The sequence below is a fragment of the Nocardia sp. NPDC004068 genome (assembly GCF_042874315.1).
Classification (GTDB): domain Bacteria; phylum Actinomycetota; class Actinomycetes; order Mycobacteriales; family Mycobacteriaceae; genus Nocardia.
Map to the genome: position 1 here is coordinate 1 of NZ_JBIAMW010000011.1, position 115,343 is coordinate 115,343.

The window sequence follows — 115,343 nt, forward strand, 5'->3', positions numbered from 1 at the left end:
GAACTCTTTCGGATACGGCTTCGGCACTGCGACATCCTCTCAGGCTCGCCACCCGGCAAGCCAACTCGGTTGTCACCTATCCGTGCAGCAGCCCCTATCCGGTGAGCGCATCGTCAGGCCCTTCTGCGAGCTCGCGACGAAGTCGATCATGTTCACATAAGCGATATCGGTGTCGCTGTAGTCCAGTTCGATGTCCAGGCCGCGAGTCGGCTGATCAACATACAGCTGCAGTAGGCGGTTCTGCCGCGATGGCCGGAGCCGGTAGGCGTAGGCGATGATGCGCTCCCTCGGCGCCTCTCCAGCCGGCTGTTCGATAGTCACCGAGTAGGTCTGGGCACCCTTCCGGACGCTGCGCCGGATTGGCCGCTCCTCGCCGTCCACCGTGAACTGCACCAACTCGAAGGCATCTTTGGACCCGCCGTCGATCGTCCCATTCGGCCGGTGTACCACACAAACGTTGAGGCTGGATCCCGCGATAGCGCCCGGTACTCATCGACATCCGACACCGAAACGAACCGGCGGATCGGGCTTGACGGTGCGGTGGTGTACTCCTGCCGGATCGTGATGACGAGTGGAGACGCCTCGTTGACGCCGGCCTTCGGTCGATCCGCAGCACCGGAGCGCTCGTGGCTGAGGCGAATCACGATCTTGGCGTCGTATCGCCGCTCGACCGCGCTGACGGCCTGGTCCCGGATGTCGGCGTAGAGCTCTCTCGCGAACTCCTTGTCACCGAGGCGCATCGCGAGGCTGCTACCGATGATGTTGTCTAACAACTCAGGTGTCGCGACGCGGCGCAGATCCTCGTCCTCGAAGGCAAACCCCTTGATGACCGCTTCCTTCATGACGGGCGCCTGGTCGACGAACATCCGCCGTAGGCGCTCGTCGTCAGCTTCGCGCTTCTCCCGCTCGAAGTAGGCGTCCAACCAGATCGAAAAAACGCCGGCGCCGACCAGGATCGCGCCGAGTTCACTCCACGGCAGCACATCCAGCCAACCCAACCCCGCGAACGCCGGGATCGACTTGCCGACAACCATGAACCCGACGCCCACCCCGAACAGCACCAATCCGGCGAGGATTTTCTTGGTTCGAAGGAGTCGGTTCAGTGCATCGTTCATACAGGTTTGATGCACCTATTGTATCAAGTTAGGTGAAGTCGGCCTAGACGAAAGTGGCGAGGCGCGCTACTCGAACACCTCGCCACCCACACATCCGCAGTCGTCAAGACGCGGGGATCACTTACCAGTTCCGCCTCCCATGACGCCACCTCCTTACCGGGTGACAGCCCTCTGGCCTTTGACGTCTTCCCCAGGTCAGAGGGGTACTTCACGCCCAGAACAGGGCGGCCGAGCGACCTCATATTAGGACTCATAGTATTGAGATACAAGGTCATGGGATATATCGTCTCTGGACTCATTGTCATGAGATGTATGGGCTTGGATCACCATGCCAACTACCGCGCCCCCTCTGTCTGACGCCACCAGGGTCTTCGGCGAGCGCGTTGTCGCTCGTCGGAACGAGCTCGGACTCAATCAGGAGAGAGCTGCGGAAGCATGCGGGGTGCACTGGACATACCTCGGCCAAGTCGAGCGCGGCCGACGAAACATCAGCCTGCACAACATCCTGAAGATCGCCCAGGGCCTACAAGTCGATCCAGGTGAACTGGTGAAGGGCCTACTGGCGCCCTCGACCGAGAGCTGACGGCTACTTCATTCGGAACTCTTACGACGTCGGCACCGACACAGTGATGTCCATACCTGAGCGTCCGACGATCTTTGCCCCACCCACCTTGGCGAGGAAGTCTCGAAAGTTGGTGAAGCCGTGACGGTTCTCGTCGAAGGTTGGGTCGAGTGCCAGCATCTTGTTCTTGATCGTGCCGGCGGTGGGCGTGTCGGTTGTGATCTGTGAGACCGCCCGTAGTAGTAGCTGTCGAGCGCTTTCCAGACCGGCGGTGGATCCAAGTGCGGGAGCGCGGCCGGCGCTGGACGGCGTCGGTTCGGCCTGACGCAGTACCGTCTCCCAGAACTTGTACTCGCTACACACCGACAGCAGCCGGTCACTGGTCGATGCCTCGCTGGCGCCGACGCCAATCACATGCTTGCCGAACTCCCGCAACTTCTGGACCAGCGGGGTGAAGTCACTGTCGCCGGTCACCAGTACGAACACTCCGATGTCGGCATGGACGATCAGGGTCTCCATAGCATCAACCGCCAAGCGGATGTCCGCAGCGTTCTTGTGGCTGCCGGGCGAGGACCGCCCGAGTTGCACCAGGTCAATGCCATTGTCGGCAAGAGCTCGCTCGTAGCCGCCGAACCGCGCATCCCGCCAGTCGGCGTATGCCCGACGCACTGACGCGTTGCCGAACCCACGGCACAGCCAGCGAAGCGCCGATGACGGGATCGGCGGTGCTCCCGTGCCGCTGCCACCCACACCCAGGACGAGGTTCTCGAAGTCGAGGAAGACGGCAACCGCTTCATTGGCTGGGTCTACGGCCCGTGTGTCTCGCTGCATCAGCAACCCCCTGAACAGCAGAATCATCTGGTGCAAGCATAGACCTCAACCGTCTTCGCTCGATCGGCATCGACGCGATATCTGCACGAACGCTCCGCCATGAAGCAGGGCTCGGTTTGTATGGCGATAATCTGCACTCTGCATTCAGATAGTGAAGTAGCCAGGCCAAAAGACACGACCAAACGGTTGCTATTTGCGACACGCCGCGATCTGTAACAGCAATCGACACGGCACTGATCCTCGGGCTATGGGTACGATCCTGGCCGTCGCCGGCCTTCTTGTCGCAGTGTGTGGGTTGATCTGGCAAGTGCGAGTCTTCGCACATCAAGTGAAGGAATCGCACAGCGCGCTCAATCGCGGGACCCAAGAAGCAATCGAGGAGAATATTCGCCAGCGTCAGCGGGCCACCCTCGACTTCATCGGCACCACGATCGAGCGCCAGCATGCTCTGTACACGAGAATCAACGCCGACCCGGACTTTCTCACGAAAGCATCCGACCACACCCGCAAGGAGTTCATGGACCTGCGGTCCTACCTCGGTTACCTGGAGAATATCGCTGCGGGAGTCAACCTGGGCATCTTCGATCAGACCGTGGTTGATCGTACCGTCGGAAGTCGATTAGTCCGTGCCTGGGAACGCTACGGTGTATGGATCCAGGAGACACGAGAGTTTCAGGACAACAGGCGGTTGTTCGAGGAACTGGAGCACCTTGCTGAAAAGCTCCCTGCCATCACCCCTGTTGTCAAAAAAACAGATTCCCCCGAGCCCGTGGTTGCCTAGACTCCGGAAAAATATGAATCTAATTTCCCTAGCATGATGAGGAATCACGACGATGGTCAGCTCTGAGGCTTACCGGGCGACGATCACACCCGAAGCAGAACAGAAGATCCATGAACTCGCGCGGCGCGTCGCTGCAACACACCACAGTTTGGCAACACCCGTCACTGAGCAAAGCGTGAGTGGCTGGATCATCGATGAGCGACCATCGACCATCGGCGAAGACGACTACGAGCGCTGGAACATGTCGGAGGTTATAATCCTCGGACAAGATGGCTCGCTCCATAGCGGCCGGCGTGAGCAAACCGAAGGAATTACCCATGGAATTGCCTCGGACAGGCTCACCATTCATTCCCTCAATATCGAGGCATGGGATGAGCTTCGCAATGAGACATATGGCGATGACCGAAGGCAGCGAACCTGGTTCAGGTCTGGCGACTACGCGGTCTCACACTACGGTGATCGAGTTTCCCGCGCGCTTACGCGATTCGAAGAATCAGGCGAGGCTATTGGCAGCTACCAATCGCCACCTTTCACCCCTCCACCCAGCTACAACAAAGATGGCGTCCGATCCGCCTTCACACACTTCGTGCGGCGTTGCCTCTATCTTACTGTTGGATGGTTAATCATCATCGCCATCTTGAAATGCGCCGCGGTCATTGGGTCCGACCCTCACCAACAGGCACGCTTTCCCGCTGGAAGCGGCAGGACGATTGCCTGGAGTTTTGTATTCGTCGCGATCGCCGGTCTTGTTATCGACCTCACCACCGCCTTGAAATTTGGTGACAGACGGTATCGGAGCGCCGCCGATGAGGCAACGCCGTTCATCGGCGGATTCGTCCTCGGGTTGGTCATCTTCGCCTTTTTGCGACTGAATCACAAAGTACCGCCCGGCAGCACTGGATACTGGTGGATTGTGCCGATCACTGGCGTCGCGGTCTATTTGGTGGTCGCCCTCCGGCGCGCGCGGAAGCGGACGAAATGACAGTGCAGGGTGACGTGTGAGCGCCATCCATATCACGATGCCCCTGGACCTAGAACGAATACCTCGATCGTAGGCGGCCGGCACCGATCGGTGCCGAGGATGATCGGCATCTGGAAGTCGGGCCGCCAGGCCAGCCGGCGGATCGCGTGCTGGAAGCTGCTACGGCAGCCATTCGGATCGCTGTCCACCACGTCGAACGTGCGACCACCAAGCTCGACTACATCGGTCGCCCAGGGGTACGACACAGCATCCAGACAGTCATGGTCTTCACCTCGATCACAAGGCCAATTAGGACTAGCAGCGTCCGGCGAAATGACATACTACCCAGTCGTCGCACAAGCTGACCTAGCGTAGGAAGCCGATGACAGTGGCACCTTCGTACTCGACAGCTCGGCACGGCAGTTCGACGCCGCTCTTCCCACCGTGTGGATTGCTCCGATGCAGCCCTACCTCATTGAACTTGCTACGGCGACGAATGTGCATCACGCCGAATTCGTGGTGCGACCGGACAGTGAACCAACACGAGGACGTGGCGATGCTAGGCCGTCAGTCCTTCTCGCACCGCTGCCACCAGCTTCCGATGGCTACCGGACAGTCCGTCGAGATTCTTGAGCCCAGCCACGACGTCATCATCGTTGTCTGGCGCAAGCAGCCGGCCCTTGCGCACCCATACATCACTCGATCGCAGCAAGTAGTTCGTCGTGAGGATCGGAACATCATGTGCCAGAAGCAGTTCGATCACGTACAGCAACCGATCCATGTTGCGTGAAAACCGGCTCAGGGTGGGTACATACATCGGCATCTGATGCTCGATGACCATCCGGATCTGTTCGACAAGATGGGCATTCAGGGCTTCGTCGATCGCGCTCTGCACCACGACGCGCTCGTTGCTGGTCGACCAGTTCACCTCGGCCACTTCGTCGGCCACCGGCATGGCAGGCACTGGTGCGTCCGGGGCGTGGTAGCCGACTCGGCCACCGCCGGCCGCTACGGCCTGGGCGATAGCCGAGAGCGCCGCCCAGGCTCGTGGGTAACGGTCGGACAGCTCGGCAAAGTGGTTCGGCCGATCCAGCGGCACCGACTGCTGCCGTCTGGACATCAGCACGTGCGACAACGGCGCAGCCGCTTGTGTCGTCAGCCCAGTGATACCCCCGGCATTCAAAGGCCCGTCACCGGCATGAACAGTTTCGAGCAAGCTATTCCGTACAACAACCGTCACTGCTGCTCGCAGCGCCAGCGACGCCTCGGTTGGTGTGTAGGAGGCTACTTCCTCCAGGAACGGTGCGCTGAGGGCCTGCTGCGCGTCGCGATCGAGTGCAGCGAAGGATTCCGTCCGGTCAAATATGTCACGGCCGATTGCTTCCGCCCGACACAGATCAACCCGACAGATTTCGTGAAGGAAACCGGGAACCAGCTCGAAACAAAATGGATCCATTGCATTCGAGTCAGGCTCGGTCATGATAATCTCTTTCTCATCTATGTCGAGCATACAACAGTAGGGCAACATTGAACAGTTAATCGAATTTAGTTATACTAAAAATAGCATGACTGATGATCAATACAATACACTCTTGAAGCAAATGCATGACGGATTTTCAACCGTTCACGGCGAGCTGGCATCCATGAACGCTGAAGTCACGGCCGCAAAGACTGATCTTGCAGCCCTGACATCCGAGGTCGCGTCGGTCAAAGATGAGGTGGCAATCATAAAAACCGAACTCGCAAAGAAAGCCAATGCCGATGACATTGAGCGGCGGTTCGACGCTGTCGACGCTCGCTTCATTCAGCTTGACGAATCCATCGGTGGTATCGCTGCGGAAGTGCTGAATGATATCGCCGAGGAACGAGCAGCTCACGACAACAAGGTAGATAAAGAACTGGGGCGTCACCGCGACTGGATTAGGCAACTATCCTCTGCGGCGCAGATCAAGCTGACACCAGATCTGTGATACCGATTTACCACTCGCCGTTACCCAAAACCCACACACCCTCATATCTCAGTCGATAACGGGGTCACGCCACCCGTCCGGCGCTTGAATCCGAGCTTTTATATCCGCATGCTCTTCAAGTAGATAGAGCAGGTTGGCACCGTCAATAAGCTCAATCGGCTTGTTGTTGGCAAACTCAAATGACGCTGCACCGTAGCCGCTCGTTGTGACAAGGATCCCTTTCGACGCGCCCTCGTTCTGGAGCGTGCCGTATAGATCTCGAACAGCCGACACCCCGACCGTATTCTTATACCGCTTGGCCTGGATGACCACTTTTCCGCCGAGTATTGGGCGTGTGTCATAGGCGACGCAGTCCACTCCACCGTCACGCGAGGGCCGGGTTTGACGAGCTTCCAGTCCCATCTTTGTGAACAGGTTTTGGATGAGTGACTCAAATTCCGTCGGCGTCAGTTCAAGAAGATTGGGCCGGCTGTCCAGGCCCGACATGACATCTGCCTCCTCAACGAACCGTGGATCAACCATCGAGAATTCAAGCACCGGGCGCACGGGTGCGAGCTCGGTAGGGCTCTTCGACACGGCCGCTGACAGATGCTTGAGACATGCAGACGGCTCGACATTCTCCAGATCCAGGGCGGAGAATGTTTCCACATCGACGCGCACTGTCACCAGGCACGGACTCACTGGTTTCCCCGTGCGCGGATCGAGAGTGTCGACCACGCCATTAAAAACGACCGACTGCACATGCCCTTGCGAGTCATAGGCGAATATTCGCGCGAGGCACAAGAGGGTAATCTGCGCAATCGCGTTCGCGTAGAGTGCCTTGATCTGCGAAGCCGGGCGAGCCGTTTCGGCTATTGTGTTACTGGTCTTGACGTAGCGAAACGATTTTGCCGCCGGAACCAGAGCCCCGACAGTCGGTAGCTGATACTCCACTACCAATTGAGAAGAGTCGGTCGAGAATGCGACACGATGCTGCTTGGCGACAACGGGTAGCGCGATGCTGGACAGCACACGCCCGAAGTACGCCTCGATACCATCCGGAATTCCGGCTTGGTACTCGGCGACGGCAGTATGATCATTGATGGCAGCGCCGTTTCGGAGTCCATGCATGAGGATCTCAGACAGCGCACCGACTTTCGAGGCGATCCGTTGATTATGCGCCTCAACTTGAGGGATGATTCCCCAGATTGCCCTTACGTCGGGATCGAGAGCCGCGTGTTTCGGCCACAGCGCGGCTTGTTGCTCGATCTCCGCCTGAACGCGTTCAGCCGCTGCTTTTTGCTCTTGTTGCTGGAAGAGACTATATTCTCGCCTGGTCGCGGCTAGCTGCGCCAGCCGGCCTTGCTCTCGATGCCTGTGCTGTGCGACAGCGATTTCGTAGCCCTTTCGGGCATCATCCATGGCCTTCTTTTTTCCGAACAGCCCAGGAGGTGTACGCGGAAGATAATCGTTCGGATCGGGCACCGGCTCTGGCACCTGGAGGTGCTCAATCAGCTGCCGATAGTTATAGTCCGCGAGACCCGGATTCCCCTTTGAGCGTAGAGACTCGAAGGTCAGCCGAATCATCCTCTGAGCTGACTCAAACTTATGCTTTGCCGCAAGGTCGACCACACTGAGAATCATGCACTCCGACAGGGCGTGGACGCAATGCACGCCACGGTTGATCGGTCCGTAGCGAGAGCCACGTCCCCCAGAAGGGTTGGCGCCGTCGGGCAAAGCCTAGGCCGAGCTCGACCGGAGAACCTCATCAACCTCTCCTTTTACCAGTGCCGGTCGCGCTCCTGCTTCCCGGAGAGGACCCAAACTCGTTGCCGATCCGCACCGTCGTCCAACCCTTGCCGCAGGCCTCCTCTCGCTCAATCTGGTAGCAATGGGGTGGTGGGCATCCCACAGGCCCGTGACGGCCGAACTACTTCTTTTTCCTGTTCCGTGTCGTACGTCTGCGGCCCTGCCGCGAACTCCGCAGCGTCACGCCTGCGCGAATCAGGGTCAGTCGTGCAGCGGTAGTTGAGATGCTGAACTCTTTGGCGATTTCTATCGTGGACCATCCGTCGGCGTATAGCCTTACCGCTTTGTCGGCTTGATCGGGCGAGAGCTTGTATGATCCTCGCTTCTCGACACCCTGTCGTTTCAGATGGGCATCCACCGTCTGTGTGTGCATCCCGAACTCACGAGCCAGGTCGGCGATCGAGGCACCAGCTTGGTACTTCGCCACCAACGCCTCGACCTCGTCGGGCAGCAACTTGCGGTTTGGCTTGTACGATCGCCGCTCAGCCCGTGGAGGTGCCAGCTTGTGGACGAGCTTCTTGCGTGGAGTTCCAGCAGCGTCGACAGGCCATTTGCCAAGTTTGGCGATCAGCCGCGCCAGGGGTTGCGGTGTGTTTGAAAGCGTTTGGGTTAGGCGTACCAAAGCGGCCTCTTTCAAACCTTCACGGTTTGAAAGAGTTCCGCTTAGGTGCACCGATCGGTGTCATGGGTGGCACGTCCTCGTGCACGCGGAAAGGACACCGGTGACACGGTAGGACCGGCGCCGTTTCGTGGCGCGTGTGCCAGGTTCCCCTCTCGTCTCTCCGGCCGTCGCGCCGCGCCCGGCGTCCCTCCGACAACCCCGCCCATGCGGTCACCAAACCGCACCGCCGAGCCTCCCACCGCTACGCGATCCCCTCGCACCAACTCAGCGAGATCTGCACCGCCGCAGCCCGTTCCGGCAACGACCCGGACCTGGACTCTACGTGATGGTCGGCGCACCACCGGACCAGTTGCTGGGCACCGGCGGCCAGTGCCGAGGTTCAACGCCGTCGGCTCGGTGAGCTGATGCGAGCATGCCGAGTAGTCGAACGGCGTCCGCGTCGCGGCTGTTCGGCGCCGCCCGGTAGACGATCAGTTGCTGGCCCGACGCGCCGCGAACGTCGAAAGTTCGGTAGGTCAGTGTCAGATCCCCCACCGCACTGTGCCGGAATTGCTTGGCTTCGTGCGTCTTGCCCCGCACGTCGTGCCGCCCCCACAACCACCGGAAGTCGTCGTCGGCCGCCGCTAGTTCTTCGGTCAGCGCGAGAGTGAGCGGGTCGTCCGGGCAGTACCCGAGCGCCAGTCGTAGGTGCGCTACGCATGCTTCGGCCGCGCGGTCCCAGGCCGCGAAGAACGTGCGGCCCGCCGGATCGAGGAACGTCATGCGGGCCAGGTTGTCCGTATCGGCGAAGTCCGAGTAGAGCGCGTCCGCGATCGCGTTGCGGGCGAGCAGGTCCAGTCGCCGGTTGACGATGACGGCGGGCAAGTGCGGCCATTCGGCAAGCAGTTGCCGCAGATCGTCGTCGACGCGATCCTCCAACGGTTCCCGATCGCTGATCGGGACGTCGGCGAGACGGAACAGGTGCTCACGGGCCTCCGGGCCCAGATCGAGCGCACGGGCGACACCGTCCAGCACCGAGGCGGACGGGGCGCGTTCCCGGCCCTGCTCGAGCCGCGCGTAGTAGTCGGCACTCACCCCGGCACGCACGGCAACCTCTTCCCGGCGCAGCCCCGGCACCCGGCGCCGGCCGTGCGAGACGAGGCCGACGTCCTCGGGAACCAACCGCGCGCGGCGAGCGGTGAGGAACCTGCCCAGGTCGGTCTCAGGCATGTGACCAGGATAAATTCCGGTACCGCCGGTAGCCAGGGTGCGCCGCACCCGGGAAAACCCCGCACTGGTTGCGGCCGGTCCCAGCGCCGATGGTGAGTGCATGGCCGCACCGAAGATCGACAGAGCCGCGCTGAACGACGCAGCTGGACCGCTACTGTTCGTCAACGCGACGATCCACACGCTGGACCCCGTCATCGGAGACATCGAGACCGCCGACCTGATGCTGGCCGGCGACAAGATCGCCGGCGTCGGGCCGGGCTTGCACACCGCGGCCGGGGACGACGGCGCGACCGTGGTCGACTGCAGCGGTCTGAGTATCGTCCCGATCGCCGGGCTCAGCACCCTTGCGCCGGGAAGCCCGGCCACCTTCGCAGTGATCGACACCCACGGCCGCAACGCCTGGGAGTACGTCATCTGGCGCCCGGAGCACGCGGTCCTGGTAGTGGTCGACGGGATCTCACGGGCGACCGCGTCCTCGTCGGCCGTCCCGGTTGCCCGGCGGCGCCCGGCCGACAGCCCGTATGTCGGGATGTGGATCGACGAGTCCGGCTTCCTGCACCAGGAACTCACCCCCGACGGCCGCTACGACGAGACCCGCGGCGGTCGCCCGCACGCCTACCAGGGCAGCTTCTGGATCGACGGGAATCGCATCGTCTACCTCGACGATCTGGGGTTCTGGGCGTACGGCGAGTTCCTCGACGGCGTGCTGCACCACGCCGGGTACATCCTTCATCGAGCACCCCAGGAGCGCTCATGAACATCCTGTTCACCGGCGGCGCCGTCGTCACCATGGACCCGGAGCTGGGCGACCTGGCACGGGGTGACGTGCTGGTCAGCGGCGAGCACATCGTGGCTGTCGGGCCCGATCTGCGCGACCACCCCCAGGCCCGCGGCGCCGAAATCGTCGACACCACCGGCCGGATCGTGAGCCCTGGCTTCGTCGACACGCACCGGCACGCGTGGCAGGCACAGTTGCGACGCAGCATCCCCGACGTGACCGACCTCGGCGCCTACGTCACGAGCACCCTCGCCCGCATCGCGCCCGCCTACCGGGCACATGACGTCTACGTCGGGACCCGCCTCGCGGCCCTCTCGGCGCTGGACGCCGGCATCACCACGATGCTCGACTTCTCGCACAACTCGCGCAGCGCCGCCCACTCCGACGCCGCGATCCAGGCACTGGCGGACACCGGAATCCGAGGCGTGCACGCCTCGATGGCGCCGCACTTCGGCGACTGGGACCAGCAATGGCCGCAGGACGTGCGGCGACTGCACGCGGCGCACTCCTCCGGACTGGTCACAGTTCGGCTGGCCACACTCGCGACCAGCGAGATCGCCGGGCCACTGCATGCGTACGGGCCGCGGCTCGCGGCGTTCGCCCGGGAGCTGGGTATCGGCGTCAGCGTGGACGCGGTGTTCGGTATGTCATCGTCCGCGGCAATCTTGGACTGGGCGAAGGACGGGTTGCTCGGCCCGCACGTCACGCTGATCCACGCCACCGGGCTGACGGTGGAGGCGTGGCGGGCGATCGGCGACACCGGCACGACCGTCTCGCTCGCGCCGACCTCCGACGCCCAGATCGGCCTGGAGACCGCGATCCCGGCCGTCGACGAGGCGCTGGCGGCCGGGGTCCGTCCGGGGCTCAGCATCGACGTGGAGGTGGCGCTGGCCGGCGACATGTTCACCCAGATGCGGGCGCTGCACGCGATCCAGCGAATGCGGGCGGTCAACCGCGCATACGGCACCGACGCCGTTCCGAACCGGATCACCACTCGCGACGTGCTCGATTTCGCCACCCTGCAGGGCGCGCGCACCAATGGGCTGGACTCGATCACCGGCTCGCTCACGCCCGGCAAGCAAGCGGACCTGCTGGTCGTCAACGCCACCGACGTCAACACCATGCCGCTCAACGACGCCGTGGGCACGCTCGTGCTGGGCGCCGACCCGCGCAACATCGAGACCGTGCTGGTCGCGGGCGTGATCCGCAAGTCCGATGGCCGGCTGGTCGGTGTCGACGTGGCACAACTGCACGAGCAGGTCGTCGCTTCCCGGGACGCCATCCTCGCCACGGCAGCCTCGTGACAACGGCTATCCGCAGGCCGGGAAGTATCAGGACCGAACTCGATCGTCCGCACGTACTTGATCCTGGGCCCACTTGTCGGTGCCGACTGTGTGCAGCGCTGCCAGCTATTCCAGCAAGCCCGCCGTGAGGCGCTCATCGCCGCGCGACGGAGTACTCGGCGGCAAACCGCCTGTACGGTTCGGAGTCCGGTTGCAGAAGATAGATCGTCCACCGGTTGTGCTGCGGGATCCGTGCCGCGGCCTGCTCCAGTTCATTGCGCAGAGGAAGCTGGCGGCCACCCGGTTGGACAAGTGGTCCTGGCGGCGGGTTCGTCCGCGGCTCGTCGGATCTCCTGCCCGCGTGCGGTCCAAGTGTCGTGGTCGCCCCTGGTTTTCCCGGTGGAGGTGATGACGTTGGGGTGTTCCAGGTTCACCGCCGCGGTGATGCTGCCACCCCAAGGGCGGGGACCTGCTGGCCAGATGCGGTCGTTGATCTCGCTAGTGGGGTGGGTGACGAAACCCGTTGTCTGGGGCTGGGAATCGGCCATCGGTGGCACCGGCAGGGTCAATGCGGCTGCAGCCGCGTGCGCGGGGACGCTGGCGACGCCTACCCTGGAGTGGCAGCGGTCGTCCGCGTAAGGACTGTCGGAAACTGAAGTGGACGTGGGGAATCGAGGGAAGCCGTAGTGAAGCCGCCGGGGGTGTTGTGTCTGGAGGGGGATTGGGAGGACTCATTGGAGAGCCGGCTTAGTGTGGAGTCCGCGCTCCGGTTGCTCGAGCGCGCCGGATGGATTCGGTTGGTCCATCGCGACGTCGGAACGTTTGCTGAGCTCGCGCACTATGTCGATCGCTGGCTCGACGGCGAATTGGAGGGGTATGACTTCGCCTATCTCGGCTTCCACGGGACCGTCAACACTCTGTACATCGGTGGTCGTGAAGTTCCCCTCGCCGAATTCGCTGGCCTCGTAGAAGGGCGATGCGCAAACAAAGTCCTTTACTTTGCATCGTGTAAGGTACTCGCGTCCTCAGACGAGACATTGATGAACTTCTGCAAGCGAACCGGCGCACGAGCGGTCGCTGGTTATACCCGCAATGTCGATTTCGTGGAGACAGCTGCTTTCGAACTCTTGATGGTCTCCGATCTTACGCACTCCACCAACATGAAATCGGCTTATTATAGGCTGCGGAGAGAGTATCCCGAACTGACGAAGAAACTGGGATTCCGAATGGCTCACTGGCAATGGGCGTCCGAACGTTCGATTGCAACAGCCGCCCTGGACAACTAACGGCCGGCTTGGCTGAGCCGGCTGATCGGGATCGGTGGCGTAATCGCCTCCTGAGCGACGAGGCGTGGGCCAAAGTTCAACCAAGCCCACCAGCGGCATCCGCATTGTCACCGCGCGGTGGACAGGCTCGCTGCGGTCGAACGGAGACCCGGCGACAACTTTCTTTCCCCACCGCTACCAGCCATCCGATCAGTGTCGCCTCTCTCCGGCCCGGCGCCCGGTGATGTGGCCGCTGGAGGCCCGACCCGACAACAGATGGGCGCAGCGGGAGTTCGCCGTCGCCGCGGCGGAAAACAAGTGTGGCCGTGAATCAATTCGCGGAGCGCGATAATCGTGGTCACCCAGCAGCGCTCGGCCTGATTTCCGGGATCCAGCAGGATCGTCACCCTCGCGACCTCGCTGCAGTCCGGGCTCACCATCGCCGCGGCGTCCCGGGCAGAACACGGCATCGGGTCGGCGAAGATAGCCCGAAACTCACTGCGGTGAGCTTCCTACCGCGAGCCGCCGGACCGGGATAGGGGGTTCTCTGCACCTCCTGGACTGTCGGTTCGCCGCGGTCGTGTCGGTCGTGATCACTCCGCCCGGCCTCGACTCCGCCCCCACCTACGCGATCGGATCGATCCCGGGGGGAAAGGTGCATCGGCGTTCCCCGCCCGCGCCTACACCGGCAACCACAGCCAAAACCACGGCACCACAACCACCTACGCCAAACCCACCCTGCACGAAATCGCCGCCATCAACTCCATCCTCACCCTCGAACTCCACCCACTCGCCCCACACATCCTCACCGACAACTTAACAACACACCCCGCCACCACCAATTCGGTGATCCCCCAAACCTGCTGGTAAAGTTCACCATAGATCCGATCTACCCCCTCCATGTGTCACCCGTGGACCCGATTCGGGCAAGAATCCCCCCTCGCGCACCAATCGGTGTCATGGGTGGCACATCCTCGTGCAGCGTGCGCGAGTGCCCTCGCCCACGCGGAAAGAACACCGGTGACCAAGGCTCGTTCGGGGTCGTCTCCACTGGAATCTGCAATTTCCGGGTGCTCAACTGTCCGAGCATCGCGCGCGCCTGGCCGTAGCTGCTGTTGGCGGTGAGGAGCAGTTCGACGGCGTTGCGGGACTACGCGGCCAGGATGCAACGGAACATCGACGATGCCCACCCCATGTCCGGATCCTGCTCCACGGAATCGACGAGAGCCGTTGGGCAGCAATGGATTACGAGAGAGCCAATAGGAACCAGGCTCGTATCGGCCTCGAGGACACCTCGTACCTACGTGGCGGTGAGCTCGCCCGCGGCAACGCCGATCTTGTCGAAAGTGTCGTGACCGCAGAGAAATCGGAGGACCGGAATCCCCCTGACACGCCGATGACTCTGCGTTTCGCCCGTCGTGGTCGGACGCGAGCGTGCCGATAATGTGGTCTTTCGTGGAGTTCATCGACTCGATCAAGGATCCGCGGATCGTGGTCGCGCGGTCGCTGGCGACTCGTTCCGGTCGGGTCGCTGAGGGGCGTTGCCTCATCGAGGGACTCGGGTTGATCCGGCAGGTCCGGGCGGCGGGGGCGCGGGTGGATTACGTGCTGTGTTCGGCGAGCGCGCGGGACCCGGAATCGAATACGGAACTCGAACTCGCCGGGGTGACAGTCCATCTCGTGCGGGATGGCCTGCTGCGGAAAGTCGTCGGCGGCGCCAAGCCGGTCGACTGGGTGGCTGTGGCGCACCTGCCCGACGAGGTAACCACCGATGCGCCCTACGGCGATTTCGCGGTCGTCTGCGAGCAGGTCGGTGATCCCGGAAATCTGGGGACGATCGTGCGTACCGCTCGGGCGTTGGGTGTGCGGGACGTGGTGCTGACCGACGCGGAGACCGATCTGTCGTCGCGGCGAGTGCTGGACGCGGCCCGCGGGGCGGTTCTCGCGTGCCGGGTGCGTCGCTTCGACGATCCCCGCGGTGCTCTGAACGCCTTGCGGGAGGCCGGTTTTCAGGTCGTGGTGACCAGTCCGCGCGGTGCGCACCTGCAGGCCATGGCGCCGATTCGCGGTCCGAGGGTGGCCCTCGTCGTGGGCAACGAGACCGACGGAGCCAGCGCGGAGACGCAGGCGCAGGCCGATCTCGTGGTGCAGATTCCGATGGCCGGCGCCGTGGAATCGCTCAATGTCGGAGTGGCGACCGGGATCAGCATCTACGAACTGCGGATGAGGATGATCATGAGCATGCTGACCGATCGGATCCGGGATACCCTCGGCCGCAACGTGGGCGCTGCCGCCGGTCTCGTCCGTGAGGCATTCGACGCGCATCTTCGTCAGGCCGGGGATCTGACCAGCGACCAGGCGGTGCTGCTGATGATCCTGGCCTGCGAGAACAGTGCGTCGTTCGCGCAATTGCGCCGCGATATCGGGGTCGGCGGCGCCGAACTGGAGGAGTTGCTGAGCCCGGTTCGCGCGCGTGGTCTGCTCACGGTGGCCGGGGACACCGTCACGATCACGGCCGAAGGCGAACGTGCCCTTGCCGCGCTGTGGGCGATTCAGGAGCGCGTCGAGGACGGACTGTACGCCGGCTTCACTGTCGCCGAACGCGAACAGCTCCGCGACCTGCTGCATCGCGTGCAGCACAACGCGATTCAGGTCGCTCGATCGGTCGGCGGGTGAGCGGGGTCAGGTCAGAGGGACTGGCACGGTGTCGGTGTCGGGGAGGCGCGGGCGGTCAGGGCGGTGGCCAGGTGGGCGTAGCGGTCGGCGAGTTCGTGGGTGCTGAGGGGGCGGTCGTGGCGGAGCCACCAGGTGATCGTGTCGGTGAGCATGCCGCCGAGCAGGGTGGCCACCAGGTCGTCGCTCGGGGGTGATGCGCGTAGGTGGGTGCCGGTCATGTCGGTGAGGGTTGTGCGGATTCGTTCGGCGAACCAGGGGCTGCCCTTGGCTTCGAGCAGCGCGCGATACAGGCGCGCGTAGTCGCCGACATGGTCGAAGAATCGCCGGAGTCGCACCACGGGATCCAGCCCTTGGTCGAGACCCTCGGTGAGCGCCGCCGCGGCCTCGTCGAAGATCTGCTCCACGAGTTCGTACTTGTCGCGGTAGTGCCGGTAGAACGCGGCCCGGCTGACCATCGCGTGTTCGCAGATCTTACCTACGGTCACACGGTCGAATCCCCGCTGTTCCACCAGCTCGACCAAGGCCTCGCGCAGGAGTACGCGCGTGCGGCGTACGCGCAGGTTCTCATGTGGCACAGACACTTTCGACTCCTTGTCTCCACCGAGACAGAACACCGATCTTGTCACTGGCCCGCCAACTCACCGGCCCTGACGATATGTGGCACGACCCCGACATCACAGCGTGCCACGAAACGAGGACCTGCCACATGGTCACCCCGACAACGCCATCCGAGAACACCACCGCGACCGCGACGATGCGAGCGGTGGAGTACGACCGCTACGGCGGGCCGGAGGTGCTCCGAATCCGGCGGGTCCCGGTGCCGGCGCCCGGTCCGCGTCAGGTGCTGGTGCGCGTGCACGCCGCCTCGGTCAATCCCGCCGACATCAAAATCCGTGCCGGGGAATTGAAGTTGCTGTCCCGCTGGCGCTTTCCCAAACGCACCGGACTGGACTTCGCCGGTGAGGTGACCGCCCTCGGCGGCGAGGTCACCGATATCCGTGCGGGACAGCGGGTCTGGGGGTTCGTGTCCGATCCCACCGGACGCGTCGGCAGCCTCGCGGACTACCTGGCCGTCGACGCCGACATCGTGTCCCCCGTCCCCGCCGGTCTCACCCTCACCGACGCGGCGGCCCTCCCCAGCGTCGGCGTCGCGGCCCTGTGCGCCCTGCGCGACCGACTGCGCGTGCGTCCCGGGCATCGAGTCCTCGTCGTCGGGGCCAGCGGCGGCGTCGGCAGCACCGCCACGCAACTCGCCACCGCGATGGGCGCCCAGGTCACGGCGGTGGCCAGCACCGCCAACCACGACCTGTGCCGCGCCCTGGGCGCCACGGCGACCGTCGACTATGCCGATCCGGCCCCGCTGCGCGGCCCCTTCGACAGCGTTCTCGACTGCCACGGCACCCGGCTGAGCGTCTATCGCCGCCTACTGGGCAGCCACGGCCGGATGCTGTCCCTGGTTCCCACCGCCCTCGGGGCCGCCGCGGTGTCGCTGTTCACTCCGGGCCCCCGGATCCGGCTGATGGCGGCCCGCCCTCGCCGTGCCGACCTGGCCGCACTCGCCGGATACATCGACACCGGCGCACTACGCCCTGTCGTCGCCGCTACCTATCCGCTCGACGACATCGGCACCGCACATCGTGACCTGCACACCGGGCACGCCCGCGGGAAGACCGTCATCGTTCTGCACCCGGCCGGACACCTGAAGGGTGACCACGCCGAGGTCCAACCGTCATGAGTCCCGGGCCTTCCGCCGGTTCGCACGGCGATGGCCGGCCCTTTCTCGATGTCGATCACCTCAGAGGCCGCGGCGATCACAGGCGATCCGGGCCGTGGGGCGCGCGGCGCGGCAGGAACAGCACAGCCAGTCCGGCACCCACGGCGGCGATCGCCGTGCACAGCCACAGCATGGTCGCGAGGCTGTCGACGAACGCGGCGGTCACCGCGTGCGACAGCGGCGCGGAGTTCAAACGATGCGCGATCGAAAGTCCTTGTGCGGCATTGCTTTCCACCGCCGCCGCGACCTCGGCGGGAAGTCCGGTGGTGTCGACGCCGCCGCGATAGGCGGCATTGAGGACGGTGCCCAGCAAGGCGATGCCGACCGTGCCGCCGATCTGCCGCATGGCCTGGATCAGCGACGACCCGGCGCCCGCGCGATCGGGATCGAGCTCACCCAGCGCCGCGTTCATCGCCGCCGGCATCGCGAAACCCGCACCCGCACCGGCCAATGCGAACCAGACCGCGACGAAGGCGTAGCCCGAATCGACCCCGGTCATCGTGCCCAACGCCAGTCCGGCGGCCGTGATCGCGAATCCCACCGCGACGGTGACCCGGGTCCCGGCCGCGGTGTCCAGTGGGGTGGCGCATTTCGAGCCGATCACCATTCCGGCGATGAACGGCAGCAGTTTCAGCCCGGTCGCCAGCGCGTCCGATCCCTGCACGGCCTGGAAGAACTGCGGCATGGTGAACAGCAGCCCGAACATCGCGAACATGGTCACGGTGATCAGCACCGTGCCCCATACGAACGACGCGGATCGCAGCAATCGCGCGTCCACCAAGGGGGTCGGGGCGCCCAGCCGATTCAGCCGCCGCTCGAACAGCGCGAACAGGATCAGCAGTACCGCCGCCGCGGCGAGACAGACCAGCGCCCAGCCCTCGCCCCAGCCCCGTTCGCCCGCGCGGGTCACGCCGTAGACCAGGCTGGTCAGCGCCGCCGAGGACAACACGATGCCGACATAGTCGATCGACGGCGGCACGGCGCTGCGCGATTCGGGGATCAGCGCGACGACCGCGCCGACGGCGAGCACCGCGACGGGCACGTTGATCCAGAAGATCGACGCCCAGGAGAAGTGATCGAGCAGCAGCCCGCCCACGATCGGGCCCAGCGGCAACCCGATGCTGTTGGCCACGACGAAGAAGTTGATGGCCCGCTTGCGTTCGGCCTCGCCGGGGAACAGCACCGCGATCAGCGACATGACCACCGGAACCAGCAGCGCCGCACCGACTCCCAGGAAGGCACGCGCCGCGATCAGCCGATCGGCCGAACCGGCCAGCGCGCACAGCACCGATCCCGCGCCGAACAGGGTCAGCGCCGCCGCGAGAATCTTCTTGCGGCCGAAGCGATCTCCGAGAAGACCCGCCGGCAGCAACAGCGCCGCCAGCACCAGGTTGTAGGAGTTGGCCACCCATTGCAGCTGCTCGGTGGAGGCGCCGAGGTCGACCGCCAATGTCGGCAGGGCCACGTTCAGAACCGTGGTGTCGAGCCCGACGACCAGCACCGCCAGGCACAACGCGGTGAGGACACCGAAACGGCGGGCCGCGGGCAGGCCCACCGTGGTGGAACCGAGAGTTCGGTCGTTCATCGTCATGAGGTCAGACATTATTACGAATATCTGATAGTTTCAATACTTCAGATATCATCTGTTATATGCTGTGCCGCATGGCAACATCGGGGCAGCCGGACACGGAGGAGCAACGCGAGTTCGTCGAACGCCTCGCCGGGGCGATGACCTCGACCGGCGTTCCGCCGATGGCCGCTCGAGTCCTGGCTCGCGTGCTGATCAGCGACGCGGGCGTCATGACATCGGCCGAACTGGCGGCCGCCCTCGAGGTGAGTCAGCCCTCGATCTCCAGCGCGGTCCGCTTCCTGACCCAGACCGGATTCCTCACCCGCGAACGCGTCCCCGGCACCCGCAAGGAGCGCTACCGCGTCCGCGGCAACGTCTGGGAAACCATCCTCACCCTGCGCAACGATTTCCTCGCGGCGTGGCAGAGCCAATTGGCAAGCGGCGCAGACCTGTTCGGCGAGGACACCGCGACCGGCCGCCGCTTGGCCGAGGCCGCGGACTTCTTCGCCTTCGCCCAACAGGACATCCACGACCTGATCCAGCGCTGGCGCGACCGCCAACGGCGAATGTACGGCGCGACCGACTGAGCCCAGGCCATCAGTGCCAGTGCTCGGGGCTGCCTCTCCGGTCCGCCCGCGTTGGTCAGCCCGTGATGGGCGCGGCGACGGAGCTCACCCGAGACGGCATCATCGAACGCCGCACCTATCACGAACGCCCCCCACGGCACGAGTACCACCTCACCGAAGCCGGACAGGAACTCCTCCCCGTGCTGATGGCCCTGATGGCCTGGGGCGACAAATGGGCCACTCCGCCCGGAGGTCCCCCCGTCGAACTCGTCCACGACGACTGCGGCCGGAAATTCACTCCCCAGGTGAGCTGCTCCTCCTGCGGTCAGCCCCTCGCCGCGCCGCGGGTCACCGCCCTGCCCGGACCCGGCGCGGCCCCGGGACCGGGCACCCGGGTGCTCGCCCGGGATGCCGACACTCTCGCCGCCACCGTGGAATCCCCTCGCGTCTGAGGTTCCGCACAGAGATCAGTGCTCGTGGACGATCACTCCGCGAAGGTTCTTTCCGGCGAGCAGATCGTCGTAGCCTTCGTTGACCTGTTCGAGGGTGTAGGTATTCGTGACCAGTTCGTTCAGTTTCAGCTGACCGCGCTGATACATACCCAGCAATCGGGGGATATCGGTCATCGGATTGCAGTCGCCGAAGTTGGTGCCCTTGATCGTCTTCTTCCACAGCGTCATGATCGCGCTAGGGACGTGGAGATTGCTCTCATCCAACTTGTTGAGTCCGACAATGACGATCGTCGAGCCTTTCCCGGCGGCGTCGAACGCCTCGTTGATCAACTCCTCGGTTACGATTCCCGCGGTGAGGAGGACCTGGTCCGCCCCGTTACCATTGGTGTCGGCGCGCGCGAATTCCGCGGCTTCGGCCATCGTGGCGAACGCGTCGGTGGCGCCGAATTCCAGTGCCGCCGCCCGTTTGTTGGCGAGCGGATCCACCGCGATCAGATTCTTCGCACCCGCCGCCCGCGCGCCCTGCACCGAGTTGATACCGATCCCGCCGATTCCCGCGACGATCACGGTGTCGCCCGGCCTCACCTGCGCGGCATTGACCGCCGCACCCCATCCGGTGGGCACCCCGCACCCCACCAGCACCGCCTTGTCCAACGGCAGGCTGTCGTCGATCTTGACCACCGAGGCTTCCGAAATGGTGCCGTACTGGCTGAAGGTTCCCAGCATGCACATGGTCCCGTAGTCGCCGCGTGCGCCGGTCATCGGGAAACGCCCGTCGGGTAGATACCCCTCGAGGATGGTGGCTCCCATATCGCACAGCGGCTGCTGTCCGGTCGAGCACCAATGGCATGTACCGCAACTCGGAATGAAGGAACAGACGACGTGGTCACCGGGCGCGACGCGGGTGACGCCGGGCCCGACCTCCTCGATCACCCCCGCGCCCTCGTGGCCCAGCACCATCGGCAACCGCGCGGCGAGATCGCCGTGGGAGATATGCACATCCGAATGACACAGTCCGGCGAACAGATATTTGATCAATACCTGCCCCGGCCCGGGCGCGATCAGGTCCAGTTCTTCGATTTCGATGGGTTTGCCGGCTTCGACGACCACCGCCGCCTTGGTTTTCACGATAATTCTCCTCGGGAGTTCGCTGACGACAGCGGTCAGAGCTTGACGAAGACCGACTTCTCTTCGGTGTAGGCCTGGTACCAGTTCGCACCGAATTCCCGCCCGAGACCGGATTCCTTGTAGCCGCCGAACGGCATCGTCGGGTCGAGCTCGAGGAAGGTGTTGATCCAGACGGTGCCGGCCTTGATCCGGCGGGCAAGCTGATGCGCGCGGCTGACATCGCGGGTCCAGACCGCGGCGGCCAGTCCGTAGGTGGTGTCGTTGCCCTGCAATATCGCGTCGTATTCGTCGGTGAACGGGATGACCGACACCACGGGACCGAAGATTTCCTCCTGGGCGATGCGCATCGAGTTCTCGACGCCGTCGAAGATGGTCGGCTGCACGAAATAGCCCTTGCCGTCGATGGTCGACCCGCCGCTGGCGGCGATCGCGCCCTCGGATTTTCCGATGTCCAGATATCCCTTGACGCGCTCGAACTGCTCGGCCGACGCCAGGGGGCCCATCGTGGTTTCGGGATCGAAGGGATCGCCGACCTTGATATTCGCAGCGACCGCACTCAGGTTCTCCACGAACTCGTCCTTGATATCGCGCTGGACGAACAGCCGGGTGCCGGCGACGCAGACCTGTCCGCTGATGGTGGAGAAGCCGGCCAGCGAATTCGCCAGTGCCCCTTCCATATCCGCGTCCGGGAACACGATGTTCGGGGATTTGCCGCCGAGTTCGAGGGTGACCCGCTTCAGGTTTCCGGCCGACGCGTGCAGGATTCGACGGCCGGTTTCCACCGAGCCGGTGAAGGTGATCTTGTCGATGCCCGGATGTTCGGAGATCGACGACCCGGCCCCGGGCCCGAAACCGGTCAGGATATTGAGGACGCCGGGCGGGAGTCCGGCCTCCATACCCAGCTCGCCCAGCCGCAGGGCGGTCAGCGGCGTCTGCTCTGCGGGTTTGAGGATCATCGTGTTCCCGGCGGCGAGCACCGGGGCGATCTTCCAGACATTGGCGCAGATCGGGGCGTTCCACGGCGTGATCGCGCCGACGACGCCGATGGGTTCGCGCAGCACGTAGTTGAAGTTCGTCGGCGCCGACGGCGAGGTCTGGCCGAAGATCTGCTGTGCCGCGCCGGCGAAGTAGAACATGCTCTCCACCGCGACGCCGATGAACGCCTTCGCGGTCGCGATGGTCATCCCGTTGTCGAGGGTTTCGAGTTCGGCGAGTTCGGCGGTGTGCTCCTCGATCAAGGCGGCGAACTTCCGCAAGATGCGCGCGCGCTGACCCGGACCCAGCTCGGACCACGGGCCCTCGAACGCCCTGCGCGCCGAGGCCACCGCCGCGTCCACATCGGGCTTGTCCGCCTCCGCGACCAGTGCCAGCACCTGCTCGGTGGCCGGATTCACGGTCGCGAAGGTCTTTCCCGACTTCGCCGGCACCCACTCGTTGCCGATCAACAGCGCCGGGCGGTGATCGTCGAGCCAGCGGGCCACCTTCGGGCTGCGGGCCTGACCGGTAACCGGGGTGGTCGTTGCAGTCATCTTCTTCCTCACTGAAAAAGGGCGGACAGTGCGCCATCGAGCACGACAGCCGACCGAGGCTGGGCCGGTCTCATGAGCTGCCGTGTACTGTATTTAGTATACTATCTGTCGTTATCCTGCGGCCGGTTTCGGCAGATTTCGCCCCAGCGTCCCGGCCCTGCTCCCAGGCGCCGACTTCGACGGCCGCTCTCCCGCGAAGCGAGGAACAGGATGAGGTCGGCCACCTCGTCCGATGTAGCTGATATACCGTTCCCTGGGGCCTTCGGCTTCCGTTCCAGGTTCACCGCCGGCGAGGGAGCACGAGGGCATGTCCACCAGCAACCGCACCGCGCGACACGTCGTCCTGCCCGACAGTCTGAAGCAGATCGCACTCACCGAGATCCGCCGCCGGATCTTCGCCCGCGAGCTCGCACCCGGGGCCCGGATCGATCAGGAACCGCTCGCCGACGAAATCGGCATGAGCAAGATCCCGGTGCGCGAAGCATTGTCGGCCCTGGCGGCAGAGGGTCTGGTGGAGATGGTTCCGCGCCGCGGCGCTTTCGTCGTCCCACTGTCGAAAGCCGATATCGAGGACCACTATTGGATGCTCGCCCACCTTTCCGGGCGGGCCGCCGAACGCGCCGCCGAGAACCTGTCCGAGGAATCACTCGCCGAACTCGAGCGACTGATCGAGCAGATGGAAACCGCCACCGACGAACAGGAACGCGCCCGGGCGAACTTCACCTTCCACAGCCTGATCAACCACGCGGCCGAATCGCCGCGGATCCTGGCCGTACTCCGCACGCTCGGCAGCCCGATCCCCCTCGAGTTCTACGAATCGAATACCGAGATGGCGCCCGAAGCCGACGCCGAACACCGCAACCTCCTCGAAGCCCTGCGCTCGCGGTCGGGCCCGCGGGCCCGCGCGGCAATGGAAGACCACTTCCTCCGGGGAGCCCAGAAGGCGATCGAAATCCTCGACGCCCAGGGTTTCTGGCAGAAGTAGGGACCGCCCGGCGGCCGCGGTTCCACTGCCTCGCCGACCGGTCTCGCCGCCGGATACGCGGTCGAATCGGTGCGGTGGCGCCCACTCCCATCGCGGTGACGCGGCTCACAGTTTTCGTATACTGTATCTAAAATCCGACACAATGACAAGCCGTTGACATGCTGGTTTGATAAATCGTATACAGTATCTGCCAGATCCGAGCGCCCCGAAGGAGACCCCAGCATGACAATTCAGGCAGTCCTCGAAGTCACCGCCAAGACCGACAAGGCCGAGGAATTTCGCGAGTGGCTCGTGCGCATCCTCCCGGACACCCGGGGATACAAGGGAAACGTCAGTGTCGAGTTCGTCCGTAATCAAGACGACCCCGCCGATGTCGTCATCCTGGAAAAGTGGGACACCCGTGCCGATTACGAGGCATACCTCGCATGGCGCACCGAGACGGGCATCCTCGACGAACTCGGCGAGTTCATCGAAGGTGAGCTGAAGGTCCGCTACTTCGATCCGATGGGCGTCTGACCCAGATCAGATCGGACAACGGCTCAGCGTCGGGTTGTCCTCGACGCTGAACCGCCTCCGAGCCGCACACCCCGTCATCGGCTGCGCGTGTCGGCGCGACAGAATCCACGTCGCCTCGAAAACGCCCTTGCCGCAGCGGTTTTCGGAGGGCCGCTATGGGATCATGTCGATGAACGGCGGGGTCTGCTCGATCGCGGAGACCTCGCACGGACTCGCCATGACGATGGCCGCCGCAGACGTCCAAACGGTCATTTCGGCCCGTCGCCGCGCCCATTGTCGAAACTTCCAGCGCTCCGCTCCCCGATCGTCTCGACGGTCTGGGTGAGCGAGCAGGACTCCACCGTGCCGTCCGCGAGCTCCGCGCTCGCGATGGCGTCATCTCCGCCACGAACCACCAAGCCGCCGCCATGTCACCGGAGCAGCGTGACCGCTACGGAAGCCTGATCCAAGCGGCGAACGCGCAAACCGCCGCCCACATCCCCGGCGGCCAGATGAAAACCATTTACTTGTTTTGGAGCAGATGCCCCGGTACAGGTGGGTATTGCCACGTGCGTAACCAATATCGGAACTTTTGGCATCACTGCCGGCCAGGGCGATCCTCGCGGTCGAGTCACCCAGATGGTCTTGATGGATCCGACTCATGACGTATTCCTTGTCATTGCTGTCGATGAAGTCGTCTTCGTCGTCCACGCCGATGATGGCCCACCTCGACCTCTCGCCTCGGCCGGCATGACGTCCGAAGTGTAGGCCACGCCGCCGACCTCCATCAGTGATGATGATGCGGTGACCACTCCCGTGACGGTGCCGGACTCCTCGATGCCCCAGCTGTTTCAAGCGGCGGACCTCGCCTCGCTCGAGGGGCAACGCTCCTACGTCGGAGGAATACGGAGACGGCTGCTGTGCCTGGTAGTCGCCGCTCTCAGCGGAATCGTCGCCTGGCGTTTGGGCCGCGGGCATGTCGATCTTCTGGGGCTGGTCGGGACGGTGGCCTTCGTGGGAGCGATTCTCGAGGAGTCCTCGTTGTGGCGCCGTCGGCCCGACAAGGCGTGGTATGACGGCCGCGCTGTCGCCGAATCGGCTAAAACTCTCGCCTGGAAATTCGCTGCCGGAGGGTTGCCATTCCCGATCCATATGACGACCGATGACGCGACCCGCGGACTTGTCGAGAAGCTCGACGAACTGGACGATCAGTTCGCCGATCTTCAGCTGGAGCCGGTAGCCGCTCCACAGATCTCGGATTGGATGATCGAGTCGAGATCGAAGCCCTTCGCCGCCCGCAAGACGATGTATATCGAGGGCAGGATCCGCGACCAACAGCGCTGGTACGCCACGAAGGCAACGTATAACAAGCGCCGCTCGAAACAGTGGCGGGTGGCATTGTTCTCCTTGGAGTTCGCCGGTGCGGTGGCCTCGTTGTCGACGGCCGTGATACAGACGAGTCTCATGCCCGGCCCTGCCTTGGCCATGATCGCCGGCGCAGCAATCGCATGGGTGGAAACCAAGCAACACGATTCCTTGGCGCGGGCCTACTCTGCGGCGTGCACCGATCTATCCAATGCGGAGGCGAAATTGCAGATTGCGGCTTCCGAGGACGCTTGGGCTCGCGAAGTCGATGATGCCGAGGAAGCTATCAGTCGAGAGCATGTGGTGTGGCTGGCGACTCGGCATCGCCTTTGATCAGGGCTTGAATGTGGGTCCGTGTTTCATCGATCCAGTCCCCGCTGTCGGCGTTTCCGAGGACGGCGAGTGCCTCGCGCAGCCTCGACTGCTGCAGCGTGTGGTCTCCGCTCAGGACGGCGAGCCGAGCGTGGGTTTGCAGTGCGAGAACGAGAATCCTTGTGCATTCTTCCCCCTCCGACATCAGCGATCGCAGCAGGTCGAGGGCTTCGTTCAGACGGTCGTGGGCCTCGGGGTACCTCTTCGCCGCTATGAGGTCGCTGCCGTGGCTGGCGAGATACAGGCCGAGACGGGACCGCTCGGACGAGGAAATCTCGGCCGCCTTTCGCGCCCAACCGATCAGGTCTTCGTGAACTTCCAGGGCTGCATTCCACTGACCGGACAGCTTCAGCCCCCGACACAACTTCCACTGTCGGCGCACTACAGCGATGATTTCCCGAACGGCCGGATTCCCTTCGCTCGCGACTGCCGCGGCGAGTCGGTCGACTATCGGCCGGGCCAACGCCGCCAGCACGTCGTACTGTCCCGCTTCGTCGAGTACGTCGAGAAACTCGAAACATTTGAGCCTGAACAGACGCGCCGGGTCGATCAGCCGGAGCGGGTCGACGAGTATCTGCACCGCACACCGGCGGAACTGTGGATCATCCGATCCAGTGAGCGCCGCGGCGAGGGTGGTGAAACCCCGATCGACGTTTGTCTCGACCGTGCTCGGATGGGTCAACACCCCGGCGACGAATCGAACCGAGTGGATCAGCAGCCGACGGGCCTGATCGACGTGCTCGGCATCGAGCGAACGGGCGGCCGCCAGCGTGATCTCGGCGGATCGCGGACCGTGGAACGCCACATCCACCTCCGCGAGCTGGATCGCGTAGTCGGCGGCGGCCAGGACGTCGATCTCTGCCAACTGGATGACCATCGCTCGCGCCATCGACGGATTCTGTCGGCATTGCTCCGGCAGAAGGGCGAGAAACTCGTCCCGGGCGGCTGTGATGTTCCGCAACGCCGTATTCGCCCGCGCCCGCTCGAACCGGGCGAACACTTCGAGCCTCTTGTTGTTCGAGAGAACCGCTCCTTCGATCGCTTGCTCCGCGGCTCGGAGCGCGTGCTCGGACTCTCCCGATTCGTTGTGGGCTTTCGCGACGATTTCGGCAGCGTCTGCCGCGTCCTCGATATTGCCCGCACGCAGATACTCTTCGCGTGCGATTTCGCCCCACCGGGCCGCGCCGGCGTGGTCCGCGCCTCGTCCGTGGGTGCGCGCGAGCTGAGCGGCCGTCCACGCCGCGGTCTCGTCGGACCCGTACTCGATGCGGAACTCACGAAGGGCCTCCAGTGCGGCGATCTCGGCGGTCTTGTCCTCGTCGTTCCTCTTGTCCGCTACCTCCCACAGGCCGTAGAGCGCCTCGTCGACCACCTCGATGGGATCGATCTCGGGCACGAACGGTCCCACCGTGAGTGCCGGTGCCGAGCGCAGCCTCGCCGCGGCCGCGAACGCGCGGTGGGCCTCGTCGAACCGCCCGAGTGCCGAGCACGAGTCGGCGACCTGAACGTGCGCGAAGGCTCGCAGGGTCGAGATTCCTGATCGTTCGGCCGACGTGATGAGCCGTTGCCCGAGACCCAGGGCGCCCTCGTGATCGCCGAGTGCCTCTTTCCTCCCGATGTCACGCATCGTGCGAACGAGCTCCAGTGCGATGGTGAACGGCAACTTCCGCTTGCCCACTCTGATCCGGTCCCGTCGCGCTCCACCGGGTGCGGCCGCTCGCGGCGCGGACCAAGGGCGATTCACCTCGAGTTGGCGTTTTACCGAGTCGTAGTCGGCGCCGTGCCGTTCCATGAGCCGACCGACAGGCGTGTCGTCATCGATCAGCAGCGCGAGGAGTAGATCGTCGACGCCGACCTGGTCGTGACCTCGCTCGCGGGCGATCGAATTCCCGCGCGCGAGCATGCGTTTCAAGATGATCGTGGAAGGTGCGCGCTGCGCCGGCTCGGCGACCGGCTCGGCGTCGAGCGCGGGCCCGCCGCGGCAGATCCATTCGGTCGCGGGAGGAGAGTCACCGATGTATTCGGCGCCGCGTGTGCACGGAACGCTCGCCGGGCATTCCCACAGTCCCATTCCGGTGTCGTCCAGTTGGGGAAGGCGAGTGATCTCGGACTGTTCGCGCAACCGGTCGTGGATGCGGGCGGGAGCGCCGTATGCGAGATTGTGCGCGGCCACGCGACGCGCGAGGTCGAGGGCGATCGCCGCGGTGTCCACGGAGTCGTCGAACTCGAGCTCTACATAGTGATGCCACGAGCCGAGATGCTTGACCGGGAAGTTCTCGTGCATCCAGACCTCGAGCATCGGGGGCTTGAACCGGCCGAGCCGCGGGCGCCACACGATCGCATCGACCCACGGGTAGCGGATATGGCCGACGACTCGCTCGTTCGGGTTCTTCACCTTGTTCTGGACGAACGCGATCCGGGCATCGGTGACGTACATCGTCGACTTGGCGGCGATCATGTGCAGGTCCCGCCTGCCCGCGGAGAGTACGGCGTAGGTGAGGTCGTCGTTGTCCTCCAATGTGCTTACCCGCTGCGCGATCTCGCGGACCTGCACGGATTCGATCCGATTCCCATCGACCTCGGCGAACGCGAGAGAACCGTCTCGGTGCAGCCGGGGGCGATACCGGTCGTACTTGGTGTCGGTGTCCCCGAGCGTCGAAACGCCGAGCAGTCCGAACGACTCGGAGAGTTTCATGGTCGACGGATATCAGCTATGGGCAGTCGATACAAGCGAAAGCTTCTACAATTCCACGCGAGACAGATTGGCTCGGGCATCGACACGAAGGTGACACAGTGCTGGTTGTCGGGACGATTGTCGTGCTCGCGGGGTTGATGAACGTCGTGTCTTATCTTCGGTCGCCCGACTTCGGTTTGCGACGATGGACGCGCAAGTGGGGTATTCAGCACTATGTCGCTTTCGCCCACGCCGAAGCCGCGGGCATCCGAATCCGGCCTGTCGACCACCCGGCCATGGGCAAGCTCCGTCGACTGGCGGTGATCCGGTCGACCGCCCTGCCCGTCGTGTTGATCGTGGCTGCCGTGGTGCTGCTCATCCGAGAGCCACCATGGTGGTTGAGTTCGCTGGTGTTGTGGGGAATTCTGCTGTGGCAGTTCAGTCCTCACCTGATGATCGGTCAGATCATGCGAGGCAGGCGCTCCGGCCGAGCCGATGCCGCCGCCCGGGGTGCCGGCTACACGATGCTCGGCTGGAGCTCGTTGTTCGTCGGCGTCGCGACGATCTGGTGGTCCGTGCGGCTCTGTGACGCCGGTGCGGGCCTGTGGCAGTGGGCAATTCAACTGATCTCGGGAATCGCGCTGCTCGCGGCCGCGGGACTCGCGACGAGTACCGCGAAGCGCAGCCTCGCCACTGGAACACCCGCGCGCTTCGGGCTGAACGCCACCCGTGACGACATCTTGTTTCTTCGTTCGTTCAACGACGACGCGATGCGGTTCCGCGCACCGAACCCGAATGTGGGCATCCTCGGGATATTCGACGGCTTCACCGTCAGGTTCGAGGAGCTTCTGGCCTTCCTCGTGTCGAGCGAGTCGCCGCTGATCGCGATCGGCAAGCCTGGCGAGCCGCTGCCCGAGCGCGGGGCGGTGCGCACCTATGTGTCCGACGACGAATGGCAGTCGGCGGTCGAAGAGAGCGCGAAACGCGTCGACAGCATCGTGCTGGTCGCCGGGGTCACCGACGGATTGAAGTGGGAACTCACGCATCTGCGCAAGTGGGGACTCGCGCAGAAAGCGACCGTGCTGCTGCCACCGGTCGACGAGTCGCAGGCATGGAATCGCCTGCATCGCGTGCTGGGTCAACTGGGGATCGGTTTCGACGAGGTGGAGCGGGAGAAGGAGACCGGATCGTGGCTGGGCGTGCTGCTACGCACGGTGACGGCGATCGGCGTCGACGAAGAAGGACAACCGTGCTTCTACGTCTCCGACCGGCGCGACTGGATATCGTTCGGGGCTACGATCCTGATGAGCCAGCAGATCGTCCGTGGGGAAATGATGCCCCCGGAGCACGGCTCGATCGCAGAGTTCATCGGGCTGCAGGTGCGTGATTCGGTGCTGACGCCGATTGCGTCCAGCACGGTGGACCCGCTGGCGTTGGACGGCTTGGACGACACCGCGCGACGGGCCGTTACGCACGCCGTCGAATTGGCGGCCGCCGGCGACGCAGAGGGAATGGCGGCGGAACATCTGCTCGTGGCACTACTGGCCGAAAACCACGCCGCGACCGCGGCTTTGGAGTCGCTGAACGTCGACATGATTGCGCTGCGGAGCGCCGCCGACGAGCTTGTGCGTGACATGCCGGACCGATGATCGGGGTCGGAACGGGTATCGAATCCCCTGGCGCGTCCGCTGTGTTCGTGCTGAGGTTCCGATATGGCGATCATCCCGGTCTTCGTCTCCTCGACGTTCCGTGACTTCCACTTCGAGCGGGACGCCCTGATCGCTTCGGTGCTACCGGAATTGAACGATCTCGTCGCCGGGTACGGATGCCGGGTGGAGATGATCGACCTTCGATGGGGAGTGTCGGCCGGGGATGATGACGAGGCCACGCAGCAGGCCCGGGTTCTCGAGGTCTGTTTGTCCGAAATCGAGCGTGCGCGTCCACTTTTCGTGGGCCTGCTGGGTGAGCGTTACGGGTGGGTTCCCGACGAACTACGTCTCGCGCTCGCCCTGTTCGAGGCCGATATCGCGGACTGTCCACCCGGCATCTCGGTCACCGCATTGGAATTCGAGTACGGCGCCCTGCGCGCCCCGGCCAGTCGCGCCGTGTTCTTCGAACGCGAGTGGGTGGGGTCGGCGCCCCGTGCCTGGCGCGACGAGGTCCTCGGACCCGTCCTCGAACTCAAATCGCGGGTGCGAGATCGCTGCCCCGTACACAGCTATCGGGTAATTCCGGAGGGGCCTCGCCCGAAGGACATGGCCGACTTCGTAGCGTGTGTCTCTCGAGTCCTCGGGGCCGAGGTCGTGCACCGGGCGCAAGAGCTGGCGGGTCGACGGATCGATCCGATCACGGCGGCCGAAGCGCTGTTCTTCGAGGACCGGCTACACGGTTTCGACGGCCGTGAGCAGGTGCTGACCGACATCCTGGCGCAACTTCGAAGCGGCACCGGAGTTTGCCTGACCGGGATGTCCGGGATCGGCAAATCGTCGTTGTGGTGCGCGGCCGTACGGCGGCTGGAGGCCGAGGGACACGTGGTGGTCGCCGTGCCCGCCGGAGCCTCGCCCGAGATCTCGACGGCGCGCGCGGTCCTCATTCGCGCCTGTTCCGCTCTCGGCGTCGCGGACGGGCTGACCGCGCTCGACGACGAGGCACTCGAAAACGCTTTTCGCAGCGCCCTTTCCGCGTCATCTCCGCTCGTCCTGGCGATCGACGGCCTGGATCAACTTCTCTCGGACGCGAAACCAGGGTTCCTCGCGGGCCTGCCCGAACACGCGACCGTCCTGGTCTCCACCACGAGCTCCGCCCAGGCCCGCTACGCCGCTGCTCAGGGCATTGTAGAGATCGCGGTTCCCGCCCTGCCGGCGGCGGATGGGCGGAGAGCCGTCGATGCCATCTGCGGTGCGCTGCGTCGCCGGCTGCCCGCTCCCGCCGTCGAATCGCTGACGATGCGCCCGAGGATTCCGTTGTGGCTGCGCCTGGCGATCGCCGAGCTGTCCGCGTTGAGCGCCGACGACTTCGGCGGCGTCGATCCGTCCGCGAACCCCGTGTCCGCGATCGCGGATCTGGTGACCGCGACCGTTCGCGATCTTCCCGACGAGACCGGGGCATTGGTTTCCCGCATCGTCGACCGTGCGGCGGTCGGGTTCGGGGTGCGGCTCGTGACAGACTTCCTCGCCTTCGCGGCCGTGTCGAGATCCGGTTTGCGGCCGAACGACCTGGAGCGGCTTCTCGGCGTCGAGACGTTGACCATCGCCGCGATTCGACGGAGTCTGTCGGGCCTGCTGATCGCGCGCGGCGAGGGCGGCCGACTGGGTTTCGCGCACGCGGTGGTTCGCGACCACATCGAACAGCGCAACATCGGCATCGAGGACCGGCCGCGCCTGCATCGTGCCATCGCGGAACATCTGGCGCGCTATCCGGACGACCCGCTCTGCGAGAGCGACCGGCTGTGGCACATCTTCCGAAGCGACGGACTCAGCGCCGCACCGATTCTCAATGCCGTACCGGAGCACCGGCGCGCGGAACTCTCGACGGTGGTCGCCGAATCCGCGGATGCGGGCGATCTTCGCGCGGCGTTCGAGGGCGTGGATGTCCGGGGTCTCGATTTCGTGAGCGGGTCCGTCCATCGGCACAAGTTCGCGATGCGGGCCGAATCACGCATTGCTCTGTGCCTGCGGTTGCTGGCGACCGCGCGGGAGCTTTTCGAATACGGCCGGGTGGACGACCGGCTGCTCGGGGCCCTGGCCAATGCCACCGGTTGTCTCGCCGACCTACCGGAATCCAGGATGGCCGCGGCCGATCTCGCGCGATCCGCCACGGATGCGCTCGCATTCGGCCGACTGGTGGTGGACCGATACCCGGAATCGCTGCGCGCCCACGAGGTGCTGGCGCATTTGTCGATGTGGTTCGCTCGCGAAAGTGCCGACGAGACAGCCGCTCTGGAGGCGCGAAAAGTAAGCGTCCGGGAATGGGACATGGTCGCTGAACGAGACAGCTCGCCCCATGTGCCGACCTGGTTGCAATTCGCGCTGGTCGAGTACGCGGGGTCCGAGTTGAAGGCGGGACACAGCCGCGCCGCGCGCGCCGCGTACGAGCGCGCGCTCCCGTTGGCCCGCGAAATGTTCGCGGCGAACCCGTCGTTCGACTGCGCCGTCAATGTCATGAATGTCCTTGTCGGTCTCGGCAATGTGGCCGATCATGAGAAGAACGGTGCGGAAATGCTCAGCCATTTCGCAGCAGCCGTCGACCTGGCGGAATGGGGCTATTCCGTCGACGCTGGACGAAGTGCGATACGTCAGGTGGCGATAACCGCGCGCTGTCACGGCATGGCTCTGCTCGACCAGGAGCGCACGGCTGAGGCTCGGCGTTGGCTGGAGCGCTCGACCGAGATGTGGCAGCTGCTGGCCGCCATCGACCCGGACGACACGCAGTGGCCCTTCGGCGCGGATACGGCAGGGCGACTGTGCGCGGTGCTCGTCGTCCTGGGCGACCCCGATGAGGTGCCTCGAATCGTTCGCGACACCCTCGCTCGCACCCCCGAACCGGGTAGCGTGCTCGGCATCCTCGCCCAGGCACTCATCGATTGCGCGCGCACCAGTATGCGACGCCGCGACTTCGTTGTGGCCGAGGCGATCTGCGCGGCGACGGTGGCGATGTTCGACGCGGGAACGGTCGCGCCGTCGGACTGGTCGCGGGTCTGCTGGGCTCGTGCGCTGGAGATGCTGGCGGAGTGTCGATTGCGGCGGGACGCGCGCGGCGACGCGGCGACATCTCTGCGTGCCGCGATCGCGAGACGACAGGAGGCCGCGGACACGTCCGGCTATCCGGATCCTCGAGACGCGCGCGAAGTCGGCGTTTCGCTCCTGCGGCTCAGCGAAATCGATGACCGCTCGCGACACGTTCTGCTCGCCGGAGAAGTCGCGCGACATTGGAGTCGATGGCTTGCCGAAGATCTGGGCAGCGCGGGGCCGCAGAACGAGTGGATGATCCACCGTTTGGTCGATCTGGCGGCGAGCAGCCCAGCGGACGCGGACGCCCTCCTCGCGGCGGCGGGGCGGTATGTGAAGCCACTGATGGATTCGGAGCCCGACAATGAGGCATACCTGTTCGCCTTCGTCCGTGTCATCGACATCCTCGGAGTGACGCGAGCGAATCTCGGCCGAATGGACGACGCCGCGAGACTGTGGTGCATGGCGGCCGAGACCGTGGCCGGACGAAACGCGTACCCGCCGCTCGCCGCCGCGAGCCGGAACATCGCCGACAATCTCTTCCGAGTCAGCCGCGAATCAGCATTGGATCCGGCCCTGGCGCGAGGAAGTGTCGCTTGGGCGCGCCGACTGACAGACAGTCAGGGCTGATCGAATCGGGACGGCGATCCCTCATCCCACCGTGAACCGCGGCGGATTTCCTCCATCCAATTACGCAGGGCCGCAAGCGGAATCGCCGTGTCCTGCCCGCGATCGGTGAGCGCGTCTCACAGCCCGCAGACACGAGGATCGACTCCGGACAGGTACCTCTCCCGCTCCTCCGCGGTCAACCCCCGACCCACCTGCGCACAAGCGTTCCCCCGCAAATCCCCCGTCAGCGCCCCGACATCCCAAGTGAAAATCGTGGCGTCGTCGGCGACCGTCGACAGCGTCCGCCCTTCCGGGCTGATGGCCACGTCGCGAACGGTCGTCTGGTGACCTGCCAACGGTTCGGTGAGGAGCAGGCCGGTGTGGACGTCCCACAGTCGAACCAGGTGGTCGTTGTCGCCGGTGGCGAGGTAGGCGGAGTCGGCGGCGAAGACGGCAGGGAAGATCGAATTGGTGTAGCCGGTCAGGGTTTTCGAGGTGTCGGCGGTGAGGTTCCACAGGTGGACCACGCGGCCGTCCACGGTCGCTACGGTGGTTCCGTCCGGGCTGATCGCTTCCACGCGCCCGACGCTCGGCTGGCCGGGGAGCGTTTTCCGAAGTGCTCCCGACCGCACATCCCAGACTTGAAGCGCGTGGTTCGATTTGTCGACGGCGACGATGGCCCTCCCGTCGGGAGTGAGAACCGTTCGCGAGTTGGCCGCTGCCGGATGTTCGTTCATCAGTTTCTTGGATGCTGTGTCCCACAGGCGAATCGACTCCTGGCCCGAGGTCGCGAGCACCGTACCGTCGGCGCTGATCCCGTCGATCGCCAGCGCGCCGAAACGCCCCACCGGAATATCGGTCAGCAACTTCCTCGCATCGAGATCCCACAATTGGACCCAATCGCTGTCATCTTCGGTGGTGGCTAGAATCGTGCCGGTCGGTCCGAAGAATTCGGGCCGCACGGCGCCGGGGTGATGGGTCTGGATCGCCGCCCGGAGACGACCGGTGGCGGCGTCCCACAGCCGCGCCGGACTCCCTTTCGTCGCGAGGACGCTCCCATTCGGACTCAAGGTGGGTCCCAAGACTTTTCCGTGCCCCACGTCAGCGGCCAGCGCATCGGAGGCGGTGCCGCGCAGCGCGGTGGGCCGCCCGATGATCGGATGCCACAATCGGACGCTGTCGTCGTCACTCATCGAGGCGATCGTCGCGCCGTCGGGTGTGAACTCGATTCTCTTGGCGGCTCCGGTGTGTCCGGAAAGATCGGCGAGCCGCTGCCCGGTAGCGCTGTCCCACAGGCGAATATGACCGTCACTGTCGCTCGTCGCGGCGAGAGTGCCCGACCCGAAGGAGATGCGCTCGCCTACGAGGGTGGTGCGCACGGTTCCGGACACGATGTCCCACAGTCGCACAACATGTTCCGTTTCGCTGCCTGTGGCGAACGTCCGGCCGTCGGGGCTGAACATGTGCCCCCAAGCCACCGATCCGTTGTCGAGCGTGTGCCGCAGTTCATGCGTGCGGGTGTCCCAGACGCGTGTCGTGGGCCCGAGCACGCCGACGGCCAGCAGCGCACTGTCCGCGCTGAAGACCAGCGCGTTCACAGAGTTGGCGTCGCCCGTGAGCTCCGCGAGTCGTTCTCCCGTGGCGGGATTCCAGAGGTGGACGACCCCGCGGTCGCCGCCGGTCGCGATGATCGTCCCGTCCGGGCTGAACTCGGCGGCATTGCTGTCGTCGAAAGTGGTTCGCAATGTGCCGTTTTCGGCGTTCCACAGGATCGTCGTGTTGTTGCCCGTGCTCGTCGCGAGCGTCGACCCGTCGGGACTGAACGCCACCTTATAGAAATTCCCGGGCCCGCCGCTGTTCAGCGTGTAGATCGATTTTCCCGTGGCGACATCCCACACCGCGGTCGTATTGTCGACACTGCCCGTGGCGAGTTTCCGGCCGTCGGGGCTGAACGCGAGCGCGAAATTCACGCTCGCCGCCGCGGTGAACGCGCCCACCTGCCGCCCACTCCTGACATCCGTGAGCCGAACCGTCCCATCATTACTTCCCGTGGCGAGCACTCGCCCATCCGGACTCAACGCCGACGCCATGAGCTGCTGGTGCCGGATCACGTGCCGGAGCGGATTGAGCAGCGCGGTGCGCAGCGCGGCCCGGGCGTTGTCGCCCTCCGCCGCCGCGTCGAGTTCGACGGCGGCCACGGCGAGGAGCCTGGACAGTTCGGGATCTGTGTTGGCCAGATTGCGCGAGTCGGCGACCAGTTGGCGGGTGACCGCGACATCGCGCTGATGGCGGGCATCATCACGCTGGGCCAGAAAGCCGATGCCGGTCGCGATCGCGATCACGAGAAGCGTTGCGAGCCCGACGATCGCGGCATTGCGCAGCCTCGCCACCGTGCGCTGCTGACGTACGTCTTCGCTGTCGAGCACCCCCTTCGGGAGGCCGCGCACCGGTGCGGCCAGCGACGCGACGGCACTGCGAAACTCACTGTGCTGCAACGACAATTGATCGCTTCCGCGCGCGAACCGCAAATCCTCCCAGATCGGCTCGGAGGCGAAATACCGGGTCAGCGAGGTCGGCAGGGCGGTGGTGACGGCCCAGTCGAAGTCCCCGCTCGCCTCGTCCCACGCCACCACCCCATCGGTCACCGCGACGAGAAACGTGTCCGGGCTCTTGTGCTGCTGCCAGTACGCGATCTCGCGCCCGACCCACTTCGACGCCGCCGCCTCCGGCGAGGCCAGCAGCAGAAAGTACCGGGCCCCTCGCAACGCGGTCTCGATCTCCGCCGTCAAGCTCGACGCGGCGGACAAATCGGTCCGGTCGCGGAATACGCGTAACGCGCGAGGCTTGTTCCACGGCTTTGCCAAGCGGGCGAGACAGCGTTGCAGCGCGGGCGCCAACTCACGATCGGCAGCGCGGCTGTAGGACAGGAAGATATCGATGTCGGCGGATGTGCGCGTGTCAGCGAGGTGCACTTGCGGCGACCGTTCCTTCAGCGTTTCGGCGGTTCATCTCAGTCCCGGTAGCGGAATTTCCACACGCCGCATGGCAGCCGGTTTCCCGATCTGGGAGCTGACGAACGCATTGGACATGAGACCGCGTATCTCTTTGCTACTCAGGTCGATACGTGCTGTCTCCGGGTCGAGCGGACCGTCCAAGACGTCTATCATCCGCATCTCCGACACGTCGTACACCGCTGCTGACGGGTCGAACGTCAGCAGCACGTAGTCTCCAGCGACGGTCATTCGGCCGGCCGATCTTCCGGCATACGCTTCGCCCACTTGGATCAAGTTCTGATCGAAGATTCGCAGCACGCCGTCCTGACCCGCGACGACGACCCGTCCGACGGTGGGCGACACCGCGATTCGCGAGGACAGGCCGGACGCCAGTACCGGACCGAACTTCGGCGTATTCGGTGCCGCGACCTCGAGCGCCGCAACCTGTCCGTTCGCCGTCACCAGGACGACCGAATCTCCAGCCGGAGTGATATCGGCATCGTCGACAAGGTCGCCTGCGTGCAGCCCTCCGACAGGAATACGGGTTGTTGCCCGGGAGGCCACGTCGAACAGGACGACAGCTTCATTCTCGACGACAATGAGATGCTTTCGATCGGATCCGGCACGCAGATCCGTCACCGTGGCCGGATCGATGGGAAGGACGTTTTCGGCGTGACCGTCAGCCCAAACCGCGAAAACCCCTTCCCCGGTGAGTATGTACGCCGCGTCACCGACGACCGACATGGTGCCAGCATAGATCGACGACAGATCCACATGCCCTACAACGGATTTCGTCGCCACCTCGAGGATCGTTCCGTCATTGAGCAACGCAAGGTCGCGTTGCAGCGGTAGCAACGCGACCGCATTCTCCAGCGGCCACGATGCGATATGACGACCCCTCGGCAGATACAACTGCCCCTGCCACGTGAGGATCGCGAGCCGAGTACCGCCAGGATCCGCCGCCAGGACATAGTCTTCGGCTCCCTTGGGAATGTCCGGCCGCGCACCTCCGGCCCGTGCACTGTCCGGCGGCGCCGAGCCGAGGATGTTGCCCTGCATCGCCGTTCCGTCGGGCTGGCAGACGGGCGGTGTCCGGCCGTTACTCCGCCCCTCCAGAACCTCGATCACACCGTGCAGCGAATTGAAAGACTTAGCTTTGTACCCGATGTTGTATTCGAGCCCCGTTCCGCCATACAGGATGCCGAACAGATTGTCCCCGCAACGGGTGATCGCAGCACCGTATCGACCGTTTACGAGATCCACCGCGCCGACGTCGAAGGATTCGGTCTCGACGGCGCGACCCGAATCCATCAACAGCGAATGCACCTTCCCGTCGACGCCCACGTAGTCGATCGAATGACGGCTGTCGTCGACGGTCAGAGCGAGTGCCGCAACACCGCTGTAGACGTCCGAACCCCTGGCCTTCTCGGCCCCGAAACGACCGCGCACAATCCGGCCGGATCCGTTCTCCGACAACGACCACCAGAGACTGGTCCCGTCGCCCGTCGCCACAGCGGTGATGTCGCGGCCGATCAATTCGGCCCGGCTGCCGGGATCGGATGTGATCGTCCAGAGCGAATCGTCCTCGCCCACGAATGCCACGTCGCGACCGTCCGCGGAGACGACCACCGAGCTGTGCGCCAGATCGCCCGATACCTCACGGCGTTCTCGTACACGGCCGCTTTCGCCGTCGAGCCAGAAGATTTCGTCGTTCGTGTACGCGACGAGGGTCTGTCCGCCGGGAGCCCAGACCGCTCCGACATAGGGGTTCTTGTCGATGTCGACCACTCGCATCCGCGCATCACGAGCCCGGGCCTGCGCCACCGCCTCGGTGGTCTCGCGCGACGATTGCAGAGCGTCCGCTCTCATCGCGAGATCCACTGCGGAAACGGTGTTCTTCGCACTCCGCGATTCCGAGGCGAGTCCGAGAGCTATCGAGCGGTTCGCATTGCGTACAGCGGAGTGCCTGTTCACCTCAGCGACAGCCCACGCCGCAACCCCGATCAGCGCGAGCACCGCGAGCACCGCGGTACTCGTCACACCCGCCCGGACGAGTTTGGCCCGGATCACGCGATCACGTTCGAGCACGTCGCGACCGAACCTGGCCAACTCCTCGGAAACCGAGACCTCCCTCGATTCCGAGATCCCGAGTACCCGGCGAGCATCGTGGACGTGCGATCGGTTCAGCAGACGCTCCACCCTGGACTGCGCGGGTGCGCTCGCGCTCGCCAGCGCCGCCTGCACGAGCCGAGTGTGCGCGCGGATGGTCGAGCGGTGTTCCCTCAGCGCCGACGCGAAACTCGTGTATGTCTCCGGATCGCCGGGCGTCACATGGACGATCCACTTACCCCACTGCCGGAGGAACCGATACTCGTCTTGGCAGTATGGGGATTCGCGCCAGTTCGGCGTATCCACCATGAGGACCACGTCGGCACCCGCGAACTCCGAGGTGATGACGTCCCAATGTTTCTGCCCGGAGGGCAGATGGATGGTTTCCACGGCCGCGAGAGCCGCGCCGGATTCGTCCATCCAGATGCTCAGGCCCTGCGCTTCCACAGCCGAACGGACCTCTGCGGCCGCGCTCGCGTCCGCGTGCGAGTAGGAGATCGCGACGTCCGCCATTACCGAGCTCCGCTCGGAACGTCCACGAGCCGGACTTCCTCCGGCGTCAGCGCGCGCGGCGGCGGTGTGGGTTCGGAACGGCCGAGCGCCACCACGGTTCCGTCGACTCGGACCGCCAGCACGCGATCGCCGGAGGGGCTGAACGCCACGTCGGTGATCATCTGGTCGTCGATCCGGGTCGGTGTGAACGAGCGGGCACCCGATCCGAGGTCGACGAGAGAAACCCCGCTCCGGCCGATCACCGCGATCCGGCGGGTGTCCGGCGAGACGCGAATCGCGAAGGGCGCGAACCCATCACCGACCGATCCGATCTCGGACGCGCGGCCGGGGATTATCCGCAGTATTCGACCCTGGGTGGTGACACACGTGTAGTCGTCGATCGTCGGTATCTCGCAGGCGGCCAGTTCCGTTCCGGCGGGCAGCGGCAACCGTGTCTCCGTTCCGGCCGAATCGCGGGCATACCCGTCGAAGGTGATCGCGACGCCGGGCGACGCGCCCCCTGCGAAGAGGCCGACCGGCCGGCGCTGGACCGGATACTCCTTGCTCGCCATCGGGCTGGTTCCGGCCGATATGGTCGCCACGACCGAATCATCGGCTACGACAACGGATTTCCCGTCCTCACTCACCGCGCCGACCCCCTCCCCGCCTTCCCTGGTCACCCTCGGAGGTCGTGCGGATATTCCCACGGGCGCGGCACCGTCGAAGTAATGGGATTGCTCCGAGTACCGGTTGATCCATATCTGCGGCGGATTCACGGACGCCAGGAAGTCGCCATTGCGGGACAGCGCGAGTTCGGAGAACAAGCCGCTGAAGTAGCCGGGGATTCCGGCGCAGTCCGAACACTTTCCGGCTTCCCGGCGACGTCGTCTCTCCGGCGGCTCGATTTCCTGGAGCGTTGCGGCGTCGAGCACCGTGGCGTAGCCGGAGAGCCCGGTGACGACCACGTCGGTCGATGTGGCGAACCGGATCTGGTTCCGGGCGGAAAGGCGAGGCGCGACGACGACGCCGGTATCATCGCTCAGTCCGACCGGTCCGGACTTCCACGTTCTGCTCACGTAGGATTTCGCCCCCGGGTCGACGGTCAGGTTCCAGATTCGCAGGTATCCGTCGTTTCCGGTGGTCATCAGCGAACGGCCGTCCGCCAAGGCCGCGAACACACTGCCGTCCAGATGCGCCCTGATCGGGGCCGAGTGCTCGTTCCCGAAGAACAGGGAGAACGTGCCGTTGCGGCCGCCGCCGTAGATGAGCCGATCAGTCACGAATTCCACATTGGACAGGTAGAACGATTTCAGCTCGTCCACGGAAGCCGTGTCGGGGCCGAAGGTCACCGTGGTGGCGAGCGGGAGGGTCACCGCCGCCGCCAGATCTCCGGTGTTGTTGATCGCGACGTCCCCAGCGTGTTTCACCGCCGCTGTTCGGTTCGGAAGCTCGTGTCGCAGATCCGCCCGCGTGAGCGATTCCTCCGTGGCGGCGACGATGAATCGGCCATTGTTGCTGACATTCGCTTCGTCGAACACCCGGCCCTGCGAATCCGTCAGCAGGGTTTCGGAGCCACCGCGGCGGTCGACACCGAGCAGCCGATCGCCGCGACCGACCAGGAGCCGGTCGTCATCGATCCACCCGAAGAGTCTGTCGTCTCCTGTGACCCACGCCGGCGGGTTCGCTGCGGCCGCCCCGACATCGAAGACCCGGATTGTGCCCGGATTCGCCTCGGTGGTGGCAAGGGTTGTCCCATTCGGGCTCAGGAAGCCTTCCACCGCGAGTCCGCGCGAGACCGGAACCTCTGCCCGCGAGACCTCGTTCGCGCCACCACCGGCCACTACCTGGTACACGTGCACGATCGGCTTGTCGGACTCACCGACCGCGAAACGCGGGACGTGCCGTGCCCCGGTCACGGTACGCGGTCGGTAGCCGACCGGAGTGGATGTGTGGGGCCATGTTCTGGTGGCGGTCTGCGCGACCGCCGCACTCGTCAAATCCGTGGGCGCGAGATCGTGCGCGGTAGTCGCGAGTATCGACGGGAGGTCGGGATCAGCATCGATGAGCGACGTCGCGACACGGGCGAGACGGTCGGCGTCCGCGCGATCCGCTGCTCGATCAGCGGCGAGCTGTGCCCGCCGCGCCGAAATGGACTGTGCCAGAGCGACTGTGAGGACGACGGTCAATACGATGGCTATCGAGGTGAGCGCCGTCGACCACAGTCGCCGCCGCCTGGTCACAGCGGAACCGCTCGCCTCGATGTAGGCGAGAACCGTGTCGCGATGACTCGATCCCCGGGCGGTCTCACTGTGGGTGACAGCGAGCGCGGCGGCGATCTCGGAACCGCGAAGCAGCCCGGTTCCCTCGGCATGCCATTTGATCGCCTGGTCGGCCAGCCGCTGCCAGCCGACGATCGTCCGCCCGCCGTACCGTACGATCAGACCGATCCGATGCGCGGCCTCATCGATCCCGAGCTGCCGCACGATGATCTGGCTGAGTTCGTCGTAGACCGGTGCCGATCCTTCCAGAAACGAAACCGGAACTATTTCCTCATACGCGTTCGTCCGAGCGCGCAACTCCGCGTTGTCATGGTGCTGGATCAGGCCCGGGGTGATCAGCACCGCGACCGCGGTCGACCGTTCCGCTCCGGGAAGTACGGGCGTCACACCGGTCGCGCGAATGGCCTCGAGAAGCGGAGTGACTCGAGCGGCATCGTCCTCTTCGAATATCACATGGAGCCATAGCGGTTCGGCTGGACTTTGCTCCGTCCCGCTGTCGGCTCCGGCAGCAGTCCGCCGGTTCCAGATGCGCTGCAACATTTCTCGGTTCTTTCCGTCGCGGGTCGGCTGCCGTTCGTGCCCAGGCATCCTCTCCTCTCCGGACTCGCACGGCACGCGTAGTGCCCTACCTGTGTCCGAGCGGTTGCCACGACGGTCCGGCTGTCGCGAGTCCGGATACGCCAGTCCCTCAGTGTATTTCCGGGTCACGCCGATCGGAGCCGGCCGCTTCGATCGGGTACTCGCCCACTCGTGACCACGAGCCCGACAACGATGAGGGTGGCGGGGTGGATCCCTTGTGTTTCGTGCTCATGCCCTTTCGCACCAAGACTGATTCGGGTCGCACCGTGGAGTTCGACGAGGTGTATCGGCAGATCATCAAACCGGCGGTCTCCGCTGCGTCGATGACGTGCATCCGGGCCGACGAGGACGAGATCGCGGCGATCATCCACAAATCGATGTTCGAGCGACTGATGTTGTGCCCGTATGCTGTTGCGGATCTGACGATGGCCAATGCCAATGTCTTCTACGAGCTGGGGATCCGCCACGCCATGCGGCCGTGGAGCACGGTGCTGGTCTGCGCGGAGACATTCGGGCTTCCGTTCGATCTCAAGCCCATGCCTGTGATCCGGTACCGGGTGGACGACAAAGGGAAACCGGTCGCGGATCCGGACATTCACGCGACATTGGTCGAACGCTTGGACAAATCGCGGAAACGATCGGTCGACAGTCCGCTGTTCGACCTGTTTCCCGCTCTGCCGCAAGCGGATACGAGCGCTATGAACACCGACGCGTTTCGTGGCCGGATGCAGCAGTCGGAACGTTTACAGCAGCGCCTGATGGCCGGTCGGACGCTCACGGATATCGAACGAGTCCGCGCCGAACTCGGCGATCTCGGCGATCACGACGACGGCGTACTGATCGCCCTGCTCCTCGCGTACCGGCGACTGCGCCACTACGAGGCGATGATCACCACGATCGCCACCATGCCGGATCACCTCACCGCGACCGCGCTGGTTCGCGGGCTGCGCGCCTTCGCACACAATCGAATCGAACCGGGAAGCGTGGAAGCCGAAGCGGAACTGGTTCAACTGGATCGCGAGTTCGGTCCCGATGGAGAGATTCTCGGTCTGCTCGGCCGCGTCTACAAGGACCGGTGGCTGAAGGATCCGACCAGTCGCCGCGGCGAGGCGATGCGGACCAAAGCCCTGAGCACCTATCAGCGTGGATTCGAGGCCGACTGGCGCAACCCCTACCCCGGCATCAACGCCGTGCACCTCATGTGGATGCACGATCGAACCGATCCCCGCCTCGCCGAATTGCTGCCGGTCGTCGAGTACAGCACCCGGCGCCGGGTCGACGGCGGTAGCGGCGACTACTGGGATCTCGCCACCATGCTCGAAATCTGTTTGTACCGTGACGATCTGCCCGGAGCCCTCCGATGGCTGAACCGGGTGCTGGAGACCGAACCACGTTCGATGGAGGCCGAGACCACACTGCAGACGATCCTGCGAATCCGCGAACGGCTCGGCGGGGACGGCACCGAATGGGCAACTCTGATAGCAGAATTTCACAGTATTGCCCAACCGTCACCGAGGAAGCCGACATGACGATCCCTCAGCTGATCCGCGCCGACGACCTCGACCGGCTACCCCACATCATCACCGGGAGTGGCATCGAATCGGAACGGCCGGTACTCACGGTGGTCGGTGGGGCGGCCGGCATGACCGACGACGCCGGCCGCGGGATCGCGGAAATCGTCTCCAGATGGCTCGTGCCCCTGCTGGAAAGACTGCGCGTCACCGTCGTCGACGGTGGCACTCACGCGGGGATCATGCGCCTGCTGGGCGAAGCCCGAACCGAGGCTCATGCCTCGTTCCCGTTGATCGGCGTCGCCGCCGCCGGTACGGTCGCTCTCCCCGATGTCGTGAGCGCGGTGCCCGACGCGGCACCACCGGACCCCGGCCACACCCATCTGGTGCTGGTACCCGGCCACCGATGGGGCGACGAGTCGCCGTGGTTGTCGGCGGTGGCATCGGTGATCGCGGGCACCCGGCCTTCGGCGACACTACTGGTCAACGGCGGTTCGCTCACTATCGCGGACGCCGGTCACAGCTTGGACGTATCGCGGCCGATCCTCGTCCTCGAGGGCAGCGGCCGGGTGGCCGACCGGATCGCGGAGGCGCGCCGCCTCCACAACACAGCCCCGGACATCCTGCCGATTGTCGAATCGCCTCTGGTGGACGTGATTTCGATCGCGAAGCCGGAACTCGTGGTCGCGAACATCCAACGGCTCCTCGGAGCGAAATGACCATTCACCTGGCATCGAACACTTGGGGGTGATACGTGTCCCCCCACAGCGCGGGTCAATGGTCCATATCGTCCATCTTCTTCGCCGCGTCCTTCATCCCCCCACTGAACTGATTCAAAGAACGAACCATATTCGTAGACCCATCGAGCAGATTGTCCCGGGAGACGGTATAGCCCTTCTCACCCTCGGTGAACTTCTTACCGAAACTGTCGTGGCCCCAAGGAAACCCATGGTCGTCCAAAGTGGTCCGCAGCCCGGTCAGGGTGTTCCAGACGCGGCTGGCGATATCGTCCATGCGCCCCGCTGCGGCGCGTAGAGCGTCGGTGTCGACGTGGACTTTGCGGTCGCTCATCGGATTCTCCTTGTCGGGTCAGTATCTGTCGTCGGAGACGACGCCGAGGCCGTCGCCGGTTTCCCAGTCGGTGTCCAGTCGTTGCATCAGGTTGTCGATGTCGTGCTGGATGCGCTCCACGAAGCGTTTGGGGCTGGTCGCCATGGCGACCGGGGCGTCGTTCATCTGCATGACGTAGCGGCCGTCGTCGGTGACGTCGCGCCACAGCATCTTTGTCTCGTGGATGCCGCGCGGGCCGTACTTCGAGCGGCCCTGGACGATGAGGACCGTGCCGGTGAGGTCGGCGCGGCGCTCGAAGAACTTGCGCGAGGCGGTCGCGGGGCGGTCCTCGTCGCCGCCGTCCCGGATGAAGCTGCCGCCGCCGTGGCCGAGGTACTCCTGCGGATCGGTGATCACCGGGATGCTGGGAATCCGGCCCGCCTCGACCGGGGGCAGCGACGAGACCACCGCGGCGGCCAGGCCGCGGGGGTCGCATTCGGTCACCACGAAACCGTCTGTGTGCCAGAAGGTTTTGCCGGGCTTCTGCGCGAAACGGAAGGCCTGCAGGCCGTTTCGGGCGAAGTGCATGTACAGGCGCTTCTTCCCGTTGTCCATATCGTGCTCGTCCCAGCCCCGCAGCCGGATGAAAAGCTCAGGGGCGCACATGACCTCGATCATGCCGTCCCAGGCCGGATCCCATCGGGCCCGCAGTTCCACCCAGGTCTTCTCCTTCAACCGGGCGGACTCGTCGATCGTCATGGGATCGTCGAGGGTGTAGAACAGCGGCGTCGGCAGGTTGCCGTCGCGATACTTCTCGCAGAGCACCTGGAACTCCAGGCCGGTGAATTCCCACGTCTGGTTCACGGCTCGGCCACCGGCCTCACCGTGTAGGTCGGTTCGTCGACGACTCCGTCGAGATTGTTCGCGCTGTCCAGGAACTTGGCTCGCTTGTACTCCTTGCCCGACGTGCCGGCCGCCCCACCGCCGGCCCCGCCACCCATGGGAGCGCCGCCCATCGGGACGCCGTTGGGATCGGCGTGCGCGCCGGGCACGCCGACGTCGTACGAGCCGTTCGCACCCGCGATGCTGGCCCGCGGGAACAGCCGCGACACGTCCGGACCCGTCGCGGGGTTGTCCAGGCCGAGGCTGTGTTCGACACCGGAGACGGCCGCCCCGATCCCGCCGAGCGCGCTGTCGATCGCGCCGCCCGCCGCTCCGAGCGCGCTGCCCACGCCGGAGATGCCCTGCTGAACCGCGTTGAGGACCGGCGAGAGCAGACTGTCCAGCCCGGAGCCCAGCCCCGACCCGGCGCCCAGCAGCGATTGCAGCGCGGACAGGCCCGAGGCGCCGCTCGCGAGCAGTCCGGCCAGGCCGGAACCCGAACCGCCGAACGGTTGCGGCCCGCCGGAGCTGCCGCCCGGCAGCGAGCCGACGCCGGAGCCCGAACCCGAACCTCCGAGCAGCTTCACCAGATCATTGCCGAGCGGGGCGCCGGAACCGGTGCTGAGCAGCGAGGCCAGCGTGTGCGCGAGGCCCGAGCCGCTGCCGGAGAGGCCGAGCAGCCTGGCCAGGTCCTGCGCGACGCCCGCGCCGGAACCCGAACCGAACAGCGATTCCAGTTCGTCCTCGAGCGCGCTGCCGCTGAGCGAACTGGAGTACGGGCTGTAGCCCGAACCCGACGTGGACCCGCTGCCGAGCAGGCTGCCGAGCGTGGACGCCAGGCCGGAGCCGTATCCGCCGCCGCCACCGCTGATCGGCGAGTACGCGCCGCCCCCGCCGCTGTATCCGCCGGAGTTGTAGCCGTACGCCGACGAGCCGTCGGAGCCGTAGCCCGAGTCGCCGCCGGAGCCCGAACCGAGGCCGTAATCAGCCGGCGACGAGCTGGGGCCGGCCGCACCGCCGTAACCGCCACCGCCGGAGCCGCTCTCGCCACCCGAACCGTAGCCGCTCGGCAGTCCCGCGCCGCCCGTGCCGCCGCCGGACTCCCCGCCGCCACCGCCGTAGTCGCCCGCGCTGGAGGAGGCGCCGCCGTAACCGCCACCGCCGTAACCACTTCCGCTGCCGCCGCCGGATTCACCGCCGCCGCCACCGTATCCGCCGCCGCTGCCACTGCCGAATTGCGAAGCGGCCGCGGAGTATCCGGCCGAATAGCCCGCCGCGTAACCGTCGGAGTAGGAACCCGTGCCGCTGCCCGAACCGCTCCCGCTGCCCGAACCGCCGCCGCTGCCGGACCCCGATCCCGACCCGCTGCCGCTGCCCGAACCCGACCCCGAACCGCTGCTGCTGCCCGAACCGGAACCGGAACCGCTGCCCGAACCCGTCCCCGTACCGCTGCCGGTCCCCGAGCCCGAACCCGACCCGGACCCACTGCCGCTCGAACTCGAACTGGTGTTGCCGGTGCCACTGCCGAGCACAGTGATCAGCGGCATCGCCTTGACGGTGTTCTGGATACCCGTCACATAGCGATCCTTGTACCGATCCCGATACCACCCGCGCCACTTCTGGAGCGTGCAGTCCGCGTATCGCACATGCGGCTCGCCGCGACCGTGACGGAAGTCGTCGTAGGTGTAGGCGGGCATGCCGTCGAAGGTCGCCTTCAGGAAGGCCGCCGAGTACAGCAGGGCCGAGGCCAGCTCGTTGACGCTGTCGCCGAAGGCGTGCGCGCCGTTCTCGAAGCGATGCACCGCGGCGGCGGCCGCGTCCTTGCCGGTGCCGCTCCACATGTCGTCGGAGATCTGGGACAGCTGGGTGGTCAGCGCCGCGATATCAGTGCTCAGCTGGGTGGCCATCCACTGGTAGCGGGTGCCCGCGATATGGGTGTTCCAGTCGGCGCCGATGAGGGAGCGACCGAAGTTGTAGAACCCGTCGAAGCCCCACGAACCGGCGTCGGTGATCGAGACCGTGATGTGGCTGTCGGCGTTCAGCGGCACCGTCGGCGCGTTCGGCATGTCGTCGGAGGTGCTCGGCGAGAACGAGGAGGGCGGGTTGCGGGTGCCCGGATCCTTGGTCAGGCCCGCGTTCGGGATGGCGGCGAGGTCGTCGACGGAGTGGTTCTCGGCGGTCCGATAGGCCTTCAGCGCGCCGATGAAGGTCTTCTCCATGTTGTCCAGGATCTTCTGGAAGCCGTCGAGGCCGTTCCAGATGTCCTGGCCCTTCTGGTTGAACTCCTGGGTGAGTTCGGTGCCGCCCATCTCGTTCGAGACGGGCGGGATGCTGTTGAGGTGGTTGTCGGTGATGAACTTCTTGTAGAAGTCCAGCTGCTTGATCAACTCCTGAACGGCCTTGGCGCTGTTGAGGAATACCTGGTCGACCGCGGTGACCTGTTTGTTGAGCGTCAGTCCGCCGTTACCTGCCTGGGTGTTCAGGTTGGACCAGTCGGTCTGGTCCTGGCCCGAGGTGTCGTTCGGGCCGCCGGTGGTCGTACCTGCCACTTGCTTGCTCTCCTGATCGGGTCTGATGGGTCGAGTCCGCGCACCGAATCGCGTGCGTCAGACTCCGGGTGGATCGCCCTCGCGAATCATGGTCTCGGTCGTCGGGGCCGGTTTGTCTCGTGACCGCGCCTGGGCGCCACCGTCCTCGCCCATGGTGAACATGACGTCGACATCGGCCAGCGGCACCTCGACCCCCGCTTCCTCGCCTTCCGCGGGCTTCAGCACAATGGCCTTGGGCGGCTTGCGGTTTCGACGGGCCGGATCCTTGCGATCCTTGCGGCTTTTGCGATCCGATGCGTCCGGCGCCCGCCCGCCCGCCGAGGCCGGAGATCCGGGCGCGCCGCCACCCCCGGACGGGGAGCCGCCTTGGCCCGCGTGGTCCTGACCCGCGCGATCCCGATTCGCGGGATCCTGGCCCGCGTGATCTTGGCCTGCGTGGTCCCGACCCGCATGGTCTCGACCTGCGGGGTTCTGGCCCGCGTAATCCTGACCCGCGTGGTCCCGACCCGCATGGTCCCGGCCCGCGGAGTCCTGGCCCGCGTGATCCTGGCCTGCACGATCCCGACCCGCATGATCTTGTCCCGCGAGATCCCGACCCAAGGACTGGTGCTCGTCCTGACTGCCGGGCTGTCCGCCGCCGCCCTGGCTGGTGTGGCCGTTCGCGCCGCCGTCGCCCACGCCGCGCGGGCCATCGCCACCGGCCCCGTCACCGCCATCTTCCCCGAAACCATTGCCCGACAACGCATCCCCTGACCCGCCCGGCGCGGTCGCCGCCATCGATTTGTGCGCCTCGGGCCCGTACTCGTCGCCGGGCCGCGCGGTGGCCGGATCGCCGAGAGCGGAACCACCCGAGCCAGAACCGGCACCGGCCGAATCCCACTGTGTCCCGGACGAATCCGAACCCTCGCCGACATCGTTCCCGACAGCAGCCGAATCATCCTGCCCCAGTGCCGAATTCGGATCCACTGCCCCCGGGATAGCCCCCAGCCCGTGCGGCACCCCCAGCGCGCTCAACAACGCGGAAAGCCCCGGCAATACCGACGACAGCGCCGACCCGAGCGATCCGGGCAGCCCGTCCCCAGCCCGACCACCCAACTGGGACAACAGATCCGCCAGCTCGGGCTGCCCAGCCAGCGACGCGAGCCCCGACAGCGCTCCCGACGGCAGTCCCGCCAAACCCGCCAGCGCCTCCGGCGAGAGCCCGGCGAGCCCCGCCAACGCCTCGGGAGACAGCCCACTCAACGCCGACAATGCCTCCGGCGACACCCCACTCAACCCCGCCAACGCCTCGGGAGACACCCCACTCAACCCTGCCAACGCCTCCGGAGACACCCCACCCAACCCCGACAACGCCGCCAGTTGCGCGGGCGACAACCCCGACAATCCCGCGAGCGCGGCCGGAGACAGCCCCGCCAACTGCGACAACCCCGCATGCTGCGCGGCCGACAACCCCGACAACGCGGACGACAACGCCGAGGACAACCCTGGCAGCCGCGGATCCAGATGCGCCAACCCCCGCAACCCCGCCATCTCCCGCGCGAGCAGCTCCGGCGAAATGCTCGGCGCATGACCGTAGAACCCGCCACCCCACTCCGGCGACCACGGCGGATTCCACTGGAAATTCGGCACATTCGGCGGCGGCGGGAAATCGGGCGGCGGCGGCATGCCGGGCATGTTCTGCTCGATCAGCTCCGCCGGGATGAACTGCGTTTCCGACGGCGCCATCGGCGGCAGGAAGCCCAGCGGCGGCACCCCGTCGCCCTCGGGCAGCTGGCGCGAGCGGAAGATGCCCGTCAGATCGCTGCCCTTCACCCACGGGCTCGCGCGGTCCACCGGCTCGGGCTGCGCGCCGTCGGGCTCGTTGATTTGAACCTTGTTGTCCCCGTTCACTTTCCAGGTGGTGCCGTCCGGGCGGCTGCCCCGCGAGAGGCCGTCGGTGTCGGTGATGCGGACCGTGCCGTCCGACCGGGTCTCGCGCAGCGAGCCGTCGGGATTGCCGACCGCGATCATGCCGTCGGGCCGCGTCTCGCGGATGATGCCCTGCCGGTCGGTGAATCTCACCCCGCCCCTGCCGGTCTCCGACACCGAATCGCCGTGGAACACCTTGAATCCGTGGGAGGTGTTCTCCAGGATCGCGCCGTTGGACAGCGCGACCGTGCCGCCCTTGCCCCCGATCCCCGCGTCGGTGGCGCTCCCCCGCTCCGCGCCGGGCGGGGTCACCGTGACCTTGCCCTTCGAATCCTTCGAGTACGTCGTGCCGTTCGGGTCGGTGACCTTGCTGCCGCCCTTGGCGTCCGAGACCAGCGTGGTGCCGTCGGGCCGGTTCAGCACGACCTCGGACGGGCCGCGCGCGCCGTCGAGCCGCTCGCCCCACCAGGTGCCCTCGGGCGATTTCGGGACCGTGGTCGTCGATCCGTCCGGGAAGGTGGTCTCGCGGCCGCCGAGCGGGTTGCCGCTGTCGCCGATGACGTGGGTGGTGCCGTCGGGCTCGGTGACCCGCACCGCACCGTCCGAGCGCAGTGTCTGCACGGTGCCGTCGGGCCCGCTCACCACGACCGGTTTGTCGTGACCCGTCTGCACCACCGTGCCGTCCGGCTTGGACACCGTGACATCGCCGTTGGGCTGTTCGTAGGTGGTGGTGCCGTCGGGCTTGACCGTCGTGACGGTGCCGTCCGGCGTCTCGGTGCGCACGATGCCGCCGGGTTCGACGGTGTGGGTGGTCCAGTCCGGCCGGGTGAACCGGATATTGCGGTCGGCGTCGACGCTGACCGTGTGCCGCGGATCGCCCGGATGGGTGAGGTGGACGACCCGGTTCTTGGTGTCGACCGTGAAGTCCGTTCCGTCCGGCGAGGTGATGTGCACCTGATCGTCGTTCCTTTGCCAGGTGGCCGCGCTGTCGTTCCAGTCCGCCTTGGACCCGGAAGGCTTTCCGCCCGAACCGAATCCGGTCTTCGAGCCGCCCTCGGAGACGAACGACGCCGAGCCGTCGGGGCGCACGGTGACCGTCGAACCGTCGGGGCCGGTCGTCTTCACCGAGCCGTCGGAACCCACCTCGACCTTCACCGGCCGACCGTCCGCGCCGTAGAACCGCACCGACTTCTCCTCGGTGTCGATCGAGAGCCGGTGCGGGTCGTCGAGGGCGCGGCCCACGCGCACGGTGTGCTCGTCGGGCTTGATCAGGTGCAGGGTGCCGTCGGTGGAGCTGATCAGCAGTTCGCCGTCGGCATTGGCGTTCCAGGACCCGCGGTCGGTGCGCACCTGGTGCGAGGTGCCGTCCGGGTGGGTGACGACGGTCGGCCGATCGGGGCCGAACTCCACCCTGTGACCGCCGGGCACGAATCTCGTCGTCTCTCCCGAAGGAGACGCGAATTCCGTTGTGCCGTCGGGCTTCACGGTCGTGGTCGAGCCGTCCGGCCCGCGCGTGATCACCGTGCCGTCGGATCCGACCGTGTGCGTGACGCGGTCCGGACGGCCGAAGGTCTGCTCGTCGAACCGCCCGGCGCCCTTGCCCGGCCTGCCCGCCGGGGTGCCGAGCGGATTGCCGTCGGCGTCGACGAATCGGACCGCCCTCGTCTCCGCGTCGATCCTGATGCCCTGCGCGTCGCCGGGGCGGGTCACCACGATGGTGCCGTCGGAGTCGACGGTGTGGCGGGTGCCGTCGTGCGACGTCACAGTGAAGCCGCCGCCGTCGTTCTCGGCCCAGCTCTGCCGATCCGTCGGCACCAGGTGCACGGTGCCGTCGGGGGTGGTGACCTCGGTCGGGCGGCCCGGCGCCGCGACGACCTTGGTACCGTCCGGCTCGTATCGGGTCCGCACGCCGCCGCCGGAGCGGTGGTCGATCCCGCCGTTCGTTTCGATGGTCGTGACCGCACCGTTCGCGCGGGGGAACGTCACCGAGCCGTCCGAGTTGTACCGGTGCGCGATGGTCCCGCCGCCACCCTCCATGCGGCCGGGCAGTCCGACGAAGACCACGCCGTCCCGCACCACGACCTCCGTGCCGTCCTCGAGGCGGACGCTCAGGGAGCCGTCGCGGTCCCGCGTGAACGTGAAGCCCTCCTCCCCACCGCGCGAACCGCCGACCCGGCCCCCGAGGCCGGGCAGGCCGCCGCCATCGAGAATGTGTTCGCCGGGGGGACGAGATCCGTAGGGGGCGAGATCGTTTCGGTCCGGGGTGGCGTTGCCGCCGGATCCGGAGCGCCCGCCGATCGATCCGGTGTCCCCGGCATTGTCGCCGCGCCCGCCGGACCCGGCGACCGGCGCGGTCGAGTCGCCCGGTGAGCCGCTGCGGACGCCTCCGCCCATCGGCGGGGCGGAATTGCCGAGTGAGCCGCGGCCACCGGGCGCATTCCCCGTGCCGACCAGGGGGCTACGATCACCGCCGGTGCCGGACAGCGGCGTCTCGGGCACCCCCCGCACGGGCGGCGGCGTACCACTTCCGGTCGGTCCACGATGCACCGGCCCACTGTTGGCCGGACCGGAGTCCGAGGACCCCCGCCCGGAACCCGCTGTGGTCGTGAGGTTCTCGCCGAGGTTCCCCCGACCGCCCGAACCCGTTGCTGTCGTGGTGTTCTCACCGACACTCCCGCGACCACCCGAACCCGTTGCGGTCGTGGTGTTCTCACCGACGTTCGGGCGACCAGCCGGGGCGGGAGCGGACCCGTCGCCGGGGTTGCGGATCGGCACACGGGTGTCGGTGGACGAGGTGGACGGGGCGGGCGCGGTGGAACCCTTCGAGGAGGCCGAGACCGACGGTTCCGCGGCGGCGTTGCCCGACGCGCCGCGGGAGGGCGTGGCGGCGGGTCTCGAACCAGAGGCGTCCCCAGCGGCCGAGCCCGCGGACGAGGCGGGCCGGGAGTCGCCCGCGGTCGCCGAATTCGACGCCGCCGCACCGGTTTCGGAGCGGGCACCCGACGAGGAGACCGGACCCTCGCCGCCGGGCCGAGACCCCGCCTGCGTCAGCGGATTCGAGCTCTCGCCGCCCGGGCGAGATCCGGCCTGCGTCAGCGGATTCGAATTCTCGCCGCCCACACGAGACCCGGTCTGCGTCACGGGACTCGAATTCTCGCCGCCCACACGAGACCCGGTCTGCGTCACGGGACTCGAATTGTCGCCGCCGGGACGGGTAGTCGACTGCGTGAGCGGATTCGCGTTCTGATCGATCGCCGACGAACGCGCGGGTGGGCGCGCGCTGCCGTCACCGGTGTTGCCCGTCGATACCGTGGACGTCGAGGAATTCGACGAATTCCCCTGCCCCAGGCCGTTGTTCGGATTACCGCGCCCACCGCCCGCCTGCTGATCGCCGGTGGTCGTGATCGGCGTGGGCCGCCGCGTACCGTCCTCGGAATCGAACGAACGCGAGCCATTGGCGGACGGCGACGCGAAGGAATGCGCCCCCGAATTCGAACCCGTGAACTCCCCATCGGCGATCGCCTTGCCGCCGAACACATTCGGCGTTTCGCGCCCCCCAAAGCTCGCCGGACCGGTGGCCGGTGATCCGGCGAAGTCGTCGTGCGGCGAGACGAACCCCCCGGCCTTCCCGAACGCCCCACCCCGCCCGGACAACGCCTCGACCTCGAACCCCTTCGTGCCCGGCCCCTCGAATTTGCCTCTGTAGCCCCGGATTCCGCCACCGAGCACACCGCGCGCCGCACCACCGGTCCAGCCATAGGCATTGCCGAACTCACTCCAGTCGCCGGTGATCGCGCCCGCCGTCACCTGGGTCACCGCATTACCGAACACACCGCCCGCACCGCCGATCAGCGCGCCGTTGCCCACCCGGACCCACGGGTTGGCCATACTGTCGCCGAACCACCTCGCGGTCTGCTTGCCCAGATAGTCGCCGAACAGTTTGCCCAGACCCGCGCTGGCCGCGCCGCCCGCCAGCGCGACCCCGAACTCGGTGGCGTCGAAGTTCTTTCGATGCCCGGCCGCCATCTGCCCCAGCTGCACACCGGCATCGATACCCGCGGAGATGAGCATGCCGCCGAGGATCCTGGCCACCCAGCCCTTGGCCAGCTCGGCGAACTTGTCGCCGAAGATGCGCAGCACCGACGCCACGATCCGGTCCTGGATGACCCGGGACAGAAAGCGGACGATCGCCTGCGTCACGCCGATGTCCGCGGCCTCGGCGGCCGCCGCGGTCGGGGGGAACAGCCAGTCGATGGCGATCTCGATGGCCAGCGCGGCCAGCGAGATGATGACCATCAGCTTGGCGGCCTCGACCTGGGTGCCCATATCGAAAGCGGCGTCGCCGATCTGGTCGTAGTAGCCCGCCAGCGACTCCAGCGAACTCTCGCCCTTGATCAGGCCGTCGAACATCTCGCCGATGCTGTCGCTGCCCGCGCCGGCGCTGTAGGCGGCCACCGCCGTCCGCTTGGCCTGTTCGATATCCGGGATCACCGAGCGCAACTCGGCGGCGGCGTCGTGCCAGGCGCGCGCGACCTGCCAGATGGCGGTCTCGTCACCGTCCGGCCATTCCGAGCCCGCGACATAGCCCAGCCAGCGCAGCTCGGGAGGAAGATCGAGTCCCATGACGCGACCCGCGCCTACCGGTCGGCGTCACTGATCATCGAGCGCGGCGGACGGTAGTCCTCGACATCGCTGTAGCGCGCGGACTGCGCGTCCTCGTCGCGGCGCTCCGGGGCTCCGGGCGGCGCGAGCGACGCGGGCGGCGCGACCGGGATGAAACCCGTCAGATCCGGGACGTCCTCGAGCATGTCCGACAGCTTCGGCAACCGGGATCGGTGCTCCTGCAACGGAGCCACGAGTTCCCCGGCCGCCGCCTGCACCTTCCGCACGGCGGACTGCACCGCCTCGGTCATCGCCTTCGCGATCTCGTCGTAGGTGAGATCACCGATATCGGGGGCGAATTTGGTCTCGATGAGCACGCCGTCGGCGTTCACGGTGACCTGGATTCGCTTGTCGCAGGCCGTAACCGTCGCGGTGAGACGAGCGCGTTCGCGTTGGACGGCGGCGATACGCGACATCTGCGCCGATAATGCGTCCATCATCATCGCGGCATCGGCCCGCAACCATTCATTGCTCATCGAAACCTCCGCCGCCCATGCTAAACCGGCGTCGCCTCGGTCGCACCGGAAACAATCGGCTTCCGAGATTCCCTGCTGCACAAGGTCATTCCCCGTTACAAAACTTTGCAAGGATTTAGCATACGGTGCCGAGCGAGTTGCGGTAACCTGCGAATCAAGCAGAGGTGGCATTGTTGTCCGCGAGCCGGGCCTGCCTGACATTGTCTGGGCGAGAGGAGGTTTCGACGTGGCCCACGAGCCGCGGCGTCCGCCGCCGACAACTCCGGCGGAGATCGAGGAACAACGGCGCGAGATCGCCGAGCTCGAACGGCGGCGCAAACTGCTCACCGCGACCGCACTCGTCTGCGAGAAAAGAATTCAGGTCACTGTCAATGCCGATGGCGTGCTCATCGAGACGAAATTCGCCGCGGATATCTGTGATCTCTCCTATGACGAAGTCGCCGAGGCCATTCCGATCGCGGTGCGCGCCGCGGCCACCGAGGTACTGCGGAAAGGGCGCGCCCTGACCTGGTCGTTGCTGGATCGCGACACCGATGTCGCCGTCACCGCGGGCGAGCTGGGTGCGGTCGGGCCGGCGGCGGCGATTCCCCTGATTCCCACCCGCGCCCCCGGCGGCCCGGGTGAACGGCGAACGACATCGTGAGGGAGTGGACATGGCAGACGCGGTGGAGGTCGATCCGGCCAAGCTGACGGCCACGGGCAACCACATGTTGACGGTGCGCGACAAGCTCAGTGGCATCGTGTCCCATTTGAACGGCGCGGTGGGCACGGCCGGGCCCGAGACGTGGGGCACGGACTCCTTCGGCAAGGGCTTCGCCGACGGCGACGACGGATACGTCCGGTCCCGCACCGAATTGCTCTCCGGGGCACACGAACTGGTGACCTCGCTCGGTCAGTTCGGACAGGGCATGATCGACGCGGCGAACAAGATGACCGCGGCCGATCACCAGGGCGGATAGCCCGGGTATGGCGCTGTATCTGCCGCCCGAACTGCGCTGGGTCTCCTACATCGCCGGGGCCGAATGGCCCGACGGCGACGAGGACAAGATGTTCGCGATGGGCGACGAGTGGAAGAACGCCGCGAAACAACTCGAGGCGCTGCTCGACGAGATCAAGACGGTGCAGAACGAGCTGCGGTCCGCCTACGCCTCGGGCACCGGCGGCGAGCAGGCCGTGGCCGAGGTGGGAAAGCTGCTCTCCGGCAAGGGTTCCGTCGACGAACTCGCCAAATACATGACGCAGATCGGTCAGTCCACCCGCAACGCGGGCACGACCATGGAGCAGACCAAGCTCATGGTCATCGTCTCGCTGTCGCTGCTGGCCGCGGAGATCGCGCTGGCCTGGCTGTTCCCGCCGACCGCGCCGGGCGTCGAGGCCGCCGCGGTGGGCGCGACCCGCGCCTTCCTGTATCGCCTGGGCCGGCAGGTGATGGCGTTCCTGGAGTCGATTCCCGGGGTCGGCAAGCTCATCGGGCAGTTCGTCAAATTCGTCAAGATCGTGCCGGATCTGCCGAGCAAGGCCGGCGACCTGCTGGCCAACCCGATCGGGCTGGGCGTCAAGCGGATCACCCCGGCCCGCACGCTGCTGGACATGATGCCCGAGGCGATGGCGCGCAATCCCTTCGTACGCGACGTCTTCGACGTGATGCCGGACGAATTCGCCAAATGGCTGGTGAAAAGCGGTGTGAACGTGGGCCTCTGGTCCGGCGGCCAGGACCTGCTGGTGCAGACCATCCAGATCGCGAAGGGCCATCGCGACGAGCTCAACGGCCAGGAGCTGGGGCTGTCCATGGGGGCGTCCATGGTCGGCAAATGGGCCAGCCATCTGCCCGCGGTGTACGTGGAGAAGTGGGGCGGGGATCTGTTCAAGTCGTTCGGCATCGACTCCACGCGCGGTCTGGCCGGAATGGTGAACGGGGCGGCGACGGGCATGACGACGAACGTCGTCAGCGGCCTGGCGGGAGCGGGGTTGTATTCGCTGGTCACCGGCACCAGTTACTACGACAACATCAAGACAGCGCAGATCGGGGCGGCGGTCACCGGGGCCATGGTCGGCGGGCAGCGCGGCTTCATCGGCCAACTCGGCGCGCGGCCGGGGACGGGAGCCGATTTCACCGCCACGCATCCGGAGCTGAATGTCGGCACCGGGGGCGGGAACCGGCTGGGCCTCGGGGGCACCGACGGAGGAGGTAACGGCGGCCGCGGCGGTGGGCCGAATCCCTCGGACGGCAGCGGTTCCCACGGTGGTGGACAGAATTCTCTGGGCGGCAACGGTTCCCGAAGTGGTGAACAGAATTCTTTGGGCGGCAACGGTTCCCGCAGCGGCGGGCAGAATGCTCTGGGCAGCAATGGTTCCCGCGGTGGCGCTGACGACATCACCCCGGTCGCCCATGGCGGCGACAACACCGGCGGAAACCGGCCCGCGAATCCCGCGCCGCCCGCACGCGGTTTCGCCGAGCAGCAGCAGGCCCTGCGCGACCAACACGAGCAGAACTATTCGACCGCACGCGATCTGGACCGCGCCAACCAGAACTTCATCGGCCGCCAGGCGCGCAATCTGAATCCGTTCAGCGATCGGCCGGCCCGGTACAGCATCAACCGCGATGCCGAAATCGCCCGGCACGGCGCGGAAATGGACGCGCTGAACAGCCGGGAGAAGGTGCGGATCGCCACCGAGCACGCCCAGGACGCCGCGCAGCGCGCCACCGACGCCCGCAACGCCGCCCGCGACGCGGACCGGACCGCGCGCGCCGCCGAGGCCGCCCACGACCCGAACGCCACCACGCTGCGCGCTCAGGCCGATCGGGCTCGCGTTCAGGCGATGAACGCCGCGCGGGCCGCCACCGAGACCAACAGCGCCGTCCACGCGGCCACCGCCGACGCGACCGGCGCGCAGGACCGCCTCGCCGGACTGCGCAACGACCCGGCGATGCGCAACTCCTGGGACTCGGTGGCCGCCGCGCGGCAGCCCACGGCGACCGGCGGCGACCGGCAGGGTCACGAGCTGCAAGGGCACGGCGGGGACGACGGCAATCACCAAGCGCCGCAGCATGTTCGATCACAAGAACAAGGCGACGGTGACGGCGGCCCGCTACCGAAACCCCAGCGCGACGCGGCCGATGCCCTCGTCGAGCGGCGCCGCGCGGAACTCGCCGCCGCCATCGACAAGCACGAGGCGGCCAACAACGCCGTGCGGCAACGACTCGACACCATGCAGCAGCGGCTCGACACCTTGCAGCAGAACCGCGGCCCGCTCCAGGATCGGGTCGACACCGCCCGCGCGGCGCGGGACGACGCCGAGCAGCATGTCGCCGACATCAGACATCGGCTGCGCGACACCGACGATCCGATGCAGCGGGCGAACCTGAAGGCCGACCTGCGCCAAGCCCAGCACGATGCCGTGCGCGCGCAGCGCGATCTCGATGCGGCGGAAGGGAATCTGCGGCACATCGACCGCGACATCGGCAAGCAGCACGACCGGCTGAACAGCGTGGCCTCGAGGATCCTCAGCGGCGCGCCGAAGGAGGTGCTGAACGTCCTGCCGCACGCGGTGAAGGACGGCCCGCTCGACACGCAGAAGAACGCCCAGGCCGCGGTGGCGACCGCCAAGGCCGATCTCGACGCCGCGATCGCGGATCAGCAACGGGCGCACGGGATTCCGGTGACTCCGGCGCCGACCCTGACCGAATCCCACGCCACGGTCAACCAGCACGGGGCGAACGTCCAAACCGCGCGCGACACCCTCGCGGCCCCCGAACCGGCGGCCGTCACGAACGCCCGCGCGAACGTCACCGCCTACGACAACGCCCACACCGTCCTCAACACACCCGAACCACCGGCCGTCACCAACGCCCGCGCCAACGTCACCGCCTACGACAACGCCCAACACCTGCTCAACACACCCGAACCACCAGCGGTCACCAACGCCCGCGCGAACATCACCGCCTACGACAACGCCCACACCATCCTCAACACACCCGAACCACCAGCCGTCACCAACGCCCGCGCCAACGTCACCGCCTACGACAACGCCCAGCACCTGCTCAACTCCCCCGAACCGGCCGATGTCGCCGCGGCCCGCGCGCGCCTGACGATCGACGAGCACGACCGCGCCCAGCATCTCCTCAACTCACCGGAACCGTCCGCTATCACCAACGCGCGCAACAGAATCGCCGATTTCGACCAGGCGCACACCACCCTCACGGCGCCCGAGCCCGCGGCCGTCACGAACGCCCGCGCCGCGCTCGCGTCGAATCCCGGCGACACCGGGGCGCGGAACATCGTCGAGCAGTACACGAACGACCGGGCCGCGGCCCGGAACACGCACGACTCGCTGGCCCCCGGCGTGGCCGGTGATCGCGCCGCCGTCACGGCCTACGACAACAACCGCGCCGCGGCGCAGGCGACCGTGAACCGTCTCGCCCCCGGCATCGCCGACGACCGGGCCACCGCCGCCGCGGACGCCCGGAACCGGCCCGCGCCCGGGCTCGACGCGGATCGCGCCACCGTGAACCGACACGACACCAACCGGGCGGCGGCGCAGACCACGGTCGACAACCACCGACCCACCATCGCCAACGACCGCGCCACGGTCACCCACCACGACAACACCCGCGCCGCAGCACAATCCACCATCGATCATCATCAACCCACCATCACCGGCGACCGCGCCACCGTGACCCACCACGACAACACCCGCGCCGCAGCACAAACCACCGTCGACAACCACCGACCCACCATCGCCAACGACCGCGCCACGGTCACCCACCACGACAACACCCGCGCCGCGGCACAAACCACCGTCGACAACCACCGACCCACCATCGCCAACGACCGCGCCACCGTGACCAACCACGACAACACCCGCGCCGCAGCACAATCCACCATCGATCGGCACGGCGCCGCGGTCGATCGCGCCGGGCTCACGATCCGCGAGCACGACCAGCGGGCAGCGATGACGGCGATGCTCGGCCGGGCCGGTATCACCGCCGCCGCGGCGCGCGCGGAACTCGCGGCCTTCGACAAGGCCGCCCGCCGGGAGCGGCAGCTCGAGGACGGCACCTTCTACAGCGGCCGCGTCCGGGCCCGCAAGATCAAACTGAGCGAGCTGATGCCCGATCCGTTCACCGCGGTGACCGCGCCGGGCGCCGACTTCTGGGCGGATCCGGTCAATGTGAAGCCGCCCGCCCTCGCGCTCGCCGACTCGAACGGGAAGCGGGATCCGGCGCTCGTGGGCACGGGCGGCAACAGCTGGTGAGGAGGCGCGAGTGAGCAACGAACAGCTCAGAAACGATATGCACACGGTGCTGGAGGGGCTGCGCGACCAGATCGACGGCATCGCCGAGGCGCAGCGCCGCAAGAGCGAGATGTCCGCGCGGGCCTCGATCCACGACGGCCGGGTGGTGGTGACGGTCGACGGCGACGGCATCGTGACCGGGGTCGAGTTCTCCGATCGTATCGACGACCTCTCCGACGACGAGATCGCCGCCGCGGTCACCCAGGCCGCCCAGCAGGCCGCCGCCGAGATCGCGCGCCGGCTGCGAGAACTGGTGCGGCCCTTGCTCGATCGCCGCGCGCACTGGCCCAGACTATCCGACCTGCTCCCCGGCTCTCCGGACCTCCCCGAGCACATCCCCGGCCAGTCCCGCGCACCCACCAGCCCACCCGACGCCCCCGACCGTGATCTGGATGTCCGCACCGCCGGCGATTTCCTGCGCGCGTCCCGGTCCGCGATATCCGACGACGGCAGCCACTGATCCCCGCGCGAGAACGGCCCACTCATGAACGAAGCCGACACCACCACCGATCCGCAGCCCGATATCGCCTTCACGCTCGGGGGTTTCGGCGGGTCCGCCGCGGGCCGGAGCGCGGCGACACCACCGGTCGCGGCGGCGGAGGTCGAGGTCACGGTGTCGACGGAAGGTCCCGTGCCGGTGCCGCCGGTGCCGGATGCCGAGGTCACGGTCACCGTCGAGGAGTCCGATCCGGCCGCGCCGATCGATATCGACCGCTACGCGACCGGTCTCGGGCGGGCCATCGCGGACACCCTGCTGCCCGCGGCGCCGGTGGACTGGCAGCGGCTGGATGTGGCGTTCTCGGTCACCGTGCGGGCGATCGCGGCGGTCGCGTACTTCACCGACGACGTCGGCGAGGTCACCCCGGTCCCGGTGCCGCGGGAGGCCGGGGAGCTGGCGCAGTTGCTGCGCGAGGTGACCGTGCCGCTCGCGGGCCACGCCTGGTGGCGGGTGCTGCTGCACTGCGTGCGCACTGACTCGGAAGGGCCTGCGGCACAAGAGGATTCGAGCATCGAGCTCGAATACGACTACGGCGCGGTCCCCTTCACCGGCGACGAACTGCACCCCCCGGAGGCGTACCGCGCGGACCTGGCGGCCTTCCCCCGCGCCCGGCTGCCGATCTGGCTGGCAGCCTATATCGACCACGCCGACCGGCAGTCCCGGCCGCCGCGGCGCGCGATCGTGCGGTCGCGCACCGACCGGAGCCGGGGAATCACGCCGGAGCCCGCGGGTCTCCCCGCGCCGGACCTGATCTGGGCTCGCTGGACGACGATCTCCGCGGCGGCGGTCGCGATCGGCTCGGACGCCGGACCGCGCGTCCTCGGCTCGTCGGGAGTGTTCGAGGCCAGCAACGGCAGCGGATCCACGCTGCATCTGCTGACCGCCCGGCGGGCCGTGCTCTCCGGCGGCGTCTGGGACGCACCGGAACTCGACGCCGCCTACAACGACGGCGCGGACCTGCCGGATCTCTACGCCGGCGCCCCGGAATGGCTGGCGAACCCCGTGCTCGACCAGCGGGTGACCACCGGGCTACTGACCTTCTGCTATTGGTGGGAGGGCGGCGGCTGGTTCCGCGGCCGCTCGCCGGAGCCCGCCGCGATCGGCGCGGCCATCCCCGGCCTGTGGACCCCCGCGACCACCGTGGACGTGGTGTGCGCGGTCCTGGGCCCGCAGGCCGACCGCGAGGCGGTGGTCGAGCTGGTCGCCGCGGCCGAAACCCGCACGGTCACAACGGATATGGTGCTCACGGCCCTCGACGTGACCGCCGAGGCCGATGTGGTGGGCGCGATGTACCAGTTCGCGCTCGCCGGACTGACGAACGAACTGGCCGAATAGATGGAGATACCACGATGGACCCACGCCGCTGCTGTGTTCTCGTACCGATCGGCGGCTACCTGGAACCCGAATGCGCGCGGGGCCTGAGCGAACTGGAACGACGCGGCTACACCGTGCGCACCATCACCGGCTACGCGGCCATCGACCAAGGCCGCAGCCAGATGGCCACCGACGCGCTGCTCGACGGCTTCGACGGGCTCATGTGGATCGACTCCGACATCGGCTTCGACCCCGATTCGGTGGACATGCTGCGCCACCACGATCTACCCATCGTGTGCGCCATCTACGCCAAGAAGGGCGTGCGCGAACTGGCCTGTCACATGCTGCCCGGCACCAAACGCATCCTGTTCGGCGAGGGCGGCGGCCTGATGGAGATCAAATACGCCGCCACCGGCTTCCTGTTCACCCACCGCACCGTCTACGAGACGATGATCGAACACGAGCAACTCCCCATCTGCAACAAACAGTTCGGCCGCGTCACGGTCCCCTACTTCCTCCCCCTGATCCAGCAGGACGGCGAGAACCACTGGTACCTCGGCGAGGACTACGCCTTCTGCGAACGCGCCCGCCGCAGCGGCTTCGACATCATGGCCGACACCCGCATCCGCCTCAACCACATCGGCCGCAAGGCCTACAGCTGGGAGGACGCGGGCAGCGAACTCCACCGGTACGCGACCTACAACTTCCAGTTGCAGCCGGAGCCCGATCCGGCCTGACGGCTCGGGATTCAGCGCACCGTGCGGAAGAACTCGCGGATATCGTCGACGAGGAGCTCCGGCTCCTCGAGCGCCGCGAAGTGACCGCCGCGATCGACGTCCACCCAGCGCGTGATGGTGTTGGACGGCTCGCAGTAGCGGCGGATGCAGACATCGTGGGCGAAGGCGATCACCCCGGTCGGCACACCGGAATTCGCCGGGGTCGCGCCCCACGGCGACGCCGAGGCGTAACCGACGTAGGCGGCCGAGCCCGCGGTGCCGGTCAGCCAGTACAGCATGACATTGGTCAGCAGACGGTTCCGGTCGATGATCTTGTCGGGCAACACGTTTCGCGGATGCGTCCACTCGCGGAACTTGTCCATGATCCAGGCCAGCTGTCCCACCGGCGAATCCACCAGACCGTAGGCCAGGGACTGCGGGCGGGTCGACTGGATCGCGATGTAGCCGAACTCCTCTCGCAGGAACGCATCGATCCGGCGCACCCGGTCGCGCTCCAGCTCGGTCAGCTCGTCGAGGTGCTCCTTCGCCTCCGGCGGCGGCAGGTTCGGGCCGCCGTTGGTGTGCACGCCGATCACCTTGTCCGGGGCCGAGCGGGCGACCTCGGGGCTCACCGCGCCGCCGATATCGCCGCCCTGGGTGCCGTAGCGCTCGTAGCCCAGGCGCTCCATCAACGTCGCCCACACCCGGCCGATACGCGCTCTGTCCCAATCGGTTTCGGCGACCGGGCCGGAGAATCCGAAGCCCGGCAGCGAGGGAATCACCAGGTGGAAGGCGTCGGCCGGATCGCCGCCGTGTGCCCGGGGATCGGTCAGCGGGCCGATGACGTCCAGGAATTCCACCACCGAGCCGGGCCAGCCGTGGGTCATGAGCAGCGGCACCGCGTCCGGCTCGGCGGAGCGGATGTGCAGGAAGAAGATTCGCTGCCCCTCGATCTCGGTGATGAACTGCGGGTAGCGGTTCAGCTCCGCCTCGGCGGCCCGCCAGTCGTAGTCGGTACGCCAGTGGTCGACCAGTTCGCGCAGCCAGTGCACGGGGACGCCGGTGTCCCAGTCGTCGCCGGGCAGCGGCGCGGGCAGGCGCGCGGCATCGAGCCGGGCCGTCAGGTCGTCGAGCTGTTCCTGCGGGATATCGATGCGGAAGGGAGTTATCTCGTCGCTCATGAGAATCACCGTAGGAACCACCTAGGACAGCTCCCGCCCTAGGTTGTCGGGCAGACTCGAATTCGTGTTGGAAACCTCCGCCCGCCTGCTCCGGCTGCTGTCACTGCTCCAGACCCCGCGCGACTGGACCGGCGCGGAACTCGCCCGCCACCTCGACGTGGACGTGCGCACCGTGCGCCGCGACATCGAGAAGCTGCGCGCCCTCGGCTACCCCGTGCACGCCGTCGCGGGCGCCGCCGGATACCGGCTGGGCGCGGGCGCGACACTGCCGCCGCTGCTGCTGGACGACGACGAGGCCATCGCGGTCGCCATGGGCCTGCGCACCGCGGCGGGCGGGACCATCGCGGGCATCGAGGAGAGTTCGCTGCGCGCGCTGGCCAAACTCGAACAGGTGCTGCCGTCGCGGCTGCGGCATCGCATGACCGCCCTCCAGGCGGCGACCGTCGCGGTCCCGGCGGGCGGGCCACGGGTCGATCCGGACACCCTCACCGCCATCGCCGCCGCCGTCCGCGAGCAGCACCGGCTGCGCTTCGACTACCGCACGCACACCGGCGAAACCGCCAGGCGCACAACCGAACCGCATCGACTCGTGCACACCGGACGCCGCTGGTACCTGATCGGCTGGGATACCGACCGCGAGGATTGGCGCACCTACCGCGTGGACCGGCTGACCCCGCGCACCCCCACCGGCCCGCGCTTCACACCGCGCGAGGCGCCGGACGCCGCGGACTTCGTCTCGCACGCGGTGACCACCGCGCCCTACCGCTACCAGGCGCGCATCCTGCTGCACACCTCCGCGACCCTCGCCGCCGAACGGATCGCGCCGACCGTGGGCGTCCTCGAGGCTCGCGACGCGAAAAGCTGTGTGCTGCATACGGGTGCGCATTCACTCGACGCCCTCGCGGCCTACCTGGCCGGTTTCGGATTCGAGTTCCGGGTGCTCGACCCGCCGGAGCTCATCACGCGACTCCGCGAACTGGCCGCGCTCATGAACCGTGCGGCCGGGGCTTGATGTCGGACTCGAGGGAGTCGAGCCACTCGGTCACCGTGGCAACGTACCGCCGCGGGTCGTGTTCGTGCATGGAGTGCGGCATCTCGGGAAAGGCGCGGTAGGTGAAGCTGTTTCCCGTTCCCTCCACGAGTTCCTTGACGCGGGCGGCCTGAACGTCGGCGAGGGCGCCGAGGATATTGCCGCTCTCGGGGTCGACGTAGTGGAAGTGATGGGTGAGCAGGACGGGCACCTTCACCTGCCGCAGCATCGTGTCGTGGTCGCAGTTGAGGGTGGCTCGTCCGCTGACGAACGCGTCACCCCATTCGGGGTCGTACTCGCGGAGATTCTGCGGGATCCCGTTCGAGGGAGGACGGGATCCGGACATCCGCGCGAGGGCGGCGAGCATCCAGCCGGGGATTTCGCGAGGCAGGGCCGAGCGCATTCCGTCGTAGTCACCGATACTCCACTGCGCGCCGAGCCATTTGTGCCAAAGCCGGAACATCGGCGCGACTCCCTGGCGAATGGATGGGCCGACCGCGGGGCTGGCCTCGGAGGCGAACAGAGGCGGATCCTCGAAGACGGCGGCGACGACCTGTCCCGGTGCGGCATAGGCCGACAGCCACGCGGCGATCGTTCCGCCCGAGGACAGGCCGCACACGATCGTCGGGCGGCCGATCACCCGGTCGATGAATCGAACCAGGTCACCGCCGAAGATGTCGAGACTGTACCGGCCGGGCGTCCACGTCGACCGCCCTTGGCCGCGCAGGTCGACGGCGTAGGCCTGGTAGCGGTCGGACAGCAGTCCCATCGCCGCCTCGTAGCTCCACCACGAGTCGGTCTGGGCGGGGATGAGCAGCATGGCCGGGGCGGACGGATCACCGGCCACCGCATAGTTCATTCGAATCTCGCCGAGGTCGACGATGTGTTCGACGTAGGCGTGGTCGACGAATATGTCCGAGTGGTCGTGCGCTTCGATCGGTGTCATGGCCGTGCTGCCTGTCGCTTCGAGGGATTGACGCGTCCGTTGACGACACTGCCAAGCCGGGAACGATTAATCCAATAGAATGAACCGATTCATTGATCGTTCGTGGCGAATAGTCGGTGCGCGTGATGGGAGACGGCGGTGGAACTGCGGCACCTGAGGTACTTCGTCGCCGTGGCCGAGCAGCTGCATTTCGGACGAGCGGCGGAGCAGTTGTTCGTGACCCAGTCGACATTGAGCGTGCAGATCCGCCAACTCGAGGACGAGGTGGGCGGACCTCTGTTCCTCCGCACCAGTCGGTCCGTCCAGCTCACCGATGCCGGTCGACTCTTCCATGAGCAGGCCCGTCGCGTTCTGGAGCAGGCGGACCGGGCCATGCGTTCGGCGCGAGAATCCGTGCGCGGCGAATCCGGTTCCCTGCGAATCGGATTCTCCGGCTACGCCGCGTACAGCGGACTGCTGCCCACGGACCTGCGCGCCTTCCACGACCGACATCCCCGGGTCGAGATCGACGTGCGAGAGCTGTCACCCGGCGGCGTCGCGGACGAGTTGCGAAGAGGAACAATCGACCTCGGCTACACCCCCCACTTCGGCCCGGAGCACATCGAAGCACTCACACCACACCCCCGACGCCGCATACACATGGTGGCCGCACTACGCGATGACCACGACCTGGCCCGCAAACAGCAACTCTCCCTAGCCGATTTCGCCGACGAGCGACTGATCCTGCCCGCCCCCCAAACCGGCACCACAACCCTCGCCGACCGAATCCGCCCCGCCCTCACATCCCTCCCCGAACCACGCCTCGCACCCACGACATTGTCCGTACTCACCCTCGCCTCAGCCGGCCACGGAATCGCCCTGGTCCCCGACGGCGCCGACCGCCTGGGCATCCCGGGCCTGACCTACCGCCCGATATCGGAGCCCCTGGACCTCGAGGTCGTCATCCTCACCAGACCGAACGACACCTCCGGCACGGTCAATGCGTACTTGGCGGACTTGAGCGACCTGACCTAGCGGTCGGCCATGTCGGGTACCTCCGATCTCGAGGTCTCCCCACAGATGCACAAGCCCTCTCGATGAGCTGATTCATCGTCCACCTTCGGACCGCCCCGCTGGCTCCTGGAGCGGCACGACCGCTCAACGCGCACAACGGGCGGACGCAACGCGGGTTGGGTCTCGGGTCTCGGGGCGAGGCAGTTCAGGTCCAGCACACCCATGTCGCGTGGTCGCGGGGATGGGCGAACGGACGGGAGTCGCCTGGTCCGTTCAGCGCGGGCAGGATCGCGAGTTCGGGATGGGTCCGCTCGAGGTCGCGCACGGTACTCGAACGCATCGCCGCCACCGATCGCTCGACCGCGAGGGCTGCGGCATCGATCGGATTGCGTACCAACTCGTTTCGGCGCAGATTCTGGTAGAAGCCCGCGGTGAAGGCCGCCGCGGCGGCGTCGCGAACCGGCCATTGAGGTGAGATGACCACGTGGGCGCCCGCGGCGAGGAGCTCGTCCTGAATGCGGCGGGGCGGATAGGGCGCTTCGTGCCGGTACGCGGTGGGGCAGACGGTGAGCACGAGAATCGGTGGGATGCAGAGGTTCTCGTGCCGCGACGGGACTATCCAGGTGTCCGGCTCGAGACTCAGTGCGGGTCTTCGGTCGACTTCGCCACCATGAGCGGCGATGTGCAGGATCGGTGCACTCGTGTCCTCGGGGGGTTCGTCGTCCGAGGGCAGTACCTCTCGCACGATCAGGTCGGCGCCCAGGATGCGCCGCATCGTCGATCGTTCGATCTTCGAGCCGGGCAATTGCGGATGTCGCGCGAACGAGGCCCTGACCATGATTCCGTTCGATTCGCGCGGGGCCTTCCTCGACGGTCGGGCCGTGGGCAGCGACCGTGACACGCAGTTCGTCACGGCATGGAACGGAAGGTCGAGCGCCGGGCCGGCCGCGATGGTCGGTGCCGAGATGTCGCTGTCCGTGGGCTCGCCGAAAACGTTACGGCAGAACAGAATCGCGTTCTCGATATCGCCGGATGCGGGCCGGTCGGTGTCACCCGAGCGATAGCGATGCTGTAAACGGTCGCGTTCGACGCGCAATCGATCCCAGGTCAGCAGGGACGAGCGGACGAGGATCCACCGATCGGTCGGGGCGCGACGCAGGACTACGCCCTCGGCGAGGCCGGGCAGCAACACGATGGCGGGGTCGAGGTCGTCGCATCCCGCGATGCTGAGCGCGGCGTCCGGATCACCGGCGACGGCCAGGAGCGCGGCCGCCTCGCAGCGTAGTTGCAGTCGCTGCGATTGGATCCGTGAATCCGTTGTGGCAGCGAGGTTTTCGATCACACTCAGGAGTACGGCGACGGCGTCCTTCGCGCGGTGGTAACGGACCAATGCGCGCGCGAAGCGGCGCGCCGCCCGAACGTACAGCGAGACATCGAGTTCCGCGGCATGGGCCAAGGCGCTCCGGAACAGCTGCTCGGCTTCGGGATCCAGGGTTCCGGCCGGACGATGGTGGAGTTCGAGTGCCGCGGCCAGCAGAATCTCGTGCTGCGGAATATCCCTGTCCGCGCTGTGGGGTTGGGCCTGCGACAGGCTCAACGCGCGGCGATACCATCTGATCGCCCTGCGCCATTCTCGCGGATCGTCCTCGAGGCGTGCTCGGTCTCGCAGGGCATTGGCGAGGTTGGCCACGAGCCGAGGCCGTTCCTGGGCACCCGGACGGGTCAGGCGAACGGCACGAGCCGAATACGTGATCGCCTCGGTCAGCAGGCTCTTGTCCTCGCCGTCGACCGACGTGCTGAGATCGTGCAGGCGCCGTAACGCGTGCCCCAGCGAAGTCAACCGTTTCTGTCGACGTACGGCACCGGTCGACGGCAACTCCACCGCGTGCCGGAAGGCATCCACCGCGTTGCGCACATGCTCGAGTGGCGCATCGACATGCTCGGCCAGCGACATGAGGGCGTTGGCGCGTGCCATCCACGGTCCGCCGCGAGCGGGATCGCCCAGGGGAGCGAACCGCAACGCCTGGTCGGCGGCCGCGACGGCGTTCTCGAGATCCGTGATCGAGCCCAGCGCGGCTCCGCGGGAGCGGTACGCGTTCGCCAGATTCTGCCAGCGGGTGGCCAGTTCGACGGCAGGGATCGACAGCGGAATCTCCCCGGGCGCCGTGCAGTCGCTGCCATCCGGGTCGAGACCGGCCGCGGCTCGGTTGGCCCGCACCGAGATGTCCCACCACTGAATCCCCTGCGCGCGCTTCGCCAGGTTGCGCGCGATGATCGCCATGATGTTGTGGCGTCGGGCGATTGCTTCGGCCGGTGCTTGGTCGCCGGGCACCGCGAGTGCCGACTGTGCGTGCGCGGCAGCGGTTCTCAGTGTTCCGAGCGGATCCTCGGTCAGGGACATCTCGACGGTGAAGTCGAGATGGATGGCAAGCATGCTGTGTGCTCGGGCGCGGATTTCGGGCGCGATGTCGGGCGGCGCGTTCTCGATCCGCGCGACCAGACGATCGGCCGCCGTGATCCAGTCGGTGAACCGCTCGAGCGAGTCGAGTGCGAGACAGAAGTAGATCGCGGTCAACGCCTGCACCCGCACCGCCTGCGCCCAGTCCAGGGACTGGTTTTCGAGCCTCTTGTCCTCGGCCAGCTGCAGCCATGCCCGCGCGGACGCGAGACGTTGGGCGGCAGAGGCGGTTCGAGATGTTGCGGGGGTTGCCGCCGCCGCAGCCCGGGCCGCGTCCGTCGCCCACTCCGGGGCGCTCTCCATGATCGTCTCCGCGATCGATATCTCGGCGCGCGGTCCCCCTCGGTTCATCGCGAACCCCGTCTCGCTTCCAGTGGGCTTGCTACTCTCTGAGAATGTCCGACGGCCCTGATGAGCCGAACCCGCACCCGCAGCACGAATTCGAAGTATCCATCGATGCGCCCACGCCCGAGGGCTTTCCCGTGGTTCGGGTCGCCGCCACCGGCCCCGTCGAGGTGCGCGCGTTCTTCGGCTGGGTGATGAGCCGGTTGTCCGAGCCTGCGAACGGAACGGAGGCCGCCGTCGATCCGGTGCGGCTGGCCGGAGACCCGGCCACGGCGCGACTCGTCGCCGCGGCGGACGCACGGTTGGCCGACACGTGGCGGACCATCTCCGAGAAGTACGGGATGCTCACCGCAACCGAGGTGGCTTCGGTGGCGCACCGATCGGAAGCGGCCGTCCAGGACTACCTGGACGAACTCGTCCGCGACGGCGGGTTGCTACGGCTGGCCGAACCAGCAGGAGACGGCACCGGGGTGTTCCCGGGTTTCCAGTTCGATGTGGACGGCACTGTGCCACCGGTGGTTTCGCGCCTGATCGCGCGCCTGACCGCTGAATGGGACGCGCGGGAGGTGGTGCTGTGGATGGCCTCTCCCAACGGCTGGCTCGGCGGCCGCGCGCCCGCGGATCTGCTTCTGACACGGCCGGATTCGGTCCTTTTGGCAGCCGACTACGCGGTGGCGGCGGAATGACCACACCCCGCGGGACCGGAGTGGCGTCCGGCCTTCCCACCACCGGCGTCGTCCCGGCTCCTCCCGCCGGTTCGACTCTCACTCCGCTGATCGAAACCTGGCCGCAGGGGCGCGAGATGTATCGCGGGCATACCCGAGGCAGGAGCCCGCGTGAGTTCAACCCCGGAGTGGGCAAACCCGGCCGCTTCAGCTTCTTCGCCGATACCGGAGGCAAGACGGTCCCGATCCTTTACGCGGGCAATACCGTCGACGTCGCGATCGGTGAACGACTCTTCCACGATCTACCCCTCGGATCGGGTGCGGTCCTCGTGTCGAAGCAGTACCGGACAGTCGCCTACAGCCGCCTGGCTCCCCGCCGTCGGCTGCGGTTGGCGAGTCTGCACGGAGACGGGTTGCGGCGGTTGGGACTTCGCAATCATCAGCTGATCGACACCGACGCGATCGACTATCCCGACACGGTGCAGTGGGCCGCCGCGCTCCATGCCCGCGCCGATCTCGCGCTCGACGGTCTGATCTGGATGAGCCGTCAGTTCAATACCGGGCAGGCGGTTGTGCTGTTCGGCGACCGGGTCGCAGCCTCCGACCTGGACGTCGACCCCGACGTGAACGACCGAAGTTTCTACCAGGGAGGCGGACTGGGCCTGCTGCTCGACGCCGCCGAGCGCGCCGGTATCCGAGTCGGCACTCCGTCGAGGTACCTGTCCTGACCCTGGCTGTCCGCCGGATCCGCTTGCCGCCCAGCGCAGTTGCGCCCGGACGCCGCGAGGCCGCCGACCGGTATGGTCGGCGGCGAGCGAACGCAGAGGGGGTCAGCCCTTCTTACGGCAGTACCACGCGTAGGGATTGCCGGAATCGTGCAGGCCGGATACCGCTTGTGGTCCGTACTGGTGCTGGCATTGAGCGTCGATGTCGATATAGCCGGCATGGGTGTTGCCGTGGACGCATTCCCAACTGAACGCGCTGTTGGTGTCTCTCACGTGTGCGGTGGCGCCGTTATAGGTGCGCGAGCAGTAGTCGTTGAGATCCAGGCCGCCGAGGCTGGCGTCGGTGCTGGGGGTTTTGGAGTCGACCGCGGTCTCGTTCATCGCTTCGGACGCCCCCGACACGCATCCCACGGCCGCGATGAAAAGACCTGTGCCCACGGCGATGACCGGAATCTCGGCCTCTTCGAGGACGAATTCGGACTCCAGGACCAGTTCCATGGCTCCATGGGTCACACACCCGCCGATCGCGTCATTCACCTTGTCGGGCATGTCCTGCGGCGATCGAGGACCCGCGTATTGAGGAATTCCCCATACGCTGCATCCGTCTCCACGGGGACCGCCCTTGGGTGTGAGCGCCTTCACCAGACACCTGCTGACCAGATAATCTCCCTTGGCCGGCGCCGCCTGCGCCGTTCGAGCTCCGCCGACGACGAGCGCGGTGAACATCGTCACCAGAACTGCCAGCATTACGGGCAGGATTCGTTTGCTGCGACACGTCATCGCATGACCCCATTCTGGATGGATTCGACCAGTCGATTTCTCTCGTGCCCCACCGAGCCGGGCAAGAAGATACTTTCGAACTGATTTCTACCCCGCGTTCGGAGGCGGCGGTATCGGTCGTTGAATCGACAATCGCGCTCCGCCCGGAAAGATCTGCGTCGCAATCGACGAAATAACGGTCGTAAAGTCCACCGCGACAGATCAGGTCGCTCGGAATCACCATCACCGGTGCCGCTCGCGGTCGGGGCCGAGCCGAAGCTCTGCGACTCGCTGCCGAAGGTCTGCTCCTACAACTGCCGGTCGGGTGCGCACCGATCGTGTTGTCACTCAGCGCGCGTGGAACTTTCCGGCGACTTCGGTGATGAGCGAAACCGTGCCGTCCTTGGTCGCCGCGGTAGCGCCGCCGTCGACGGGTAGGCCGACGCCGGTGATCCACCCCGACAGATCGCTGGCGAGGAACAGGGCCGCGTTCGCTATGTCCTCCGGCGTGCCCGCGCGGCCGATGAGGGTCTCGCCGCCGATGGCAGCGCCCACCTCGGTCAGGAACGCCGTTTCCTGCTCGGGGTCGATCCGGAACATCGTGGTGATGATCGAGGTGAGGACCGCTCCGGGCAGGAGGGCGTTGGAGCGGATTCCGGTGCCTCGGTTCTCCAGGGCCGTCTGCCGGACCAGGGCCAGCACCGCCGCCTTCGCCATCGAGTACGCGGCGCCGTTCCAGCCCGCCTCGAGGGCGGCGACGCTCGCGGTCGTGATGATCGAGCCGGCGGTGCCCTGCGCGCGGAACTGTTCGACCGCGTACTTGTGGGCGGCCACGTGGGCGTGCAGATTCAGCGCGAGCGTGCGATCCAGCCCCTCGGGAGTGAGTTCGCTGACGGGCGAAAGGTCAACCGCCGCACCGGCATTGCTGAACATGACATCGAGCCGGCCGAACTCGGCCACCGCCGTCCGGACCAGCGCCCGCACCTGCTCGGGCGCGGTGACGTCGGTGTGCTCGAACCGGGCGGCGGCGCCCAGCCGCGCGGCGGCGGCCTTCCCCTTCCCCTCCTGGATGTCGGCGAGGACCACCTTCGCGCCGTGCGCGACGAACAATTCCGCCGTGGCCAGACCCATACCGCTGGCGGCTCCCGTGATCACGGCCACCTTGCCTTCGAGCAGATTGCCCACTGCGGCAACCCCTTTCGCTAGTTCGGTCCACCCGGCGGGAGACACCACGAGAACTATCTTTTATATAATGCTTTGTGTATTGAATCACACTCCCGCCGAGAACCTCTCGGACAGCGCCTACCGCTCCCCGGTGAGAACCGCGTCCGGCCCATCGGAGAACACGAGTCCCGTATCGGTCACCGGGTCGCCCGAGGGAGCCAGCCCGCCGTCCGCACGGATCGCGTAGGAGTGGACCTGCGTGGTGCCGTGCACGGTCAGGGCGTCGATGAGGAACAGCCGCCCGTCGGCCTCGTCCAGGATCACCCGGCCCGGAAGCGTGCCGACCGGGGCGGGGTAGGGCGAGCCGGGCAGGGGGCTCAGTGCGCCGTCGGCTCCGATGGTGAAGCCGCCGATCGAATCGCCCATGGATGCGGGAACGTAGAGGCGGTGACCGTCGCGGGTGAACACGACACCGTGCGGAAGGAACCCGACCCGATACGGTGAGCCCGGTGTCGGCGTGAGGCTGCCGTCGTCGCCGATCGCGAATCCCGCCACCCCGTCGCTGGCCTCGTTGCTGACATAGAGGAACCGGCCGTCGGGGGTGACACCGTGCAGGGTCGGCTGCATCCCGGCGAACACCGGACCACCGACCGCCCGCAAGCCACCGTCGGGTTGCACGGCGTAGCTGGACACGGTCATATCGAGCCAGCTGGCGAGAAAGAGATAACGCTCGTCGGGTGACAAGGTGGGCATCGTCAACCCGCTGATCCCGGGCACCAGCGTGGCCGGTGCACCCGTCGGCGTCAGCGCTCCCGACGCGTCGATCCGGTAGGAACGAACTTCGTTCGTCGCCCCGCCGACGGCGGCGAACATGCGCGACCCGTCGGCGCTGATCGCGAAACCCACTGCGGGCGTGCCCAAGTCGAGCTGTGCGCCGGGAATGCGGGTCAGGGCGCCGTCCGAGCCCATCCGATAGCCGCTGATCGAACCCGAAACCGTATGCGCGATATAGATCGTGCGGCCATCCGGCGTAGCGGTCAGCGACAACGCGCCCACGCCCGCGGGAAACGGTGATCCGCTCACCGCGGCGAGGGCACCACCGCCGTCCACCCGCAGCACTTCGATATTCGACGATGCCGCACCCGCGATGACCAGGTAGTGATCCGGTGCGTCCGCGAGAGCCGGCCCGGACCAACCGCCGGAGGCGACGACGACGGACGCCGCCACCCCCGCCACCAGACCTCGCACCACGTGAACTGTCTTGACGAGCACATCGACCTCCGTAATTCCGGTGCGCCACAGTGCGCACAGGGCACAGAGGACCGCCATCTCGGTCAGGAGAAGGTCAACCGCTGAGAACGATGGTGAGCCTCTGCACTCAGCGAAGCTACGCACCGCCGCCGCACCCGAGTGTCCAGGGATTTGGACATCCGCCCTACCCGAACCCGTTGGAAGCACCCTTCATTCGTCGCCCACCGGCCCGATCGAATCCTCCCGCAGCAACAACGAGATCATCGTGTGCGCGGTCGCCGGATCGGGATTGAGCGTCGGATCGCCGCCGTTGTGCAGATAGCGCTCACCGAGCGCGACGATGCCGTCCGCGAGCGTCGCGGGCGGTGCCGGGGGGCGATAGCCGCCGTCGGCGACTTCCCGCTCGATCGCGCGGGTCAGCGATTCGACCAGTCGGGGACGGATCGGGCCGGTGAGGTCGGTGAGCATTCGCACGCCGCGCTCACCCTCGTTGGCCAGAAGCGCGTGCAGCGGTTGGGCGTTCGCGCAGGCGTCGAGGAACCAGGTGATGCCCCGTTCCAATCGGGCCAGCCCGCGCCCGCTGGCCGCGGCGACCGCACGCTCCAGGAGGGCCCGCAGTTCCAGCCAGACGACATCGGCCAACAGCCGATCGCGGTCGCCCGTCCATCGATACAGCGTGGTGCGGGAGACCCCCAATTCCGTTGCGAGATCACCCATTTCGAGACGTTCACCGGCCAGGAAGCGCCGCCGCGCGGCGGCCAGGGCATGAGCCGGTGTGGCACGCGGCGACGCGTCCCGCTGACCGGTGGCGTGCAGATAGGCCAGGGTCGGGGACTCCGCGTTCTCTCGCGCCATGCGGAACATCGTAGCCAAACGTATCCGAATGTTACAGATTGACGCCGATGCTCCATCACGTTACATTTTTGATAGATGTAACGAACAGGAGTTCATGGTGCGTCTCCGGTACGTCCTCCGCATGGCAGTCGCGATACTCGGCATAGCGGCGGTCTCGCCGACAATGGCTGGCGCCGAGACGGATTCACCCGTGGCGGGGGTGTCGGCCGAGCAGTTCCGGGACGGCTTCGTCGAGCGCGACGGGTCGGCGTTGAGCCTGAACGGACGCCCGTTCCGCTTCGCCGGAGCGAATGTCGAATGGCTCGGTCTCGCGAACTACGGCCCCAATCCGTCCCCCGCCACGCCGCCGGACAGTGCGCGCTATCCCAGCGACTACGAGATCGACGACGCCTTCGCGACCGCCCGGGAGATGGGCGCGACCGTCCTCCGCTCCCAGACGCTCGGCGATACGATCGGCTGCCCCTCCTGCCTGGAACCGGCTGCGGGACAATTCAATCCGGCCGCCTTCGCCCAGATGGACAAGGTGGTGGCCAAGGCGCGCGCCCACGGCCTCAAACTGATCGGCGAATTCTCCGGCGACGCCAATGGCAACCCCGCCCCGGACCAGAACTCGCCCTCGGCCGACAGCCACGACTGGTACTGCACCTGGCGGCAGCGCCCCGACTGCGGGCAGGCGTTCTTCACCGATCCGCGAATCATCGGCGACTACGAGCGGCACATGAAAGCCGTTCTGGAACACGTCAATCCGCTCACCGGGCTGGCCTATCGCGATGATCCGACCTTCGTCGGCTGGGTCGACGGCAACAACCTCGATCTGCTCGACGGGGTACCCACGCCGGTGGTGGAGGACTGGCTGCGCACCGTCTCCGACTACTTCCACTCGATCGATTCCCGGCAGCTGTTCGTCAATATCAGCCTGGGCGGTGGCGACGGATTCGTCACCGACGCGGCGCTGCGACTGCCGAATGTCGACGTGTACGCCGCGGAGTACTACCCGCACTGGCTGCCGATCGTCTCCGGCGGCAACCGCGTCGACGGCGACGCCGGTGCGCTGCACGACAAGGCCGCCCAGGTCGCCGCGGCCGGAAAGGTGTTCGTGCCGATCGAATTCGGCTGGGACCGCACCGATTTCGCCACCGGAGCGGCGTTGCGCGACTTCCTCATCGGATTGGAGTCCGATCCGAATATCGCCGGTGACAACTTCTGGGCCCTCCAGGCGCACGCGAACGGTCACGGCTGGCAGCCCATCCCGGCCGATACCGGCTGCTCCCCCACCTGCGAGTGGGGCGAGGACGGCAACTGGTGGGCGCTGTACTACACGGGCCGCACCACCGCCTCCCACGACGCCGCCGATATGGCCGCGCGGGCACAGCTGCTGCGTGCGCACGCCTTCGCGATGGCCGGTTACCCGGCGCCGCCGCCGCACCGGCCGGTGCCCGCCCCCGCCATCAGCTCCGTCACCGATCGGACCGTCCTGTTCGAGGGTGCGGCCGGGGCCCCCGACTACACGGTGCAACGCCTGACCGAGGATTCCTGGACGACGATCTGCGAGCACTGCGCCACCGATGCCGCCGAGGGGTGGACCGACACCGATGCGCAGGCCCCGCGCTGCTACCGGGTGCTCGGCTACAACCTCGACGGAGTCGCCGGTCCGCCTTCGGCGCCCGCGGGCGACGACTGCCCCGATAACGGGCGGCGTCGATGACGCCTCGCCGCGGAAACCCTCTCGCCCGCACGGTGATTCGCGCTCTCACAGGCGCACTGCTCGTGACCGCGCAATTCACCTCCGCCGGGCCCGGCACCGCCCAGCAACCGCAACACTGGGTCGGCACGTGGGAAGCCGCCGCGCAGCAGCCGCGGTCGTGGCAGACGGCCGCTCTCGGTGAACGCCAGAGCTACCGCATGCTCGTGCACACCACGATCGGCGGGACGGTCGCGCGCATCCGGTTCGGCAACGCGTTCGGCACCGCCCCGATGATCCTCTCCGACGTCCACGCGGCGGTCCCGGTCGGTGCGCGGCCGGTCGCCGCCCTGCAACCCGAAACCATTGTGCCGGTGCACTTTTCGGGTGGGAATTCGATCGCTGTCCCGCCCGGCGGCGACATCTACTCCGACCCCGTTCCCGTCCCGGTGCCCGCCGACGGATATCTGGCGATCAGCTTCTACGCGCCACGACCACCGGCCGAACCGACCGTGCACACGATGGCGATGACGATCTCCTACCTGACTCTCCCGGGCGCGGGTGACCACGCGGCCGACATCGATGCGACCGCCTTCACGGTCCCGACCCCGTCCTGGTATTTCGTCACCGGTGTCGACGTGACGTCGCCGCCGACGAAGAAAACGGTTGTGGCGCTGGGTGATTCGATCACCGACTGTTGTGTGACGCTGCCCGGCACCGACACCCGCTGGCCCGACCTCCTCGCGCGGCGGATGGCCGCCGCGGGCCTCCCGACGAGCGTGGTCAATGCCGGTATCAGCGGCAACGAGGTCAGCCGAGACCGCGACGGCAATGCCGTCCAGGGCCAGGCCGCCACCACCCGCCTGACTCGCGACGTGCTCGGCGAACCGAATGTGGGAACCGTGATCCTGTTCGAAGGCGTCAACGATGTCGGAACCGGCGTGCCCGCCGAGGAGATCATCGCCGCCTACCGTGATATCGCCGACACCCTGCACCGCCACCACATCCGGGTTCTCGTCGCGACCCTCACCCCCACCGCGGGCAGCGTCCTGTACGGGCCCGGATACACCACCAACGCACCCGTCCGCGACACCGTCAACGCCTGGATCCGCCACCAGCACCTCTTCGACGGCATCATCGACTTCGCCACGGCCGCAACCGATCCCGCCGACCCCGAGCACTGGAACCCCGCCCTCTCCAGCGGCGATGGACTGCATCCGAACCCGGCCGGAATGCGCGCCCTGGCCGATGCCATCGACCTCGGCGACCTGCTCCCGACCGGATAACGCTCGATGAATCGAGGAATCCCATTGTCTCCCCGGATGATTCGCCCGCTGCTCATGGGCCTGTGTCTGGCGCTGTTCGCCACGGTCCCCGCGACGGCCGCGCCCGCGAGCGGCGACGCTCTCACCCTTCGCTCCGACACCACGGTCGACCCTCGCCTGCACGAACTGGTCTTCACCACACCCGCCCTCGACGCGCCGACCTTCGTGCGCGTCCTGCTACCCGTCGGCTATTCCCCGGCCCGTCGCTATCCGGTGCTGCTCCTGCTCGAAGGATGCTGCAATCTCCCGCCCCAGGCGCGGGATTGGACCGATCCCGGCAAGGGTGACGCCGAGCGGATCGTCGGCGACGCGCCACTGATCGTGGTCATGCCCGATTCCGGCATGGGCGGCTTCTACAGCGACTGGTACAACAACGGCCGCGGCGGCAATCCACGCTGGGAGAGTTACCACATGGGCCAGTTGCTGCCGTGGATCGACGAGCACTACAGCACGGTGCCCGGACGCGCCGGGCACGCGGTGGCCGGGCTGTCCATGGGCGGATTCGGGGCGATGAGCTACGCCGCCCGCCACCCCGACCGTTTCGTCTCCGCCGCGTCCTTCTCCGGTGTGGTCGACTCGAACATCCCCGAAGGCAGCGGGGCCACCGTCGACGAATGGCTGTCCTATCTCGACAAGCCCGTTCCGGGCAGCCTCTGGGGACCGCGCGCCACCCAGGAAATCCGTTGGCGCGCACACAATCCGTGGGATCTGGCCGACAACCTGCGCGGTACGCACCTCGAGCTGTACACCGGCGACGGCAGTCCGGGCCCGTACAACAGCGAGCCCGACCCACCGGAGTCCGATACCGTCCACCCGCAGAGCGTCAGCCTGCATCGGCGCCTGACGGCGCTGGGCATCGCGCACGAATGGCACGACTACGGCGGCGGCGCGCACTCGTGGCCGTATTGGCGACGCGATCTCGCCGACCACGTCCCCGGCCTGATGGCGACCTTCGCGCACCCGGCCCCACCGCCCGAACCGTTCACCTTCACCGCCGCGGAACCGCACTTCGATATCTACGGATACGAGGTCACCGCACACCGCGACACCCTCGAATTCGCCACCCTCGGCGGGGTGAGCGCGAGCGGATTCACCCTCACCTCAACAACTTCCGCCTCGGTGACCACCGCGGCCCGCTACACCCCCGCCGCCGCGTACCGCGTCACGATCAGCAACCCGCACCGCACGAGCACCGAGGTCGTCCCTGCCGACCGCGACGGCCGACTCCACATCTCGATACCCGACGACCCCGCGTCGCCGGGCATCGACAGACCCGGTGTGGACACCGTCGTCACGATCACCGAGCAGAACTGATCGGTCCTCGACCGGCGATCCGGTTCACCACCGCGAGACCACGAGCTTCTGATCGGTGAAGAAGTCCAGCGGCGCCGCGCCGCAGACATGGGAATCGCCGTAGAACGACGCCCCGTATCCGCCCATCGTCACGTTGGCGGGCGGCGCGGGGAAGGCGTTGATACCGACATTGCCGGACCGCACCCGGCGCTCGTACTCCGCCGCCGTGGCGCCGGAGGTCGTGAAAATCGTTGCCGCGTTGCCGAATTCGGTGTCGTTGGACAGGTCGATCGCCGCATCGAGGGATTCCACCCGATGCGCGACCACCACGGGGCCGAACAGTTCGCGCCGCTCCACCGGATGCCGCGGGTCGAGTCCGGTGACGATCGTCGGTCCGATGAAATAGCCCCCCTCGGTCTCGGCGCCGCCGGTGGGCTTCACCGTCCGGCCGTCGAGAACGACCGTCGCGCCGAGGTCCTCGGCTTCCCGCAGCGCCGCCAGAATGCGATCGCGGCTGGCCGCGCTCACCACCGGTCCCATCGTGACGGACTCGTCCCGGCCGCTGCCGACGACGATCCGCTCCGCCAGGGCCACAACCCTTTTCAGCAGTTCGTCGTAGACGTCGCCGATCACGATGACGCGGCTGCCCGCCAGGCAGCGTTGCCCCGCCATCCCGTAGGCGGAGGAGATGATGCCCGCCGCGGCCCGATCCAGGTCCGCGTCCGGGGCGACGACGATCGGGTTCTTCGCGCCGCCATTGGCCTGCACCCGCTTACCGGCCGCGGCGGCGGATTCGTAGATGGCCTTGGCCGTCGGCGACGACGTGATGCAGGAGACCGCGCGCACCGCCGGATGGGCGATCAGATGTTTGACCACGTCGGCCCGCCCGTGCACGAGATTCAGCACGCCGGCCGGAAGTCCGGCCTCCTGGAGGAGCCGGATCGCCGCGCTGGAGGCGATCGGATCCTGTTCGGAAGCCTTGATGATCAACGTATTTCCGGTGACCAGCGCCCACGCCGAGAACTGCACGGTATTCATCACCGGAAAGTTCGACGGGGTCACCGCCACACAGACGCCCAGCGGTTCCCGCACCCGCCGGGCGTCCAGACCGGTGGTGACATTGATGTTCTCGCCGTGGTAGAGCATGGGCGCGGCAATGGCGGTCTCGAGGAAGTCGACGGCACGCCCGACCTCACCGCGAGCCTCGTCGAGGGTCTTGCCCTGATCGCTGGTGATCACCCGGGCCAAAGCCTCGGTGTTCTGCTCGAGCAGCGCCTTCATGCGATAGAGAAACCGCACCCGGTCCTGTAGCGGACGCGCACTCCATTCGACGAAGGCGCGTTCGGCGGCCGCCCCGGCCGCGTCGGCGTCGGCGAGGGAGGCCGGGGCCAGTTCCGCGATACGTGTTCCGGTCGCGGGATCGAAGACCTCGATGGTCTCGGTTCCCCCGCCGCCGCGCCACTGCCCGTCGATCAGGTGGGCCGCGATCGAATCCATTGGTGGAAAGGTCATGTCACTCCTCGGTCGTGCCGGTGGTCCGCAGCAGGTCCGCGGCCTTTTCGGCGATCATCACGGTCGCCGCGTTGGTATTGCAGGAGACGATGTCGGGCATCACCGACGCGTCCGCCACTCGAAGGTTCTCGATGCCGTTCACGCGCAGGCGCGGATCGACGACCGCGCCCGCGTCCGAACCCATGCGGCACGTTCCCGACAGGTGGAAGAAGCTGCTCACCGAATCGCGAATCGCCCGCCGCAGTTCCCGGGCGTCCAGCCGCAGCAGGTTCGCCGTGTCCGACGTGGTCTCCCATTCGTCGAAGGCGCCGGTGCGTACCAGCCGGTCGGCGGCTTCGACACCCGCCACCAACTGTTCGATGTCGTTGTCCTCGTCCAGATATCGCGGATCGATGACGGCCGCCGCCTCCGGATCGGCGGATGCCAGGCGGATCTCGCCGCGACTGCGCGGACGCATATGGCCGATGCCGAGGGCGAACGCGTTGCCCGCGGGCTCCTGCCAGGGCAGGTGATAGTCGATCTGGAGCTGGACGAGCTGGATTTCGGGCCGTCGCTGCGCGGCGTCCGTGGTGAGGAAGACGGTCGATTCGGCGTAGTTGCCGCTCGGTGGCGGCAGCGGGCGCCGCGCCCGCACCCGCACTCCCGCCAGCATGATGTGATCGCGCAGGTTCCGGCCCACCTCGGGCAGATCGGCGACCGGCGCTATACCCAGCGCCGAAAGCGACTGCGCCGCACCGATTCCCGACAGCATCAACAGGTGCGGCGAAGCGACCGCACCCGCGCACAGCACGACCTCCGCCGCGGCCCGGACCTCGACGCGGCGGCCGTCCCGGACGTACTCGACACCGAGACATCGCGTTCCGCGCAGGACGAGCCGGTGCACCACCGCCTCGGTGCCGACGGTGAGATTGGCGCGCCCGATCGCCGGGCGCAGATAGGCCGTCGCCGTGCTCTGCCGAATGCCGTCCTCGATCAGCAGATCGTGGCAGGCCGCGCCGAGCAGGTCGCCGTCGTTGAGATCGTCGGCGACCTTGTGCCCGGCCCGGCGCGCGGCCTCGACGTGCGCCGTGGTCAGCGGATGCGGCGTCCGAATCGGTTGCGGCCGTAGCGGTCCCCCGCGACCGCGGTAGCGGGGATCGCCGTCGGGAACGTCCTCACTGCGCCGGAAGTACGGAAGGACGGATTCGTAATCCCAGCCCTCGGCACCGGCCCGCGCCCAGCCGTCGAAGTCCAGGCGATGCCCGCGCAGATGCGCCATCACATTGATCGATCCACATCCGCCGAGCACACGACCGCGGGGCGCGGGCAGGCTTCGCCCCGAAACCCGTTGCGGCGCAGTGGCGTAACCCCAGTCGGCGTCGCTGCCCAGCAGGGTCGGCCAGGCCGCGGCGGTCGCGACGTCGGGCCGCCGCTCGGTGCCGCCCGCCTCGAGCAGCAGCACCGAGACGTCGGGATTCTCGCTGAGCCGGGCCGCGAGGACACACCCCGCGCTGCCGCCTCCGACGACGATGTAGTCGTAGGTCCTCATCGCGATTCGCCTCAGAGACCCAGGACTACGGTCTTCAGCTCGAGATATTCGTCGAGGTTCTCCTTGCAGGTCTCCCGGCCCCAGCCGGACTGCTTGTAACCACCGAACGGCAGGGCGGCATCGACGGCCTGATAGCAGTTCACCCACACCTGACCGGATTCGAGCTCCCCGACCATGCGGTGGGCCCGGCCGAGATCGCGCGTCCACACGCCCGCGCCGAGTCCGAAGTGGGTGTCGTTGGCCAACTCCAGCACCTCGTCCTCGGTGTCGAACGGCACCACCGAGAGCACGGGCCCGAAGATCTCCTCCCGCGACAGCCGCGACTGCGCGCGGACACCGGTGAGGACGGTGGGTTCGACGAAGTACCCCCGATCGCCGTGGCGGCCGCCGCCCGCGGCGATCTCGACTCCCTCTTCCCGGCCGAGTTCGAGGTAGCCGAGAACCTTGTCGCGATGTTCGGCCGAGATCAACGGCCCCATCTCGGTTCCGGCGTCCAGCCCCGGACCCAGCCGGATCGCGCGGGCGCGCTCGGCCAGCCCGGCGACGACCTCGTCGAAGACGCCGCGCTGCGCGTACAGCCGCGAACCCGCGATACAACTCTCACCCTGGCAGGCGAAGATCGCCAGCGCCGCGGACGGGATCGCGGCATCCAGATTCGCGTCGTCGAAGATGATGTTCGGCGACTTGCCGCCGAGTTCCAGGGAAACCCGCTTGAGCGTATCGGTGGCCGCCCAGGCGATCGTCTTACCGGTCGCCACCGATCCGGTGAAACTGACCTTGCTCACCCGCGGATGCCGGACCAGCGCCGCCCCAACGGTTTCGCCGTATCCGGTGACGTAGTTGAGGACGCCCTCGGGAATTCCGGCCTCGAGTCCCAGCCGCGCGAGCAGCGCGATCGACAGCGGCGTCTGTTCGGCCGGCTTCACCACGACGGTGTTTCCGGTCGCCAGCGCCGGGGCGATCTTCTTGACCGCCATCAGCAGCGGCAGATTCCACGGCACCACCGCGGCCACCACGCCGACCGGCTCCCGCAGCGTGTAGGCGTGATACGCACCGCCCATCGTCGGCGGGAACGACACCGGGATGGTGTCACCGGTGATCTTCGTCGGCCACCCGGCGTAATACCGGAGGATGTCGATCGACAGGGCGACATCGACGTAGCGCGCCTCCCCGATCGGCATTCCGGCGTCCAGTGATTCGAGTTCGGCCAGTTCCCGGGCGTGGGTTTCGACCAGATCGGCCAGGCGCCACAGGATCTTGCCGCGCTCCTGCGGTGTGATGCGCCGCCACGGCCCCCGCAGCGCGGCGTGCGCGGCCGCGACCGCCCGCTCGACGTCCTCGGCGTCCCCCGCCGGAGCGTGCGCGACCACGTCTCCGGTCGCGGGATCCTCGACCGCGAGGGTCCGGCCCGACGCGGCCCGCACCCACTCACCGCCGATCAACATCTGTTGGGCTTCGCCGACCCGGCTGCGCAGGTCTTGCGAGAACAATGTGGTGGTCATGCCTGGTACGTCCTTGTCGTGGGGACTCGCGAGGGGTGGCGGCGGTTACGCCGAGGCGGGGACGGTGAGCGGGGTGAAACTCTTCATGCGGGGAAAGACCTCCCGGCCCATGCGTTCGATATCGCGCACGTAGTCCGGGAAGATCAGCATGTAACCGGCGACGCCGTCGATGGCGGCCCATTCGTCGAGCTGGCGGGCGATGCTCTCCGGCGATCCGGTGATGAAGTCGGTCGACATCTGCACCGCCCCTTTGCGATCCATGCTCGCCAGGATTTCCGAGGTCCCGCCCTTGGCGGTATCGGTGACCGCGCCGCTGACCATGTACTCGATGGCCGCCACGTCGGCGTGGTCGATGTAGTCCTGCAACTGCGCCTCGGCTTCCTCGTCGGTGTCTCCGATCACCACGCCGAGCGCGACATAGGGTTTGATCGTGCGGCCCGCCTCGTCCATCTGCGCGCGGAACCGGGTGACCACCTCCTCGAGCGCCTGCTGTCCGCCCCAGGCCAGCCGGAACGAGTAGTCGGCGTAGCGGGTGGTGAACTTGATGGCGTCGTCGGAGGCGCCCGCGCACACGATGTTGATGTGGCGCTCCGGTTTCGGGCCCATCCGCAGATCCTCGTACTGGAAGTACTCGCCCTGGAAGTTGGTCACGCCGTTCTCCCAGAGCTCGCGCACCACCTGGCAGTATTCGCCCGCGTACTGCCACCGGTAGTCGTTGTACTCGTAGCCCGGCCACACCTTGAGCACCTCGAGTTCGCGCGGATGCCAGCCGCCGGGCACGATGTTCAGCGAGAACCGGCCGTCGCTGATGGAGTCGATGGTCATCGCCATCCGGGCCGCGATGGCGGGATGGATGGCCAGGATGTTGACCGAGCCGATCAGCTTCATCGACGTGGTGTCCCGCGCCAGCGCGGCCATCTGGGTCATCGACTCCAGGGCGTCGTCCCAGAATCCGGTGGTGCCGCCGTGGCCGCGCAGACACGACAGCGACAGCGCGAAGGAGAAGCCGTTGCGCTCCCCGGTCTGGATGATCTCGCGCATGTGGTCATAGGTCGGTGAGTACTGCGGCGACGTCTCGGACATGATGTAGCCGTTGCGCGCGCTGGGAATGAAGATGCCGAATTCCATTGCGGGACTTCCTTTTCTGGTTCGAATCTCGCCCACGGGCGAGGGGGGTCGGGGTCAGTGGGGGCGGACGGCGATCACGTCGATCTCCACCCGGCAGCCCCCCGCGATGCCGACCACGAAGGTCGTGCGGGCGGGATACGGTCCGGGTGCGAAGATTTCGGTGTAGGTCTCCCAGAACTCCTTGCGATAGGAGTCGTCGCTCAGATAGCAGGTCGTCTTGACGACGTCGCGCAGGGTGCAGCCCGCGGCCGCGAGCAGCGCCTCGACCTCCGCCAGCGCGATCCTCGTCTCGTCGGCGATGGTGTCGGCCTCCGGTTTGCGCCGCAGCGTGTCCAGGTCGAGGGCCATACCCCCGGCGAAGACGTAGTCCTTCGTGGCCACGCCCGGGGTCATGCCGAAGTTCGGGTAGGGCAGATTCCAGGGATTGAGGTATTCGGTCACGGTGTTCGCTTCCTGTTCGAGGGTCAGCCGACGGGATCGAGGGAGGGGTCGAGCTTGCGCAACTCGGGCATGACCTCGGCCGCGAACAGTTCGAGCGAGCGGTCCACGTCCGGCGCGGCGATGCCGGGGAAGCCCATCTGCAACAGCCAGTGCTGGATGCCGTGCGAGCGGGTCAGGCGCGACATCCGCTCGGTCACGCTCTCCGGTGAGCCGATCAGCAGATGGTCGCGTTCCATGAGCAGCTCCCACGGGTCCATCTCGCGGAAGCGCGGATCGGCGGGGTCCTCGCCGGCGTCCAGCCACACGCCGATTCCCCGTACACGACAGAGGAATTCGAAGAATTCCAGGACCGCCGGCTCCGCGATACGACGCGCCTCGGCATCGGTTTTCGCGAGACAGGTCAGGCGCAGGACGCCGCAGCCCGCGCCGAGGGCGGGTGTCGCACCGGTCAGCGAGCCGACCTCGTGGCGGTAGCTGTCGAACAGGTTGCGCAGCACACCTCCGGTCGGGTACCAGGTGATCGGCCGAATTCCCTTGCGCGCCGCGCCGAGGAAGCCCTGCATCGATTCGGTGACGGCGAACAGCGGCGGCATGGGCTGCTGGAAAGGCTTGGGCGTCATGCCGAAAGCGATCAGATTGTCGTCGTCGTCGACCCAGCCCTCCGGCATCGGCGCGCCCGGCGAGTGGATGAACTTGGTGCCCGGTTCGGGGAAGGTGTAGCGCGGCCCCTGCCAGCTGAAGCGGTCCTCGGTCCAGATCTTGCGGACGATGGCCAGATTCTCGTCGAAGATCGCCTGACTGGTGTCCGACCCGTTCCAGCGGTCGGCCGCGGGATTGAGGTTCATGACCTCGATGGGCAGGATGCCACGGCCGAACGCCACATCGAGCCGCCCGTCGCTGAAGTGGTCGAGCAGCGCCAGATCCTCGGCGACGCGCAGCGGATGCCACAGCGTCAGCGACACCGCGGCCATACCGAACCGCAGCCGCTCGGTGCGCGCCGCCAGATCGGTGGCGAGCATGATCGGGTTGGGGCTGGCGTCGGTGCCGTCGACGTCGAAATGGTGCTCGCCCAACCAGATTCGGTCGAATCCGAGCCGTTCGGCCATGTCGGTGTGGCGGCGGGTCTCGAGCAGGATGTCGTGCCAGCTCTGGGTGCCCGAACGGTTGGTCAGGGCGTAGAGAAGATCCAATTCCATGGTTACTCCGAGGTGGTGGCGGATTGTTCGGTTCTCGGCGGCGGATGATCAGAATCGCCGTCCGCACCGCGGTCGCACGAGCGGGCTTTTACGTATTCGCTACGTATTCTCGACCGTACGTAGCGGTCGGGCGCGCACCGCGCGTCGCGTAATGCCTTGAGCTACAGTGGATTTCGCATTCGGTCGGCATCACGCACGGCTCCGGTGAAGAACGCGCGCCGCGCGTACGCCAGCGCGTGCCGATCACCGACATCGCCCTCGACGACCGCTCCGACGACGATCACGTGATCACCGGCGGCGACGATCCGCTCGACCCGGCACGCGGCGTACGCGGCGCAGTGATCGGTCAGGATCGGACCCCCGACCGCCCCCGCCGGCCGCGTCCAGGTGTGACCGTCGAACTTCGAATCCGATTTGACGGCGAAATCGAGGGCGACATGTTCGCGGCCGTCGGCGATGTAGTTGACCGTGAACGCGTTGCTCGCCCGCACCGCCGTCAGGGTGTTGGATCCCAGGTCGAGGCAGACCAGGACGAGCGGCGGATCCAGCGATACCGAACACACCGCCGAGACGGTGAGTCCCTGGGGGCGGCCGTCCGTCCCGGTGGCGGTGACGATCGTCGCGGGCCCCGGGGCGCACGCCATGATCTTCTTGAACAGGTGCTGGTCGATCATTTCCGCTCCTTGCCCGCGCGCGTCATCGCGAGTCCGGCCGCACGGCGACGGCCTCGATCTGAACCCGCAGATCGGAGGCGATGCCGAGGACGAAGGTGCAGCGAGCCGGGTACGGCCCGGCGCCGAAGACGCCCTTGTAGGCCGCGATGAACTCGCCGCGGTAGGACTCGTCGCGCAGGTAACAGGTCGTCTTCACCACGTCGCCGAGGCCCAGGCCGACCTCGGCCAGAATCGTGGCGATGTTCTCCAGGCAGATGCGGGTCTCCTCGGCGACGGTGCCGGCGTCGGCGCGGCGTCGCATAGTGGCCGGATCCATCGCCAGTCCGGCGGCGTAGACGAAGGTGTCCGACGCGGTTCCGGAGGAGAGCCCGCTGGCCGAATAGTCGCCCAGGGCAGCGGGATTCAGATGGTCGATCATGAGCGTCCTTCGTGCGGTCGATGTCAGTGCAGGATCAGGTCGAGCGGGCGGCGATAGAGGATGTCCTCGACCACCGCGCGCGGAATGGGCAGCGGCATCTCCAGTTCCGAGATCGCCAGGAACTGGTCGGCGGCCTCGCGGGGATCGAACGACGGGAAGTCCGAACCGAACACGAGCCGGTCGGTCACATGGCCCTCGATCGCCAGCCGCAGGCCGTTGTAGAGCTGCCAGGTCTTGATCGGCAGGGTCGACACGTCGGCGAAGACGTTGCGGTTCTTCATCATCAGTTCGACCGTCTCGTTCATCCACGGCTTACCGAAATGGGCGACGAGAATATTGGTGTCGCGGAATTCCCTGGCAACCTTGTCCAGCAGCGTCGGATAAGCGAATTCATTGCATCCGTCGGGCGCGAAGACACTCGCCTGATGGAACATCAGGAAAATTCCGAGGTCGGCGGCCGTCCGATACACCTCGTACGCTTCCTCGCAATGCGGGTGGAAGCCCTGATAGGGCGGCGACAATTTCACCCCGTGCAGTCCGTACTCGGTGACCGCGCGGCGGAGTTCGGCGGCGGCGCCCGGTTGGGTGGGATCGACGCTGCCGACCCCGATCGCGTGGTCGCGGTTGGCGTCGAGATATCCGCCCACGAAGTCGTTGGGCACCTTCATCCCGATGCGCGCCACCTGCAGACCGAGAACGAGAAACCGATCCACCCCGGAGGCCTTCATGACCCGGGTGTGCTCGTCGAGGTCGGCGGCGCCGAAGCCCGGGCGGCCCACGAGTTCGGTGCCGCGGTCGGTCCACACCGGCCCCAGATGCTCGGGCAGATACACGTGGGTGTGCCAGTCGGCGAAAGCGTGCTCGGGCATCAGCGCCGCCCGCGCGGAAATATCTGATTCATATTCTCCTCCGACAGAGTCGGTGTCCCACCGGATTCCGACCACAGTCAGAGTAAGCACGATCGGGGCCGGATTTCCGCACGAACGACGCGGAATTCGTAGTGGAATACGTACCATTACGGATGGCAGGGCACGGCCCCGAGCCGAGGATTTCGGGTAACCGGAAAATCCGTTCGTGTTCGGGAGTGATCGCCATGACGACAGATTCCAACGGCTCGGGCCACGAGCACGGCCGAGCGCGTCGCCCGGTGCGCCCGGCGGTGGTGTTGTTCGCCGTCGGCGCCGAGGGCGAACCGGGATTCGAGCGCACGACCACCCGCGACGATGTCGGCCCCCAACTCCTGGACGCCGACAACCTGCGCGACGCCGCGGTCCTTGCCCACCGGATGGGCGACGGCGCGGTGCCGATTCTGCGCATCGACACCACCGCGACCGCGGGGGGATCGGAGCTGGCCTTCTCCTCGTCTCCGCGGCTACTCGCGGGACTGATCGCGGACGCGGTGCGGGCGGGCGTCGCTCGCGGTGCGGTGATCAGAACGCCGGGCGGGGCCCGTCAGGCGGGCGAGTTGCTCGAGGCCGTCACCGAGCACCTGCGTGGCGCGGGTTTCGACGTCGCGCGTGAGGTGGCGGGATGGCAACTGCGCGCGATCACCCCGGATTGCGCATGTCGGCGACCCAGGCCGCGATCTGCGTCCGGTTGGCCAAGCCCAGCTTCGACATGATGTGGTCGACATGCTTCTCCGCGGTGCGCACGGAAATCACGAGGCGGGCGGCGATCTCGCGATTGGTGAGGCCCTGCGCGACGAGAATGCTGATCTCGTGTTCCCGCTTGGTCAACGTCTCCTGCCCGTGCTGCTCGGCGGCCTCGGCGAGGTGTTGCGGCGGACGGCGGCGATCGTCGGACTCGTTGAGCGCGAGCGCGACCGCGGCGGCGGTCGACATCCGGGCGCCGGCCGCCCAGGCGCTGCGGAAGGCGCGCTCGGTGCCGCGGCTGCGCATGGCGTTCTCGCCCTGCGCATGGAACATCCACAGGCGCGGAATGCTGTCGAGCGCCATCCCGACGGTGCGCAGCAGGGCGTCGGCGGCGCCGAGCAATCGTGCGGCCCGGTCCATCTCGCCCTCGGAGGCGACGATCCACGACATCGCCTCGAGCACCACGGCGATGCCCAGCTGGTCGTCCAGGCGCCGCTTCAGTTGCAGCGCTTCACGTTCCAGCCGCGCGGCCTCCGCGATATCGCCCTGGCGCAGCCTTTCGATGCCGTAGGCCCACAGCGAGAACGACCGCCACCACGACTCCCCGATCGTCGTCGTGGTCTGCGAACATCGACGATGCCAGTCCGCCGCCCGCTCCCCGTCCCCGGCGAGGCTCAGCGCCAGACCGACCTCGAACATCGAATGACATTCGGCCGTGCGATGACCGAGCACCGCGAACCGCCCCACCGCCTCCTCGAGCCGCTCCACCGCGACCTCGAAGTCGCTGCGGAACAACGCGAGCAGACCCCAGGTCTGATCGACGAACGCGGTCAGCAGCGCGTCACCGGTCGCCGCGGCGATCTGCCCCGCCTCCTCGAGGAGCGGAGGCACCAGATCGTGATCGCCCTGCAGAATCGCCAGCCACGCGTTCAACCGCAGTCCCCGGCCCCGCTCGACCACCGGCTCGCCCACGGCCTCGGTCAGTCGGTCGAGCCACTGCCTCGCCTCGGCCAGGAAACCGCTTGCCAGCCAATAGTTCTCGATCGAATACACCAGGCGCAGACCGGCACGGGGATCGGCGGTGAGACAGGAGTTGAGCGCGGCCCGAAGGTTCGCGTGCTCCCAGCGCAACCGTTCCAGCCACTCGGTCTGGCGCGGGCCGGACCAGTCGAGATCGGCGCGCTCGGCCAGCTCGACATACCACCGGTGGTGGCGGCGATCGAGTTCTTCCGCCTCGGCCGCGTCGAGCTTGTCCATGCCGTACTGCCGGATCGTCTCGAGCATCTGATAGCGCGGTTCGCCCGCGTCCATCACCCTGCTGACGATGGACTTGTCGACCAGCCCGGCGACCAGGTCGAGAACCGCTTCGGGCGCGATCGAACCACCGGCGCCGATCGCCTCGGCCGCGTCGAGCCCGAATCCCCCGGCGAAGACCGACAACCGGCTCCACAGCGTGCGTTCGGCGGGCGAGCACAACTCGAAGGTCCAGTCGATGCACGCCCGCAACGTCTGGTGGCGAGCCGGAGCCGACCGGCTGACCCGCGTGAGCAGCCGATAGCGATCACCCATCCGCGCCATCAGATCCCGCAGCGGCAGCACCCGCAGGCGCACGGCGGCCAATTCGATGGCCAGCGGTATGCCATCCAGCAACCGGCACAGTTCGACGACCTGCGGCTCGGTCTCCGGGGTCAGCGCGAATTCCGGGTCGACGCTCACCGCGCGGTCCAGGAACAGGGTCACCGCTTCGCTGTCCGCGGCGATCGCCCGATTGCCCGAATGTCCGTCGTCGGACACCGACAGCGGCGGCACCGGCACCGCGACCTCGCCGTCGATGTTCAGCGCCTGGCGGCTGGTCGCGAGAATCCACAGTCGCGGACACGAGCGCAGCAGCAGGCCCGCGAGCCCGGCGGCCTCCTCGATCAGGTGCTCGCAATTGTCGAGGACCATCAGCAGATGCCGGTCGCCGAGATATTCGATCAGTGTCTCCGGCTGCCAGCGCGCGGACATCTCCCGAATCCCCACCGCCGCGTTGACGGTGTGGCCCAGCAGCCCCGGATCCTGTAGGTCCGCGAGCGCGACGACGCGCACGTCCTCGTCGAACGCCCGCGAAACCTCTTTGGCCAGTTGGAAAGCCAGCCTGGTCTTTCCGACGCCGCCGGTGCCGGTCAGCGTGACCAGCCGCGCCCGCTCGAAGGCCGATCGCGCGATCGCCAGCTCCTTGCGACGGCCGATGAACCGCGTCAACTCCAGCGGCAGCTCTCCCGGCGCACCGGCGCCGCCGTGTTCGGTGTGGTTCACCACTGCCCACCAGCCTCCACTAGCCCGCGGCTCGCGTGTTTCGCTGTGCCATCGCGCCACTCAATCCTCGTCGCCGGGGTCGAGCAGACCCCGGAGCAAGATCTCCGCGTAGGTGTTTCCGATCTCGCGCGGGGCCAGCGGGCCGCCGAGGTCGAGCCACACGTGCGTCCACGCGCCCATGCCGATGATGCCGAAGGCCACCAGCCGCGGCGGGCCCACCCGGCGGAAGATTCCGTCCTTCATGCCCCGGTCGATCACATCGACGAAGCAGTGCTCGAATTCGTCGCGCTTGTGCTGGATCTCGGCGAAGACCGCACCGGACAGGAAGCGGCGTTCCTGCAGGAAGACGGTGATCTCCGACTTGTAGATCGACATCGGTTCCAGCAGCGCCTCGGCGATCAGGCGGCGCAGGGTCACGTCGGCGGGCTGATCGGTGTCGGCGAGGACGGTGCGCGCACGGCCGAGCTGATAGTTGATGAATTCGTCGTGCACCCTGCGCAGCAGATCTTCCTTGCTGTCGAAGTGGTGGTAGAAGGCGCCCTTGGTCAGGTCGGCGCCTTCGACGATGCTCTGCACCGAGGTCGCGGCGTAGCCGTTGCGTTCGAACAGGCGAACCGCGCTGGCCATCAAGGCTTTTCGAGCACCTTCCGGATCACGCACCCGTCGGCCGTCCGACTTTCCGCCCGCTGTCCGGGTTTTCGCGACCGCCTCCACGAGCGTCTCGACATCGGCGGGGTCGTAGCCGTTCTGCTCGAACAGCCGACGCGCGCTCTCGATCATCGCCTCGCGATCGGGCGCGCGTCGGCGGCCGCGCGCGCTACCTCTCGACTTCGACTCCTTGGCCACTTCTCTCTCCTCGTTACGGAGGCGCCCCGATTCGCCAGAGGCTACCTGTATACCAACGAGTCGGTAGCCGATTTGTGTCTTGGAGCGGGGCGGACTCCGGCCCGGCCAAAAACTCGCAGGTAGACGCGGGAAATTGTTTACATCATCTTCATCGGCGGGGTAGACGCACACCGGTCGGTATCCACGATCGGACCTGATCCGGGAACGGTCGGCCGAATCGCCTCCTGTCGGTTACATTCCAACTAGTATGCAGGCTTAGGCTTGCTCACGGCGTCGAATCTACGGTCTGAGCCGCACATATCAAGCTGACAGAGACGATTGAACTTCCGACTAGACGGTATTAACGTACGAACGGTGCGCAGCGGCCCGGGAGCCCCGCACTCTTCTTCCTCCCCTCCGCGCCTTCGAAAGGCTGGCCAATGACCGCGATATTCTTCGACGACCTCGCGACAGGCATGCGCTTCGACACCCCCCGCCGCACCGTGACGGAGGCGGACGTCGTCAACTTCTGCGGCGTCTCGGGAGACTTCCACGCCCTGCACACCGACGCGGAAGCCATGCGCGACAGCCCCTTCGGGCAACGCATCGCCCACGGCGCCCTGGTGCTGTCGATGGTCACCGGCCTGCGGGGGCGGCTGCCCATGTTCACCGACTCGCTGCTGGCCTTCGCCGAGATCCGGCGGTGGCGATTCCTCGCCCCCGTCTTCATCGGCGACACGATCCGCGTGTCGAACGAGGTCATCGAACTGCGCCCCACGTCGAAACCCGATCGCGGAGTGATGGTTCAGCGGGTCGACGTGTTCAACCAGCGCGACGAACTCGTGCAGGAGGGCGAGATGGTCGCCCTCCTGAAGCGAGTCGTTCCCGCATGACAGCGCGGGTCACCACGACCGCACCGGCATTCCCGCCCCAGCACCCGAAGGACACCACGACATGACCATGCCCCCGAATCCCGTTCCCGGCGCAGGCGATCTCGACCGGCTCGAACAGGCGCTCGAGTCCGCGAACATTCCCAGCCTGGTCGCGACGCTCTATCAACTCACCGGCGACGACCGGTGGCTGGCCGAGCCGTACCGGCCGCGCCGCGCACCCCAGATCGACAACAACGACAACGGCGGATTGACCGATCGGGCGCGCGCCGAGATCCGGACCGCGGCGGCGACGGCCGTGCGCGCCTGGGCCGCCGGTACCCCGGCGGCGGTGCCCGCACCCACGGGAGAGCAACTGCGACAACTGATGTCGCTGGTCGCCGGTGAGCCGGTGAGCGCGGATTTCGAGCCGATGATGGCCGCCGAACTCGGTTTTCGTCCCACGACACCGCGCCGGCCCGCGACCGTGCGGCGGCCGCTGCGCGTCGTGATCATCGGCGCGGGCGTATCCGGTCTGCTCGCGGCGCGGGCGATGCGCATCGCCGATGTCGAGCACGTCGTCTTCGAGAAGAACACCGAGGTCGGCGGAACCTGGTGGGAGAACAGATATCCCGGCTGCGGGGTCGACACCCCGAGCCAGCTGTACTCCTTCTCGTTCTACGGACGCGACTGGTCCCAGCATTTCGGCAAGCGCGACGAGGTCGCGCGCTACCTGCGCGACATGGCGGCCGAATGCGTCGATCGCTCGGCCATCCGTTTCGGATGCGAGGTCACCGCCGCCGAGTGGGACGACACCGAAAGAGTCTGGCGGATAACGGTTACCGACGCGGACGGCTCCGTGACCACGACGCGAGCCGATGCCGTGATCACCGCGACCGGCCAGCTGAACCGCCCCAAGATGCCTTCGATCCCGGGCGCCGAACGGTTCCGGGGCAGGTTGTTCCACTCCGCTCGCTGGCCCGCGGGCCTCGATCTCGCCGGGCGGCGGGTGGCGGTGGTCGGCTCCGGGGCGACGGCCATGCAGATCGTCCCGGCGATCGTCGACGACGTCGCATCGCTGACCGTCTATCAGCGTTCACCGCACTGGATTCTGCCGAGCGCGGACTACTTTCGCCCCATCGCCGCCGAAATCCACTGGCTCAACCGGCATCTGCCGTTCTATCGGCGCTGGAACCGCTTCCGGCTCGCCTGGACCTTCAACGATCGGGTGCACCCCTCGCTGCGGATCGACCCCGAGTGGGACGGCGGCGGTCGTTCCATCAACCGCGCCAACGATCGCCACCGGCAGTACTTCACCCGCTACCTCAGCGAGCAGCTGGCCGGGCGTCCGGATCTGATCGAGAAGACGCTGCCCGACTATCCCCCGTACGGCAAACGCATGCTGCTGGACAACGGATGGTTCGCGGCATTGCGCGAACCCCACGTCGAACTCGTCACCGACGGTGTCGCCGAACTCACCGAAACCGGTGTCCGGGCCACCGACGGTACCGAGCGGCCCGCCGAAATCGTCGTCATGGCAACGGGTTTCGAGGCCCGACGGCCGCTGTACCCGATCTCGGTCCGCGGCCGCGACGGTCTGCCGCTCCAGGACGTCTGGGGCGAGGAGGACGCCCGCGCCTACCTCGGCGTCACCGTTCCCGGCTTCCCCAATCTCTTCCTCACCTACGGGCCCAACAGCAATCTGGGCCACGGCGGCAGCTTCATCACCATCGCCGAATGCCAGGTCCGCTACATCGCCGACCTGGTGTGCACCATGATCGAACGCGGCATCGGCACCGTCGAATGCCGCCGCGACGTGCACGACAGGTACAACGAGCGCCTGGATCAGGCGCACGCGCGGATGATCTGGACCTACCCCGGCACCCGCAACTGGTACCGCAACGCGGCGGGGCGCGTGGTCACCAATATGCCGTGGCGCGTCGCCGACTACTGGCGGATGACCGAGCACGCGGATCTGGCCGACTTCACCACCGAGGCGCACCTGTCCGCGGTACGTACGTCGGCTACGTAGCCACGAGATTCGTAGTTCCACGCTCGTGCCGTCGATCGTATCGGCGGATTCTTGCTACACCATCGACGGCTCGCGCGTGAAAGCAAAGTGGTGCCATGTACAAAGAACAAGTTTCCGTTTCGGCGCAATTACCGACCGTGCTCTACATCATCGGCCTGATCGCGGTCATGCTCGCTCTCGCGGGCGTCTTCCTCTTCGACGCGGGCCTCAGCCGGGCGGGCAACGTGCTGCACACATTCGTGCAGAAATTGATCGCCGCCTTCGCCGCCGCCGCGGGAATGTCGCTCATCGGATTCGCCATCTGGGACTGGCAATTCGACCAGGCCTTCGGCGTCGCGCATCCGCTGCGCAGCGCGATCGGGTCGTGGTGGCTGGCCGGACCGAATATCAATACCTTTCCGCAGCACCTGGATCCGGCAACCGTGCCCGGCGCCGATTCCTTCCAGGCGTTCTATGCGCTGTTCATCCTGTTCGCCGCGTTCTTCGCCGCTCTGCTGGCGGGTTCGGTAATCGAACGGGTGAAGACTCCGGCATTGGCGCTCATCGCCCTGGTCTTCGGCGCGCTCGTCATACCCTTCGGCGGGTATCTGGTCTACGGCTCGGTCGGTCCGCTCTCGAATTCCGGAACGCATGATTTCGGCGGCGCGTTCTTCTACATCCTGCTGGGCTGCTGGGCACTTGTGCTGGTGTGGCGCGCGAAGCCGAGGTTGGGCGTATTCGACGGCTCGGCCGCCGAGGCGCCGCTGCCGCACAATATGGCCTACACCGTCCTGGGGCTGATCCTGTTTCTCGCCGGAATCTGCGGATACGCCTTGGTCAACGGATATCTCGTTCCCGATGCGGGGTATTTCGGCATCACACTCAACGAGAGCGGTATGGGAATCGTGGTCACCAATGTGATGATGGCGTTCGCGACGTCATCGCTCGGCGGTCTCGTGGTCTGGCGAATCGCGAAGAACCCCTATTTCTTCCTGGTGGCCCCGGTGGCCGGGTGGATCTCCGTCTCCGCGCTCATCGATGTCGCCGAACCCTGGCAGGCGGGCCTCACGGCCCTGTTCGCCCCGCTGTTCATGTTCGGTGTCTACAAGCTCATGCTGCGACTGCGCCTCGACGACTCGAAAGTCGTGCCCCTGACCCTCGGCCCGGGCATCTACAGCGCGCTGGTCACCGCGGCGTTCGCCACCGGCGTCAAACAGGGCGGCTATTTCGGATTGGAAGGAGAATACGGATTCCAGCACGCCACGATAAATCTGGGCCACCAGATCCTCGGCGTGGTCGTCTTCGTCGCGGTCGGCCTGCTGTCGGCACTCGTGGTGGTCGTCGCGATCGAGAAGACGATCGGACTCCGCGATCGACGCGTCGACGAGGGACACCATTCCCAACTCGACCGCGCCACCCTGGGCCAAGTGGCGTACTCGATGCCGGGTGACCGGGTGACGGTCACCGACTGATCGCTCGACACAGGCTCGGCGTGCCCACACTCACCGACCCCTGCCGAAGCGGCGGCGGCCCTCGGCCGCCGCCGCAAGCCTGCGCCCGTAACCCGCCTAATCTGGGCGGAATGACGGACAACCACCTCGGCGAGTTCCTGCGGGCACGACGGGCAACCGTGCGCCCGGAGCAGATCGGCCTGGTCTCCCACGGCCACCGCCGGGTGGCCGGGCTGCGCCGGGAGGAAGTCGCCGAGGCGGCGGGGGTCACATGTCGGTTACGCACTCCCCCGTGGTCGCCCGCGTTCTCACCTCTCAGCGGATGCGCTTAGCGAAGCGGGCTACCCCAACAGCGAGATAGCGAACCACGAAGCTGTCGGTGGCCCGGCGTAGCGTTGGTGGACTGGACCAGTCCGCTCAGTCTGCACATGGAGGACCGTTGCACAACCACGCGCTTCACCGTCGTTTGCTGGTGGCCTGCGACTGCTGCCGGATAAAGGAGTACTTCGAGTTCAAGTCACATACGGACTTGATTATTTGTGAAAGGTGTATCGGCCACCAAGGCGACAGTCCGGCGAGGATAAAACAGCGCGCGTATGATCATGAGAAATATTTACTGGCAAAATGGAAAGAGGAAAAGGCTGAGCGGCTGGAGCAAGTGACAGCGCTTACCGAGCAGGTCGATGGCCTGCTTGATGTGTTGGAAAATCGATTCGATTCCGATCATGATTATTCGGAATCGTTCTGGGCGTGGCTGGGGGACGAGCTTGCGGAGCGAGCCGAGCGGGAAAAAGAGGCCGCCTACAGGTCTAAAGATCATGTAATGAGTGTCCTGATGCAAATCAATGACTTGCACCGAGCGCGGCCAGGCAGTGAGCGTTGTTCGTGTGGCAAAGTGAAGTGTCGAGAGTTTCAGGCCCTTGAAAGGGTCCAGCCATCTTTGGGGAAGTGGTTGGAGGAACAGGAACGTCGTAGCCGCCGGGGACAACGGAATTTTATTGATGAGTTGTCACCTGTTAGGCGAACGCGATCCATTCCAGCGATTTTTAGGGGAAGCTGGTAAAAATCAGATCAGTGGCAAGCCCCGAAGGGGCGCGGCAGTAGGACAAAACGGGTGGCTCGGCATCTGAGGCCGCGCGTGAACCGGGATTCTGCGGCTGATCTTATGCTCAGCCCGTATGCTGGCGCTCGGGTGGTTCGGCCCCCTCCGTCCTGGGTCTGCGCCGGGGTGCCCGCCCGGGCGGAGCTGGAGGGCGGGCGCACCGGGCGGCGCGCTTGCGCGCCGCTCTTGATTCCGTAGAGGGAAATTCGGCAAATTCTTTCGTTGGGCTTTCCGGCTTCCTTTTCCCCTTTTCTTTCTTCTGCCGGGGGTCTCCCACTTCTTCCCATCTCTACACAGGAACCAACAAGACTGCGGCACAACAGATTTCGCGGGACTGATCGGTACTCCCGCCTGATCAGCGACGCGACCGGGCGGGCATCCCGGACGCAGGGACCCGGGCATGGAGGCCGCCGAATCCGGCACGGTGCCGTTCGCGGTGCCTCGGGGACTGAATGATGCGGCTCAGCGTGGTCCGCGGGGCTCCAAGCCTTGCCGCTTGGCCAGTTCGAGGGCGTGTTGCTTGGCTCGGCCGTCGCGGGTGACCTCGGGGGCCTCGGCTGGCGCGCCGGGCAAGGCAACACCGGGGGCGGGTCGGCCCTGGTTCATCAATTCCATGATGGCTTGCAGCTCGGGGGCGTAGCCGCGTTGCTTCGCCAACTCCATTTGTTGCCGCTGCCAAGCGAGGGCCGCTTCCCGAGCGGCCTGGGCCTGCGCCTCGCGGTCGGCGGCCTGGCCGATGGCCTCGATGCCCTGGATGAGTTCGTGGCGCTGGTTCTCCCGGCCCTGGGCAAGAATCTGTTCCATGATCCGCGCGTTCTCTCCTGTAACGCCCAATGTTTGAAGCATGTCTTTAGTCTGCGCTTTTTCTTTGGCTCGGACTTCCTGCAATTTCTTGGCGGCCGTCTTGTGATCTTGCCGCGCTTCAGTGGGGTCGATTGCTCGGAAGTTCTCTTGCGCCTGCGCAATCTGCATATTCTTGTCCGTTATGGTGGCGGATAGCCCCTTCACTTCTTTGCTGTTCCGTTTTCCGTTCTCCAGCGTTCGGGAAAGTTTTTCCTCTGGGTTCTTCGCCTCCCGAGCCAATACCAGCTGCTTGATTCGCGCGAGTCGTTTCCGGGCGCGGTCGGCGCGGTCCAACGCGTAGGCGGATACGAGTTCCATTTGTTTTGCTCGCATTGTCTGCCCGAGCTGTATAGCGCGCACCGCTTCGGCGCGGGAGATGACTACGTGCTGGAATTGGCCGGGGAAGTCTTTAGCCATGCTCTGTAGTTCCTGGGTCACGGCAGGCGGAACCTTTTCTCCCGCGACGATTTCCCAGGTGCTGTGTGTAAGCTGCCCGCTTTGGAGCGCTTCTCGTTCGAGGGCGAGTTGTCTCAGTGCGTCGATCTCGTTTATTTGGCCAGATTTTCTCTCGACCGCTCTGACGCCTTTTCCCTGGGTGCTCGCCGAATCCAGCACGCGTCTGTTTCCGTCTATGATGATTTCGAACTGCCGCACCCAGCCATTTTCGGGGGTTTCACCGCATATGTGGGCGCGACCTAATTCGAAATAGAGGCCACGTTCGTAGTTGGATAGTCTGTGCCGGATGGCATCGTATTCATCGGCCACGGATGGCCCCCGGTCTACATGTCAGGCTGGCGTTCCCGCTTTCCGGATGCAGTATTCGACCATGCGAGGGCCGAGATTCTTCCGGAAAAGCTGGTTGGTCAGAAACGAGATCGTTGTTCCGATTCCGGTTTCGGCGTAGTGGACCGCCGGGCCGAAGTCGGAGTACAAGGGAGTAAGCGGTTTGTGGTTGTTCGTCCATGTCATCCCGGGATGTTGCCGAATGCAGCATTCGCCGAGGAATCGTACGAGTTGATCGGCCCGATCCCGATTTTCCGCTGAGGCAAATCCAGCAGCATCACCGAATACTTCGGCTGCGGCCTCGAGGACGTGTGTAAGTACCGGCGGCTTCCACCATGCGTCCGAATAATCCGCGATGCCGGGGACGGTCTCGGCGAGGAGTTTCCGAATCTGAGATTCCATGCGTTCGGGTGCTACCCAGTCCAGCCAGGCTTGCGTCTTCTCGTCGAACTCGATGTCGAACCCGATCTGATCGTCACTCACGTCCAGTTCCCCTCTACGGTTGGTTGGTCGTCACTGTATCGGGCGGACCCGGGACCACGGGGCCTCTCGTACGCGCCCCGAGCGCGGGCCTGATCAATGGTCTCGGGAGGGACTGGCCCTGCTCCACGCGCGGAGGTCGAGTTGACGTATCCGGACGGCGCGGATGGGTAGCCCTGCGGCCTCAGCGAGTTGTTGGATCACGTCGGCCGACCAGGCGTAGGAACAGGGGGCGCTCCCGTCGCTTTGTGCGGCGGTGTGGCTGGGTGTCCATTCCTTCAGAGCCGCCGCGACCCGGCGGCAGAGTTCTTCCGACGGCGGTTGCAGCGGTGTCGTAGAGGAAAGTCCGTGATTGTCGGGTTGGCGGTGCGGGAGGTTCATAATGTCCGTCCTGCGGTTTTTGCGAGTGCTTTGCGTTTTCTGTCGCTGAGGGGTTGGCCGGGGTTGCCGAGATCGTGTCCGCCCCAGATTCCAGCCCGCATTTCCGTGGCCAAGGCGAAGTCGGCGCACTGTCGGAGCACGGGGCAGGTCCGGCAGATGGTGATGGCTCGGGCGGCGTCGGCTTTGCGCTGGGCTCCTGTGGAGTTGGGAAACCACAGGTCCGGCGGGTGGGTGTGACAGATGGCGTCGGCCTCCCAGGCTTGCATTCAGCTCGTCCGTTCGTCGCGGCTGGTGTCGGTGGCGCGGTGCTCGGCCCGGACGGCTTCCCACAACGTGGTCTCGTACTGCGGGAGAAGCGTGATCGCGGTCGCGAGGGTGGGGTAGGTGTCGGGGCCGAAGGAGATGTGCCCGGTGGGGTATCCGGGCAGGGGGGTGCCCGGCCAGCGGTAGGCGGGGCGGCCGGTGGTGTGGTCGTGGAGGAACAGAATCCGCGGTACGCCGCTGGCATCGACTTCCCACACGGCGATCTTGTCTCCGAGGTCGGTTCGGTGGGTGGCGTGGCCCATGGTTTCGTACAAGAGCATCGGAGGTCCTTTGCTCGCTCGAATAAGGGGTGGTGTTGCCGTGGAGGGGTGAATTGTGTTGCGGGGCGGCGGCGTTCGTGGGTCGAGTGAAGGGCTGCACTCTGGCATCTGATGACTCCGTGGTGAACGCCGCCGCGTGTGCCTGTCCCGTAGTACAGGTCTGCGGCAGTTACTTGCTGCCCGTCGATTCGGCTATACCGTCACCTCCTTCCGGTCGTTTCGGGTAAGGCTGGGTGGTCGTCAGTCGCTTTTCGCCGCGTCGGATGTCATCGACGGCGCGATTCAAGAATTCGGTTTGATTGGTGATCATGGTCTGGATTTTGTCGAGCGGTTCGCCGCTTTTTTCGGTCAAGGCCGCCAGCACGACGAGCCGGGTGAGGTCGGAAATCTCGTCGCCGTAGCGGATTCCGGATGTGGGGGTGTCGGGTTCGGGTGTGGGGCCGTCGGCGAGCACGGCGGCGACTTCGGCGGTGAGGTAATCGCTGAACAACCGCACTTGCCGCAACTGGGCCGGGTTCCACACGCCGGTTCGGGTGTAGGCGTCGATGGTGTGCGTCCAGTGGTCGCGCATCGCGACGGCCAGAGCGAACATCGGCGTGTCGGGCTGCTGGTGCCCGTTCAACACGGCGAGGAAGTCGCTGGCGTTCGGGAGCGGGCCGGGCCGGGATTGCACTACCGGGGTCATGTGGACGATCTGGGTGCCGATCCATTGGCATGGACCGAACACGACCTGGAACTCCGGGCTGTTGCGTTGGTGGTTGCCGATCCGGTTGCCGACGACCGGGGCCGTGCCTTGACAGTTCCATGCCGGACACACCACCTCCAGCAACACTCTGGTCTCGGCGTCGGCGATGGCGAACTGACACAGGTCGCTGGTTATCCACGGCTCGCTGGTGTCGATGATCTTCGGAAGGTCGGAAATCGTTGCGGCAGTGGGCAAAACAATGTCCTTGTCGTGAGATGGGGGCTTCTGCGGTGGTGGTTGGTGTCAGGTGTCCAGCCATGCCTCGACGTGCGCGAGCGCACAGGCCGAAAGCACGTGTGCCCCGGTCGACTTCGTGCGCAATAGCCACCAGTACGGGGCGCGACAGTCGCGGGTGAGCCGATACCCGGCGGCGCGGGCGCGGGCGGTGAGCGCTTTCACCTCGCCGCCGGTCGGGTCGCTGGCAACAACCGCCAGGGTCTCGGCGTCGACGAGGGCGGGTGCGGGGTCGCGCGAGGGGCTCACGCGCTTGTCCTGCGGTTCCGGCGTTGCCGTCGCGCGGTGATGCGGTCGAACAGCGCGCGCCCGTCGTCGGTCAGCACCCATTCGGTGACGGGTGCAGTGTTGTCGGGATGCGGTCGCACCAGGCCGTGGCTGACCAACCAATTCACCGTCTTCTGCACGCCGCGCGGCTGCCGATTCCCGGCCAACTGCTCCAGGGTGAGCGGACCCCCGGCGTCCCCCAACGCCGCGACCACGGTCATCTGCGGTCGCGAGTAGTGCCCCATTCCCGCCTCACCGGCGGCGGAGCCCGGATTCGAAACATTCACTGTCACAGTCACTTTCGCTCGTTCGTGGTCACCGACACGGATCGAATCCGAAGCAAGGGCAACGAACCCTGATGCCGGGTTTTCATCGTTGGCGGCCTCGTTTGCGGGCAGCCTGGGCGGGCAGATACACGGCGAGGGCGCGGAACAGGCTGTGTCCGGAGGCGGTGAGCATCCATCGTTCGGGGTCGGTCCCCACCCCCGGCCCCGAACGAAACCACCGCTCCACCAACCCGCGCGCCACCAACCAATCGACGGTCCGCCGTACCGCGTGCGTGCGCTGGTTCCCCACCTCGGCCAACTCACCGAGCGTCTGAGGCTTGCCCACGCGGCCCAACGCAACAACCACGTTCACCTGCGACGGCGAAAAATCGCGCGGGTCATACTCGCGAAGTGAATCCCCACTGCTACAACACCTTTCGCATAAACGGGGCCAGAGATTCGGCGGCCTATCCCCGCAGCGGCGGAACGGCCGAGAACGTATGCCGGTGGACGAAATCCGCGGCGTCTCCATCGCCTTGGGCGGCCCGGTGGCGGAAGTAGGCCAATTCGCCGGAAAGGCCATCGGCGGACTCCGGCGGAGGCGGACCCGCTGAACGCAGCTCGGCGGCGCGGTGATGATTCCCCTGGCGCTCGCAGCGATTCAAGGCCGCGTAATAGCGCTCCTGTGGTGTCAACGTCGGTGCGACATCCATTGGCTTTGTGATGGTCCCCGCGTTCATAGGGTGTCGCCTCTCCTCTCTGCGGTGGCTGGAGCCGTTCAGTCGCGGATACTTATGCCGCTAGCGGTAGCCGCGCCTCCAACGCCGGGTAGGAGACCAGCGTCACAACTGAGTGATGTGTGGGGACAGGTCGGCTGTCCCACCAAGTTGCCCCTCAAGTTGGGTGAGAATTGCCCACCTTCGTCGGTGAGATGGGGTGTCGGTCGTATCCTGAGTGCCTGCCGTGACGACGACGACAGAGGACGCGCGCCATGCCTGAGCGAAAGCCGAATACCGTTCTTACGCAAGCGATTATCGAGCGTGGCTGGACACAGGCTGAGGTGGCGGAGCGGATCAATGTCGCGTTCGAGAGCATCGCGCAACGTACCGGCGGGTACACGGCCGAATACGTGCGCAAGCTCGAGCGAGGGGATGTCAGATTTCCAACACGCCCGTACCGTATGGCTATCGAAGTAGTTTTCGGTGTGCCGGTCCAGGCGTTGGGATTCGAATGCCGCCGCGCACGCCGCTCGCATGACGAGGAGGAAGACGTGCGCAGGATTGACTTCCTACGCGGCCTTGCCGCGCTGTCGAGCGGGGCTCTGCTGGCTGGCGGCTTGAAAGCGACCCTGGATGACGCGATTGTGCATACGCCCGCTCCGCGCTTGGTGGGACCAGAACACGTGGAAGAAGTAGCGCAGATCGCCCAGGCGGTACGGCGCGCCGACAACACTGGCAACCCGCTCGCGTGGGAGATCATGTCAGCGCAGGTCCGAAGGGCGATCGGCCTGCTCGAGAGCACCAGCGACCGGAAGGTGAACCTGAACCTCCACGCGGCGACGGCTGCGCTTGCCGACGCAGTGGGGTGGGCGCACTTCGATGCGGGCCAACACCATGCGGCTGATCGGTTCTTTCGGATCGCGCTGCACTGTGCGGAGCAAGCGGGGTCGTGGTGGCTCCGAGCCGACGTGCTGAGTGATATGGCTCGTCAAGCCATCTACCTCGGGGAGCCCGATCAAGCGATCACCTTGCTCGGTGCGGCCAAGATTCGCGAAGACCGAATCTCCAGCTTGCGGCGGTCGAATCTAGCTGCTGTCCAGGCGCGTGCGTTCGGTGCGCTCGGCGACGTGCGGGAGACTCTTCGGGCGGTTCGTGATGCGGACGAACACTTCCATGACGCCGCCGTGCGGGACGAACCGGATTACGACAGCTTCAGCAACTACTTCTCCTTTGCGCAGTTGAACGGCGACACGGCGCATGGGCTGTACGGAATCGCGGTGCACGGACACGCGGTGGAGGAGACGCGCCATCGCTTGCGCGTCGCTGCCGAGAACTACGGATCGGATTGGGCTCGTAGCCGGGCGTTCTGCCTTGCGCTAGATGCCGCCCTGGCGCTGCGCGGGGATGACGTTGCTGAGGGCGTCGCTTTGAGCCACGCTGCCATAGAGGCCGCCACAGGTATCGAGTCGGCTCGGCTCACTGCGGATTTGAAGCAGATTCACGCAGCGGCAGCGAGCAAGGACCACCCAGAAATGAAGGCACTGCGGGCACGAACCGCCTTGCTGATCACTCCATAGGAAGGGATGGGCCGATGGCCTCCATGTACGCAACCAAAGCGGAAGTGCAGCAAGAACTTTCGAGTGTTTGCGCTAGGGTCGGCATTGCGGTGGAGGCCACCGATTCGGCACTGTTGTACACCACAGCGACCGATCCGCGGACGGCGCTGAAGGAGTTGCGTTCGGCCTTGGACGCGACCATCTTCCGAGTCCGCACGACGTCCATCGGAGCCGAGGAGTCCTGGATAACGGTTCTGGACGCGATAGACCGACCCATGACGATCAAGATCCGTCGCCAATTGGCGTGAGCGGTCGCAGCGGTTGCGCTCAGCGAGTGCAGACAGCGGAGCGGACCCGAAGCGATGTGGCAGAAGAATTGCGCGCTCGGTTCGATCAGTTGGTGACCAAGTAGCGAAGCGTCCGGATGTGCATGTGAGATGCCTTGCAGGACAAGGGGATCGAAGGATTGAATCCCAGTTGGCGTTCCGCCATTGCCGCACGGGTGACTACTTGTGTATGACACGGACGGGCCGTCCCTGGGCTGACCGTACCCCGAGCAGCCATCGGCTCGGTAGTCCGACCGAATGATGACGGGGGAGGCTGGCATCGTCCCATAGGCAAAGGGGACGACCGGGCAGGGTTTGGATTGCCTGTCCTCAGCGCAAAGAACAGTTACCGAAATGACGATGTCGTCTAATTTGCGGCAATGCGCGGTACGCGCCTTCGAAGGTGTGACATCGGAGTAATAGAAGCTTCTCGGATAGCTGCGGCGCGATCACGCCAGGAGTTCTTTCTTAAAGAAACCTGAGAAGACAGTTGCCGCCCCGCCAGGGCTGTCAAGGTGACACGCCGTGCCGCGAGGGACAAAGATTTTGAACCTTTCGTGCCCCAATAGCGGTGTGCATCGGATTTGTGTGAAACGCTTGAACTTTTCCGTGGAGTCGGGATGATTGAAGGTGCGACCTGGTTTCGTGGCGTGCCGGATGAGTTGTTTTCGGTGTCTTCTCGGCCCGCGAGTACCGGTGTTGTGTTGGTGAGGGTGGGGGATCTCCAGTGCAACCCCGCGTGCTCGTGGCATGGGGAGGGCACCCGCGTTCGTCGGCTGCGGGTAGCAGGTCGCAGACATAGACCGAACGACAGGTGAGAGCAAGGTGTTGCCAGACGAGAACCCTTCGATATCGCTGTGACAGTTATGTGACTGCCCTCCCGGACGCGAATCCGGGAGGACAGCGTGAATGAAACTCCGCAGGATTATCGGGTGCCAGCCCTACCCGTGGAGTCGCCAGTCATTCACAGTGCAGAAACGAGGTTCTGCTGTGTCCAGAGTAGTGCATAAGGGCGCACTGCGTCACCTGTGTGGCGACTTTCGGGGGTCGCGTCTCGGTGTTCCGGGTGTGGTATCGGGGTGGTGCGTCCGGGAACGGGGACCTCCCGTTTGTACTGATCAACAAGGGTCCGGCGTGTGGTCGATCGAACGGTGACCACGACCGCTGAAGCGGGTGCGGCTAGCAGCTGTCACCCGGAGAGTCAATCACGATCAGAAGTCAACCAGAACTCACACGAAAGTGTCTGTCATGCCTGAAATGAATGAGAAGAAGAATCCGCGGAGGAATGTCCGCTTTCCCGTGCCCGATGACTTTTTCGCGGCGGGTTTGTACCAGATCCAGCCCGTAGTCCCGGACCGGGAGTATTCGCAGGACCCGAACCGGCCGGGGCCGCAGCGTCGCGACGAGGTGACGGGGCTGAAGATGTGGAAGTTGCCCGTCACCGATCGGGCCGAACGGAACAGCAAGAAGGCGTCCTACGACGTGATCCTGTTGTCGGACGAGGATCCCGCCGATCCGCCCTTCGAGTCGGGCGGCGGGCTGCGTCGGATCGTGCTCGAGGGCGCCACCGTGCAACCGCGCGTCGCGGGGATGGGTGAGTACAAGAGCCTCGCCTATCTGGTGCGCGCGACCGGGTTCCGGCTCGTGACCCGCCAAGGGGGTTCGCGGTCGGCGGGTGGGACCGAGTCGGGGAAGACCGCGAGTTGATCCGGTCACCACGGTAGGACTGCGGGCGGGTCCGCCCAGGCGTCGGCCCATTCGGACCCGCCCGAGTCCTCCTCTTCGATGCCGTACCGAACTCGTTGCGGCGCAAGTGATTTCATTTCCACTCGAGAAAGTGATGGTCATGGTTCGGACAACGAACTATCGAAGACAAGAACAACAACAACCCCGATCCAGTGACACGTTGGATCAGCTCGCGATTCTGCTGTTCGAGTTGGCGGGCAAACTCGCCTACCTCGCGGCGATCCTGGCGTGGTGGTGCGCGTTGTTCCCGATGCTGTCGCTGCCGGTGGCGGGCGCGGTCGCGCTGGGCGTGCTGGTGGACTGGCGGGCAGGCGTGGCGGCCGGGCTGGGCGCGGTGGCGCTGTGGGTGGCATGGCGGTTGTGGTGGCCTTCCTCGTTCGAACGGTGGGTGACCGGGCGTGCCCGGACCCGCTGGTTCCGGTGGTGGCGCTACCGGCGGCGCTGGCAGACGGTGATGGCGCTGGAAGGGCTCACCGCGGATTTGAACGACCAGGTGTTGACCCCGGCACTGCTGCGGATTCAGATCGGGCGCGTGGCCGATGTGGTGGACGTGCGGGTACTGAACGGGCAGGACGTGCAGACGTGGCAAACGCGGTCGTCCACGCTGCGGCACTCGTTCCGGGCGATCGGGTTGCGGGTGCGGCCCGTTCAGGCCGGTCGCGTGCGCCTGGAGGTGATCCACCGAGACATTCTCCGCAAACCGATCCCGCTGCCTCGTGTCGTGCGGGACGCGAAAACCGTTGACCTGGAAGCGCTTCCGGTCGGCATGACGCAACTCGGGGCGGCGTGGGAATTGGGGTTGGCGGCCACTCATGTCCTCGTCGCGGGCACGACGGGTGCCGGTAAGGGGTCGGTGGCGTGGTCGCTGATCGCCGCATTGGGACCGAGGATCGCTGAGGGCTCGGTGGTGCTGTGGGTACTCGACCCCAAGGGCGGCGCGGAATTCGGATTCGGGGAAAGCTGGTTCGACCGGTTCGCCTACGACAACACCCGAGGCGCACTCGAACTGCTCCGGGAAGCCGCGCGGGTACTGCTGGCGCGCTCGAACCGCATCCGCCCCCGGATAGCGCGGAAGCTGTCGGCCTCGACCGATGAACCGTTCATCGTGTTGATCATCGATGAAGCGGCGTCGCTGACCGAGTACTACGCCGACAAGAAGGTCAAAGAGGAAATCGAACGGCTGCTCGGGCTGATCCTCACCATGGGCCGCGCTGCCGGAATCGTGGTCGTCGGGTTCGTTCAGGACCCGTCCAAGGAAGTGATGCGGCTACGGCAGTTGTATCCGACCCGGATCGCGATGCGGCTGGTGGAACCCACCCAAACCACGATGGTCCTCGGACCCACCGCCGGCGACCGAGGCGCGGCCCCGGAACTGATCTCCCCGAAAACACCCGGGGTGGGGTTCGTGCAGATCACTCCCGGCGCGGACCTGACCGATTCGGAGCGCAACGAGGAAGAAGAACTCGGAGCCGAGATCGAACGCGTCCGCGCCTACAACGTGACCGACGACGACATCGGATGGATCATCGCCACCTATCGGCCACCACGCCGCTACAGCGGGGACCGCAACGTCGGCCCAGCGGCGGCGATCGACCTGGACGAATACCTGTGGGCCGACCGCCGAAACGACGGCCACAGCGAAAAACGGTCCCGTTAGCGCCGGTGACCTGCGCAGGCTGTTCCTCGGCGGGCGTAACCTGGAAATGCCGCGTTCCTAGCTCTGAATCCTGAATTTTGCTGCGGCCCTTGCGCGATACAGCGGCCCCGGGCACCGAGTCGGCGGTGACCCACCCTCTTTCCTCCCTCTCCGGCAGTCGATTACGACCCCTCTTCTTCCCCTTTGCTGGCTCACGGCAGGCGTGTCTACCTCCGTCTGCCGTGAGCCGGTTTCGACTGTGCGACAGGAGAATTCGCGATGACCGAAGCCGATGCGTTACTGAAAGATCCGCGGTTCGATGAGGTCGCGGTGGCGACCGCACTACGGTTCGGCGTGTGTATCCGCCCCGTGGTGCTGGAACGCCGCGACACTGTGACCGGGGCGCGGGAGTTGGTGACGGTGCCGTGTGGACACACCCGTGAATCGGTGTGCCCGCCGTGCGCCAAGAAGGCCAAAGCGCTACGGCTGGCGCAATGCCGGGAGGGCTGGCACCTCGACCACGAACCCGAGATACCCGGTGCCCGAGCGACTTTCGATCAGACCGGGCTCATGGTCTACCGTGCGGACCTCACCGCCGCCCTGGCCGACGCGCAACGCGACGACAACGCCGGGGAGATCGAGGAGTTGCGCGCCGAAATAGACTGGTGCGACAAGCAATTGACCGCGCTCGGTGTGCGAGGGAAACCGCCCGCCGTGGACTCCGAGATGTCGGCGACGGGGGCGGGGGATGAGGGGGACGTGAACGAGGACGGGGCGCGGCGGCGCTCGACACGACGGCGGGATGATGTGGCGGAGTTGCCGCGCCTGCCGGTGGCTGCTCGCACGATCGGGCGGCAGTTCGCGGGCCGATTCCTGCCCTCGATGATGATCACGCTCACCCTGCCCGGATACGGGCCGGTACATCGGGACGACGGAACCCCGGTCGACGCTGACGGATACGACTATCGGCGGGCGGCGTGGGATGCGGTGTGGTTCTCCCGGCTGCTGTCGCGGTGGTTCCAGAATTTGCGGCGCGCGGTGGGCTGGAATGTCCAATACTTCGCCAGCATCGAACCCCAACGCCGGGGCGCACCACACGCACACATCGCGATCCGCGGGGCCATCTCGCACCAGATCATCCGCCAAGTCACCGCCGCGACCTACCACCAAGTCTGGTGGCCTCGGCCCGAGCGGGCGGTGTACGGGGGTGACCGGGTGCCGGTGTGGGACCGGGAGACCAAGACGTTCATCGACCCCGGAACGCGAGAACCGTTGCAGGACTGGGACTCAGCGATCGAAGCGACCTTCGACGACGACGAACCCGCGCACGTGGTGAGGTTCGGCGAACAGGTCCACTCCAAGGGCATCCTCGGCGGCACCGAGGAAGCCAACCGGCACATCGGATATCTGTGCAAATACCTGACGAAATCGGTCGATGAGGTCTTGGAGGCCACCACGGCGCGCCAGCTGTCGCACTACGATCGGCTCCATGAAACCTTGTGCGGCACACCGTGTTCGCCGCGCTGCGCGGTATGGCTGCTGTACGGGATCGTGCCCAAGGGCGCGGGCCGCCGCATGATCCCTGGCCGCTGCAAGGCGCGGGCACACCGCCGCGAAACCCTCGGCCTGCCGGGTAACCGGGTGCTGACCTCGGAGCGCTGGACGGGCAAGACGCTCGGGGATCACAAGGCCGATCGGATGGAATTCGTGCGCCGCGCCCTGGCGTTCGTCGGCATCGACAAACCGGCACCGGACCCGCACCGCTACACCTGGTCGCGACTCGCGCCCGGCACACGGGTGCCCTCACGAGCACGGCTGTTGTTGGCCTCCATCGCTGAACGGGGCGCGTGGCGTGCGGAATATGACCGGGCCATAGCGGCGGCGCAATGGGCGTCCGAGGATGACTCGGGCGGCGGGTCCGGGAGCGATGGGGGCGGGGAAAAGTGTTCGGCGATCGAGGCGGTGAGAGCATGAGCGATCGAACCGAACGGGCCTCGGACTCAACGGGCTCGGACTCAACGGGCAAGGGCAATCCGATGCGGATCGGCCCTACCAGCGAGGAAACACGGCGACGAGTCGCGGAAAGCCGTGTACGGCAGGGGCTCTCACCCAGGATCGAGAACCCGGCGGTGATCGAATCGCTCGCGCGGTTCCTGCGCAACGCTATAGACACCCTGGAGCCCTTCGACCAAGCCGACCAGGGCAACCAGGGTGGGCCGGGTAATCGACGCGAGGGCCGGTGATCGCATCACAGGTCACGCCAGCGGATTTTGACCGACGACTCATCGAACCGCCACGTCTTGCGGTTCTGATCGGTCCACTTCGCCGCGTACACCTTCGCGGGGAACACGGTGATCTTCTCCACCAGGCGGGCGGTCGCTTCGTGTCGCCAGCGCGCACCCTTGCTCTCCCACACCGCCCGCAACTCGCCGGTGTTCCCGATCTCGGCCAGCACCGCGAGCGCTTGCGCGCTGCGCAACGAATCCTGTTCGGCGCGAAGGGCTTTCAACGCCTGTTTCAACCCCGTGATGCTGCGGTCGAGCACCCGCAAGTCGTACTCGTCGGCCGCGCCGGACAACACCTCGGTCCGGCGGTCGGCCTCGGCGTCGAGGTTGCGTTCGGTGGTCTCGATGCGCTCTTGCAACTGCGCGATCCGTTCGACGTTGTCGTTACCGCGATCAAGGCGGGCAAGGATCTCGGGGTCCTCGTAGGCGGCGATCACCTGTTCGGCAACATAGACCTCCAACGCGGCGGCGTCGCGGAACACCCGCCCGCACCCGCACGGCTGACGCGCGGAGTCCTTCGCCCGGCACCCATAGCGGCGCTGAGCGTGGGTCGTGCCGTCCTTGCGGTGACGGGTCAGCACCGAACCCACCAACCAACCCTCGCACACGTCTCCGGCGCGTTCGGTGCCCTGCGGCCAGACCCCGCCACACTGGAGCAGCCCCGTCAACCAGTACTCCCCATTGCGCAGCCGCGGCCGATCCTTGTCCTTCGCCCGCCGATGCGCCCGCAACGCCACCCGCATCGCATCGTGCTCGGCCCGGGTGAACACCGCAGGCCACTGCGCACGATGGCGAGTCCCGGTCCGCTCGTGCACACGAATCCCGTTGCCTTCGGGATTGTTCAAGCACTCACACCGGTTGCCGTTCGCGTCGGTGTGCTCGCCCAGGTCATAGGCGATATACGCCTCAAGCAACAACAGGTGCGACAGCTTGCCCACCCGCCACCGTTTGCCCTCCGACGTGGTGACACCGCGCGCGTTCCAATCGGTCACGATCGTGGTTTGGCTCTCCCCGTTGATCACCCGGTCCCGGGCCTCTCGCAACACCCGAACCTCACTGTCACGCAGAGCGTTCCGGTCGATGATGTCGGCACCCGAAATCGGGTGCTGCCCAACGACTTTGCCGTACCCGAAACGACGCGCACCGCCCTGCATGACACCCTTGGCGGCTTCCTCGGTCATCCGGTCCAACAGATTCTCGGTGTTGACCTCCCGATACTCCACGGCTTCGGCCACCTTCACCATGAAGTTCTTGCGCCCGCTGCCCGTGGTCAGGTCGTATTCGGTGTCCTTGACGAACAGGAACCGAACCCCCTCGTCCCGACCGAGTTTCATCAACTCGTTCCCCAGGTCGTAGTCCCGAGTCAACCGCGAAACATCGCGCGCCAGAACCGTTTTCGCCGGACCCTTCGTCACCAACTCCAGCATCTCGCGCAACCCCGGCCGATTCGGATCCGCCCCGGACGTGTCGTTGTCACAGAAGATCCGCGCCAACGCCAACCCCTTCCGCGCCGCGTAAGCCACCTGATGCTTGGCCTGCACATGCACACCTTCGGCGCGGTCCTTCTCATCACGCGAGATCCGCACCGACCCATACACCCACTCCGAAGGATCGATACCCGCCACAGCGGCGGCCAGCTCGGCGTTCATCTCCACCAGCCACGCGGGCTCGGTCCTGGTCGTTGTTCTTGTCATACCTCCAAGGTACGGATGTAGTGTATAGAAACCATGTCGCTGGTATGAGCGCCGACTACTACACCCATCTCGAACGCGGGCGTGAACGGCACCCTTCCGCCCAGATGCTCGACGCCCTGAGCCGAGCGCTTCTGCTCTCCGATGCGCTGCGGGAGCACCTGTTCCGGCTGGCGGGCACCGTGCCCGCCACGCGCCCGGTGGAAACGATCGATCCGGTGTTGCGCGCGATGCTGGAAAACTATTCCGCCGCACCGGCTTTCGTGATGAACGCGGCGACCGACATCCTCGCGGCGAACGCCGTGGCCGAGGGTTTCTTCTCGGCCTATCCGCGCCTGGACAATCTGGCGCGCATGACGTTCCTCGAGCCGGTCAGCCGGGATTTCTGCGTCGACTGGACCTGGACGTGTCAGGCGATGGTCGCGACCTTGCGGCAGGCTCGAGCGCGGTATCCGGAGGATCCGCGCCCGCGGTGCGTGATCGACGAACTCCACACGGCCAGTGCGGAATTCGCCGAACTGTGGCGGTCCTACACCGTCTGCGCCACGACCGGCGAACCCCGCGAGTTCGTCCATCCGGAGGCCGGAGCACTGCGGCTGACCTACCGGTCCTTCGACATGAGCGCGGCCCCGGGACAACGGCTGATGCTCTACCAGCCCGAAGCCGGGCCGACCACCGACGCCCTCGCCCGATTGCGCGCCCGGCAGTTCCCGGCCGACGATCCTGGGTGTCACGCACCCGGGCACGGCGAGGGGGCAGGTGCTTACCCTGAGCTCGTGCCGAATCCGACCCACCCCCGTCCACGCGACCACATCCGGCGGCGCGTCCTCGCCTGGTGCCTCGCCACGGTGGCGCTGACCGCCGTACCCGCCACCGCGCACGCCGAACCCGAGACCTGCGCGCCGACCACCGCGACCACCGTCACCGCGGCGACCGTCCCGTATCTGGACTGGGCGGAGAACCTCGGCTTCGACGCCGACGGCGATCTGTGGGTTTCGCGGCTCTACCGCAACGAGGTGCAGCGCTACGACAAGTCCGGCCATGTCACCGCGACCGTGTCCGTCGCCTCGCCGGGCGCGATCCGGCTCGGCCCCGACCGCCGGCTCTACGTCGTCTACGGCGACACATCGCTCAACCTGCTGCCCGGTGCGCACGGCAGCGGTGTCGTCCGCTTCGATCCCACCGCCGCCACGCCCGTCCCCGAGGTGTTCGTGGACGGACTCGCCATGGCCAACGGCGCCGCCTTCGACGACGCCGGGAACCTCTACGTCGCCGACACCGGTTCGGGTGTCGTCCGCATCCGCCCGGACGCCACCATCGACACCGACTGGACCGCGCAGGCCAGGATGTCCGGACTCAACGGCCTTGCCGTGCAAGGGAATTCGGTCTACACCACCGCCTACCTGACCCCGCACGGGCAGATCCTGCGCCTACCGATCGACGCGCCCGCCCACCCGAGCACGGTCGCGGACCTGAGCCTGGCCGACGACCTCGCCGCCGCCCCCGACGGATCCCTGTACGCGGCCACCACCGCGGGCGCCCTCGTCCGCATCGACGCCCCCACGCACGGCACCTGCACCGTGCTGACCGGCGGCCCGCTCACGGCGGTCGCGATCTCTCCCGAACCGGACCACGATCTCCTGATCGCCACCGGCACCGGCGACATCGTGCGCGTCCGCCGATGAGATCAGCAGATCCCCGGGGCGGGCGGTGCGTTACCGCACGAGGAGATGCCGGCGATCAGGTCCGACAGCAGAGCCGTCCCCGAGCCGCTGGACCCGGGCACGGCCGCCACCGGCGCGTCGGGCTGGAGTTCGATCCCCGTCGCCCCCGCCGATGCCGCACCCGAACCGATACACAACGCCACGAGCCCCGAGGCGACGACCGTACCCACTCCACGTCTCATGATCTTCCTTCCACGAACAACCCACCACGGTGGCGAGTTCGGCAAAAGGCTATGGCTACCAACATCATTCGGTAAGCCAACGGTTGTGATGCCCAAGAACATCGGGTCTCCCCGTTCGGCCGCCCCCAGGCGGAAAAGCGGTGTCCGATTTCAGCACCCGCAACGCGGACGGTTCGGCGAATCTCGCGCCGATGTCGTCGGCGTGGTGGTTGGGCGATCAGTGCATGCTCGGTATGAACACCGCGTCGCAGACAACGCGAAACATGTTGCGCGAGA

General features: G+C 66.5%; 95 protein-coding genes (1 of these 95 running past the window's edge). 46 read left to right on the forward strand and 49 right to left on the reverse strand.

Going from position 1 to position 115,343, the window contains the following annotated elements:
• Positions 1 to 72 precede the first annotated feature (72 nt).
• Complete coding sequence (locus ACFYTQ_RS26055) at positions 73 to 321, reverse strand: hypothetical protein (protein WP_387366201.1); 249 nt, start codon at positions 319 to 321, stop codon at positions 73 to 75.
• Complete coding sequence (locus ACFYTQ_RS26060; protein ID WP_387366203.1) at positions 318 to 1,115, reverse strand: hypothetical protein; 798 nt, start codon at positions 1,113 to 1,115, stop codon at positions 318 to 320. The genes ACFYTQ_RS26055 and ACFYTQ_RS26060 overlap by 4 nt, the downstream gene beginning before the upstream one ends.
• Positions 1,116 to 1,443: 328 nt before the next feature.
• Between ACFYTQ_RS26060 and ACFYTQ_RS26065 the strand changes: the two genes are divergently transcribed.
• Positions 1,444 to 1,698, forward strand: coding sequence for a helix-turn-helix domain-containing protein (locus tag ACFYTQ_RS26065; RefSeq protein ID WP_387366206.1), 255 nt, complete (start codon positions 1,444 to 1,446; stop codon positions 1,696 to 1,698).
• A 21-nt stretch (positions 1,699 to 1,719) separates the two neighbouring features.
• On the opposite strand, the gene ACFYTQ_RS26070 is transcribed toward ACFYTQ_RS26065, so the two are convergent.
• Entirely contained in the window at positions 1,720 to 2,535 is an 816-nt protein-coding gene (locus tag ACFYTQ_RS26070; RefSeq protein ID WP_387366208.1) for an NYN domain-containing protein, read from the reverse strand.
• A gap of 220 nt (positions 2,536 to 2,755) precedes the next feature.
• Between ACFYTQ_RS26070 and ACFYTQ_RS26075 the strand changes: the two genes are divergently transcribed.
• A complete protein-coding gene (locus ACFYTQ_RS26075; protein ID WP_387366211.1) occupies positions 2,756 to 3,289 on the forward strand; it encodes a DUF4760 domain-containing protein in 534 nt (177 codons plus the stop codon).
• 52 nt (positions 3,290 to 3,341) lie between these two features.
• Positions 3,342 to 4,271, forward strand: coding sequence for a hypothetical protein (locus tag ACFYTQ_RS26080; RefSeq protein ID WP_387366214.1), 930 nt, complete (start codon positions 3,342 to 3,344; stop codon positions 4,269 to 4,271).
• A gap of 538 nt (positions 4,272 to 4,809) precedes the next feature.
• On the opposite strand, the gene ACFYTQ_RS26085 is transcribed toward ACFYTQ_RS26080, so the two are convergent.
• Positions 4,810 to 5,730: a hypothetical protein gene (locus ACFYTQ_RS26085; RefSeq protein WP_387366217.1), complete on the reverse strand. Its 921-nt coding sequence runs from the start codon at positions 5,728 to 5,730 to the stop codon at positions 4,810 to 4,812.
• 85 nt (positions 5,731 to 5,815) lie between these two features.
• Between ACFYTQ_RS26085 and ACFYTQ_RS26090 the strand changes: the two genes are divergently transcribed.
• Positions 5,816 to 6,220, forward strand: a complete 405-nt coding sequence (locus ACFYTQ_RS26090) for a hypothetical protein (RefSeq protein WP_387366220.1) — start codon at positions 5,816 to 5,818, stop codon at positions 6,218 to 6,220.
• A 48-nt stretch (positions 6,221 to 6,268) separates the two neighbouring features.
• On the opposite strand, the gene ACFYTQ_RS26095 is transcribed toward ACFYTQ_RS26090, so the two are convergent.
• The 3 genes from ACFYTQ_RS26095 to ACFYTQ_RS26105 all read right to left on the reverse strand — a co-directional run bounded on the left by ACFYTQ_RS26095 (position 6,269) and on the right by ACFYTQ_RS26105 (position 9,839).
• The gene (locus ACFYTQ_RS26095) at positions 6,269 to 7,786 is read right to left on the reverse strand and encodes a restriction endonuclease (protein WP_387366222.1); all 1,518 of its coding nucleotides are present in this window, start codon (positions 7,784 to 7,786) and stop codon (positions 6,269 to 6,271) included.
• Positions 7,787 to 8,129: 343 nt separating this feature from the next.
• Positions 8,130 to 8,645 carry a hypothetical protein gene (locus ACFYTQ_RS26100; RefSeq protein ID WP_387366225.1) on the reverse strand — a complete coding sequence of 172 codons (516 nt, stop codon included), beginning with the start codon at positions 8,643 to 8,645 and terminating at the stop codon, positions 8,130 to 8,132.
• A gap of 303 nt (positions 8,646 to 8,948) precedes the next feature.
• Positions 8,949 to 9,839 (reverse strand): helix-turn-helix domain-containing protein, encoded by an 891-nt coding sequence (locus tag ACFYTQ_RS26105; RefSeq protein WP_387366228.1) that lies wholly within the window; start codon positions 9,837 to 9,839, stop codon positions 8,949 to 8,951.
• Between the two features lie 100 nt (positions 9,840 to 9,939).
• On the opposite strand from ACFYTQ_RS26105, the gene ACFYTQ_RS26110 reads away from it, so the two are divergent.
• From ACFYTQ_RS26110 to ACFYTQ_RS26130, 5 genes are all read left to right on the forward strand, one after another.
• Complete coding sequence (locus ACFYTQ_RS26110) at positions 9,940 to 10,596, forward strand: Atu4866 domain-containing protein (RefSeq protein WP_387366231.1); 657 nt, start codon at positions 9,940 to 9,942, stop codon at positions 10,594 to 10,596.
• Positions 10,593 to 11,921, forward strand: coding sequence for an amidohydrolase family protein (locus ACFYTQ_RS26115; RefSeq protein ID WP_387366234.1), 1,329 nt, complete (start codon positions 10,593 to 10,595; stop codon positions 11,919 to 11,921). Before ACFYTQ_RS26110 ends, ACFYTQ_RS26115 begins: the two co-directional genes overlap by 4 nt.
• A gap of 680 nt (positions 11,922 to 12,601) precedes the next feature.
• On the forward strand, positions 12,602 to 13,186 hold the full coding sequence (locus tag ACFYTQ_RS26120) for a DUF6642 family protein (protein WP_387366861.1): 585 nt from the start codon (positions 12,602 to 12,604) through the stop codon (positions 13,184 to 13,186).
• Positions 13,187 to 14,264: 1,078 nt separating this feature from the next.
• Positions 14,265 to 14,609: a 3-keto-5-aminohexanoate cleavage protein gene (locus ACFYTQ_RS26125; RefSeq protein WP_387366864.1), complete on the forward strand. Its 345-nt coding sequence runs from the start codon at positions 14,265 to 14,267 to the stop codon at positions 14,607 to 14,609.
• An 11-nt stretch (positions 14,610 to 14,620) separates the two neighbouring features.
• Positions 14,621 to 15,841, forward strand: coding sequence for a TrmH family RNA methyltransferase (locus tag ACFYTQ_RS26130; RefSeq protein WP_387366237.1), 1,221 nt, complete (start codon positions 14,621 to 14,623; stop codon positions 15,839 to 15,841).
• 11 nt (positions 15,842 to 15,852) lie between these two features.
• Here the strand turns inward: ACFYTQ_RS26130 and ACFYTQ_RS26135 are convergent, their stop codons facing one another.
• Entirely contained in the window at positions 15,853 to 16,422 is a 570-nt protein-coding gene (locus tag ACFYTQ_RS26135; protein ID WP_387366240.1) for a TetR/AcrR family transcriptional regulator, read from the reverse strand.
• 125 nt (positions 16,423 to 16,547) lie between these two features.
• Here ACFYTQ_RS26135 and ACFYTQ_RS26140 point away from each other — a divergent pair, with 125 nt between their 5' ends.
• The gene (locus tag ACFYTQ_RS26140) at positions 16,548 to 17,576 is read left to right on the forward strand and encodes an NAD(P)-dependent alcohol dehydrogenase (RefSeq protein WP_387366243.1); all 1,029 of its coding nucleotides are present in this window, start codon (positions 16,548 to 16,550) and stop codon (positions 17,574 to 17,576) included.
• Positions 17,577 to 17,652: 76 nt separating this feature from the next.
• On the opposite strand, the gene ACFYTQ_RS26145 is transcribed toward ACFYTQ_RS26140, so the two are convergent.
• Positions 17,653 to 19,206 carry an MFS transporter gene (locus tag ACFYTQ_RS26145; protein ID WP_387366246.1) on the reverse strand — a complete coding sequence of 518 codons (1,554 nt, stop codon included), beginning with the start codon at positions 19,204 to 19,206 and terminating at the stop codon, positions 17,653 to 17,655.
• A 71-nt stretch (positions 19,207 to 19,277) separates the two neighbouring features.
• Here ACFYTQ_RS26145 and ACFYTQ_RS26150 point away from each other — a divergent pair, with 71 nt between their 5' ends.
• A complete protein-coding gene (locus ACFYTQ_RS26150; RefSeq protein WP_387366249.1) occupies positions 19,278 to 19,772 on the forward strand; it encodes a GbsR/MarR family transcriptional regulator in 495 nt (164 codons plus the stop codon).
• Positions 19,773 to 19,837: 65 nt separating this feature from the next.
• The gene (locus ACFYTQ_RS26155) at positions 19,838 to 20,203 is read left to right on the forward strand and encodes a winged helix-turn-helix transcriptional regulator (protein ID WP_387366252.1); all 366 of its coding nucleotides are present in this window, start codon (positions 19,838 to 19,840) and stop codon (positions 20,201 to 20,203) included.
• Positions 20,204 to 20,218: 15 nt separating this feature from the next.
• Here ACFYTQ_RS26155 and ACFYTQ_RS26160 read toward each other — a convergent pair whose 3' ends face one another.
• On the reverse strand, positions 20,219 to 21,331 hold the full coding sequence (locus tag ACFYTQ_RS26160) for an NDMA-dependent alcohol dehydrogenase (RefSeq protein WP_387366255.1): 1,113 nt from the start codon (positions 21,329 to 21,331) through the stop codon (positions 20,219 to 20,221).
• A 35-nt stretch (positions 21,332 to 21,366) separates the two neighbouring features.
• Entirely contained in the window at positions 21,367 to 22,860 is a 1,494-nt protein-coding gene (locus ACFYTQ_RS26165; protein ID WP_387366258.1) for an aldehyde dehydrogenase family protein, read from the reverse strand.
• A 307-nt stretch (positions 22,861 to 23,167) separates the two neighbouring features.
• Here ACFYTQ_RS26165 and ACFYTQ_RS26170 point away from each other — a divergent pair, with 307 nt between their 5' ends.
• On the forward strand, positions 23,168 to 23,845 hold the full coding sequence (locus tag ACFYTQ_RS26170; protein WP_387366261.1) for a GntR family transcriptional regulator: 678 nt from the start codon (positions 23,168 to 23,170) through the stop codon (positions 23,843 to 23,845).
• 222 nt (positions 23,846 to 24,067) lie between these two features.
• Positions 24,068 to 24,361, forward strand: a complete 294-nt coding sequence (locus ACFYTQ_RS26175) for a putative quinol monooxygenase (protein ID WP_387366263.1) — start codon at positions 24,068 to 24,070, stop codon at positions 24,359 to 24,361.
• Between the two features lie 375 nt (positions 24,362 to 24,736).
• On the opposite strand, the gene ACFYTQ_RS26180 is transcribed toward ACFYTQ_RS26175, so the two are convergent.
• Positions 24,737 to 25,051, reverse strand: a complete 315-nt coding sequence (locus ACFYTQ_RS26180; protein ID WP_387366265.1) for a hypothetical protein — start codon at positions 25,049 to 25,051, stop codon at positions 24,737 to 24,739.
• A 93-nt stretch (positions 25,052 to 25,144) separates the two neighbouring features.
• On the opposite strand from ACFYTQ_RS26180, the gene ACFYTQ_RS26185 reads away from it, so the two are divergent.
• Entirely contained in the window at positions 25,145 to 26,038 is an 894-nt protein-coding gene (locus ACFYTQ_RS26185) for a DUF4231 domain-containing protein (protein ID WP_387366268.1), read from the forward strand.
• Here the strand turns inward: ACFYTQ_RS26185 and ACFYTQ_RS26190 are convergent.
• Positions 25,992 to 28,631 (reverse strand): Clp protease N-terminal domain-containing protein, encoded by a 2,640-nt coding sequence (locus ACFYTQ_RS26190; RefSeq protein WP_387366270.1) that lies wholly within the window; start codon positions 28,629 to 28,631, stop codon positions 25,992 to 25,994. The two genes, ACFYTQ_RS26185 and ACFYTQ_RS26190, sit on opposite strands and share 47 nt — an antisense overlap.
• 239 nt (positions 28,632 to 28,870) lie before the next feature.
• Here ACFYTQ_RS26190 and ACFYTQ_RS26195 point away from each other — a divergent pair, with 239 nt between their 5' ends.
• The gene (locus ACFYTQ_RS26195) at positions 28,871 to 30,400 is read left to right on the forward strand and encodes a hypothetical protein (protein WP_387366273.1); all 1,530 of its coding nucleotides are present in this window, start codon (positions 28,871 to 28,873) and stop codon (positions 30,398 to 30,400) included.
• A gap of 63 nt (positions 30,401 to 30,463) precedes the next feature.
• Complete coding sequence (locus tag ACFYTQ_RS26200) at positions 30,464 to 34,108, forward strand: DUF4062 domain-containing protein (RefSeq protein ID WP_387366276.1); 3,645 nt, start codon at positions 30,464 to 30,466, stop codon at positions 34,106 to 34,108.
• A 116-nt stretch (positions 34,109 to 34,224) separates the two neighbouring features.
• Here ACFYTQ_RS26200 and ACFYTQ_RS26205 read toward each other — a convergent pair whose 3' ends face one another.
• Genes ACFYTQ_RS26205 through ACFYTQ_RS26215 form a run of 3 tightly spaced genes read right to left on the reverse strand, consistent with a single transcriptional unit; the run spans position 34,225 to position 42,347 of the window.
• Complete coding sequence (locus tag ACFYTQ_RS26205) at positions 34,225 to 37,059, reverse strand: toll/interleukin-1 receptor domain-containing protein (RefSeq protein ID WP_387366279.1); 2,835 nt, start codon at positions 37,057 to 37,059, stop codon at positions 34,225 to 34,227.
• 33 nt (positions 37,060 to 37,092) lie between these two features.
• Positions 37,093 to 39,702 (reverse strand): TIR domain-containing protein, encoded by a 2,610-nt coding sequence (locus ACFYTQ_RS26210; protein WP_387366282.1) that lies wholly within the window; start codon positions 39,700 to 39,702, stop codon positions 37,093 to 37,095.
• On the reverse strand, positions 39,702 to 42,347 hold the full coding sequence (locus ACFYTQ_RS26215) for a hypothetical protein (protein ID WP_387366284.1): 2,646 nt from the start codon (positions 42,345 to 42,347) through the stop codon (positions 39,702 to 39,704). The genes ACFYTQ_RS26210 and ACFYTQ_RS26215 overlap by 1 nt, the downstream gene beginning before the upstream one ends.
• A 458-nt stretch (positions 42,348 to 42,805) precedes the next feature.
• Between ACFYTQ_RS26215 and ACFYTQ_RS26220 the strand changes: the two genes are divergently transcribed.
• Both ACFYTQ_RS26220 and ACFYTQ_RS26225 read left to right on the forward strand, forming a co-directional pair.
• Complete coding sequence (locus ACFYTQ_RS26220) at positions 42,806 to 44,068, forward strand: TRAFs-binding domain-containing protein (RefSeq protein ID WP_387366287.1); 1,263 nt, start codon at positions 42,806 to 42,808, stop codon at positions 44,066 to 44,068.
• Positions 44,065 to 44,769, forward strand: a complete 705-nt coding sequence (locus ACFYTQ_RS26225) for a hypothetical protein (protein ID WP_387366290.1) — start codon at positions 44,065 to 44,067, stop codon at positions 44,767 to 44,769. The genes ACFYTQ_RS26220 and ACFYTQ_RS26225 overlap by 4 nt, the downstream gene beginning before the upstream one ends.
• Positions 44,770 to 44,824: 55 nt before the next feature.
• Here the strand turns inward: ACFYTQ_RS26225 and ACFYTQ_RS26230 are convergent, their stop codons facing one another.
• From ACFYTQ_RS26230 to ACFYTQ_RS26250, 5 genes are read right to left on the reverse strand one after another with little or no spacing between them, the layout of a single operon-like run.
• Entirely contained in the window at positions 44,825 to 45,121 is a 297-nt protein-coding gene (locus ACFYTQ_RS26230) for a WXG100 family type VII secretion target (protein WP_387366293.1), read from the reverse strand.
• Between the two features lie 18 nt (positions 45,122 to 45,139).
• Positions 45,140 to 45,964 carry an ESX secretion-associated protein EspG gene (locus tag ACFYTQ_RS26235; RefSeq protein ID WP_387366296.1) on the reverse strand — a complete coding sequence of 275 codons (825 nt, stop codon included), beginning with the start codon at positions 45,962 to 45,964 and terminating at the stop codon, positions 45,140 to 45,142.
• Positions 45,961 to 48,531 (reverse strand): hypothetical protein, encoded by a 2,571-nt coding sequence (locus tag ACFYTQ_RS26240; protein ID WP_387366299.1) that lies wholly within the window; start codon positions 48,529 to 48,531, stop codon positions 45,961 to 45,963. The genes ACFYTQ_RS26235 and ACFYTQ_RS26240 overlap by 4 nt, the downstream gene beginning before the upstream one ends.
• A gap of 57 nt (positions 48,532 to 48,588) precedes the next feature.
• Positions 48,589 to 55,062: a hypothetical protein gene (locus ACFYTQ_RS26245; RefSeq protein WP_387366302.1), complete on the reverse strand. Its 6,474-nt coding sequence runs from the start codon at positions 55,060 to 55,062 to the stop codon at positions 48,589 to 48,591.
• Between the two features lie 14 nt (positions 55,063 to 55,076).
• On the reverse strand, positions 55,077 to 55,577 hold the full coding sequence (locus ACFYTQ_RS26250) for a YbaB/EbfC family nucleoid-associated protein (RefSeq protein ID WP_387366305.1): 501 nt from the start codon (positions 55,575 to 55,577) through the stop codon (positions 55,077 to 55,079).
• Positions 55,578 to 55,803: 226 nt separating this feature from the next.
• Between ACFYTQ_RS26250 and ACFYTQ_RS26255 the strand changes: the two genes are divergently transcribed.
• From ACFYTQ_RS26255 to ACFYTQ_RS26280, 6 genes are read left to right on the forward strand one after another with little or no spacing between them, the layout of a single operon-like run.
• Positions 55,804 to 56,220: a hypothetical protein gene (locus ACFYTQ_RS26255; RefSeq protein WP_387366308.1), complete on the forward strand. Its 417-nt coding sequence runs from the start codon at positions 55,804 to 55,806 to the stop codon at positions 56,218 to 56,220.
• A gap of 10 nt (positions 56,221 to 56,230) precedes the next feature.
• Positions 56,231 to 56,536, forward strand: coding sequence for a hypothetical protein (locus ACFYTQ_RS26260; protein ID WP_387366311.1), 306 nt, complete (start codon positions 56,231 to 56,233; stop codon positions 56,534 to 56,536).
• A 7-nt stretch (positions 56,537 to 56,543) separates the two neighbouring features.
• Entirely contained in the window at positions 56,544 to 60,833 is a 4,290-nt protein-coding gene (locus ACFYTQ_RS26265; protein ID WP_387366314.1) for a hypothetical protein, read from the forward strand.
• A gap of 10 nt (positions 60,834 to 60,843) precedes the next feature.
• The gene (locus ACFYTQ_RS26270; RefSeq protein ID WP_387366317.1) at positions 60,844 to 61,332 is read left to right on the forward strand and encodes a YbaB/EbfC family nucleoid-associated protein; all 489 of its coding nucleotides are present in this window, start codon (positions 60,844 to 60,846) and stop codon (positions 61,330 to 61,332) included.
• A 24-nt stretch (positions 61,333 to 61,356) separates the two neighbouring features.
• Complete coding sequence (locus tag ACFYTQ_RS26275; protein ID WP_387366320.1) at positions 61,357 to 62,706, forward strand: hypothetical protein; 1,350 nt, start codon at positions 61,357 to 61,359, stop codon at positions 62,704 to 62,706.
• Between the two features lie 14 nt (positions 62,707 to 62,720).
• Positions 62,721 to 63,422 (forward strand): hypothetical protein, encoded by a 702-nt coding sequence (locus ACFYTQ_RS26280; protein ID WP_387366323.1) that lies wholly within the window; start codon positions 62,721 to 62,723, stop codon positions 63,420 to 63,422.
• Positions 63,423 to 63,433: 11 nt separating this feature from the next.
• On the opposite strand, the gene ACFYTQ_RS26285 is transcribed toward ACFYTQ_RS26280, so the two are convergent.
• Positions 63,434 to 64,582 (reverse strand): epoxide hydrolase family protein, encoded by a 1,149-nt coding sequence (locus ACFYTQ_RS26285; RefSeq protein ID WP_387366326.1) that lies wholly within the window; start codon positions 64,580 to 64,582, stop codon positions 63,434 to 63,436.
• A 64-nt stretch (positions 64,583 to 64,646) separates the two neighbouring features.
• Between ACFYTQ_RS26285 and ACFYTQ_RS26290 the strand changes: the two genes are divergently transcribed.
• Positions 64,647 to 65,594 carry a helix-turn-helix transcriptional regulator gene (locus ACFYTQ_RS26290; RefSeq protein WP_387366329.1) on the forward strand — a complete coding sequence of 316 codons (948 nt, stop codon included), beginning with the start codon at positions 64,647 to 64,649 and terminating at the stop codon, positions 65,592 to 65,594.
• Here the strand turns inward: ACFYTQ_RS26290 and ACFYTQ_RS26295 are convergent.
• Positions 65,569 to 66,558: an alpha/beta fold hydrolase gene (locus ACFYTQ_RS26295; RefSeq protein ID WP_387366332.1), complete on the reverse strand. Its 990-nt coding sequence runs from the start codon at positions 66,556 to 66,558 to the stop codon at positions 65,569 to 65,571. The two genes, ACFYTQ_RS26290 and ACFYTQ_RS26295, sit on opposite strands and share 26 nt — an antisense overlap.
• Before the next feature lie 138 nt (positions 66,559 to 66,696).
• Between ACFYTQ_RS26295 and ACFYTQ_RS26300 the strand changes: the two genes are divergently transcribed.
• Entirely contained in the window at positions 66,697 to 67,572 is an 876-nt protein-coding gene (locus tag ACFYTQ_RS26300; protein ID WP_387366335.1) for a LysR family transcriptional regulator, read from the forward strand.
• A gap of 184 nt (positions 67,573 to 67,756) precedes the next feature.
• Here ACFYTQ_RS26300 and ACFYTQ_RS26305 read toward each other — a convergent pair whose 3' ends face one another.
• The gene (locus ACFYTQ_RS26305) at positions 67,757 to 70,360 is read right to left on the reverse strand and encodes a CHAT domain-containing protein (protein WP_387366337.1); all 2,604 of its coding nucleotides are present in this window, start codon (positions 70,358 to 70,360) and stop codon (positions 67,757 to 67,759) included.
• 44 nt (positions 70,361 to 70,404) lie between these two features.
• On the opposite strand from ACFYTQ_RS26305, the gene ACFYTQ_RS26310 reads away from it, so the two are divergent.
• The gene (locus ACFYTQ_RS26310) at positions 70,405 to 71,040 is read left to right on the forward strand and encodes a hypothetical protein (RefSeq protein WP_387366340.1); all 636 of its coding nucleotides are present in this window, start codon (positions 70,405 to 70,407) and stop codon (positions 71,038 to 71,040) included.
• Entirely contained in the window at positions 71,037 to 71,747 is a 711-nt protein-coding gene (locus tag ACFYTQ_RS26315; protein ID WP_387366343.1) for an RES family NAD+ phosphorylase, read from the forward strand. The genes ACFYTQ_RS26310 and ACFYTQ_RS26315 overlap by 4 nt, the downstream gene beginning before the upstream one ends.
• A gap of 102 nt (positions 71,748 to 71,849) precedes the next feature.
• Here ACFYTQ_RS26315 and ACFYTQ_RS26320 read toward each other — a convergent pair whose 3' ends face one another.
• The 4 genes from ACFYTQ_RS26320 to ACFYTQ_RS26335 all read right to left on the reverse strand — a co-directional run bounded on the left by ACFYTQ_RS26320 (position 71,850) and on the right by ACFYTQ_RS26335 (position 75,773).
• Positions 71,850 to 72,491, reverse strand: a complete 642-nt coding sequence (locus ACFYTQ_RS26320; protein ID WP_387366346.1) for a hypothetical protein — start codon at positions 72,489 to 72,491, stop codon at positions 71,850 to 71,852.
• A 360-nt stretch (positions 72,492 to 72,851) separates the two neighbouring features.
• Positions 72,852 to 73,688 carry an SDR family NAD(P)-dependent oxidoreductase gene (locus ACFYTQ_RS26325; protein ID WP_387366349.1) on the reverse strand — a complete coding sequence of 279 codons (837 nt, stop codon included), beginning with the start codon at positions 73,686 to 73,688 and terminating at the stop codon, positions 72,852 to 72,854.
• Positions 73,689 to 73,805: 117 nt separating this feature from the next.
• Positions 73,806 to 74,996 (reverse strand): lactonase family protein, encoded by a 1,191-nt coding sequence (locus ACFYTQ_RS26330; protein WP_387366352.1) that lies wholly within the window; start codon positions 74,994 to 74,996, stop codon positions 73,806 to 73,808.
• Between the two features lie 132 nt (positions 74,997 to 75,128).
• Positions 75,129 to 75,773 (reverse strand): QsdR family transcriptional regulator, encoded by a 645-nt coding sequence (locus ACFYTQ_RS26335; RefSeq protein WP_387366355.1) that lies wholly within the window; start codon positions 75,771 to 75,773, stop codon positions 75,129 to 75,131.
• 190 nt (positions 75,774 to 75,963) lie between these two features.
• On the opposite strand from ACFYTQ_RS26335, the gene ACFYTQ_RS26340 reads away from it, so the two are divergent.
• The 3 genes from ACFYTQ_RS26340 to ACFYTQ_RS26350 all read left to right on the forward strand — a co-directional run bounded on the left by ACFYTQ_RS26340 (position 75,964) and on the right by ACFYTQ_RS26350 (position 80,093).
• Entirely contained in the window at positions 75,964 to 77,478 is a 1,515-nt protein-coding gene (locus tag ACFYTQ_RS26340) for a hypothetical protein (RefSeq protein ID WP_387366358.1), read from the forward strand.
• A gap of 62 nt (positions 77,479 to 77,540) precedes the next feature.
• Entirely contained in the window at positions 77,541 to 78,740 is a 1,200-nt protein-coding gene (locus tag ACFYTQ_RS26345) for a GDSL-type esterase/lipase family protein (RefSeq protein WP_387366361.1), read from the forward strand.
• Between the two features lie 36 nt (positions 78,741 to 78,776).
• The gene (locus ACFYTQ_RS26350) at positions 78,777 to 80,093 is read left to right on the forward strand and encodes an alpha/beta hydrolase (RefSeq protein ID WP_387366364.1); all 1,317 of its coding nucleotides are present in this window, start codon (positions 78,777 to 78,779) and stop codon (positions 80,091 to 80,093) included.
• A 24-nt stretch (positions 80,094 to 80,117) separates the two neighbouring features.
• Here ACFYTQ_RS26350 and ACFYTQ_RS26355 read toward each other — a convergent pair whose 3' ends face one another.
• From ACFYTQ_RS26355 to ACFYTQ_RS26395, 9 genes are all read right to left on the reverse strand, one after another.
• The gene (locus ACFYTQ_RS26355) at positions 80,118 to 81,584 is read right to left on the reverse strand and encodes an aldehyde dehydrogenase family protein (protein WP_387366367.1); all 1,467 of its coding nucleotides are present in this window, start codon (positions 81,582 to 81,584) and stop codon (positions 80,118 to 80,120) included.
• 1 nt (position 81,585) lies between these two features.
• Positions 81,586 to 83,112, reverse strand: a complete 1,527-nt coding sequence (locus ACFYTQ_RS26360; RefSeq protein ID WP_387366370.1) for a GMC family oxidoreductase — start codon at positions 83,110 to 83,112, stop codon at positions 81,586 to 81,588.
• A gap of 11 nt (positions 83,113 to 83,123) precedes the next feature.
• Positions 83,124 to 84,614, reverse strand: coding sequence for an aldehyde dehydrogenase family protein (locus ACFYTQ_RS26365; protein ID WP_387366373.1), 1,491 nt, complete (start codon positions 84,612 to 84,614; stop codon positions 83,124 to 83,126).
• Between the two features lie 45 nt (positions 84,615 to 84,659).
• Positions 84,660 to 85,742: an LLM class flavin-dependent oxidoreductase gene (locus tag ACFYTQ_RS26370; RefSeq protein WP_387366376.1), complete on the reverse strand. Its 1,083-nt coding sequence runs from the start codon at positions 85,740 to 85,742 to the stop codon at positions 84,660 to 84,662.
• A gap of 54 nt (positions 85,743 to 85,796) precedes the next feature.
• Positions 85,797 to 86,183, reverse strand: coding sequence for a RidA family protein (locus ACFYTQ_RS26375; protein ID WP_387366379.1), 387 nt, complete (start codon positions 86,181 to 86,183; stop codon positions 85,797 to 85,799).
• A gap of 23 nt (positions 86,184 to 86,206) precedes the next feature.
• Positions 86,207 to 87,379 (reverse strand): LLM class flavin-dependent oxidoreductase, encoded by a 1,173-nt coding sequence (locus tag ACFYTQ_RS26380; protein WP_387366382.1) that lies wholly within the window; start codon positions 87,377 to 87,379, stop codon positions 86,207 to 86,209.
• A gap of 161 nt (positions 87,380 to 87,540) precedes the next feature.
• Positions 87,541 to 88,053: a flavin reductase family protein gene (locus ACFYTQ_RS26385; RefSeq protein WP_387366384.1), complete on the reverse strand. Its 513-nt coding sequence runs from the start codon at positions 88,051 to 88,053 to the stop codon at positions 87,541 to 87,543.
• Positions 88,054 to 88,075: 22 nt separating this feature from the next.
• Positions 88,076 to 88,471, reverse strand: coding sequence for a RidA family protein (locus ACFYTQ_RS26390; protein WP_387366387.1), 396 nt, complete (start codon positions 88,469 to 88,471; stop codon positions 88,076 to 88,078).
• 23 nt (positions 88,472 to 88,494) lie between these two features.
• Positions 88,495 to 89,340 carry an amidohydrolase family protein gene (locus ACFYTQ_RS26395; RefSeq protein ID WP_387366390.1) on the reverse strand — a complete coding sequence of 282 codons (846 nt, stop codon included), beginning with the start codon at positions 89,338 to 89,340 and terminating at the stop codon, positions 88,495 to 88,497.
• A 224-nt stretch (positions 89,341 to 89,564) separates the two neighbouring features.
• Here ACFYTQ_RS26395 and ACFYTQ_RS26400 point away from each other — a divergent pair, with 224 nt between their 5' ends.
• A complete protein-coding gene (locus tag ACFYTQ_RS26400; RefSeq protein WP_387366393.1) occupies positions 89,565 to 90,092 on the forward strand; it encodes a hypothetical protein in 528 nt (175 codons plus the stop codon).
• Here the strand turns inward: ACFYTQ_RS26400 and ACFYTQ_RS26405 are convergent.
• Together ACFYTQ_RS26405 and ACFYTQ_RS26410 are read right to left on the reverse strand one after the other, a co-directional pair.
• A complete protein-coding gene (locus tag ACFYTQ_RS26405; RefSeq protein WP_387366396.1) occupies positions 90,019 to 92,361 on the reverse strand; it encodes a LuxR C-terminal-related transcriptional regulator in 2,343 nt (780 codons plus the stop codon). The genes ACFYTQ_RS26400 and ACFYTQ_RS26405 overlap by 74 nt on opposite strands.
• A gap of 60 nt (positions 92,362 to 92,421) precedes the next feature.
• Positions 92,422 to 93,207, reverse strand: coding sequence for a TetR/AcrR family transcriptional regulator (locus ACFYTQ_RS26410; RefSeq protein WP_387366399.1), 786 nt, complete (start codon positions 93,205 to 93,207; stop codon positions 92,422 to 92,424).
• Between the two features lie 419 nt (positions 93,208 to 93,626).
• Between ACFYTQ_RS26410 and ACFYTQ_RS26415 the strand changes: the two genes are divergently transcribed.
• The 5 genes from ACFYTQ_RS26415 to ACFYTQ_RS26435 all read left to right on the forward strand — a co-directional run bounded on the left by ACFYTQ_RS26415 (position 93,627) and on the right by ACFYTQ_RS26435 (position 98,580).
• Positions 93,627 to 94,079, forward strand: coding sequence for a MaoC/PaaZ C-terminal domain-containing protein (locus ACFYTQ_RS26415; protein ID WP_387366402.1), 453 nt, complete (start codon positions 93,627 to 93,629; stop codon positions 94,077 to 94,079).
• A gap of 61 nt (positions 94,080 to 94,140) precedes the next feature.
• Entirely contained in the window at positions 94,141 to 96,087 is a 1,947-nt protein-coding gene (locus tag ACFYTQ_RS26420; RefSeq protein WP_387366405.1) for a flavin-containing monooxygenase, read from the forward strand.
• A 95-nt stretch (positions 96,088 to 96,182) separates the two neighbouring features.
• Positions 96,183 to 97,538 (forward strand): ammonium transporter, encoded by a 1,356-nt coding sequence (locus ACFYTQ_RS26425; RefSeq protein WP_387366408.1) that lies wholly within the window; start codon positions 96,183 to 96,185, stop codon positions 97,536 to 97,538.
• A 110-nt stretch (positions 97,539 to 97,648) separates the two neighbouring features.
• Positions 97,649 to 97,849, forward strand: coding sequence for a hypothetical protein (locus ACFYTQ_RS26430; RefSeq protein WP_387366411.1), 201 nt, complete (start codon positions 97,649 to 97,651; stop codon positions 97,847 to 97,849).
• Positions 97,850 to 97,956: 107 nt separating this feature from the next.
• Positions 97,957 to 98,580, forward strand: a complete 624-nt coding sequence (locus ACFYTQ_RS26435) for a hypothetical protein (protein WP_387366414.1) — start codon at positions 97,957 to 97,959, stop codon at positions 98,578 to 98,580.
• A 501-nt stretch (positions 98,581 to 99,081) separates the two neighbouring features.
• Here the strand turns inward: ACFYTQ_RS26435 and ACFYTQ_RS26440 are convergent.
• The 8 genes from ACFYTQ_RS26440 to ACFYTQ_RS26475 all read right to left on the reverse strand — a co-directional run bounded on the left by ACFYTQ_RS26440 (position 99,082) and on the right by ACFYTQ_RS26475 (position 103,785).
• Complete coding sequence (locus tag ACFYTQ_RS26440; protein WP_387366417.1) at positions 99,082 to 100,227, reverse strand: hypothetical protein; 1,146 nt, start codon at positions 100,225 to 100,227, stop codon at positions 99,082 to 99,084.
• 21 nt (positions 100,228 to 100,248) lie between these two features.
• Positions 100,249 to 100,728 carry a hypothetical protein gene (locus tag ACFYTQ_RS26445; protein WP_387366419.1) on the reverse strand — a complete coding sequence of 160 codons (480 nt, stop codon included), beginning with the start codon at positions 100,726 to 100,728 and terminating at the stop codon, positions 100,249 to 100,251.
• A 374-nt stretch (positions 100,729 to 101,102) separates the two neighbouring features.
• Positions 101,103 to 101,372 (reverse strand): WhiB family transcriptional regulator, encoded by a 270-nt coding sequence (locus ACFYTQ_RS26450; RefSeq protein ID WP_387366422.1) that lies wholly within the window; start codon positions 101,370 to 101,372, stop codon positions 101,103 to 101,105.
• Positions 101,373 to 101,690, reverse strand: coding sequence for a hypothetical protein (locus ACFYTQ_RS26455; protein WP_387366425.1), 318 nt, complete (start codon positions 101,688 to 101,690; stop codon positions 101,373 to 101,375).
• Positions 101,691 to 101,859: 169 nt separating this feature from the next.
• Positions 101,860 to 102,630, reverse strand: a complete 771-nt coding sequence (locus ACFYTQ_RS26460) for a hypothetical protein (RefSeq protein ID WP_387366428.1) — start codon at positions 102,628 to 102,630, stop codon at positions 101,860 to 101,862.
• Between the two features lie 48 nt (positions 102,631 to 102,678).
• The gene (locus tag ACFYTQ_RS26465; protein ID WP_387366431.1) at positions 102,679 to 102,918 is read right to left on the reverse strand and encodes a hypothetical protein; all 240 of its coding nucleotides are present in this window, start codon (positions 102,916 to 102,918) and stop codon (positions 102,679 to 102,681) included.
• Positions 102,915 to 103,235, reverse strand: coding sequence for a hypothetical protein (locus ACFYTQ_RS26470; protein WP_387366434.1), 321 nt, complete (start codon positions 103,233 to 103,235; stop codon positions 102,915 to 102,917). Before ACFYTQ_RS26470 ends, ACFYTQ_RS26465 begins: the two co-directional genes overlap by 4 nt.
• A 70-nt stretch (positions 103,236 to 103,305) precedes the next feature.
• Entirely contained in the window at positions 103,306 to 103,785 is a 480-nt protein-coding gene (locus ACFYTQ_RS26475; protein WP_387366437.1) for a MarR family transcriptional regulator, read from the reverse strand.
• Between the two features lie 408 nt (positions 103,786 to 104,193).
• On the opposite strand from ACFYTQ_RS26475, the gene ACFYTQ_RS26480 reads away from it, so the two are divergent.
• From ACFYTQ_RS26480 to ACFYTQ_RS26505, 6 genes are all read left to right on the forward strand, one after another.
• Complete coding sequence (locus tag ACFYTQ_RS26480; RefSeq protein WP_387366440.1) at positions 104,194 to 105,498, forward strand: helix-turn-helix transcriptional regulator; 1,305 nt, start codon at positions 104,194 to 104,196, stop codon at positions 105,496 to 105,498.
• 14 nt (positions 105,499 to 105,512) lie between these two features.
• On the forward strand, positions 105,513 to 105,785 hold the full coding sequence (locus ACFYTQ_RS26485) for a hypothetical protein (RefSeq protein WP_387366443.1): 273 nt from the start codon (positions 105,513 to 105,515) through the stop codon (positions 105,783 to 105,785).
• A gap of 1,317 nt (positions 105,786 to 107,102) precedes the next feature.
• A complete protein-coding gene (locus ACFYTQ_RS26490) occupies positions 107,103 to 107,510 on the forward strand; it encodes a hypothetical protein (RefSeq protein WP_387366446.1) in 408 nt (135 codons plus the stop codon).
• Positions 107,511 to 107,709: 199 nt separating this feature from the next.
• On the forward strand, positions 107,710 to 109,206 hold the full coding sequence (locus ACFYTQ_RS26495) for an FtsK/SpoIIIE domain-containing protein (protein WP_387366449.1): 1,497 nt from the start codon (positions 107,710 to 107,712) through the stop codon (positions 109,204 to 109,206).
• A 258-nt stretch (positions 109,207 to 109,464) separates the two neighbouring features.
• The gene (locus ACFYTQ_RS26500) at positions 109,465 to 111,159 is read left to right on the forward strand and encodes a replication initiator (RefSeq protein ID WP_387366451.1); all 1,695 of its coding nucleotides are present in this window, start codon (positions 109,465 to 109,467) and stop codon (positions 111,157 to 111,159) included.
• On the forward strand, positions 111,156 to 111,428 hold the full coding sequence (locus tag ACFYTQ_RS26505) for a hypothetical protein (protein WP_387366454.1): 273 nt from the start codon (positions 111,156 to 111,158) through the stop codon (positions 111,426 to 111,428). Before ACFYTQ_RS26500 ends, ACFYTQ_RS26505 begins: the two co-directional genes overlap by 4 nt.
• A 5-nt stretch (positions 111,429 to 111,433) precedes the next feature.
• On the opposite strand, the gene ACFYTQ_RS26510 is transcribed toward ACFYTQ_RS26505, so the two are convergent.
• The gene (locus tag ACFYTQ_RS26510) at positions 111,434 to 113,164 is read right to left on the reverse strand and encodes a recombinase family protein (RefSeq protein ID WP_387366457.1); all 1,731 of its coding nucleotides are present in this window, start codon (positions 113,162 to 113,164) and stop codon (positions 111,434 to 111,436) included.
• Between the two features lie 44 nt (positions 113,165 to 113,208).
• On the opposite strand from ACFYTQ_RS26510, the gene ACFYTQ_RS26515 reads away from it, so the two are divergent.
• A complete protein-coding gene (locus ACFYTQ_RS26515) occupies positions 113,209 to 114,846 on the forward strand; it encodes a hypothetical protein (RefSeq protein WP_387366460.1) in 1,638 nt (545 codons plus the stop codon).
• A 2-nt stretch (positions 114,847 to 114,848) separates the two neighbouring features.
• Here ACFYTQ_RS26515 and ACFYTQ_RS26520 read toward each other — a convergent pair whose 3' ends face one another.
• Positions 114,849 to 115,067, reverse strand: a complete 219-nt coding sequence (locus ACFYTQ_RS26520; protein WP_387366463.1) for a hypothetical protein — start codon at positions 115,065 to 115,067, stop codon at positions 114,849 to 114,851.
• A gap of 140 nt (positions 115,068 to 115,207) precedes the next feature.
• On the opposite strand from ACFYTQ_RS26520, the gene ACFYTQ_RS26525 reads away from it, so the two are divergent.
• Positions 115,208 to 115,343, forward strand: the 5' end (the start) of a protein-coding gene (locus ACFYTQ_RS26525) for a flavin reductase family protein (protein ID WP_387366466.1). It continues 443 nt past the right edge of the window; the window shows 136 of its 579 coding nt (coding positions 1-136); the start codon lies at positions 115,208 to 115,210; its stop codon lies beyond the right edge, outside the window.

Coding starts and splice junctions, on each gene's coding strand:
- ACFYTQ_RS26330 (WP_387366352.1), bottom strand. CDS start 74,996: ATGGCGGTCCTCTGTGCCCTGTGCGCACTGTGGCGCACCGGAATTACG.
- ACFYTQ_RS26155 (WP_387366252.1), top strand. CDS start 19,838: ATGGGCGCGGCGACGGAGCTCACCCGAGACGGCATCATCGAACGCCGC.
- ACFYTQ_RS26150 (WP_387366249.1), top strand. CDS start 19,278: ATGGCAACATCGGGGCAGCCGGACACGGAGGAGCAACGCGAGTTCGTC.
- ACFYTQ_RS26415 (WP_387366402.1), top strand. CDS start 93,627: ATGACCGCGATATTCTTCGACGACCTCGCGACAGGCATGCGCTTCGAC.
- ACFYTQ_RS26315 (WP_387366343.1), top strand. CDS start 71,037: ATGACCACACCCCGCGGGACCGGAGTGGCGTCCGGCCTTCCCACCACC.
- ACFYTQ_RS26295 (WP_387366332.1), bottom strand. CDS start 66,558: ATGACACCGATCGAAGCGCACGACCACTCGGACATATTCGTCGACCAC.
- ACFYTQ_RS26210 (WP_387366282.1), bottom strand. CDS start 39,702: ATGGCGGACGTCGCGATCTCCTACTCGCACGCGGACGCGAGCGCGGCC.
- ACFYTQ_RS26400 (WP_387366393.1), top strand. CDS start 89,565: ATGACGACAGATTCCAACGGCTCGGGCCACGAGCACGGCCGAGCGCGT.
- ACFYTQ_RS26275 (WP_387366320.1), top strand. CDS start 61,357: ATGAACGAAGCCGACACCACCACCGATCCGCAGCCCGATATCGCCTTC.
- ACFYTQ_RS26065 (WP_387366206.1), top strand. CDS start 1,444: ATGCCAACTACCGCGCCCCCTCTGTCTGACGCCACCAGGGTCTTCGGC.
- ACFYTQ_RS26450 (WP_387366422.1), bottom strand. CDS start 101,372: ATGCAAGCCTGGGAGGCCGACGCCATCTGTCACACCCACCCGCCGGAC.
- ACFYTQ_RS26355 (WP_387366367.1), bottom strand. CDS start 81,584: ATGACCTTTCCACCAATGGATTCGATCGCGGCCCACCTGATCGACGGG.
- ACFYTQ_RS26170 (WP_387366261.1), top strand. CDS start 23,168: ATGTCCACCAGCAACCGCACCGCGCGACACGTCGTCCTGCCCGACAGT.
- ACFYTQ_RS26225 (WP_387366290.1), top strand. CDS start 44,065: ATGACGATCCCTCAGCTGATCCGCGCCGACGACCTCGACCGGCTACCC.
- ACFYTQ_RS26165 (WP_387366258.1), bottom strand. CDS start 22,860: ATGACTGCAACGACCACCCCGGTTACCGGTCAGGCCCGCAGCCCGAAG.
- ACFYTQ_RS26250 (WP_387366305.1), bottom strand. CDS start 55,577: ATGAGCAATGAATGGTTGCGGGCCGATGCCGCGATGATGATGGACGCA.
- ACFYTQ_RS26370 (WP_387366376.1), bottom strand. CDS start 85,742: ATGGAATTCGGCATCTTCATTCCCAGCGCGCGCAACGGCTACATCATG.
- ACFYTQ_RS26230 (WP_387366293.1), bottom strand. CDS start 45,121: ATGAGCGACCGCAAAGTCCACGTCGACACCGACGCTCTACGCGCCGCA.
- ACFYTQ_RS26115 (WP_387366234.1), top strand. CDS start 10,593: ATGAACATCCTGTTCACCGGCGGCGCCGTCGTCACCATGGACCCGGAG.
- ACFYTQ_RS26070 (WP_387366208.1), bottom strand. CDS start 2,535: ATGATTCTGCTGTTCAGGGGGTTGCTGATGCAGCGAGACACACGGGCC.
- ACFYTQ_RS26105 (WP_387366228.1), bottom strand. CDS start 9,839: ATGCCTGAGACCGACCTGGGCAGGTTCCTCACCGCTCGCCGCGCGCGG.
- ACFYTQ_RS26085 (WP_387366217.1), bottom strand. CDS start 5,730: ATGACCGAGCCTGACTCGAATGCAATGGATCCATTTTGTTTCGAGCTG.
- ACFYTQ_RS26360 (WP_387366370.1), bottom strand. CDS start 83,112: ATGAGGACCTACGACTACATCGTCGTCGGAGGCGGCAGCGCGGGGTGT.
- ACFYTQ_RS26455 (WP_387366425.1), bottom strand. CDS start 101,690: ATGCTCTTGTACGAAACCATGGGCCACGCCACCCACCGAACCGACCTC.
- ACFYTQ_RS26430 (WP_387366411.1), top strand. CDS start 97,649: ATGACGGACAACCACCTCGGCGAGTTCCTGCGGGCACGACGGGCAACC.
- ACFYTQ_RS26520 (WP_387366463.1), bottom strand. CDS start 115,067: ATGAGACGTGGAGTGGGTACGGTCGTCGCCTCGGGGCTCGTGGCGTTG.
- ACFYTQ_RS26060 (WP_387366203.1), bottom strand. CDS start 1,115: ATGAACGATGCACTGAACCGACTCCTTCGAACCAAGAAAATCCTCGCC.
- ACFYTQ_RS26515 (WP_387366460.1), top strand. CDS start 113,209: ATGAGCGCCGACTACTACACCCATCTCGAACGCGGGCGTGAACGGCAC.
- ACFYTQ_RS26385 (WP_387366384.1), bottom strand. CDS start 88,053: ATGATCGACCAGCACCTGTTCAAGAAGATCATGGCGTGCGCCCCGGGG.
- ACFYTQ_RS26395 (WP_387366390.1), bottom strand. CDS start 89,340: ATGCCCGAGCACGCTTTCGCCGACTGGCACACCCACGTGTATCTGCCC.
- ACFYTQ_RS26075 (WP_387366211.1), top strand. CDS start 2,756: ATGGGTACGATCCTGGCCGTCGCCGGCCTTCTTGTCGCAGTGTGTGGG.
- ACFYTQ_RS26380 (WP_387366382.1), bottom strand. CDS start 87,379: ATGGAATTGGATCTTCTCTACGCCCTGACCAACCGTTCGGGCACCCAG.
- ACFYTQ_RS26425 (WP_387366408.1), top strand. CDS start 96,183: ATGTACAAAGAACAAGTTTCCGTTTCGGCGCAATTACCGACCGTGCTC.
- ACFYTQ_RS26320 (WP_387366346.1), bottom strand. CDS start 72,491: ATGCTGGCAGTTCTGGTGACGATGTTCACCGCGCTCGTCGTCGGCGGA.
- ACFYTQ_RS26485 (WP_387366443.1), top strand. CDS start 105,513: ATGGCCTCCATGTACGCAACCAAAGCGGAAGTGCAGCAAGAACTTTCG.
- ACFYTQ_RS26200 (WP_387366276.1), top strand. CDS start 30,464: ATGGCGATCATCCCGGTCTTCGTCTCCTCGACGTTCCGTGACTTCCAC.
- ACFYTQ_RS26110 (WP_387366231.1), top strand. CDS start 9,940: ATGGCCGCACCGAAGATCGACAGAGCCGCGCTGAACGACGCAGCTGGA.
- ACFYTQ_RS26350 (WP_387366364.1), top strand. CDS start 78,777: ATGATTCGCCCGCTGCTCATGGGCCTGTGTCTGGCGCTGTTCGCCACG.
- ACFYTQ_RS26335 (WP_387366355.1), bottom strand. CDS start 75,773: ATGGCGCGAGAGAACGCGGAGTCCCCGACCCTGGCCTATCTGCACGCC.
- ACFYTQ_RS26505 (WP_387366454.1), top strand. CDS start 111,156: ATGAGCGATCGAACCGAACGGGCCTCGGACTCAACGGGCTCGGACTCA.
- ACFYTQ_RS26365 (WP_387366373.1), bottom strand. CDS start 84,614: ATGACCACCACATTGTTCTCGCAAGACCTGCGCAGCCGGGTCGGCGAA.
- ACFYTQ_RS26095 (WP_387366222.1), bottom strand. CDS start 7,786: ATGATTCGGCTGACCTTCGAGTCTCTACGCTCAAAGGGGAATCCGGGT.
- ACFYTQ_RS26510 (WP_387366457.1), bottom strand. CDS start 113,164: ATGACAAGAACAACGACCAGGACCGAGCCCGCGTGGCTGGTGGAGATG.
- ACFYTQ_RS26480 (WP_387366440.1), top strand. CDS start 104,194: ATGCCTGAGCGAAAGCCGAATACCGTTCTTACGCAAGCGATTATCGAG.
- ACFYTQ_RS26420 (WP_387366405.1), top strand. CDS start 94,141: ATGACCATGCCCCCGAATCCCGTTCCCGGCGCAGGCGATCTCGACCGG.
- ACFYTQ_RS26475 (WP_387366437.1), bottom strand. CDS start 103,785: ATGGCCTTTCCGGCGAATTGGCCTACTTCCGCCACCGGGCCGCCCAAG.
- ACFYTQ_RS26260 (WP_387366311.1), top strand. CDS start 56,231: ATGGCAGACGCGGTGGAGGTCGATCCGGCCAAGCTGACGGCCACGGGC.
- ACFYTQ_RS26140 (WP_387366243.1), top strand. CDS start 16,548: ATGGTCACCCCGACAACGCCATCCGAGAACACCACCGCGACCGCGACG.
- ACFYTQ_RS26285 (WP_387366326.1), bottom strand. CDS start 64,582: ATGAGCGACGAGATAACTCCCTTCCGCATCGATATCCCGCAGGAACAG.
- ACFYTQ_RS26305 (WP_387366337.1), bottom strand. CDS start 70,360: ATGAACCGAGGGGGACCGCGCGCCGAGATATCGATCGCGGAGACGATC.
- ACFYTQ_RS26145 (WP_387366246.1), bottom strand. CDS start 19,206: ATGACGATGAACGACCGAACTCTCGGTTCCACCACGGTGGGCCTGCCC.
- ACFYTQ_RS26280 (WP_387366323.1), top strand. CDS start 62,721: ATGGACCCACGCCGCTGCTGTGTTCTCGTACCGATCGGCGGCTACCTG.
- ACFYTQ_RS26090 (WP_387366220.1), top strand. CDS start 5,816: ATGACTGATGATCAATACAATACACTCTTGAAGCAAATGCATGACGGA.
- ACFYTQ_RS26265 (WP_387366314.1), top strand. CDS start 56,544: ATGGCGCTGTATCTGCCGCCCGAACTGCGCTGGGTCTCCTACATCGCC.
- ACFYTQ_RS26175 (WP_387366263.1), top strand. CDS start 24,068: ATGACAATTCAGGCAGTCCTCGAAGTCACCGCCAAGACCGACAAGGCC.
- ACFYTQ_RS26390 (WP_387366387.1), bottom strand. CDS start 88,471: ATGATCGACCATCTGAATCCCGCTGCCCTGGGCGACTATTCGGCCAGC.
- ACFYTQ_RS26245 (WP_387366302.1), bottom strand. CDS start 55,062: ATGGGACTCGATCTTCCTCCCGAGCTGCGCTGGCTGGGCTATGTCGCG.
- ACFYTQ_RS26080 (WP_387366214.1), top strand. CDS start 3,342: ATGGTCAGCTCTGAGGCTTACCGGGCGACGATCACACCCGAAGCAGAA.
- ACFYTQ_RS26500 (WP_387366451.1), top strand. CDS start 109,465: ATGACCGAAGCCGATGCGTTACTGAAAGATCCGCGGTTCGATGAGGTC.
- ACFYTQ_RS26310 (WP_387366340.1), top strand. CDS start 70,405: ATGTCCGACGGCCCTGATGAGCCGAACCCGCACCCGCAGCACGAATTC.